This is a genomic window from Tenacibaculum jejuense (assembly GCF_900198195.1).
Taxonomy (GTDB): domain Bacteria; phylum Bacteroidota; class Bacteroidia; order Flavobacteriales; family Flavobacteriaceae; genus Polaribacter; species Polaribacter jejuensis.
Genome location: NZ_LT899436.1, coordinates 3,149,116 through 3,264,458, shown reverse-complemented (window position 1 = coordinate 3,264,458; position 115,343 = coordinate 3,149,116). Strand labels below are relative to the sequence as shown.

Below are 115,343 nucleotides of genomic sequence, written 5' to 3'. Positions count from 1 at the left end.
TCGTTTACTGGAACTACTACAAATGATTTGAATCGTTTAATTAATCAACAATCAGATGAAAATGGCTCAGGTGTAATTATTGAAATTCCAAAGTCAACATATTACTGGAATAAAGTTGTTTTAAAGTCTAACATTCATTTAGAAATTGCTGGAGGAACTAAAATTATTTTAGATGGTACAAAAGGAGGCGTATTTTCTATTGGAGGAAGTAAAAACGGAAATCGTTTAAAAAATGTAAGTATTAGTGGTAAAAATGGAGCTAAGTTTACAGTAGATATTTCTTCTCCTTCATTAACTAATCAAAATATCAATGTACTTAAAATTGGACGTGTTGATAATTTTAGATTTGCTGATATCAATATTAAAGATAGAAGAAGTTCTGTAAACTCTATTGTATTAGTTCACGTTCCAGGATCACCAGAAAGAAGACCAGGACCTGTAGATGGTGTTATTGAAAACATACACCAAACCGGTGCGCATACAGGATATGGACTTGTACAAACGTACAACGCACAACATGTTTTATTCAATAAACTTTCTTGTGATGGAGGAATTACATTACGAATGGAAACAGATGATAAAGGAATGAAAAATGAATTGAAAGATGGTGTAAAAGAAGGAGGAATTGCAGATATTTTTGCCTTTGATGTAAAAAACACCAATGGATTATGTGCGGTAATGTTTTCTCCACATTTTGTGCAGAATGGAAAAGTTACTGTACAAAAAGTAAGAGCAACAGGCTCAGCTTTTGCAGTAAGAGTAGAAAAAGGATTTTTAGAGTTATTTGATAAAGCTAAAAGATTTCCTATGAATGATAATGGAAAAGAACGATTTAGAAAATTTGTAGAAAGACAATTTAGAGGATTATCTGGATCAGCATTATCAGGAAATCCATACAAGAGAAATAATGGTACACAATGGGCTACTAGATTAACGCCAGAAGCAAGTGCAGCACCAAGAAATAGATATGTTTCAGATCAACTAGGTAGTGGACTAATAGCAGGAAGTTTTCAAAGTTCACGAATAACAGGTGTAACAGCAGTAAGTCAAAATGATGGTGGAGCTAAAATCAAGCAAGCACACTTAAAATTTATTCCATGTAACTTATGGAATAAAATTAAAAACCCTGCAAAAAGTTTAGGAATGTTTGATGGTTTTGAATATCATGGTCCATCAATATCGCTAAGTTATGACAATACAAACGGAAGTACAGTTGGTGGTCATTATAATGTAACTTTAGTTAATGAAAACTTTAGGAATTTCGCAGCAGGTTCAATTCAAAATATAAAGTACAATACCAACGCTACTTGTAACAAAAAACCAGCTACTATAACTAAATATTCAGCTAATTTTCCAAACTAAAATAGCTTAAATAATAAGTTCATACAGACTGCCTTTTATAGGCAGTCTTTTTTTAATTAAAATATGAACTTATAATTATCGTTAAACCATATAATCAATATAATCTCCTAAATAATGAAACCAAATAAATCAATAACAATCTTCATAGCAGTAATGCTTATAAGTTTTTCATCTTATCTATTAAATGGACAAATAAGAGTTGGCGATCCAGGTGTAACTTTCGACAGAAATCTAATCAATCAGAATAAAGCTCAATATCCACAAATAGAGAAATGGATTACAGCTGGAGTTCGAGGAGGAATTCCTCTGAAAGAAAATTTAATAGTTCAAAGAACAATAGAAGAAGGCGCAAGTATAGATGAAATTAATGCGGCTATTCGTGATGTTAGTAAGATGGGGAATAAAAGAAATACCATCTTAATTAAAAAAGGAACTTACATAGTAAATAAAAAAATTACAATGAAAAGTAATGTAAGTTTAATTGGAGAGAGTAGAAGTGAAACCATTTTTGAAATGCATGAAAATTTCGATAACAAAGCGTTCAATTTTGAAAGAAATACAAGGTTTTCTGGGTTGTATAATATGACGATTAGAGGAAGTCGTAAATGGGGAGATTCAAGTGGTTTTCCAAAATTTACTTGGAATACAAGTAATTCTGCTAACGACGAATTGAATGGAAGTGATAATATTCTTGTATTTTTTAAAGAAAGTTCAGATTGTTGGTTAGATGATGTAAACTTAATTAATGCAGGTCGAGATCCAATGCGATGTAATGCAAAACACAATACTTTTAGAGGATTAATTGTCGATGGCGCATTTAGCAAATCTGGTGGAGCACAAGGTTATTTTTTTATCCAAAAAGGATACAATCTAATTACAGATTGTCAAATGACTCATTTACGCCATTTTTCTTTACAAGGAGGTGGAGTAGAATATAATGTAGTTTATGATAATGAGATCAAACAAGAAATTAGTTTTCATGTTGGTGATGATGGAAACAATTTAATTGAAAAAAATAAAGTTGTTTTACCAAAAGATATGTCAGGATCAAGATCTTCAGCATCTCGAAGTCCAGATTATTTTTCAATCATGGGGCCATGGTCTATTAAGCATCAAAACTCAGCAAGAGATAACTTTCTTTTAAATAATTCAACTTTAGAATTACAGCATAACGGTGCATCTCCTTTTTCAAGAAAAAATAAAGTCTATCACGGTCCGTTAAAAGCAAAGCCAGCAGATCATTCTACAAACTTTAAAATTGACGAGTCTAAATATCCAACTCCAAAAGGTAACACATTATATCCAGTCATTGTTTCGCCTCCAGCAGTTGTAGCTACGAAAGATTTAGAACCATATTTTATGATTTTAAAAGACAATCAACAATTTAATGTTGGTGATCATATAGTGGTAACAGTTGATGCTTCTGCGAAAGTAGATGAAGTAAGTTTATTTTATGATGGAACATTAATAAGTTCCCAGAATTCAACACCATATAGTTGGAACAAGAACAGTGATTTTCTTGGTGATTTGCAAGAAGGAATTCATGAATTAAAAGCTATTATTAAAGGTTTAGATGGCGATACGAAAACAATTTCAATAAACATAAGAGTCGGATCAATCTCAACTTTGAGTACAGAAGACTTAAGCAGTTTAGAAAAAAAAACACTTACTGTTTTTCCTAATCCATTTATAGATCAGATTAATCTAAAAAATGCAGAACCAGGAGAGGAAGTAAGTATTCATTCAATGGATGGCAAACTTATTCAAAAAGAAGAAATAAATGATTCAGGAAGTTTAGAGCTAAATCATAAACTAAAGGCAGGCATATATCTTATCGTTTACAAACAAAACATATATAAACTTATCAAAAAGTAATTTTCATTAGAGAAAAACATAATCTTCTAATTATGAAAACCAAAAAATCAATCAAACATCTAATTATCTTTTTAGTTGCTATAACCAATAGTAACTTCATAAATGCACAACTAAATATTGGAGATCCAGGTGTAACTTTCGATAATTCGAAAAACGATTCTGCTTATCCATTCATGCAAGAATGGCAAAAGTCAGGAGTTGAAGGTGGAGTTCCGTTTAGTAGTTCAATACCAGTAAAACTTGAAGTAAATCCAACAGATGCTGATGGATTACAATCTGCAATTGACAACCTAAATACAAATGGGGAATTGAGTGTGATTTTACTGAAAAACGGAACATACGACATTGATAAAACCATTCAGCTAAAATCGAATATCATTTTACGAGGAGAAAGTAGAGATAATGTAAAGTTAGACGTTACCGTTCGTTATCAAAGAAGAAGATTCGAACATAAAGGAGCTTTTGTATTAGATGAAGTTGAATATGTTGGAATTGAAAATTTAACGATGGAATATATTCCTGAAAGACCAATTACAATTTACGACGATAGAAATGTAGATAGAAATAAATGGTGTGGAAATCGTTGTTTTGAAAACGATCCCGATGGATTAAAAAATATGTATGTGAGTTTCATTATGATTGAGAAGAAAAGTAAAAATTGTTGGGTAGATAGCTGTACACTTAAAAATTCAGGAAGTAATCCAATTAATGTAAACGGAAGAAATAATACATTCCGCAATAATTTTGTTGATGCAGCCTACAATAAAGGTGGCGGTGGTGCTGCTTATTATGCAATTAATGGAGATTACAATCTTATTTTTAACGAGAGAGTAAGAAGAATTCGTCATTTTTCTATTCAACTTGGAGCAAAATATAATGTGGTTTATGGTTGTGATTTCGAAGTTGATATCAACTTTCATAATGGTGATGATGGATTTAACTTAATTGAAAATAATAAAGTAAAAAGCGAACAATGGAGATCTTGGGGAGCTTTTGCAAGTGGAGGAAGTCAATATGGACACAAACCCCCAGGTGAGAACAATATTATTTTTAATAACGAAGTAAGCGGAAAAAATAATTCAGAAAGATTTAGTAGTGATACGAAGGTTTTTGTTTTCGATCAATACAGTAACCCAAGAGAATTATCATCTACACCACCAAGTGGAGGAACTTTTTATCCTGTTGTATTAAAAAATAATACATTAACGACAGAGACTTTTATTAAAAACGATATCAAAATTTTTCCAAATCCTTTTGTATCAGAATTAAATATTGAAAATGTAACACAAGATGGAAGAATAGCGTTTTTTTCTATTGAAGGACAACCTCTTTTTACTAGAAAAGTAAAAGTAGGAGAGAGGATTCAAGTCGGAAAAGAATTGCAAAGTGGATTCTATCTTTTACATTACAATAATCAAGTTTTTAAAATTATAAAAAAGTAAAATAGATGAACATATCAATTGAAATGAAAGGGTAATATTTGACTTGTTTGAGATAAATATGAACTCATAAAGAGTGGAGTGAATTATTAGTTTTGTTTACTATCACTTAACTTAATTAAATATGACAATTGAAAAAATAGAGACTTTTATACTTAAAGATAAATTGTCAAGTAGTTTTTATTTCTCACAATGGGAATATTCCGAAAGATGTATATGTGTTGTAAAAATAACAGCTTCTAATGGCCAGTATGGTTGGGGAGAAGGTTACGGACCAGCACCTATTTTAAAAGCGGGTGTAGATTTTTTAAAGAATCACATCATTGGAAAAAATCCGTTAGAAAATGAAGTGATATGGAATCACCTTTACCGTAAAACTTTAGATTATGCAAGGCGTGGAGTTTTAGTAGCTTCTATAAGTGCTATTGATATTGCGCTTTGGGATTTAAAAGGGAAAATATTGAATTTACCTGTTTCTACGTTATTAGGTGGTGCGTTTAGAGATAAGATAAAACCATACGCAACAGGTTTATATTTTATGGATCCCGATAATCCAACAAAGCATTTTAAAGAAGAAGCAGAATCTTATGTAAAACAAGGTTTTAAGGCTATTAAAATGAAAGTTGGTTTAGGTATTGAAGAGGATTATAAAAACATAAAAAAAGTAAGAGAAATTATTGGAGACGATATACAGTTAATGGTAGATTCTAACCATGCGTATAGTCTTAGAGAAGCAACAATTTTAGCAAATAAAATAGAACCTTTTAATATTGGTTGGTTTGAAGAACCAATTTCTCCTGAGTTCTACAAGCAGTATAAAGAACTTAGAGGTAAAACTTCAATACCAATTTCTGGTGGAGAATGTGAATATTTACGTTTTGGTTTTCATCAATTATTCCAAAATAATTCTGTAGACATCGTACAACCAGATATTTGTGCAGCAGGTGGGTTAACAGAGGCAAAGCGAATTGCAGCTTTGGCAAGTACATACGGTGTAGATGTTGTACCTCATACGTGGGGAACAGCTATTGGAATTCATGTTGCTTTACATTTTATTGCTAATTTAGAGCTCATTCCTGGACGTATGAAAACTCCAGATTTCTTAATTGAATACGATCAAACAGAAAACGGATTGAGAGAACGTTTAACATACCCGAAAATTGAAATGGTTGATGGTATGATTGAAGTTCCGAAAAGGCCTGGTTTAGGAATAGAAGTAGATGAAGATGTCTTAATGGAATATGCACTTTCTGATGCTGAAATAAATGTCCTTTAATATTGATAAAAATGAAGATTAAAAATTACGGATATAAAAAAATGTACATTGATGGTCAACTAGTTGATGCCATTAGTGGAGAACGAAGTAATGTTGTTTGTCCTGCTACAGGTGAAGTTATCGCAGAAATAGCAAAGGCAGGAAAAGAAGATGCAGAAAAAGTCTTATTAGCAGCAGAAAAAGGTTTCAAATATTGGTCAGCTTTGTCTTTAGGAGAAAGAACTGCCTGGATGCAAAAATTAAAAACTGCTATTCTTGAAAAACAAGAAGAATTACGCACAGCCATGGTTTACGAAATGGGTAAAACTTATGGAGGTGGAGCAGAAGATATCGACAGATTAGTTGAAGCTTTAGAATGGTATCCTGCAGCGATGCAAAACATGCGTGAAGAACAAATTCCAGATTATGAAAATACGCATACTCACAAGATGATTTCTAAACCTGCTGGAGTTGTAGTAGCGTATTTAGCGTGGAATTTCCCCATTCTAAATATTGGATATAAAATCGGACCTGTTTTAGCTTCTGGTTGTTCTTTAATTATTAAACCATCAGAAATTTCGCCTTTATCTGCATATTTGATTGGTGAAATTCTAAATGATATTAATTTCCCTCCTGGAGTTGTAAATATTATTGAAGGACCAAGTGAAATTGTTGCAAAAACAATGACTTCAAGTAAAATTCCTGCGGTAATTACAATGATAGGTTCTACAGAAACTGCGAAGAAAATTATAGCTGAGAGTACAACTTCGATTAAAAGATTCGGATTAGAATTAGGCGGTAATGCTCCGTTTATTGTTTTTGATGATGCTGACTTTGATAAAGCTTTAGATTTGGCAATTGCTTTACGTTTTGGAAATAGTGGTCAGGTTTGTGTAGCAGCAAATAGAATTTTTGTACATAAATCAATTTATGGAAAGTTCGTAAAAGCTTATGCGAAGAAAGCTTCTGAGTTAAAAGTTGGTTTAGGGACAAAAGAAAATCCTGATGTATTTATGGGACCTTTAGCAAGTCGTAAAGGTAGAGACAGAATGCTAACTTTAATTAACGATGCTGTAGATAAAGGAGCTACATTAGAATTTGGAGGAGAAATTCCAACAGATTTACCTGAAGGCGGAAATTGGTTAGAACCAACTGTTTTATCTGGAGTTTCTACAGATATGAAAGTATTTAAAGAAGAGATTTTCGGACCAGTAGCAGGAATTATGAGTTTCGAAACTGATGAAGAAGTCTTGGCTTTAGCAAATGATACTGAATATGGATTAGCATCATATATTTTTACGAATAATCATCAAAGAATTGCACGATTTACTGAAGAACTTGATTTTGGAGAAATTCAAATCAACGGAGTAAAATATGCTATTTATTTACCACATGGCGGATTTAAAGAAAGTGGAATTGGTCACGATTGCTCACATTTAGCTTTAGAAGATTATTTAGTAAAAAAACGTGTTTCTACAGCCATATTTTAAAAATATTTAAAAGACTTAATCAATTTTTTTGAATAAGTAATTTGGGAACAATAAACCCCGCTTAATTTATATTAAACGGGGTTTTATTGTTTCTAATAATATTACTTTTTTATCGTGCTACATTTCCTTTCCAACCTTTGTTAAATTGCGCTAATAATGTATTTGTCAATTCTGATTTTTTGTTAGCGATGTTTACAGTTTCATTTGGATCTGTTTTATGATCATATAACTCTATAAAAACAGGTTCAGCATTAGTATCTCTATAATCTTTCCAAACGATTAATCGATAATCTTCAGTACGCATTGCATATCCCATCAAATAATTTTCAAATAGGTTTCGATCCCACTTATCTTTTTGTTGTGTTTTAATTTTATGTTCAACCTCTTCAATTAAAGGACCAAAATATGTTTCTCGCATTCCTTTAGAAAGTGGGTTTGCAGCCCATTCTCTTAGTGCTGGTGATGGAAATTGTGAAAAAGCAGCATCTTTCCATTTTTTATTCGGATTAGCTAATAGTGGTTTAAAACTTTGTCCTTCTAAATGTTTTGGTAATGGTAAATTAGCTAAATCTGCTAGAGTAGGATACATGTCTACTAATTCTACCAAAGCTTCAGATTTTTTTCCTTTTACTTCTTGGCTCATATTTGGAGTAGCTATAATCAACGGAACTCGAGTAGAGATTTCATAATTAGTTGCTTTTCCCCAAATTCCCATTTCGCCTAAATGCCAACCGTGGTCGCTCCATAAAATAATGATTGTATTTTCTCGTAAACCCTCTTCATTAATAGCATTAATTAGTTTTCCTATTTGTGCATCGATATAACTAATAGAAGCTAAATATGCATGTTTTAATTTTTTAGCTAAATCGTCTGAAATTGGTCCTTTTTTAGGAATTCCAAAACGAGCTCTTAATTCAAATGAAGGATGTAATCCCATAGCTGCACCATCAGTAGGAGCTTTGTTTTGATTAGTTAATTTAATTTTTGAAGGATCATACATATCCCAATACTTTTTTGGAGCTAACCAATCTAAATGTGGTTTTTTCATTCCCATACCTAAAAAGAAAGGTTTATCAGGATTCTTCTCTTGTAAATCTTTTAAAGTTACAATAGCTAATTCAGCATTATAACCATCTTCATAAAATGTATCTGGTACATCTGCATTTTCATAAGCCGGACCTTTTCCTAAACCGTTACGAGGTGCATTTTTTCCATATTTAGCAATAACGTTAGCTCTATTTTTTTTGAATAAAATTTGATTTTCTAATAAGGCATAGCCGCCAGGAGTGTTTTCTTTTTTAATCGTCATTTTTTCATAGGCCGGTTTTCTGCTCCATGAAATATCTAAATCAGCGAAGGCTGGTTTATGAAATATTTTTCCTGTATGCACAGTTTCATAACCATTATTTTTAAAATGCTGAGGTAGGGTTACTATATCAGGATTGGCATCTCTGAAATACTTAAAGTTTTCAATAACATTAATACTTTCTGGTCTTGCTCCAGTCATTAAACTTGCTCGAGACGGACTACAAATTGCTTCTTGGCAATAAGCTTTGTTAAATGTTAATCCGGTTGAAGCTAATTTATCAATATTTGGAGTTATTGCGATATCAGAATCATAACATCCAAGTTCAGGGCGTAAATCATCTACAGCTATAAAAACGATATTTGGTTTTGTTTTTTTTACCTCTCTTATAACTTTTTTATCGTTTGGTTTACAGCTAAAAATGACCCCTAAAACGAGAAGCTTGAGTTTAAATAAATGAATAGTTTTTTTCATGGGATTACGAGTAAAAGTAAATTACTTAAACAAAGAATACCGAGGTTTATCTCGGTATTCTTTATTCTACAATAATAATTCAAATAATCAATCTACAAAGATTTTATGTTTTTAATAGCCATCATTCTGAATTAGAGATGAAGTTTTATTAATTTCAGACTGAGGAATTGGTAAATAATATTGTCTATCGAACCAAGGTCTTGACACGACTGTAATTTCTTCATTTGTAAAACTACCATCAGTTTCCTTATACCATTTTAATCCTTTAATATCGAAACCTAAATGATCAGTATTCATCCATCTTCTTTCATCAAAAAAGTTATGACCTTCAAAAGATAATTCGATTCTTCGTTCTCTTTTTATAGCTTCTAAAAGATCTGCACCACTAGCAGTAATTGCAGGCTGTAAAGCTCTTGTAGAAACTTTGTTTACATATTCTCTAGCAATTCCTTCTTCACCTAATTGGAAATTAGCTTCGGCATAGTTTAAGTAAATTTCAGACAAACGATATAAAATAAAAGGACGACCAGGAGAAGTTTCAGTTAAACCAACTGATTCATCTTGAAATTTTCTGATATTATATCCTGTTTTTGAAGAATGTAATACATTTCCTAAACCAAAAGGAGAATCTAATCCGTGTGGAAATATATCTGTATCTCTAGATTCAAAATACTCAACATTTCTATTTCTAAATTCAGCTCCATTAAAATTTAGATCAGCATAGTACCTCATTTCTCTGTTTTCATTTGGGTTTGCTGGATCATACAAAGAACTTGAAGTAGTAGAACCATCATTCATATTGTATAATAAAGCAAAGTTATGAGAAGGAGAACTTAATGCCCATCCACCGTAACCACTTGGAGCCTGTGTTTGATTCCATAAAGAGTTAACATCAGTTCCAAAATCAAAAAATGTAGCTCCAAATGGTCTTGCAAATATGATATCTCTGTTTGCTGATAAAAATAAATCTCTATAATCTTCAGCGTTAGTTACAGGAATTAAATCTCTAGCTCCAACTTCATCGATTACAGCTTTAGCAGCATCGGCAGCTTCTTGCCATTTGTTAGCTACGTTATAATCGTAAAATGGGCCATTTGGTAATGTAGAAGGATCATGAAGTTCACTTGCAGCATATAAAAGTGTTCGAGATTTTACAGCCAAAGCAGCCAATTTTGTTGCTCTACCAAATTCATCATCTGGACGAGTTAGTGGTAAAACATCAGCAGCTTCATCTAAAGTTTGTACAATAAACTCTACACATTCTTGATAGCTATTTCTAGGAATATTAAAATCTTCATCTAAACTTAAAGCTCTCGTAATTAAAGGAACACCTCCATAATATTTTATTAATTTGCTGTAAGTATTAGCCAATAAGAACTTCATTTCTGCTTTAAGCATGTTTACTTTTTGAGGATCAACTTGCATAGCTTCACTATTGTCAACTCGATCTAAAAAGACTAAAATATCACGAATATAACTGTAGTACTTTCTCCATTGATCTCTAAAAACACCTACATTATTAGGGTTCCAACCGGCACGTAAACGGTATTGATCTATATCTCTAAAGTTAAATTTAGCTTCAAAAGAAGCTCCCTCAATATTGAATCTTCTAGACCACCATATAAACTTGTTTAATCCCCAACTTTCGGTACTGTTATACGATGTGAATACCAAACGTTCCAATTGATCAGGATCACTATATATAAAATCTTCAGTAAATGTATTTCTTGATTCGATTTCTAGTACATCTTCACAACTATAGTTAAGAAGCAGTACCATGAAAGCGAAAACTATTTTTATATTTTTCATTTTAGTTAAAAATTAAAATTAACACCTAGAGTATAACTTTTCAAAGATGAATATGTTGATCCTCTAAAATTATTATATCCATTAGCTTCTGGATCTAAACCTAAATCAGCAATTTCTGAGAACATAGTAAATAAGTTGAATCCTCTTAAGAAAATTCTTATGTCTCCGATTTTTGTAATTTTTTTATCTAATGTATAAGCAAGTTCTACTTCTTTTAAACGTAAGAAAGAACCATCGTGTAACCATAAATCTGCACCGATGAAATTATCTGTATCATCACTTTGGTTTCCACTAAATCTATCGTTTTGAGTAAATGCTCTTGGATATCTAGCATTTCTATTATCTGGAGTCCATCTATTGTCAAAGACATGAACAGGTTTAGAACCAGCTTGATCAAAGAATACTAGTGTTTGTACATCAGCTTGACCTTGGAAAAGGAAATTGAAATCGAAATTATTGTATTTAAATCCACCATAGAAACCATATTGAATACGAGGAATACTTGAAGCATCTAAACGAATTCTATCAGCATCATCGATAACACCATCTTCATTAGTATCTAAATAAATAGGTTCACCTTCTACAGTTCCTGGTAATTTTACAGCAGTAGCATCTACTTGAGCTTGATCTTGAAAAATTCCAGCAGTTGGTTGAACAATATAAGTGTCGATTGATTTTCCTTCAGATCTTAAAGCATCTGGAATATTACTAGGCTCATCAATAAACACAACTTCATTTCTATTTGTAGAAATATTTCCACCAAAATTATAACTTACATTTCCAATTTTATCTGCCCATGATAATTCAAATTCCCAACCTGAGTTATTAACTTCACCAAAGTTTTCCGAAGGAAATTCGCTAGGTAAAACTCCTACAAAATCAGGTGTACTCGCATTTCTTGTTCTAAGAATATCTGTTCTTTTTTCAAAATAATAATTTACATCTCCAGATAATCTACTATCGAATAAAGAGAAAGTTAAACCTACATTTTGTTGTGTAGATTTTTCCCAAGTAACATTAGGGTTTGGTTCAACAGTTGAAGAAAAACCATTAACAATTTCTCCGTCAATACCAAAAACAAAGAAGTTTGGTTGAGGTGTATTTGGATCTTGACTTCCAAAGTTAAAACGTGACAAGAATTGGAATGGAGCAATACGATCGTTTCCTAATTGTGCCCACGATCCTCTAAGTTTTAATGCATTTATCCAACTTACGTCTTCTAAAAACTTTTCTTTATCTAAAGCCCAAGCTACAGCAACACCTGGAAATACTCCAAATCTTTTACCTGGACCAAAATTACTAGATCCGTCACGACGAATAGTAAAATCGACAAAGTATTTTTTCTGATAATCGTAAGATAAAGCTCCGAAAATATCAAAACGAGCACCTTCACCAGAAGAACCGTTTGTTCTTGCATTTTCTTCACTTCCAGCAAATAATTCTGGAACTTCAGAAGAAGGAAAACCGCCAACTCTTTCCCCAAAGAAATTACTAACTTCAGAATCTAGTTTTTCTGTTCCTACAATAGCATTTATAGAATGATCGTCTCCAATTTTAGTAGTGTAATTAAGAGTCCCATTTAATAAAATTTGGTTAAAAGTGTTAGATGTCTCTCTTAAAATTCTTTCTTCACCTCTTGGTGAGAAACCTGTAGATGGAATATATTCGTTTGTTCCTTCTTGGAAAGTATAATAGGTCCAAGGTGTGTACCAAGATTTAGTTCTTGTAATAATTTTTCTATACCCAAGAAAACTCTTGAATTTTAATCCTTTTACAATTTTATCTAAAGAGTAATCAAAAGAAAAACGACCTCTTAAATTTGTTGTTTTGGTATTAATAAATCCAGATTGACTACTCGACATTATGAATGGATTTTGTCCGTTTTCTCCACCACGAGCTGGTAATCCGTTTGGATAAATCCCTACTTCAGTAGGTAAGTTTGTATAGATGTGTTTGTAAATATTTCCTAAATCAACACCAGGTTGATTACGATCTCCAAATATTCCTGCGATATCAATACCAATCTTAATATCTTCATTTAACTTAATATCTAAGTTTGAGCGTACTTGATTTTGATCGAATTGTAAAGATCTAGATCTAAATAAACCTCCTTGTCTAATAGCATCTGCACTCACAAAGTATTTTACAGCTTCAGTTCCTCCAGAAATAGATAAAGAGTTTCTAGATTCAGGAGCAAAATCAGCAAATGTAACATCTACCCAATCTGTATCTGGAAAGCGTATAGGATCTGTTCCGAATTGTGAAATTTGTTCACTTGTAAAAGGATTGATAACATTAGGATCTAATAAGCGTTGTCTCTCAGCAATTTCATTCTCATAAATAGCATACTGACGCGCGTTCATTATCTGCGGTCTTTGTGTAAAAGAAGAAACAGTATAAGAACTTGATAATTTTATTGTTGGCGCTCCTAATTTTCCTCTCTTTGTCGTAATTAAAATCACACCGTTAGCAGCTCTTGAACCATAAATAGCAGCAGCACCATCTTTTAATACAGTTAATGATTCGATATCTTCTGGAGAAAGATTAGAGAAAGTAGTCGATTGAATTCCATCAATTAAAATCAAAGGCGAGTTATTATTAGAAGTAGATTTACCTCTAATTAAAATGGTTGTAGCATCATTACTTGTGTCTCCATCACCACCATTTCCAGCACCAGGAATTCCACCTCTATCTATAATGTTAAGACCAGTAACACGACCAGATAACGATTTAGCAATATCTTTACTAGAAGATCTTTGTATTACTTCATCATCTATTTTTCCAACAGCTCCCGTTAATTCTCCTTTCTTTTTTGTTGTATATCCTAGTACAACAACTTCTTCTAACTTAGCATTGTCTGCGATTAAAACGACATCAATTTTCTTTCGATTTCCTATTGTGATTTCTTGCGTTTTATAGCCTACATAAGAGAAAACTAATACTGCATTTTCTCCTGGATCAGTAATTTTATAATTTCCATCAAAGTCTGTTTCGACTCCGTTAACTGTGCCTTTTACAAAAACATTTACCCCAGGTAGTGGACCACTGCTATCGGATACATTTCCTGTGATTTGTTGTTGTACTTTTATTAAGTTATTTGAATTGTTTTTTGTAAGGTCGCTAGCAAAAATTTCATTATTACCTATAAAAATAATGACTACTACAGCACATAGTTTTTTTAATATTATACCTAAATCAAAACAATTCAACTTAATAAAGCTTCTAGGGACTTTAATTGATGTTGTTTTTTTCATAAAATGAAAATTTAATTTTTAATTATTTTCTAATTGGATGTTTTAACTAGCTTGTTTAAGGTTGCTTTTTAAGGAAATGACAATAAATCATTTTAAAATGTAAGCGTATCTTAAACAAAAAGTTAACTTAATATTAAGTGGTTTTTTATGATGTGAAAATTATATAAAATGCAGATGTTAAGAATTGTCAATATTATCTCTTACTACTCCATTTTTACCCTAGAATACACAAAACATAAAAAAGTTAGGTGAAATTTACATTTTTACTAATCTAAAAGGGCGAAATTGGAAAATGTATAAAATAAGTTAGTAGACCAGATTTTCTTAACGCTTAGATAGCTTCTCTATAACTTTTAGGAGTGCTGCCCATAATTTGTTTGAACTGCTTGTTAAAGTTTGTAATAGAATTATATCCTACTAAATAAGAAACTTCAGATACCGATAAATTATTTTGGGCTAAATAGCGAGATGCATTACGAATACGGACTTCATTTAAGAATTGTGTAAATGACTTATTCGTAACTTTTTTGAAGAATCGACAGAAAGAATTGGTAGTCATGCAAGCCACTTGAGAAATATCTTCTAGTGTGATATTTTTTGAATAATTATCAGAAATATATTTTAAGACTGTATCTATTCTATTAGAGTTTATAGAAGTATATTGTCGCATATCTGTTGAAGAAAGAACTTCTTTCGAATTGGTTAATGATAATTGATTCAGAATATTTAGTAGTTTAATGGCTTGTTCTGTGTATGACAGCTTGTTTAATCCCATTAATTCATTATGAAGTTTATGGCTGATTTGCTGTCCAAAACTAATCCCGTATTTAGATTCTTTAAGAAGTCTTTCAATTTTTAAAAATTCAGGATTTTTAAAGGTATCAGTTCCTATAAAATCGTCAGTAAATTTTACAACTATTGTATTTACTTTTTTATTTGTAGACTGATCTTTATAATCTGCAGGTTCGTTTAACCATAAATGTGGTAAATATGGTCCTACTAAAACTAAATCTCCAGGTTGAAATCTTGAAACACTATCGCCAACAAATCGGATACCATGACTTACTGAAATATAAATAAGTTCGTATTGACTATGATAATGCCACGAAGAGTCTAAACAAGGTGTAGTGTTTTTAGAAACGCTTAATTTTTTATTTGTAATCTCTTCAGGGTGCTTTAATACTAACTTCATTATGTAATTCAATAAATATTTTAAGTGTTATTTAAATATGGTATTAATAAAATAAACCATAAATAATTTAAAAAATTTCATCAAAATTAAGTATTATTAATCATTAAAACAATTTTCAGCTTTTTTTAACTTTTTTTGATGCAAAGAAAAACCTCTAGAAAAATATAAGATTGAATAGCGGAAAATCAATTTTATAATTCCTAGAGATTATCAATAAAATCAATAATTTATATTGCTAACTTGTCTAATGTGTAATAATTGTTTTTAGATTTTATAAAAAGTAAAATCGTTTTTGCTTTTGTAATTTTTGTAGAAGAAATATTCAATGAGAATGCGTGTAAAGGATCTACATCAGCAATAGAAATATCTTCGGTTTTTCCAGCGTTATTTACAATTCGTAAAATAGCTTTCCCTGCTTTAAAAACTCCATATTCACCAGTAACAGTCTTTGTTTTTTTATTTAAACTTAGTCTTTGGGTAATTATTCCTGATTGATTTACATCTAGTATTGGAGTAGATGTAACTTTCGCTGCTCCATGGATTTCTTTGTAGTTAAAACTTTCGTTTGGTTTTAAGGTATAAATAGGAGTTTTAACTTCTGTTTCTAAATATCCGTCTTCTAAACCACTATGAAATATCACACTATTAGCACCATCTTCATAAGTAAGTTTTGGGTTATATGGTTCAAACATTTTTACAAATGCTGTATTGTTGGTTTTGTTCACATAACTAAGCCAAGATTTAGAAGAAATCATTTCAATACCACCCATTAAATAGTAATCATAATGTGTTTCGTAGATTCCAGGAGAAACTTCACCTGTCCAATTTGTTCCGTGATTGAAATACTTTTTAATATGTTCAGGATTATTTTTATCTAACTTCATTCTATTTCTATTGATATACCTCCATCTTGATTCTGGAGTTACGCTAATATGAAATTGTTTTCCGTCAGGAAGTTTGAACTCTTTACTGAAGGGAATATGAGCAACAAAATTTTCTCCGTCTTCGAGTTCAGGTTTACTTCTTGAAACATGTTGACTAGAGATTTTTAATCCTCTTTGAATAGTGTTTATTCCTTTGTTTGTTAGTGTATGATCTATAAAAACTAAACTACTATTATCTTCAATATGTAAAGAACGACTGTACTGAAATTGTTCTTCAATTTTCTCTGGAATTGAAAAGCTTTTTGATTTGTAGTCAAATTTTGGAACAGGCAAATTCTGAACTCCTGAAGTCACTTTTATAGATGTAAAATCATCTTTTTTGATAATTTCAGCTTGATAAGGAGCGTCACCAATACTTACTGGTGGTGGCCATCTTTTTACTTTTTTTCCGTTTTTATTTACAGCACAATTTTTAACAGGAATAGGAACAAGTCTGTATCCACCAAAATTTCTCCAATCTGTCATTTTTACATGTTCATTATTAGAGAACGATTTTCCAAATAATTTCGGATTAATCCAGAGTGATGGAACATCACCTAAGTTATATTCTAAAACTCTTCCTGCCGCGTCAGGAACCACAGCAACACTTATAAATTTATTTTTCGCGACAAAAGTTTTGTCCCATTTCCAATTGTTATAATTTTTAATATTTCTAACTGAAGCTTTTTCAGACGAAGTCTGTCCAAATGAAAAATTAACTATGATAATTAATTGTGTAAGTAAAATGGATTTTATTTTTCTAGACATGCTTAGTTAAGTTTAAAAGTTTGATTAAAATGAGGCATCTTATTTTTCTTCCATTGTATAGCTGTTCGCTCGTTATGAAACCATAATGGTTTTTTATTTGTGGTACTCCATTCTTCAGCTTCTTTAACTAAGTCTTGTAGTATTTTAGGATGTTTACTACTCAAATCATTTTGTTCTCCAGGATCATTATTAATATCATATAAAGTCCAACTATTATTATGTGTTCTTAAAGCTTTCCATTGGTTTTTGCGAACTCCTACATCAGTATGATTTTCAAATTCAATTCGATGTCGTAATGCATAAATATTTTCATTTTCATAAGTATTTTTACCATCTAAGAAATCATTCCAAATATTTTTACCATCAAGGATTTTATGAGTTGGTAATTCTGCTTTTGCTAAGAATGTGAATGTAGGATATAAGTCAAGGGCAGAAATTGGATGTTCAAATTTTTGCCCTGAAGGAACAACATTAGGCCAGTGAAAAAACATAGGAACTCTATAACCACCTTCATTAGTACTTCCTTTACCTTCTTTTAAAGGAAAATTAGTCGCTCCTTTACTAAGTTTACCACCATTATCACTAAAGAAAACGATTAATGTATTATCTAACTGTTTGTTCTTTCTAAGTGTTTCTACAATATTGGTAACACCACGATCTACAGCGTGAACCATACCTGCATAAATTCTCCTTTTTTTGTCTTTAATATGTGAATAAAGTGCTAAATCTTCTTCCTTAGCTTCCAATGGAGTATGCGGAGCATTATAAGAAACATATAGAAAAAACGGATCTTCTTTTTTATGAGCTCTATTGATAAAATTGATAGCTTCTCTAGAAAGTGCATCAGTAATATATTCGTTTTCATCTACTTCTTTTCCATTGAATTGAAGCGGAGTAATATAATCTCTAATTTTCGTATTTCCGTTAGCTTTTTGTTTTTCGTATTCAGCTTTAAATTGCTCAGGGAAATAATTATGTCCACCACCCAAGAAACCATAAAAATCATCAAAACCTCTACTATTTGGATGATATTTTTGAACAGTTCCTAAATGCCATTTTCCAACAGCACCAGTGTAATAACCCGATTTTTGTAATGTTTTACTAATAAACTCTTCTTGTGTAGTTACACCTAAACCAGCATTTTCATGAGCTCTAGGAAGATTAAATTGTCCGCCTATTTTATGCGCATATCTTCCTGTCATAATACTAGTTCTACTCGGGCCACAAAACGGATGAGCAACATAAGCAGAAGTAAAAATTGTTCCATTGGCTGCAAGTTTATCTAAAGCAGGTGTTTTAATGTCTTTTGCTCCATTAAAACCTACATCGGCATAACCCAAATCATCACACAAAACCACTAATATATTAGGTCTGTTTTTAGTTGGTTTTTCTGAAATTGAAAGTTGTTCTGTATTTTCTTTTGCTTTCTTTTTATTCTCAGTACAACTCGCTATACATAGCAGTACGGCGATCATTGTAGTTTTTAATACTCGTATATTCATAAATGATTTTATCATCAGCATCACATTCAGTTTGTTTGACCGTCTAAATAATGAAATAATATATTCAAAGAATAAGTAGTTATTATCTTATAATTACTTTTTTTTAACCGTATTTGAATAGAATTTCACTGATCAAAGATAAATTAGAAGAAATTGACTTGTTTGTTTTGTGATACATTTGTGTTTGTAAAACGAAATATTAGGTGAAGTTAATTCAGTACATTTTTTTATGGATAGTTTGTTCTTGTATTATTCTTTCTTGTAAAGAAAAGAACGCATATAAGAGTGTTTCTTCGGTAGCAAAAGAATATCCATATGATAAACTCACAGACGATTTATTCCTTGGAGATAAAAAATGTAAAGAATGTCATCAAGAAGAATTTAAAGAATGGAAAGGTTCTCATCATGATAAAGCAATGCAAATTGCAGACAGTCTAACTGTTTTAGGAAATTTTAATGATACGACTTTTGTAAGTCAAGATGTGAAATCAAGATTTTTTAAAAAGGGAAAGGATTTTTATGTAAATACAGAAGGACCAGATGGAAATTATCATGATTATAAAATAGAATATACATTTGGCGTTTTTCCTTTACAACAGTATATCGTGAAATTTCCGAACGGACGTTTTCAATGTTTACGGACTGCTTGGGATTGTAAAGAAGAAAAATGGTTCGATTTGTATCCAGATTTTAAAGTAGTACATTCAGAATGGTTGCATTGGTCTAGAGGCGGATTAAATTGGAATATGATGTGTGCCGATTGTCATTCTACAAATGTTAGAAAAAACTATATACAAGAAACAGATAGTTACAATACACAATATTCTTTGATTAATGTGAGTTGCGAGGCTTGTCACGGACCGGGAAAACAACATGTGAATGATGTAGTTAATTTAGGTGAAAAATATAAAGCAACAGGCACTTTTTTTATGACTTCTGAAACTTCTCCGAAAGAATTAGTTGATCAATGTGCACGTTGTCATATGAGAAGAGAACAATTCTCAGAAGCTTACGATTACAAAGGAACAATGTTAGATCATTATTTTCCTCAACTAATAGAAGAAGGTCGTTATCATGCAGACGGACAAATTTTAGACGAAGTGTATGTTTATGGTTCGTTTGTTCAAAGTAAAATGTATGAGAATAACATTACGTGTACAAACTGTCATAATGCGCATTCTTTAGAATTGAAATTCGAAGGAAATAAATTATGTGCTCAGTGTCATGATTCTCAAAAATATAATACTACTGAACATCATGCGCATCCAGAAAATTCAGAAGGAGCTAAATGTGTGAATTGTCATATGCCAGGTAAATATTACATGGGTAATGATTTTAGAAGAGATCACAGTTTAAGAGTTCCAAGACCAGATTTAAGTTTAAAATATAATACACCAAATGCCTGTACTAATTGTCATAATGATAAAGACAATCAGTGGGCGTGGAGCTCATTTAAAAAGTTATATGGAGAAGTAGATTCTATCCATTTTTCTGAAAAATTGATTCCAGGGATAAAAGGAATTCTAAACGGACATACAGAGTTATTATCACTAGTAAAAGATGATAAATATCCAGAAATTGTAAGAGCTTCAGCAGCCAAGGCATTATCAAACTACAATACAACTGTTTTTGTGAAAGAATATATCGATTTATTAAACGACGATTCTCCTTTAGTAAGAGCGGTAAGTGTAGATGCGTTGAGTGAAATCAACAATCAAAATTATATTTCTTATTTCTTTCCGCTGTTAAAAGATCCAAAGAGAAGTGTTCGGATTAAAGCTTTTTACGGATTAAGTAGTTTTCCAAAAGGTCAAATTCCAGAATCATATAAAACAGATTATGACACGGTTGAAAAAGAGTTTTGGAAGCATATAAATACAAATTCCGATTTTGTAGGAGGAAGAGTTAAAAAAGCAAATTATTACCTTAAAAAAGGAGAGTTTCAAAAAGGAATTCAAGGTTATGTTGATGCGCTTAAAATTGATGAATTGAATAACAGTTTACGCTTAACTTTAGCAAACTTATATTATCAAAATAGAGCTTTTAGCAAAGCTGAAAGTTTATTTAAAAAGGTGATTGCTTTAGAACCAGATTTCGGACCAGTGTATTATTCGTTGGCGTTATTATTGGCTGAGCAAAATAGAACTGATGAAGCAATTGTAGCTTTAAAAAAATCACAAATTAAAATGCCAGAAAATACACGTGTTTACTATAATTTAAGTTTGTTATACGATAAAAAAGGAGACACAGTAAATGCTGAAAAAATACTTTATGAAGGTTTGAAAATTGATAAGAATAACGAGAGTTTATTGTATGCGTTAGCATATCAATTTTACACAAAAGAAAAGTACAAAAAGGCTAAACCTATAATTGAAAAATTGATAAAAGCACATCCTGAAAATCCACAATACATGAGATTTTTAGATGAACTTAAAACGAAACTATAAGAGCTATTTTAAAACTGAAAATTTAAAAGTAGTTTCATTCCTATAAACCTCATCAGGCTGTAATAGAGTAGAAGGGAAGTCAGGATTATTAGGAGTATCTGGATAATGTTGAGTTTCAAAACAAATTGCTGGAAAATCACTGTAAATAGCATTTTCTTTAAAAGTTAATCCGTCAAATCTTTTTGGAGTGTACACCACAATTGCAGGTTGATTGGTGAAAACGTCCATGCAAATTCCAGATGTTTCAGAACTTATTTCTACATTAAGATGATTTTTGTTCAAAATAAAAGTATCATCTAAACCTTGAAAATTAGTATTTCCAATTTTAGATTTTTCGGTAAAATCATAGCAAGTTTCTTTAACAGGATTTTTTCTTCCTGAAGGAATTAATCGATTATCTACATCTAAATAGAAATCACTGTCAATAAATAATTCGTGATCTAAAATGGATTGTTCTCCATTCAAATTAAAATAAGCGTGATTGGTAAGATTAACCTGCGTAGTTTGATCTGTAGTTGCAGCATAAATAATCTTAAGTTCATTGTTTTCTGTAAGAGTATAAGTAACTGTAACATTCAAATTACCTGGATAACCTTCTTCTAAATGTTTACTTAAATACGATAATGTTATCGAAGAGTTTTCACCATTTATAATGTTTTCTACTTTCCAAATTTTCTTATCAAAACCATTTTTTCCACCATGTAAATGCACACCATCTATAGTATGAATTGGATATTTTTTAGTTTCAAAATGAAGCTCAGATTTAGAAATACGACCAGCATATCTGCCAACAGTTGTACCTAAATAAAGATAGTTTTGTAAATAATGTTCAGCACTATAATCATCACTAGAACTAAGTCCGACTACTACATTAACAAGCTTATTGTTTTTATCTGGAACTTTTAGACTTAGAATTGTTGCGCCTAGTGTACTAATCTCCAATTCAAGATTATTTTTGTTCTTTAAAATGTAAGTATTCATAATTAGTTGGTCGATGCTCTTTTTACTAATTCTGTTTCAATAACTAAATTTTTCACTTCTAGATTTTTATTCTGAATACGTTTCATTAAAGTTTTGAAAGCTAATTTTCCCATTTCTTCGGGTTTCTGATTAATTGTAGTTAGCGAAGGCAACGTGTATTTAGGAATAGAACCATCAGTAAAACCAATAACTGAAATATCATTAGGAACATGAAGTCCTTTTTTCTGAATAATATTAATAGCACAAATAGCAGAAAGTTGATCAGCAGTAATTAAAGCATCAATTTTATGTTGTTGTAAAGCTGTTGTTAACTTACTTTCAAACTCGTTGTAATCTGTAATGTTTATCAAATTAGGAGTTGCAAAAAGTTCATCTTTTAACGCTTTACAATACCCTTGAGTTCTTAATTCTCCAACACTAGTAGTAGTAATTGTAGATAAGAAAGCGATGTGTTTTCGGTTTCTTTGAATTAAATATTTTACAGCATCGTAGGTAGTCTCAAAGTCATTAACAGTTACTTTATCACAGTTAATTTCTTTAGAAACACGATCGAACATTACCAAAGGAAAATTACGACGCGTTAAGTTTTTAAAATGTGTAAAGTTGTTTTTATTTTGAGTCTCTTCTGCAAGAGAAATAAGAATACCATCTACACTTCCATTGAGTAAAAATGAAACAGAATCAGCTTCTTTATTAAGTACATCATTCGATAAACAAATAATAAGTTTATAATTGAACCGATTAGCTTCACGTTCAATGGCGTGAATAATTTTAGCAAAAAAATCATCTAATACATTAGGAACAATTACACCAATTCTCTTCGTAACATTAGATTTTAAACTTCGAGCTACATCATTGGGAATGTAGTTTAAGTTTGAAGCTAATTCTTTTACTTTTTTTGTAGTTTCTTCACTAATCTCATAGCTGTTGTTTAAAGCTTTAGAAACTGTTGAAGTAGAAACGTTTAAAAGTTTCGCGATGTCTTTTAAAGTGACGTTACTTTTCATTACAATTTATGCAAGACTATAATGTTTAAGATCTAGTTTTTTTAAAGTATCAGCAGCTTGTTCTGCCGTAATATCTCGTTGTGCATTAGCAAACATTTCGTAACCAACCATAAATTTTTTCACTTCTGCTGATCTCAATAATGGCGGATAAAAAGACATATGAAAATGCCATTCTGGATGTTCTTTATCTGTCGGACTTTGATGTATTCCTGAAGAATAAGGAAAAGAAGTTTCAAACAGATTATCGTATTTCGTAGTTAACTGTTTTATGATTTCTGCAAAAGCTGTTTTTTCTTCTTCACTTAATTGTCCGATATGTTGATATTGTTTGATTGGAGCAATCATAACTTCATATGGCCATGTAGCCCAATATGGAACCAAAGCAACAAAATGTTCGTTTTTTAAAATAATACGTTCATCTAATGCCAGTTCTTGTTGAATATAATCTGCAAGTAAACTACTGTTATTTTCGTTCCAATATTGAAGTTGATGAAATTGCTTTTTTAATACAACTTCTGGAATAGAAAACTGAGCCCAAATTTGACCATGTGGATGAGGATTACTACATCCCATAATTGCACCTTTATTTTCAAAGATTTGAACATGATTGATATTTGGTTTTTTTCCCAATTCATCATATTCTTTTTGCCATAAAGTAATTACATCTGTAATTGCTGAAACAGACATTAATGGTAATGTTAAAGAATGATCTGGGGAAAAACAAATTACTTTACAAATTCCTTCTTCACTTTCGGCTCTTAGTAATCCATTAGTATAAGTTTCGTGCTCTTGATTTTCAACTAAAGCTGCATAATCATTTACAAAACTGTATGTGCTTTCATAATTAGGATTTACACTTCCGTTTGCTCTTGTATTTCCTGGACATAAATAACAATCAGGATCATACGAAACCTTTTCTACAACAACAGGTTTATCTTTTTTACCTTGCCATGGTCTTTTTGTTCTATGCGGAGAAACTAAAATCCATTCTCCAGTTAATATGTTATATCGTCTGTGTGACTTTGCATTAAATTTCATAATTAAATTTTTGAAACCCCGTTGCCAATAGCAACAGTAATTGGAGTAAGATTAATATTGAATTTCTCTTGGTAAGCTGGTGAAATAATATTGATGAATTCTTCACAATAATCTTTATGGATAATATTTATGGTACAACCTCCAAAGCCTCCGCCCATCATTCTAGCACCAACTACATAATCTAAGTTGTGGGTATAATCAACTAAAAAATCTAACTCCTCACAACTTACTTCAAATAAATTTGTAAGACCTCGATGTGATTTGTAAACCCATTCTCCAAAACCAATAATATCTTTATTTTTCAAACATTCAACAGCATAAAGTGTTCGTCTGTTTTCTTTAGTGATGTATAAAGCACGGTTAAAAATTTTATGAGGAAGAATATTTTCAAATTCTTGAATAATTTCCGGACTTACTTGTGCTAACAAAGTGTATTGCGGATATTTTTTATTGATAGCTTCTAAAGCCGTGCTACATTCATCACGTCGAATATTATATTCGCTTGTAGCCAAATTATGAGAAACATTTGTGTTCAGTAAGATAATTCGATAATCACCAAAATCAGCAGGAATTAATTCATGCTCAAGTGTTTCGCAGTTCAATAAAAGTAAATGATCTTCAGCTCCTTTTACTACAGCAAATTGATCCATAATTCCGCATTTAGTTCCTACGAATGTGTGTTCAGCATCTTTAGAAATATTAATGATTTCAAGATCAGTAAGTCCGATATCAAACAATTCATTTAATCCTTTAGCAACACCACATTCTAAAGCGGCAGAAGAACTTACACCAGAACCTAAAGGAAGATTGCTGTATATATTACAATCAAATCCTTTTATAGAATTTGGTTTTAGAACATTGATATGAAAAATTACACCAATAATATAATTATGCCATTCAATTTCACTTCTTTTCAAATCATTCAAATTAATTTCAAAATGATTTTTAAAATTTTCAGAATAAACCTTACAAGTTTCACTGTTATTTCTGCGGAAACGAAGTGTTATTTTCTTATCAATTGATGCAGGTAAAACATGACCTCCACTGTAATCAACATGTTCTCCAATAAGGTTGATTCTTCCTGGAGATTCTATAACAATATCATATTTTAAATTCGAATTCATATTCATTGTGTATAATCTTGAATTTCTTGTTTGATAGCTACAAAATGCTCTTTTAAAGCAGTGAAATTTTGTGTAGCTATGTATTCTTTATGAAGTAATGAACTTCCCATACCAACACCTACAGCTCCAGCGTTAAAAAATGAAGTTATATTATCTTTAGAAACTCCACCAGTAGGAAGTAGTTTTATTTCATTTAGAGGAGCTAGAACATCTTTAATATACTTCGAACCTAATTGAGTTGCTGGAAATACTTTTACAGCAGAAGCGCCTAAAGACCAAGCTTTATAAATTTCTGTTGGAGTGTAAGCTCCAGGGAAAACAGGAATATTTTCTGAAACGCAATATGTAATAACGTCTTCATCTATTATTGGAGTAACAATAAACTGTGCTCCAGCTTTAATAGCGTTTTTACAATCGTCTAAAGTGCATACAGTTCCAGCACCAATATTCAATTTAGGGAACTGTTTAGTTAATTCATTTATTAGTTCCAAAGCACCTTCTGTATTCATAGTAACTTCAAGTGTATAGAACTCTGCTTCTAAAAGAGTTTTAGCAATATTCAGAGTGATTTCTTTTGATAATCCTCTTACGATTCCAACTACGGGAGCTTCATTAAATAAATTCCAGGAGAAAGATGAATTATTTTGTATCATGTAATGTGAGTATTTTTTTCTGTCCTATTAAAAGCGCATTTTTTAATGCCAAATCATCTAAAAGCACAAGTTGATTTTTAGGCATAATAGTTTCAAGAGCAGTCCTGTACATTTCAAAAATAGGATTTGAAGCTGCTAGAAATATTTTTGTGTCAGTATGTTGTAAATAACGAAGTTCATCACCAATAAGCATTCCGCTCAAGTAGTAATAATTATCTTTTTTATTCTTGTTTTCAAGTACATCATTAACTCGAACACTAAATAAATTTGATGCCAATTCATTTTTAATTCCCACGGAAATACCATTTTTAAAAGCTTGTTTTCTTTCAGAATTCCAAGGACTTTTAATAACAGAGTTTGCTAAAATGCTGGTACTAGAAATCACTTCAAATAATTCACCAGTCATAAAGTTTTTAAGATCTGTATAAAGTTGATTTGAAAAACTAATATGTTTGCTGTGTGTACCCGGTAATAAAAGAATACCATTCTCTACGTGTACTAAATATTCTGATAATCCAATAGCCTGAATTTCTTCACCACGCATCATTCCAGAATTGTTTTTTACTCCAGAAATTAAAATGATTTTTAATCCGTTTGTAGTCTCTAGAAATTCAGCATTTAAATTGCTTCCATTACTATGAAAAGGAAAATCAGCATAAGGCAAATTTTTCATTCCAATATTAGAAGAAGCCATTCCAGCAACTACAATAATTTCATTTTGATATTTTTGTGAGAGTTTTAAAATTTCTTCTTTCAAATGCTCAGAGAAAAAATCAATCTGAGTTACCGTCGAAGAAGTTTTAAATGATTCGTATAAATCTCGAATACCGAGATTCGAAGTTCTTTCTTCGATAACAGATAAAGTTTCTGTTTCAATTACACGTAATCTGAAATTAGTAGTTCCCCAATCGCAGCTAATAAAATATTTAGATTTCATATTGTTCAACTTTATGTTTGGAGCTATAGTTTATTGTACAAGATTTAGTAATCATGTAAATAGGTTAAGAATAACCTCAACAAAACAATAAAAAATGAAGCAAGAGACAGAAGTGTATATTACCTGTTAATAACAATATTTTACCTGCTTATTAATAAAAAGTAGGTAAAAGAGGGTAAAATATAATAAGGTTGCGATAAAATTAACTAATAAATATGGTCGCTTAAATTCTAAATTTGGTGATTGTATGTTTTATAAAAATGGAATAATGAGTAAAAAACATCTACAAATACTTTTTTTGTTAATTACAGTTCAGATAACAACTGCTGTAAAAGCTCAAGATAAACCTAATATCATATTACTTTTTGCAGACGATGCAGGATATCATGATTTCGGATTTCAAGGAAGTAAAGAAATGTTGACTCCTAGTTTAGATAAGTTGGCAAAAGAAAGTATTCAGTTTAAACAAGCTTATGTTACAGACCCAACTTGTGGTCCGTCTAGAGCTGGTTTATTAACAGGAAAGTACCAACAACGTTTTGGTTACGAGGAAAACAATGTGCCAGGATATATGAGTAAAGTTTCTGCTCAAGATAATGCAGAAATGGGATTGCCTTTAGAAGAAAAAACCATGGGAGATTACATGCAGAGTTTGGGTTATGTAACAGGTTTTTATGGTAAATGGCATGTTGGAGGAGCAGATCGTTTTCATCCTACTCGAAGAGGATTCGATGAGTTTTACGGGTTTAGAGGAGGTGCAAGAGATTATTTTGCATACAAGAAATTACCAAAAGATAAATTGAATTGGTTAGAAAAAGGATTTGAAAATTATCAAGAACACAACGGTTATCTTACTGATTTTTTAGCTGATGAAACGATAAAGTTTATAGAGAAGAATAAATCGAAACCTTTTTTTGCATTTGTTTCTTTTAATGCTGTGCATACACCAATGGATGCCAAAAAAGAAGACTTAGAAAAGTTTCCCAAATTAAAAGGAAAGCGAAAAGAAGTTGCAGCAATGACTTTAGCTTTAGATAGAGCTTGTGGTCGAATTATGGACAAGTTAAAAGAGTTAGGTTTAGATGATAATACGTTAATTGTTTTTACAAACGACAATGGTGGACCTTCAGATAAAAATGCTTCAGTAAATTATCCACTTAGTGGAACAAAATCAAATCATTTAGAAGGCGGGATTCGAGTGCCTTTTCTACTAAAACTTCCGAAGAAAAATAAAGTAAATACAAGCTATAAATATCCGATTAGTACTTTCGATTTATTACCAACTTTTTATGAAGTTGGCGGGGGTGATGTATCAAAGATTAAAGATATTGACGGAGTAAGTTTACTACCTTATATCAATGGAAAGAATACGAAAAGACCCCATAAAACTTTGTTTTGGAGGAAAGATGGAAGGGGAGCAATTCGTAAAGGAGATTTTAAATTAATACGATTTCCAGATCGTCCAGCGATGTTGTTTAATATCGTAGAAGATGAAAAAGAACTATACGATGTTTCTAGTGAACATCCAGAATTGTTTCGTGAAATGTATAAAGAGTTATTCGAGTGGGAATTAACTTTAGAACGACCAAGATGGATGCTGAAAAAGAGTTATGAGAAATACGATATTGATAGAATGGATGACTATTGGAAGAAAGAAGAAAAAACTTCAGATTTCAAGAGTAAAAAATCTATTAAAAACTAAATAACTGAATCAAAGAATTAATGTTGAAGTTTTCTCTGATAAATTCAACATGTTTATAAAAATATAGCAAATAATGATAACAGAATCAACAAGTATAGAAGATCAAGTTTCATCAAATAAAGAAGCATTTGCAGTTCATACAAAGTTTAAAGGAATTAAGTTAGGAGATTGTCAATGGACCACAGGTTTTTGGGCAGATAAATTCAAGCTTTGTGAAGATATTATGGTTCCTTATATGGGAGATGTATTATGCGGAGATATAGGTCACGCTTTAAATAATTTTAAGATTGCTGCTGGAGAAAAAACAGGAGAGCATAAAGGAATGTATTGGCATGATGGCGATTTTTATAAATACATGGAAGCGCAAATTTATGTTTACGGACATAATAAAGATGAAAAGATCTTAGAAAAACTTGATGAGTATATTGGTATCATTGGAAAAGCACAAGAAGAAGACGGATATCTGCAAACTCAAATCCAACTAAGAGAAGATGCAGATCGTTACGAAAACAGAAAGTATCATGAAATGTATAATACTGGGCATTTATTGTTGAGTGCTTGTGCACATTATACAATTACGGGAAAAAGAAATTTCTTAGATATTGCTATAAAACATGCCGATTTATTACATACCATTTTTATGCCTGAAACCAAACATTATGGGCGTTTTGGTTTTAATCAAACTCAAATTATGGGTTTGGTAAAATTGTATAGAACAGTTGGAGATAAAAAGTATTTAGAACTAGCTGAACGTTTTATAAATAATAGAGGGAAATACGAAGTTGAACATCATACTACAACAGAAGGATATCCTATCGGAGATATGGTGCAAGAGCGAACTGCACTTCGTGATGCAACAGAACCTGTAGGACATGCTGTATTGGCTTTGTATTATTATGCAGGAGCTACAGATGTTTATGCCGAAACTGGTGAGCAAGCATTATTGGATGCTTTAGACAGACTTTGGGAAAGTGTAACTCAGAAGAAAATGTATGTGACAGGAGCAGTCGGACAAACACATTACGGAGCGTCAAAGAACAGAGATATGATCGAAGAAGGTTTTATCGATGATTATATGATGCCGAATATGACAGCCTACAACGAAACTTGTGCAAATCTTTGTAATGCCATGTTTAGTTATCGAATGTTAGGAGTTAAAGGAGAATCTAAATATGCAGATATTATAGAGTTAGTAATGTACAACAGCGCGCTTTCTGGAATTAGTTTATCAGGGAAAGAGTATTTCTATGCAAATCCATTACGAATGGTAAACAATACTAGAGATTACGATGCACATAAAGATGTAACAGAAACTCCAGAAAGAAAACCATACTTAGAATGTTTTTGTTGTCCACCAAACTTAGTGCGTACAATTGCTAGAGTTTCAGAATGGGCATATAATTTATCTGAAAACGGATTAGTAGTAAATCTTTTCGGAAGTAGTGTTTTAGATACAAAATTACTTGATGGTTCTACAATAAAAGTAACTCAAGAAACCAATTATCCTTGGGAAGGAAGCATCAATCTAACAATAGATGAATGTAAATCAGACGCATTTGAAATATTAGTTCGTATACCAGAATGGGTAAATAATGCTTCAATTTCTATTAATGGAGAAAAAGTTACTGCAGAAATTATTTCTGGTACTTATGCAATTTTAAACAGAGAATGGAATGCAGGAGATGTAATTACAGTAAACTTACCTTTGGAAACTCATTTTGTAGAAGGTCATCCACGTATTGAAGAGGTAAGAAATCAAGTTGCTGTAAAAAGAGGTCCGGTTGTATATTGTGTTGAATCTCCAGATTTACCAAAAGACACAAATATCTTAGATGTTTACATCAATGGAAAAGAAGCTTTAGAAGCAGAGTTTAAACCAGATTTTTTAGGTGGAGTTACTACAATTAATAGCGAATTAATGTTGCGTAGTGATAATCCAAATTCAATGTACAAAACTGTAAAAGCTCCTCAGTGGAATTCTTATAAAACGAATCTTGTTCCTTATTTCGCATGGAGTAATAGAGGACAAGCAGAAATGACAGTCTTTATGCCTGTTGTTTGGTAATAATTTTATAATCCCCATGTAAAATTAGCAGTTTTACGTATTAAATTTTATAGAAGTATTAGTAAGTTAATTTATAATGTAAGACTGCTATTGTTTTTAAGACAGCAGAAATGGTCTTAAACTAAAATTTATTTAAAATGATTTATGAAATCGTATAAAAGAAATGTGTTTATATATGCAACAATCGTTGCTTTAGGTGGCTTTGTATTCGGATTAGATGCAGCGTTAATTTCAGGAGGATTTAAATTTATTACTGCTGAATTTAATTTAAACGAATGGGAAGTTGGTGCCATAGGTTTTGGTCCAGGTTTAGGCGTTTTAATTGCATTGCCATTAGCTGCTTGGTCTAGTAACGCATACGGTAGAAAAACTACATTAAAAACAATAGCTCTATTGTATATAATTTCTGCAATAGGATCGGCTTTAGCAACATCATTCACCACATTATTTTTAGCACGTTTTTTAGGTGGATTAGCTTTTAGTTCTATTACGTTAGCTTCTATGTATGTTGGAGAAATAGCTCCACCAGAGCAAAGAGGGAAGTTAGTTTCAATGTTACAAATCAATATTGGAATTGGATTTTCAGCAGCTTACTTTATCAATTACTGGATTCTACAGCAAATGGGAACAGATGCAAGTTGGGTAACTACTATAAATCTAAATGAAACTGGTTGGCGTTGGATGTTAGGAATTGAAATTTTACCTGCTGTGTTATGGTTCTTCTTTTTATTTATAATCCCTAAAAGTCCGGCTTGGTTAATTTATAAGAATAGAGAAGAAGAAGCTAGGAATTCGTTAGCGAAAGTATATCCTGAAAATGAAATAGAAGCTCATATTCAGGAAATGAAAGAAAGTGTATCTAATGCAGATAACAATAAATCAACTACTTCACAATTAAAAGAAATTTTTAGCGGACCAATGAAAGTTGTTTGTATCGTAGCATTAACCTTAGCTATCGTTCAACAATCAACAGGAATCAATGCGATTATGACTTATGCTTCTACAATGTTTGAACAGCTTGGTTTAGGTACTGATGGAGCTTTTGCCAGTGCAATTTGGTTGGGAGTTATTGGCTTGTTAGCAACTATTTTATCGCTTTCATTAATTGATAAAATAGGAAGGAGACCACTAGTTGTTGGCGGATTAATATGGATTATCCTAAGTTTAGGAATTTGCGCATTCGGATTCAATCAGGCTACTTATAAAGTTACAAATGAAGCTATCAGTAAAATGAAAGATATTCCAGATGTCGATAAACTTTCCGTATTAGTTGGAAAAGAATATAATAGTGATACTGAGTTTAAAGAAGCCATAAAAGAAGTATTAGGAGAAACTTCTGCAAGAGATAATTCCGGAGCATTATTAAAAGAAGCTACAAATATTAATGCTTTACTTATTCTATTAGGAATACTAAGTTTTGTGGCTGCATTTAACTTCTCAATCGGACCAATAATGTGGGTATTATTATCAGAAATATTTCCTATTTCTTTAAGAGGAGTTGCAATTCCTTTATTTGCTTTAATATCAAGCACAGTAAGTGCAGTTGTACAGTTCTTTTTCCCTTGGCAATTGCAAAATATGGGAGCAAATACGATTTTTATTTTCTATGCAAGTATCGTTTTGGTCGGACTTTTAATACTTTATAAATTCTTACCAGAAACAAAGAATTTAACTATCGAAGAAATTCAAAAATTGATGAAGAAGTCTGAAAAAGCTTAGTTCAGATGATGTAAAAACAAACACAAGTTATAATGAGATTAATAAACCAAATAAAACTACTAAAGGTTTTAAGTTTAGTAGCTTTCACAATTTTATGTTTTGGTTGTAAAACAACAGCTAAAAATAAGTTAGAAAGTGAAGCTTTAGAGAAAATTAAAACATTAGAAAAACTAACTGATGATGCTAGGAAAAAATCAATAGATGTAGCTAGAGAAGAAACTGTTTTATGGTTTTCTAAAGAATTTTTAAAGTTTGCAAATTGGGATCAAGAAAATTATGATGCAGTTGAAAAACTATTCGGATACTATCAAAAATATGAGGCAGAGAAAGAAACTTTAGCGAAAGATTTACCAGACTTTGAAAGGAAAAAAGTGATTCAGATTCTTGATAAAGGAATTGAGGATTTAGAAAATATTTTAAATGGAAAGGTAACCAGAAAACCAGCACAAAAAGTCGCTTGGGATAATATTACAGTAGAAAAAAATAAATTGATAAATAATGGAAGACCTGTTTTTCTTCATGATTATTTTTCTAAAACTGTAGGAGCTCCTTTAACTGATAAAAATATTTATAACGATCATTTAGGTGCAATTTATCACACAGGAAGTCATTTATATGATGTAAATAAAGATCGTCCAAGTAATCCATACATGCTAAATGAAGACGGAACTTTTGATGAAACTTTATTGAGTTACATCACAGAAGTTCCAGATACAAACATTGGTTTTTTGTTGCTTTGGAATATGGGCGTTCCTGATTGGATGAAAAAGCAAGAACCTGAAATAGAAAAAGGAAGATCATTATTCACAGGTTTTGATGTCGACAATCCTTTGCTAAGAGAGGTTTGGAGTAAAGTAATCAAAAAAACAGGAGAAGTAACAAAAGGGAAAAAAGTTACCGATTTAGGTTATATTTTATCTAACGAACCACATTGGTTTTCTGAAAAAGGACATTGGACTCAAAAGTATTTAGAGATGAATTCAATTTCATCATATACATTAAATAAATTTAGAGTTTGGTTAGAAAAAAAATATGATGGTAATTTAAAAGAGTTCAACAAAAATTGGAATAGTAGTTTTAAAAGTTTTAATGAAATTACTATTGATATTCCTATGGATCCAGCTCAACGTGGTACGGCATTATGGTACGATTGGTGTCGTTATAACATGGATAGAGGTATTGAATGGTTTACTTTTTTACAGAATGAATTACGTAGTGTAAATCCAGATGCAGATACCCATATTAAAATTATGGCAAAAATGTTCATTGGCGATCACCGTTCCCACGGAATCGATTATGAAGCATTAACAGAATTAACTTCGATGATTGGTGATGATGCGAAAATTACAGGAGGGAGAAATTTCAGAGCCAAACAACCAGAAAAATGGGAAAAGAAGTACGCTTTTTATTGGAATGAATTAGCACATTCTTACGATTTTCAAGAATCAGTTTCACCAAATAAACTGCATATTAATTCAGAAGGACATTTCTTGTCAACTTCTGGGTTTAGAGAATTAGATACAGATATCGATTATGTTAGAAGTAGTTTTTGGTTGGCAACTTTACATGGAATGGATGCAAGTATGTCTTGGTTTTGGGCTAGAGATGCCGATGGTTCTCCAGAAGATAGACTTGAAGGTGAATTAAATTTCTTCGATCCGGCTTTAGCAGGTTCATATGCAGGTTCAGCAAATATGCAACCACATGTAGTGAACGAAGTTTCTCAAGTGATGTATGATTTAAATAGTTTTTCTGAAGAAATTTTAGCTTTAAGAGATCAAAGAAGACCATTGAGAATTTTTCATTCAGAAACCTCAGCGATTAATAAAAATCATCATATGACTGAGCAATCGAAATTATACGAATCATTGTATTTCGAAGGATTTAATATCGGTTTTGCAACAGAGAAAATTATTAATAAACAAGATCATAAAAACTGGGATGTTATTGTAGTATATAAAACGCAATATGTTACCGATAATGAATTTAAATCTTTACAAAGTTACCTTGATAATGGAGGAGTTATTTTGGTTGATTCAAAAGAAAGCTTGACTAAAAATGAATACGGACAAACACGTGCTACAAAGTTATCAGCTAGTAAAGGAAAATTGATTTATGCTGACAATACAAGCTTGAATGAGTTTAAAGATTTAGCTATTTCAGAAGTTAAAACAGATAGAAAAGTATTTGTAAAAGAAACTAACGGAACTGATTGGAAAGGTAGTGTTTGGAAAGTAGTTAAAAAAGAAAATGAAGATGGTTATGTAATAACAATAGTAAATTTAGGAAAAAATACAGCTGATTTAACAGTTAGTTTAGATGGCGAAGAAAATATTGAGGTAAAAAATATGATGAATGGATTGGAAATAGGGAGTAACTTTAAATTGAAGTCTAAAGGAGTTTTACTCTTAGAAATTTCTAAATCATCAAAATAATTTAAATGAAGAAAATTTTAATTACTGGTGGATTAGGATTCATTGGTTCACATACAGTTGTAGAGCTTCAAAATGCAGGTTTTGATGTTGTTATTATAGATGATTTATCAAATTCTAGTGTAGAAGTGTTAAACAATATTGGAAGAATAACTGGTACAACGCCAGAATATCACCAAATAGATTTACGAGTTAAAGAAGAGGTGAAAAACTTTTTTAATAAGGTAAATGTTGATGGGATTATTCATTTTGCTGCGTTTAAAGCGGTTGGAGAAAGTGTACAAAAACCTTTAGATTATTACGAAAACAATATCGGAGCCTTGGTATATCTTCTTCAAGAAATGAGAGATAGAAATATAGATCATTTTATCTTTAGTTCTTCGTGTACAGTATATGGTCAAGCAGATGAATTACCCATTACTGAAAATGCACCAATCAAACCAGCAGAATCTCCTTACGGAAATACGAAACAGATTGGTGAAGAGATTATAAGAGATACCTGTAAAGCAAATGGTTTAAATGCAATAGCTTTACGTTATTTTAATCCGATAGGTGCGCACGATAGTTTAAAAATAGGAGAATTACCATTAGGAGTTCCTCAAAACTTAGTACCTTATATTACTCAAACAGCTTTAGGAATTAGAGAACAATTATCTGTTTATGGTGACGATTATGATACACCTGACGGAACACCAATTCGAGATTATATTCATGTGGTTGATTTGGCAAAGGCTCATGTTGCTGCACTGCAAAGATTGATGGAAAAAAAGAACAAAGAAAATTTTGAGTATTTCAATATAGGTACAGGAAAAGGAAATTCTGTAATTGAAATTATCAACGCATTTGAGCAAACTAATGATTTAAAACTGAATTACAAAATCGTAGCAAGAAGAGAAGGAGATGTTACGGCTGCATTTGCAGACACAACTATAGCAAATAGAGAGTTGGGTTGGAAAACAGAAAAAACATTAAATGAAGCTTTAAAATCGGCTTATGAATGGCAGAAGAAGCAAACAGTAGATACACTAAAATAGCAAATCAAAATATTTTATTTTAAAAATAAATCATAGAAAGCCTTACTAAATCCAGTAAGGCTTTTTTCTGTTATTGCTTGTAAATTAATTATGCTAAAGAAATATAAAACTCTTATTTTTGATTCAAATAAATCTGAAAACACCATGCTTACAAATAAAATACCAGTAACTATAATAACCGGTTTTCTAGGATCGGGTAAAACAACATTAATTCATCAAATAGCAAAAAATGCGAATGGTAGACGTTTGGCTATAATCGTAAATGAATTCGGTGAATTAGGAATGGATGGAGAAATTCTAAAAGGAAACGATTGTGGATGTGAAGAAGAAAATATTTTAGAATTAAGTAATGGTTGTCTTTGTTGTACTGTACAAGAAGAATTTTTACCAACGATGCTACAATTAATGGAGCGTAAAGATCAAATTGATCATATTATCATAGAAACTTCTGGATTGGCTTTACCAAAACCATTAGTAAGAGCATTTAATTGGCCAGATTTAAAACCTCAAATTACCGTAGATGCAGTGGTAACTGTTGTAGATAGTGTTGGGCAAGCTACGGGAGAAATTTGCGATAGAGTAAAAGTTCAAGAACAACGTTTGGCAGATGATAGTTTAGATCACGAGTCTTCAATTGAAGAATTATTTGAAGATCAATTATCATGCGCAGATTTAGTAATTATGACAAAGTCAGATTTAATAGATGGAGAAAAGTTCAATGAAGTAAGAGATATTATTCAGAATAAAATCGGAAATCAAATTAAGATTATTTCTGGTGTAAAAGGAGATATTCCTGTTGATGTTTTATTAGGTTTAGATGCGAAATCTGAAGATTTCATTGAAGAAAAACATTCACATCACGAAGCGCATCACCATCATCATCACGACCATGATCATGATCACCACGGACATCACCATCACCATGACCACGATCATGACCATCACCACCATGATCACGATCATGACGATACAATTAATTCATTAGTATTATCTGTGAAAGCACCACATACTCCAAAACAATTAATAAAAGCCTTAGAAGAGCTTGTTGCAGAGTTTGAAATCTATAGAATTAAAGGATTTATAGATGTACCAAACAAACCAATGCGTATGATTGTTCAAGGTGTGGCAAGCAGGTTTGAAAACTATTTTGATAGAAAGTGGAAAGATGGAGAGACTAGAGGAACTCGTTTAGTAATTATTGGAGAACAATTAGTTGAAAGCGATTTAGAGAAAGCAATCGAAAATAAATTAACTGTAACAGCTTAATAAATGAAGATATATACTAGAAAAGGAGATGCAGGAAAAACTGGAGTTTTTGGTGGAAAACGTACGTATAAAAATTCAGCAAGAATTGAATGCATTGGAACTTTAGATGAGGTGAATTCTACTATCGGTTTATTAAGAGCAAAATTAGGTCCAGAACACGAATGGCAAACTAATTTACATCGTATTCAAAAAGACATGATGGATATGATGTCACATTTAGCCCGTCCATCAGATTCTAAAAAAGAAAATCCTAATCCAAAACCAATTGATGGTGCAGATTTCTGTGAAGAATGGTTAGATGCTTTAGAAGCAGGTATTAGTTCACCTTCAGATTATTTTATTTTACCAGGAGGAAATGAAATTTCTGCTTTATGTCATGTGTGTAGAACTCAAATCCGTAGAGGAGAACGTACTTTGGTTACTTTAATGCAAGAAGATCCAGATAGCGTAGAAGAATATATAATGGCATACGTAAATAGATTATCTGATTTATTTTTCACAATGTCTAGAGCAGAAATGGATAAAGAAGGTGTGGCTGAAGAAAAATGGCAATTATTTCTTTACAAACGAAAGAAGAAAAAATAACCTATGGTATATGGAGTGGCTTTGGGCCCAGGTGATCCTGAATTGTTAACCATAAAAGCATTACGTATTTTACAAGAAAGTGATGTTATATTTTATCCAGGTTCAACATTTAAAGGTGTACAAAAGAGTTTCGTTTATCCGTTACTAGAATATCATAACTTAAAAGATAAAGATCTTAGAGGGTTCTATTTAGAAATGTCTGATAATAGATCACAATCAAAAAGAGTTTATGAAACTACAGCTTTTGAAATTCAGAAATTAGCTGCTAAAGGAAAGAAAGTAGCTATTGTTTGTGAAGGAGATTTAAGTTTATATGCTTCTTTCACTTACATCATGGAACATTTGCAAGAGTTAAATGTGCCTATTTCGTTAATACCAGGAATTAATTCATTTAGTTTAGGAGCAGCAAAGCATCAAATACCATTAAGTCTTTTAAACGATAAAATTGCCATAGTGCCAAGAGTAAAAACTATTGAAGAAATCACAACATATTTTAATAGTGTAGACACTTTGGTATTAATGAAAGTAAAAACAAGTTGGAAACTTTTTTATGACCAATTGAAAGCACAATCATGGCAATTTTACTATTGTGAACGTTTAGGAACACCTCAAGAATATATTACTACGAACTTACAAGAAATTTCAGAGAGAGAAATACCGTATTTCTCTCTTTTAATTATAAAAAACAACAAAACAGATGATTAAAGTTGTTGGAATAGGTCCAGGACATCAACAATATATGATTCCTATGGCTGCAGAAGCAATTACAAAAGCAACAGTAATTATTGGGTATCATTACTATTTTCAATTCATTCAACATTTAATAGACCCAAATGCGGTTTGTATTGGAAAAGAGTTGAGTGAAGAAGAAAAAAGAGCAGAAATAGCAATTGAACATGCTCAGAAAGGAGAAAATGTTATCGTTATTGGTTCTGGAGATGCTAGTATTTATGCAATGGCTTCTATAGTATATCAGAAAGTTGCAGAACAACAATTAGAAATTCCAGTTGAAACTGTTCCGGGTATTTCAGCGTTTATAACGGCTGGAAGTAAACTAGGAGCAATTTTAGGTCATGATTTTTGTTGTATTTCTCTGTCTGATTTAATGACACCTTGGACAACTATTGAAAAGAGAATAAAAGCAGCAGCTCAAGGAGATTTTGTTACAGGTTTATATAACCCAAGGAGTAAGAAGAGATATTGGCAATTACAAGCTTTAAAGAATATTTATTTAGAGCATAGAGAAGCTTCAACTCCAGTTGCCATTTGTAAGCAATTAGGAAGAACTGAAGAAAACATTCAAATCACAACCTTAGGTGAATTAAACGTAGAAGACGTAGATATGTTTAGTGTTGTTTTGATAGGGAATAGTCAAACATTTAGATATAGAGATCATTTAATTACGCCAAGAGGATATTTAAATAGAAAACCTGAAACCGGACAAGAAATTCAGGATGCAAGTTTTAGAGAAATTGTAGAAAATTTACCAGAGAATAATCTAGATAAAGATCATTTATGGGCAGCAATTCGTTGTATTCATACTTCGGGAGATTTCGATTATATCAACTATATAGAAACCTCTAAAGGAGCTATTGAAAAATGGAATGATTATTTAAAGAATGGTGGAGTAATTGTAACAGATGTAACTATGGTAAAAGCAGGAATTACAAGAGCTTTTACAGGAAAATATAACAATGAAGTTGTTTGTTTATTAAACGATGAAGAAACACTAAAGTTAGCAGCAGAAGAAGGATTAACTAGATCCCAAGCTGGAATAAAACGTGCTGCGGAAAAATATCCAAATGCATTATTTGTCATAGGAAATGCACCAACAGCCTTAATTGAAATTGTAGATCAAGTACATGAAGGAATAATACAACCAATAGGAATTGTTGGAGCGCCAGTAGGATTTATAAATGTGATAGAATCTAAAGAACGTTTAAAAATGCAAAAAGAGACTTCGTTTGCGCTAATTACAGAGCGACGTGGTGGTAGCAATTTTGCAGCAGCTATTGTAAATGCAGCTTTTACTTTAGATGAAGTTTCTAAATTAGAATTATCCTAAAGATGGAAAACGAAATACAACGTTTTTTTAATGAAGAAGAGCAACAGATTCTAGAAGAAATCTTATTGCATCGTAGAGATGTAAGAGGAAATCATTTTAAGAAAGATCCTGTTGTAGAAGAGGATGTGGATAGGATATTGCAAGCAGCTTTAGCGGCACCATCAGTCGGATTTTCACAACCTTGGGAATTTGTTATTATTTATGATGAAAAAACTAAAGAAGCGATACGTGGTTCATTTCAAGAAGAAAATGAAAAAGCAATAGCTCAGTTTTCAGATGAAAAGCGACAAAAATATATTCGATTAAAGTTAGAAGGAATTACCGAGTCTCCATTGAATATTGCGGTGTTTTACAAGCCTAAAAAAGAACCTGTATTAGGACAAACAAGTATGCCTAATATGGGGAAATACAGCGTAGTTTGTGCGATCCAAAATATGTGGTTAATGGCAAGATCCCTAAACATTGGCATGGGTTGGGTAAGTATTTTAGATCCTGAAAAGGTGAAAGGTATTTTAAATGCTCCTAAAGAAAATCAATTAATTGGATATTTGTGTTTCGGTTATACAGATAAGTTCTATAATAAACCTGAATTAGAAATTAAAAAGTGGGATTATAAAAAACTTCAGCATGAAGTTGTAATTCAAGAAAAATATAAATGATATTTCATGTAATTGGCATAGGGAATTCGAAACCTGTTTTTTCTAATGAACAAAACGAGTTAATTAGAAATACGACAGTTTTTAGTGGAGGTAAACGCCATTTAGAATTGGTTAAAGATGTACTTCCCAAAGACTACCAATGGATTTACATTAAAAGTCCGATGTCAACAGTATTTCATCAGTATGAAAATGCACAAACCAATGTTGTCATTTTTGCTTCAGGAAATCCGTTATTTTATGGTTTTTCAAACACACTTCAGAATAAATATCCAAATGCTGTAATCCATACTGAGCCTTACTTTAGTTCAATTCAATTGCTAGCCAATAAAACAAATACCAACAGTAATGAGTTAATAGCAGTTAGTGTTCACGGTAGAACATGGAAAGCATTAGATGCAGCATTAATACAACAAAAAAGTTTAATTGGTGTATTAACGGATGCGGATAAAAATCCGAAAGCAATTGCGGAAAGATTACTTCAATATGGATTTACAAATTATAAAATAAGTATCGGAGAAGATTTAGAAGGTGAACATGAAAAAGTTCAAACCTTAACATTATCAGAAGCTTTAGGTTACGAATATCATAAACTCAACTGTGTTTTATTACACAGAATAGAGAAAAGAAAACAACATTTTGGAATTCAAGATGGAAATTTTAAAGGATTACCTGGTAGACCCAAAATGATTACTAAAATGCCAATTCGTTTAACTACCTTACATCTACTAGAAATATTAAATGCAAAAGTATTTTGGGATATCGGATTCTGTACGGGATCAATTGCAATTGAAGCAAAATTGAAGAATCCTAATTTAGAAGTTGTAGCTTTTGAAAAAAGAGAAGAATGCGAAGAAATACTATATCAGAATCAAAAAACATTTGGAGTTCCAGGAATTCAAGAAATTATAGGTGATTTTTTTGAAGAAGATATAGAAACATATAATCAACCAGATACAGTTTTTATAGGTGGGCATGGAGGTAGATTAGAAGAGTTACTCATGAAAGTAAATAAAGTGATAACTTCCAATGCTATTATTGTGATGAATACAGTAAAAGAAACTAGTAGACTATCATTTATAGAAAGCTGTAAAAACTTAGGTTGGAAATTAACAGAAGAGATAAATTTAACCTTAGATTTACATAATCCTATCTGCTTATTGAAAGCAGTGAAAATAGAAGGGAAATAAGAATATGGCAGAACAAGTTTTAAAAGTAGCAATAATCAGTTTTACAGATAACGGATTAGAAATTGCTAAAACATTGCAAAATGAGTTTTACAGAAGTAAAGTTTTTACAACAAGAGAAGTTGAAGAAACAAAAGATATAAAACAGATCGATTCTGTTAAAGAGTTAATGGAAGCTTCATTTCAGAAATACGATGCTTGGCTTTTTATTGGAGCTTTAGGTATTTGTGTGCGAAGTATAGCAAGTGTAATTGAAGATAAAAAAACAGATCCTGCTGTAGTGAATATTGATGACCAAGGGAAGTTTGCACAGTCTGTGTTAAGCGGACATATAGGTAAAGCGAATGAACTAACAGCGCAAATCAGTAGAATTTTACAAGCGACTTCTGTTGTTTCTACCTCTAGCGATTTACAAGATTTGTGGAGTTTGGATATGTTAGCAGAACAATACGGTTGGGCTCAGAAATGTAATACCGAACTAAATGTTATTATTTCTCTATTTGTTAATAGAAAACCGATTGCTTTAGTTTTAAAAGTAAAAGATAAAGGAACTGAATTTTTAGAAAAAACCTGTCCGGATTTTGTGACTATTTATTACAGTTTAGATGCTGTAGTTACAGAAAAACATGAAGCTTTACTATATGTTGGATATGAGTTAATTCAATTAGATTTACCAACGTTAGCTTTTCATCCTAAATGTATTGCATTAGGAAGCGGTTGTTCAAAGGATATTGAACCAGAATTATTCGAGAAAATATTATGTGAAGAGCTACAAAAACAACAAGTGGCAATTGAAAGTGTAATGGCTATTGGTTCTGCTGATATTAAAGCTGAAGAACAAGCTTATTTAGACATCGTTGCTAAATTAGACATTCCATTAATTACCTATAATGGAGATGAACTCAATAGTATCGATGTAGCAAATCCATCAGAAGTAGTAAAGAAAAAAGTAGGAGTTTATGGTGTTTCTGAAGCTTCATCAGCGTTAATCGCAAATGAAAGTGAATGGTTGGTAGAGAAAACAAAAGTAAATACTGATTCTGGTAAAAAATTCACCTATGCAATTAGTTTAGTTTCTGATTTTGCTAGAAAACCAAGTATAGCAATTGTTGGAGCTGGTTCTGGAGATCCTGATTTATTAACCTTAAAAGGTCGTGCTATTTTAGAGGTTGCAGATTGTATTTTATATGCAGGTAGTTTAGTTCCAGAAGAGTTAACTCATATGGCTAAAGAAGGAGCGTTAGTTCGTAATTCTGCTTCTATGACTTTAGAAGAGCAAATCGATATTATAGATGATTATTATGCACAAGGAAAGAAAATTGTTCGTTTACATTCAGGAGATCCTTCAATATATGGAGCGGTTCAAGAACAAATGACAATTTTTGACGCTAAAGGATACGATTATTATATCGTTCCTGGAATTTCTTCATTCCAAGCAGCAGCAGCATATTTAAAATCAGAATTTACCATTCCAGAAGTAGCGCAAACTATAATTTTAACAAGAGGCGAAGGAAATACACCAACTCCAGAGCATGAGAATATTGCTGATATGGCAAAATTACGTGCGACAATGTGTATTTTTCTAAGTGTAGGAATTGCAAAGAAAGTTCAAGGAGAATTACTAGAACATTATCCACCAGAAACTCCTTTAGCTGTTCTATATAGAGTAAGCTGGAAAGATGAGCAAGTGTGGACTGGAAAGCTTACAGAATTAACACAAATCATTAAAGAAAATAAATTAACAAGAACAGTTTTAATAGTTGTTGGAGAGGCAGTTGGTGCAAGAAAAAATCGTTCATGGTTATATGATGATAAATGGCATCATATCTTTAGAAAAAAGGAAAAATTAGTAAAGTAATTTAATATGATACTAGTTTTTGGAGGAACAACAGAAGGTAAGCAAGTAGCATCATTTTTAGATGAAACTCACATTCCGTATTACTATTCAACCAAAACTGAAGTATCATTTCAAGGTAAAGGAATTCCAATATACGGAGCATTAACAAAGCATGAATTAGAACAATTTTGTATTACAAATAAAGTCAAATGTATTGTTAATGCTTCGCATCCTTTTGCTGAAGTTTTACACCAAACTGTTGCTGCTATTGAAATAACAATTCCGATAATTCGATTTGAACGAGAATTTACAAAAAGAATCAATCATGAATTGGTAACTTATGTAAGCTCTATTGAAGAAGCAATAGCTGTTTTTCAACAGAAAAAATATGATTCTTTATTGGCACTTTCAGGAGTGCAAACTATACATAAATTAACTTCATATTGGAAATCGAATACAACTTGGTTTCGAATTTTAGACAGAGATAGTTCACGAGCTATTGCAGAACAAGCCAATTTTCCATCAGAACAGTTGTTATATGGTTATCCTCAACATGTAAAAGAAGAGATTTTGTTATACAAAGAGTTAGCTCCGAAAGCTATTTTTACTAAGGAAAGCGGAGTTAATGGAAAGCTAGATCAAAAAATTTCAGCCGCACTAGAAACTCAAATTCCAATAGTTATTTTAAAAAAGCCTTTGTTGTCAAATAGGTATCTTTGTACGAATTCTATTGAAGAATTACATCAAAAGATTATAGTATATATTGAGTGATTTACAAGAAATACCCGATAAACCTCTTCGTAAAGGATATACAACAGGAGCTTGTGCTACAGCTTGTGTAAAAGGAGCTTTATTAGGTTTAATCTCTCAAAAGAAACAGGAAAAAGTTTCAGTAATGCTTCCTGTAGGAGAAACTGCAACATTTTACTTAAAAGATGCTATCATTTCTGAAGATAAGAGCGCAATCACAACCATTAAAGATGCAGGTGACGATCCTGATGTTACACATTTAGCAGAAATTACAACTACAGTTTCATTCAATACAACAAAGGAAATTATTTTTAAAAGGGGAGAAGGTGTTGGTTTGGTAACTTTACCTGGATTAGAAATTGCTGTTGGAGAACCAGCAATTAATCCTGTTCCTAGAAAAATGATGACTACAGTTTGTCATAAAATGTTATCAGATTATAATCTTACGGATAAAGGAGTCACTATTGAAATTTCTGTAAAAGACGGAGAAAAGCTAGCGAAGAGAACTTTAAATAGCCGTTTAGGAATTTTACATGGGATTTCTATTTTAGGAACTTCTGGTATTGTAACTCCGTTTTCAGCCGCATCATATATAGCAAGTATTCAACAAGGAATAGATGTTGCCTTGGCGAATAATGAAACTCGATTACTAATTAATTCTGGAGCAAGAAGCGAAAAAGCACTTCGAAGTACTTTTCCTGATTTTCCTGAAGTAGCTTGTATTCATTATGGAAATTGGATTCAAGAAACTTTTGAGAAAATTCACAAAGAGAAAGCTATAAAAGTTGTGAACATGGGAATCATGCTAGGTAAAGCATCTAAGTTAGCTAAAGGCCATACAAACACACACAGTAACAAAACAACTTGGGATAAAAATTTTATTTACAAACTAGCATTAGATTCTGGTTATAATGAAGAAATTTCAAGTAAGGTTTTAGCATTAAATATGGCAGGTAGGTTACAAGAAATCTTTACTTTTGATGCAGAAGAACCTTTTTATCAAATGTTACTTCAAAAATGTTACGAGCATTGTTATAAAATAGCACCAAATGTGATATTGAATTTATATTTAATAAACAACAACAACCAAATTATATCCTATAAAAAAGTATGAGTTTTTTAAACTTTACACGACCATTAATTGCAGGAGTTTTACATTCTTTTGAACCCGATCATGTTTCTGCAGTTTCAGTATTAGCAGCGGAAAACGCAATCAATAAGAAAAAAGTAACTTTTAAAACTGTTTTTACAGCTTCACAATGGGCTTTTGGGCATTCTGTTACTTTATTGCTTTTCGGAGGAATAGCATTGTTATTCAGATCGGTATTATTATCGTTTATCGAAGACATCTCATATTTTGCTGAAATAGCAGTTGGACCAATTATGATTTGGTTAGGAATTACAGCAATTAGAAGAAATCATAAATTAAAAGATATGATGTCGGATCATAAAAAGATTGAAGAACACGAACATGATCCGAATAATATGATTCACTTGCATGGGAAATCAGGAGAGGAAATAGCAATGAATCCAATAAATAGATCCTTTTGGATTGGTATGTTACATGGTTTAGCAGGAACAGGTGGAGCACTAACATCTGCTTTGGTAATTAGTGCAAGCACAATAACAGAAGCTATTTGGATTTTAGTTATAGAATCTTTGGGAGTTATTTTTGCTATGGCTGCTTATAGTTATGTACTTATTTTTACAATGAGTAGATTTATAGAGCGTAACATGTCAATTTTCAAATGGTTAAATGCATCAATAGGAATTATATCAATAATAATTGGAGGTATTTGGATGTATAAAACTTTATTAGGTTAGTATGCAAAACAAAATTAATTTTCCATTTACTGCTATTGTCGGTCAAGATGATTTTAAATTATGCTTGCTGCTGAATCTAATAGATCCAACTATTGGAGGAGTTTTAGCTACTGGAGATAAAGGAACTGGAAAAACAACTACAGTTAGAGCATTAAGTCAATTAATGGGGGAAGATTTTCCGTTTGTAAACTTACCTATTGGCGCAACTGAAGACCGTGTATTAGGAAGTGTAAATTTAGAAGCACTTATTAATCAGAAAAAAACTATTGTAGATAAAGGTTTATTAGCAAAATCACATCAAGGATTTTTATATATAGATGAAATCAACTTGTTGAATGACTATTTAATGGATGTGTTATTAGATGCTGCTGCATCTGGAGGATATCATTTAGAAAGAGAAGGAATTTCTGAATGGTTAGACAGCAGATTTTGTTTAGTTGGTACTATGAATCCTGAAGAAGGAGAACTACGTCCACAACTAAAAGATAGATTCGGATTAAGTGTTGCTATTTCAACACCAAAAGATATTACGCTTCGAAAAAAAATAGCATTACAACGTTTAAATTTTGATACGAATACTACTGAGTTTTATAAAAGACTAAAAGAAGAAGAATCAGCATTAAAAGCAGAAGTTCTTTCAGCAAAAAATAAATTAGTAGATGTAGTATTATCAGAAAAAGTACAAAATGAAGCTGCTAAATTAACTGTTGAAGCCAATGTAGAAGGATTAAGAGCAGATATACTTTTGTTAAAAACTACTAGAGCTTATGCCGCTTTATTAGGAGAAAGCGAAACTACAGAAGCAATGTTATATAAAATAGCACCTTTTGTTTTAGCACATAGGAGTAGTGATTTTACTCCGCCAAAGGAAAAAGAGAATTCAACTGAGCAAAATTCAAAAGAAGAAGAGAAGAAAGAAAATACAGAACCTCAACAAGGATCAAATTCGTTTCAACTTCCAGAACAGATTAAAAACGGATTGCAATTTTCTATTCCTCAAGCCTCAAAAAAAAAAGTAGTAGCACTACCAACAAATAATGAACTCATAAAGAGTCCATATATAGCTAAAGAAGCAGATCGTATAGCTTTAGTAAAAACAATTAAAAATTATATTGTAACACAGAAGTTTACTAAGATATATCAACAAATTACTGAAAAAGCATCAGCTAAAATTGTTTTTTTATTAGACACCAGTGCTTCTATGGCAGTTGATAAGCAATTAGGGTATATTAAAGGAATTGTTCAAAAAACAATAGTTTCTTATCCAGCAAAAAAGATAGAATATGCTATTGTAGTTTTAGAAAATTCATCAGCAAAAATTTTACAATATTTTACTACAGATAGTAAGCGAATACATGAAGTCAGTTATCAATTAAGAGCAGGAGGGAAAACAAACTTAGGAAGTGCTTTTTCAAAAGTATTTGAGTTGTTGAAATCAATAAATATTAAAACCGTACAACTATTTGTGTTAACAGATGGAAAGATTAATGCAGGACACGAAAATCCATTTGATTTTGCGGTGAAAAATTACAAAATGTATTTGTCTAAATTATCAAATACCACCATCGTAGATACAGAAAATGGTTTTGTGAAATTAGGTAGAGCAAAACGTTTGGCAGAAGTTTTAAATTTACGATACATACCTTTTTCATCATTATAATTATGGCAAAGGCATTTTTAATAGCAGCTCCTTGGAGCAATTCTGGAAAAACAACGATAACACTTGGTTTAGCTCGTTACTTTAGTAATAAGAACTATAAAGTACAAACTTTTAAATGCGGACCAGATTATATAGATACAATTCATCATTCCAGAGCAGCTAAAAGACCAAGTATCAACTTAGATAGTGTATTGATGTCAGATACACACATTCAAGAAGTATTCACTAAATATACTAATGAAGCTGATATTTCTATTGTAGAAGGTGTAATGGGATTATTTGATGGAGCAGTTAAAGATCAAGGAAGTTCAGCTGAATTGGCAAAGAAACTTAATATTCCAGTTGTTTTAGTAGTGAATGCTAAAGCAATGGCATATACCATTGCTCCTATTTTATATGGATTAAAAACGTTTGATCCTGAAGTTAAAATAGCAGGAGTTTTGTTCAATTTTGTGAAAACAGAATCACATTATGCGTTTTTAAAAGAAGCTTGCGAAACCGTCGGAATACCTTCTTTAGGATATATTCCTCCAAACGACGATATTAAAATTCCTTCGAGACATTTAGGTTTACATATTGAAGATAAATTCGAAGAGTTAATAGAAAACGCAGCAAGTCATATTGGTACACATGCTAATATAAAAGAACTTTTAAATGTTGCAACTTCGATTAAAAACACAGAAATAGATGATGTTACCAAGGAGATTCATCTCCTTGCAAAAAAAGAAACAGCTATTACCAGTGTGATTAATCCCATTGGCTTTCACAAGAAAATAAAAACTAAATTAAAAATAGCTGTAGCTAAAGATGAAGCCTTCACGTTTACTTATGTTGAAAACTTAGCCTACTTAAAGCAGTTAGGCGATGTAACGTTTTTTAGTCCAATCCACGATACAAAGTTACCTGATGCTGATATTATTTATTTAGCAGGAGGGTATCCAGAATTATATTTAGAACAGTTAAGTTCGAATGCTGAAATGAAAACAGCTATTAAAAACGCAGCTGAAGATGGAATTAAGATTCTAGCAGAATGTGGAGGAATGATGTACTTAGGAAATCAAATTATTAATGCTGATGGAATTGCTTTTAACATGGCGGGAGTTTTTAATTTTAGTACAACGATGGAGCAAAAGAAATTACATTTAGGATATAGAAAAGTTGTTTTCGAAGACGAAACGATTTGGGGACATGAATTTCATTATTCCTCGATGATTCATGATCAATACGATTCTATAGCAAAAGTTTATACAGCAAGAGAAAAAGAAATAGCAACTAAAGTATTTTCATACAAAAATGTAATGGCAAGTTACATCCATTTGTACTGGGGAGCAGGAAACTTTAATTGGTTGACTAGACTCAATGGGATTAATCCCATTGGAAAACCCCTTGATAAAGAATATTACTTTGTAACCTTTGCGACAGCAAAATCTCGAATTTCAGATAGAATGGTAAAATATAATACCTCTAGTTTTATAAGAAATTTAGATGCTTTAATTTTTGAAGAAGATGATTTAGAAAAAATGATGAGTTTATTCAAAAAAGCGTTTAAAAGATATGATATAGATGTAGTTTGTTTTAATGTTTTACCTGACCATATTCATATTTTACTGAAGGTAGAAAACAAAGAAGAGTTGACAACTCAGATAAAAAATATAAAAGGATATACTTCGTATAAATTCCAGCGATTTAAAGAATGGGAAAAAGGAAAACAGAAAGTTTGGGTACAGAAATTTCATAGAAAGAAAATATCTGCAACGGATGGTTCAATAGAAAGAGTCACGAATTATATCAAAAATAATCATTACAAACACGAAGCGCGTTGGGGTAAGGAAATGAGAGAATTCATTGAGTCACTTCACACTCAAGGTAACCAAGGGGATTAATCCCCTTGGGAAAATAAGAAAGAAAATTTTACCCTATTAAGTAATCAAATTAGAAAATTATGCATTTAATAGCAACAATACCTGGAGGTTGGAATCCAGATGATGATGGAGTTTTTTATATTGAACAAAAACCAGGTGATATTGTTTTTTTAAGTGCAGGCGATACCGAAATACACACGGTAAATGAATCTTATAGAACACTTTATACTCAAGAAAGTGATACACTGCCAAGTTTACGCATGACCAATTTGGTATATCTAAAACAAGAATTGACGATAGATAATTATGTAGAAGATGTTTTAGAAAAAGCAAAAGTTATTGTTTGTAGTCTTTTAGGCGGAATAAGCTATTATAAATATTTAGTTGAATCGTTAGTTGAATTGCAAGAAGAAACCAATTGTGTGTTGCTTTTTATTCCCGCTCATGAACCCGATTACGAATTGATGAAGTTGTCTTCTGTGCCATTACAAACGGTTCATCATTGCAGACAATATTTGCAACAAGGAGGAAAAGCAAATGCGATTAACTTTTTGAATTATATCCGTAAGAATTTTTTCAATCAAACTGTTGAGGTAGTTTCAGCAGAACAAATAGATGATTTGTTTCTATATACATTTGAAAACGGAATTGTTACACAAGAAGAATTAGATTCAAGTTTAGATCATAATCAATCAACAACAATTTTATTAGCATATAGAACGCATTTCTTAGCAAATAACTTAGAACCTTTAGAAGTTTTAAGTCGATCTTTATTAGATCAAGGCATACAGCCTGTTGTAGCTTTTGCAAATAATTTGAGAGATCCTGATACGTTGGTGAATCTTGAAAAACTAATGACAAATTCAGGCACTAGAAAAATAGCAGCCATAATTAATACAACAGGATTTACAATTAAATCTTCTGATACTACAGATTTTATTTTTGATAGATTAGGAATTCCTGTTTTACAAGCTATTTTTTCAACAACAAATAAAACAGTTTGGGAAGAAGGTATGTTTGGTCTTCCGCCTACAGATATTGCTATGAATGTAGCTTTACCAGAAATTGATGGAAGAATTATAGGTAGAGCAGTATCTTTTAAAAAAGAAGTTCAAAAAGACGAACTTACCGATAGTACAATTGTAAAATATGAAGCTCACGAACCAGCTTGTGAATTCATGGCAAGATTGGCAAAAAACTGGATTAGATTACAGGAAAAGAAAAATGAAGAAAAACGCGTAGCTGTTATTTTACCTAACTATCCCAATAAAGATAGTCGACTGGCTAATGGAGTAGGATTAGATACGCCAGCAAGTTGTACCGTTTTATTAAACGCATTACAAGAAGCAAATTATAATTTAGGAGAACAATTACCGCAATCTGGAACAGAATTAATGCATTGGATTACACAAGTTACAACCAATGATATTAGTACAACGCAAACTCGTCCTCATGCGATATTATATAGTTTATATGATTTTAAAAAACGATTTGATACTATTTCAAAAACGTTACAAGAAAAGATAATTGAACAATGGGGAACTCCAGATAATGATCCTTATTTCACAGAAGAAGGTTTTATCGTTTCTGGATTTTTATTAGGAAATGTTTTTGTGAGTATTCAACCTTCCAGAGGTTATAATCAAGATCCACAAGCAATTTATCACTCTCCAGATTTAGCGCCAACATATCAATATTTGGCCTATTATTTCTGGTTACAAGATACATATCAAGCAGATGCTGTAATTCATTTAGGAAAACACGGAAACTTAGAATGGTTACCAGGAAAAAGTGTGTCTTTAGATCCAGAAACTTGTTTTCCCGCGATGTTGTTCGATGCGTTACCACATTTTTATCCGTTTATCATCAACGATCCAGGAGAAGGAACACAAGCAAAACGAAGAAATCAAGCGGTAATTATAGATCATTTAATTCCACCGATGACTCGAGCGGAGAGTTATGGAAGTTTAATGAAACTAGAGCATTTAGTTGATGAATATTATGAAGCTTCAAATTTAGATCCGAAACGATCAAAAGCTTTAGAGTGTGAAATTGCCAATTTGGTTAAAGAAACAAAACTGAACGTTGATTTAGGAATTATTTCGGATGATGTAGATGAACTTTTGGTAAAATTAGATGGATATCTATGTGAACTTAAAGAAGCACAAATTCGAGATGGCTTGCATATTTTCGGAAAAGCTCCTGTAGATGAACAATTAATCGATTTATTAATTGCTTTACACAGAATGCCAACTTATGAGCAAAAAGGAATTACACAAGTTTTAGCCGAAGATCTTGGAATTGAACAAAATATTTTAGCATTAGATTATGCTGAAAAGTTAGAAATAAAGATTGGAGAAAAAGATTGTAAAACTGTAGGTCAAGTTGTTGAGCAATTAGAATCTATAGCAAAACAACAATTGATACAATTTTTAGATGAAAACTTTTTATCTGAAGCTTATCCAAAACTAAATGAAGTTTTAGCACTGATAAAACATAAAACCTTAGTTGCTGTACACAACACAACTGAAGAAATTACAAATTTATTAGAAGGATTGAACGGAGCATACGTTCCTTCTGGTCCGTCTGGAGCTCCAACAAGAGGACGTGTAGATTTATTACCAACAGGTCGTAATTTTTATTCAGTTGATGTTCGAACAATTCCTACCGAAACTGCTTTTCGTTTAGGAGAAAAGAGTGCAAAACTAATTATAGATCGTTACATCCAAGAACATGGAGATTATCCAGAAACTATTGGGATTTCTGTTTGGGGAACCTCAACAATGCGAACAGGAGGGGATGATATTGCTCAAGCATTTGCCTTAATGGGAGTAAAACCAATTTGGAAAAATGCCAATAGAAGAGTAAGCGATTTTGAAGTAATTCCATTACTGAAATTACAACGACCAAGAGTAGATGTTACGTTACGTATTTCTGGTTTTTTTAGAGATGCTTTTCCAGATGTAATTAATTTATTCAATACTGCTATAGCTAGAGTTGCTGGGTTAGATGAATCTTTAGGGGAAAATCCGATTCGTAAACGATTTTTAGAAGAAACAAAAGATTGGAAAGCTAAAGGTTTACCTCAAGAAGAAGCTAAACAACGTGCTTTATACAGAGTTTTCGGATCTAAACCAGGTGCGTATGGCGCAGGTTTACAAGCTGTAATTGATGAGAAAAATTGGGAAACACAAGAAGATTTAGCCAAAGTATATATCAATTGGAGTGGTTATGCTTATGGAAGTTCTAAAAAAGGTGTTTCTGCACACGAATCATTTACAAACAGATTGCAAGCGATGCAAATTGTAATGCATAATCAGGATAATAGAGAACACGATATTTTAGATAGTGATGATTATTATCAATTCCAAGGTGGATTAGCAAATGCTGTTGCTTCTGTAAAAGGAAGTGAAGCTGAAGTATATTTTGGAGATCATTCTCGACCAGAAACCCCAAAAGTAAAAACCTTAAAAGAAGAGTTGTTAAAAGTATATCGATCAAGAGTGATAAATCCAAAATGGATTGCAGGTGTACAGCGTCATGGATATAAAGGAGCTTTTGAAATGGCGGCAACATTAGATTATTTATTTGCTTACGATGCTACTACAAACTTGATTGATGATTTTATGTATGAAGGTATCACAGAAAGTTATTTATTAGACGAGAAAAATAAAGCTTTCATAAAAGACAACAATCCGTGGGCTTTAAAAGACATGAGTGAACGTTTATTAGAAGCAATTCAGCGTGGTATGTGGCAAGAACCTTCAGATGAAATTAAACAACAATTAGAAGATTTATATCTCGAAGGAGAAGGGATTGTGGAGTAGATTTTTATAGTTTCTATTAGTTTTTTTCTACTTAAAAAGTATATATTAGAGTAAAAATTGTTTTGAATGAAAAAAGTACTATTACTGTTATGTTACTTGCCTTTTATTGTATTTTCTCAATTAGATAAACAGAGTCAAGAACTTAATGAAAAATTAGATAACCTTTTAAAATTAGTTGAAGAAGGGGATATAAAAGCAATATCTGATGTATCTAATTTTTTAGACAATAAACGGTCATTTACAAGAAAAAGAGGACAAAATACAAATACTACTAATCTTAGAGAAGTAGCGCTATCAATTTTATATTATTATACAGATTTTAAAGGTTTATCTGTAAATGATTCTTTAACTTCCACAAAATTCAAAAAATTTCTTTACAAGAATAATTCTAAAATTAAATATTCAGGTTTCTTAAGTAAGTTTACTAATGTACCAATTAGTGAAAGAAATGTAGAATATCGCTTGAGAAGTTTTGATGAAGAAAAAGATGAGTTACCTTCTTTAAAGACTATTAAGTCAGATATACTTAAACTTGTTGACCAAGGAAGATATTATTCTATAATTGAGAAAATAGAAGAAGCTGCAAAATTAAGAACTAATGAAGCTTTTGAATTTTTAAAAGAATGTGCGGCAGGTAGATATTGGGGGAAAGGAAAAAATGATAGAGAAACACAAATATATTCAGGAATTTGTTATTCTTTAAGACACTTTGAAACTATCGAATCAGCCAAGCTCATTGTAGAAATATTGGGAGACCATAATGTATACAGTATTGATGAGTGTATTATTGCACTTTCTAAGATAACAAATATTGATTTAGTTATAAAAAATCAGAGCTATGAAAATATAGCTAAAGAGTATAAGCAATTATTGGCAAGTTATGCGACTTTAGAAGAACTTATTAAATTTGGATATGAATCAGTTTTTAATGATGAAGATTTTGAATCAGATAATATAGCAGAATTTTATGGAGCAGTTTTATTGAATTCGTCTGATTACTGGTGGATTAATTACCATGCGCTAAGAGATATATTTAATTCAAATGATTCTTTAGCTTTAAGATATGTTGGATCACAATTACACCAAAAAGTTCATATTTATAATGATCATTATGGTCGGTCTGAATTCAATATTAAGAAAATAATGGAGAATAAAACTGGCTTAAAGTTAGAAGTTAAAGATGAAAAAGGAAATTGGACAAGTACATATAATGATCCTACAGCTAAAGTAAATTATCTTGTCTATTGGTACAATAACTACAAAGATTATAAGTGGAATCCAATAAAAGGACAATTTGAAAATATCAAAGATAAAATATTAGAACCAGATCAACTTACTCGTCTATTTAAAAAGTTATATAGTAAAAATGATTCGATAGCTCTACATGCATACAAGCAATTAACAGTACATAATGCGGAAGAAGTTAAAAATAAAATTAATCAATATAATCTTTCAATCTTTAGTGGAATAAATAGAAAATTACCAAGTTTTGCTAAGAAATTTATGTTACAATTAGTAGAGCTAACTGATTATTGTAAAAAAAATAAAATAGTTTTCGAACCTTCTGAAAAGTTAGTTAAAAAAATAAATCAACTAGACCAAACAAAATCATTTAAAGAAAAATATCAATTAGAAAATAAATTAGTTGAATCATTAAAAAATCAAGATATTACTGCTCTTGAATATTATACTTTAATTTATGATAAAGCTAATTCATCTGTTTCTAGAATATTGGATAAATGGTATTCTATAAACTGGAATCAAATAGTAGATAATAAAAAAGAATTAAGGTTTTATCTTAAAAAAGCAGCTTTATTTGATAAGTTAGGAATTATTGGAAATGTTAATAAATATGTTTTTAAATTTATTGATTCAAAACCTTCAACGATTCAAAAAATAAAGGATCTTATTGAGATTGAAGAAGATGAAGATATAAGAGAAAATGCTCTTAAAGCGTTAAATCATCGTACTAATATTTCAGTTAACGAAACAGAAAGTAAAACAATGATTTTATTGTCTGATTTTTTAAATGATATTAGTGAAAAAAGTATTGAATCTGCTCTTTTAGTTAAGCTCTATTCAGAAGAAGATTATAAAAAAATATTTGATGTTTTAGTTAATGCTAATAAAGAAGAAGCAAATAAACTGATCACAATTATTACTCGAAATATTAATGTAAACATGACGCCATACCTTATACAATCGTTAGGTGTTAATACTTTGATAGATAGTGGTGTTATAAGTAGGCATGATATAAATATGAATTACCATAGTATATCTTACCAAGTTTTAGTTTCAGATAAAATGGTAGCTTGTTTAGAGCATATACATGATCATACTTTTCCTGTACCAAAAGATCCAAAACTTGAAGTGGATTTTGTCTCATCCTCTAGATCATCTAGTAGTTATTTTAGAAATAAACATAAAACAGCTGATAAATGGATTGAATTTTATGAGAATAGCACTACAAATTATCAAAATTGGGGTAGAACTTTTTATTTAAATAAAATTAATAATTTAAAAAGTAAAGATTCAATAAGCATAGAAGATATAAATAAAATACTTGAGTCAGATTACTTTGATAAAAAAGATAAGAATAATATTTTTTCGTCATTTTCTAAGATAAAACCTCAAAATGAAATTTCTTATTTGAAATTAAAAGATGATTCTTTAGGGATTAAAGATCTAGAATACTTTAAAAATATTACTTTCAATCCTAAAGATATAGAGCGTATTGTGTCCATGTTTGATGGAATTCCACCAAAACAAATTATAAATTTTATTAAAAATTCATCTGAAAGTTTTACCCTTATTGAAAAAGGAAAAATGTATTCTGGTTTAATGTGGAATACTAAATTTAAAGATTGGATTAAAACAAAAAAAATTAATGATGAGTATAAAAATGAAATAATTAAAGCTCTTAAAGCTTATCAAAACATATTGAAAAAAGATAGTTTTAATTATCCTTATGTGAATAAATTTATAGGAATACTTGAATCAAAGGATAAATCGGTTGAAGAGATTTTAAAACAGATAGTTTTATTAAAGTCAGAAGGAGAAGAATTAACTAAAACAATACTTAAAGATGCTAATTATAAGGATCTAGGAGTTATATTAAAATTCTACGAGAAATTACCCATTACAGATGATGAAAAGATCGAGTACTTATCTCGGGACTTTGGTTTTTGTCTATTAGGTGATTATGATATTAAAATTATTAATGATTTCAAGAGTAACTATGAAACTATGAGTGAACTTCAACTTTATGAATTTTATCTTGATGAAATTGAGATTCCTTACAAGAAAAATGGAAAGTTGAATTTTAAAAATATATACGATATTCTAAATTTTGATATTGTAGATGGTTTTACAGGAGGAAAAGATTATAAGCGACAAATACATGTTTATTCTATTATAAAGCTATTGGAACTACATTTTAATACCCATTTTGGTGAGGAGAAGAAGTTTAATGATAGTCTACATAATTTTATTTATGGCGTGTCTAATAAAGCTAATTCATGGATGGAGTTTTTAAGAGATAAAGGATATGTTAATATTCCTAAATATAACGTACCATCTATTTCAACTATGGATAGATAAAAGTATAAAAGATTTAATTTGCACATATGACCATAGAAGAATTAAAAAAAGTTTTAAGAGAGGGATCAGATAAAGATAAACATAAAGTAATTTCTAACGTTAAAAAAGAGTTACTGAATCAAGAAATTTTTAATGTTCTAATTGAACTTTTGGAAGATAGTAAATATCTTAATCGCTTTTTTGCTATTTATCATTTGATAGATAAATTTTCAGACTTTCTTAAAAATTCCAATGAATCCATTGTTAATAATGTTTTTAATTTACTATTTGATGATTTTTATCCAGTAGTTGATAGGGCAAATTGGGCTCTGAGTATTATTGGAGATAAAGCGTTAGATAAATTAACAAAGGAATATTATATAGCAACAGATGAAAATAAAACTCGAATTATAATTGCAGTTGGTAGAGGAAATTTTAGCCATCGTTCCAAAGATAGATTACATATTTTATTGGATGGAATTAAATCTGAAAATAAACAATTAAGATTTAATTCAATGAGAGAAATTATTGCTAATACTCAACAAAAATCAATAAATGAATGGGATTCAATTAGCGATACATCTATTGATTTAGATGAAATTCATATGAAAATTTTACTAATAGCCAAGGAATTTACAAATTCAGAAGATGACTATGTTAAGAATTTCTCTAGCGAATATTTGAGTAGAGTAGGAAATTAAATAGGGAATTCATATTAATTTTCTATTTATTAAATTCCCAAAATCTTTTTAATTGTATTTCCAAAACCACCTTTCTTTTCTCCAGGTTTTTCATCTTCTTCAAATAAAATACCTTTAACATTTAAATGATGTCCCATTTGTTCCTGACCTAAATATTCTTCAAAACCAACAACTTGTTTTCGGTATTTACACATCTGGCAATTCATATTAGCAATACCATTTTTAGCTTCATTTAAACGTTCATCAAAAGCTTTTAGAATTAATTCATCAGTCCCAAAAGGATCTGTGTATATGTATTCATGTTCAGATTTTTCATCCATAGCAGAAACTGCTCCATAAATACGTTCTAATAATACACCAGTAAAGAAGAAAAACGGAATTACGATTGTACGTTTAAATCCTAATTTATTTACTAATTCTAAACTCTCTTTTATATTTGGATAAGCAGTTCCACTGTAACCAACAGTAGCAAAACCAAAACCAAAACCTTCCCAAAGCATATTCATTAATTTGGCAACATCACTATTTGCATCAGGATCTGTTGTACCTCTACCGACCACAATTAAACAAGTATCTTTTCTGTCTACAGGAGAAAGTTTTGCTTCAGTTTCTTTGATACGTTTTACTGATAAATCCAATAAAAAAGAACTCACACCAATGTGTTTAGCCATAGAAATGGTTAAGTCATCATGGTAAGTTTGTAACGTATTTAATTCAAAAGGGATATCATTTTTAGCATGTGATCCCGCGAATAAAATTACAGGTAAAGCATATATTTTACGAACTCCGTTTAAATACATACGCTCTACAGCAGCTTCATAAGTCGGATGGTTAAATTCTAAAAAACCATAATCAACTTCATATTTATCTTCGTAACGTTCCCTTAAAACGGTAACTAATCTTTTAAACGATGTAACGGCAGCCGCTCGTCTAGAACCATGTCCGCATAATAAAATTCCTTCTTTCATTGGTCTTGTTTTAATAGATTGGAGTAGCTCCAATAATAAAAACTACAGGCATAGGAATAGAACTTTCGGCTATCTTAGTTTCTATATTACCTAAAGTACCTGTAATAATTTGTTGATTTTCTCTTGATACGTTTGAAATAGCGTTTACAGGGATCGTTTCATCTTTACAAACTTCTAAAAGTTTAGGAATGATTCGATGTAAACTTTTTAATCCCATGTAAATAGAAATCGTATTTCCTGCTTTAAGCATATGCGCAATTCCATTGAGTTGTTCAAAAGAATAATCGGCAGTATGAGCAGTACAAATAAGCATTGCATTTGAATGATTTCGTTCTGTAATAGGAATATTTAATCTATTCGCAGCTGCAATTGAAGCAGTAATTCCAGGAACTACTTCAAAAGGTAATTCATGTTGTACTAAATACCGAGCTTCTTCAGCAGCTCTACCATAAATATAAGGGTCGCCAGATTTTAAACGTACTACTTTTTTACCTTCTAAATAATGTTCGTGTAATAATTGATTAATACGATCTTGTCTACTAATTTGATCTGATTTATCTCCAAATTTTCGACCTACATATATTTTTTCAGCAGCAGTATTTAAAGCTAAAATTTCTGTAGAAACTAAGTTGTCGTGTAAAATAACATCAGCATCTGTAATTAGTTTATGAGCTTTAACAGTAAGTAATTCTGGATCTCCTGGACCGGCACCTATAATATTAATCTTCTGCATTTATGAAACAAGAATTAAAGGGTCTGGATATTTATAGTTATACTTTAGTAATGTTTTACTTTTTGTGTTTGATATTTTTTTAAATTCAATACTATCAGATGCTTTAAATTCAGGAGGAATTAATCCTTCTTTTTCAGCAGCCAAAGTATAAAAAGTTTCTCGTAACGGATGTTCATCAGCACAACCATTAATTACAGTTCCCCAAGCATTTTCAGAAATAATAGCATAAATTAATCCGATACAATCGTCTTGATGAATTACATTAATTGGAGCTTTACCATTTGAAACTTCTTTTTTCTTTGCTAAAAAACGTCCTGGAACTCTATCATAACCAATGAGTCCAGCTAAACGAAGAATAGTAAGATTATTTTTTAGATGCGCTTGTAAAAGTTGTTCAACAGCTAAAACGGCTTTTCCTGATTCTTTTTCAGGTTTGTTTTCTATGGTTTCTATAACCCAATCGTTTGTATTTTGATATACAGAAGTAGAACTAACAAAAATTACTTTTTGCTCTGGTTTTATATATGGTAATACTTCTTTGATTTGTTCTTGATATACATTGAAAATATTAGGAATACGCTTAGGAGGAAAATTGATGATAATTACTTCACTGTCTGAAAAGAAATCATTCATCAAAGTTTTATCATACGATTCACCTAATTTAAACACGAAAGGAATAATATTACGCTCTTTAAGTGTTTTTTCCTTTGTTTGCGATGTTGTAGAACCTTTTACGGTATAACCTTTATCGATTAAAAATTCTGCTAGAGGCAAACCAAGCCATCCACATCCTAATATGCTAATTTGTTTATTGTTCAACAGGTAAAACTATTTTAGGGTTTTTACTATCCATACTTAGGTAAATACTAAGAATATATTCCCAAAGTGTACTATTATTTTTTGGAATGTCCAATGATACTAAAAATTTTCCTTTCCTATTCTTTAAACGAATATGAGCTATGTGATTAGTATCTTCTTGCTTCCAAATAACTTCTGCAACACCAACTTTTCTATCTTTAATTTCTTGAGCAACATCATTTTCCATGGCTTTAGTAATCGGACCAATAGCTAATTTTAAATTCGTTTCTGGTCCTTCTACAATAATATCAAAATCATCAGTATAAGTAACTTGATGCGATTGTGTAATTACTTGCTGATTTCCATTCGGAAAATTTACTTGTACGTTAGATGAGGTTTCAAAAAGTTTTTTGAACAAAGGATATAGAAATTGATCTGATGCAGGAGAACGAGCAACTAATGCATTTCCGTAATCTTTATCTTCTTTCTCATTAAAAACAATTGGTTTTACAGTTCTTTCATTGTCTGAATTCATTGCTTCATCTCCATCCTTATACAAAAGATAAGAATCAATAGGTTGATCTTCATTGATATGCGTATCGATAATTTCAACAGCTTTTTCTGGAGTTACGTTTTTATACCAGTAATTTCCAGGTTGAACAATCCAAGTAGGAGCATCTTCACAACGACCATTACAACGCGTTCTTATGGAATGTGTAGAGTCCCAAAGTCCTTCATTTCTTAAATGTGCTCTTGCTTCTCGAACAGCCATTTCGCTTTTTGCTTTTTTACACGAACCACCGTCACAGAATAAGAAAGTAGTTGTAGCTTTTGATACATCTTTTCCCATACCTTATTCAATTTTTTGATTTTGATAATATGAGAATGTTTTATGTTTAGTGTAATTATCAATCATTAGATTTTTAGATGACAAAAACACGCTGCGCAATACTAATCTTTTCATTATTTAAAAAAGAGTTTTAGGCAGGTAATTTGTAGAAAATGCTACTTAAAATGTAGTTGTTAATTTTCCAACTCTTTACCCGAGAGTTATTAATTATTTAATGAATTTTGGCAGGTCTCCTGACTTAGTTCTAAAAATATCGCCTTCCCACTTAATCGTTAAGCAGTGGCACATTGATGTTTTTTAAAACGAACTTTACAGTTGCGGGAACAGTTTTGGATTTACACCAAATTCCCTTTTAATTTTTATTCACATAAAAAACCAAAATGCATTGTAAAAATAGGGCTTTTTATTTTAGTGAAGTGTTAATGAAATGTAAGCGTTCACTAACAGTTGTTTTTGGAATTTCAAGAATGGTAAAACCTAAATCATTATATGTGTTTAATAATAAGTTTTGTAGCTGTTTAGCTTCTTCAAAAGACTGTAATCGTTGTTCGTCTTGCGTGTAGATTTCTTTCCAAAGTGGACAAAAAAAGACGGTTTTATGATAAAATTTTTGATAATCGAAATCTAAAAATTCATCAGAAACAGGTTGTTTTTTTAATTGTAAATACGCAATATTATCTGCCAAGCCTCTATCTACAAAAGCATGTTGATGAATAGGTGTATGTAATTCTTTAATAGTTTGCTGGTGAACAAGTTTTGTGAAACCAGAAACATCTTCCCAAGGTGTTTTATTACTGTTTTTTTGTTGTTCAGAAATTATAATTCTTCGAGATACTTCTTCAAAAACTGTATGTCCGTTTTCTTGTAATGAATTAATAAGTGTAGTTTTCCCAGTACTTGGAGCTCCTGTTATAATGTATCTTTTCATATATCAACAACAAAAGTAGTAAAGCAATCCACATACTACAATAAAGAAAAATGTAGTAGCATGATTTATTCTTGCTACTGTTGAAAATTCATGATCTTCAATTTTACGATCATGTATTCCTATAAATGGTTTGTCTATAAGTTTACCGTGATAATAATTCGGACCTCCAAATCTACATTTTATGATATACGCTAAAGCAGCTTCTGGATATCCTGCATTTGGACTCGTATGTTTTTTTCCTTCTTTAAAAACATTGAAAAGATGTTTTATTTTTCCTGAAATAAGTAGCATAATCACAGCCGTTATTCTTGAAGGAATATAATTAAAGACATCATCTAGTTTCGCAGCAAATTTTCCAAAATAAAAATAACGTTCGTTTTTGTAGCCAATCATAGAATCTAACGTGTTTACCATTTTATATAACATAGCACCAGGAACTCCTAGTATTGCATAAAAAAATAATGGAGCAATTACACCATCACTTAAATTTTCTGATAAAGTTTCAAAAACAGCTGTTTTAATTTGTTGTTCATTCAGTTGAGAAGTATCTCTACCTACAATCCACGATAATCTTTTTCTTCCTTGTATAATTCCTTTAGTTAATTCATCAAATACAGCTTTACCTTCTTCAATCAAACTTTTATTGGCAATGGCATAGAATAAAAATATACTTTGAACTATTACATATACAATGGGATACGGTTTTAATAGAAATTGTATGAGGTAGAATGAAAGAAATGTACCAGAAGTAAGTATTAAAGTCAACAACATACCTTTTGAAAATCGAGACTTACCTTGATTCAATTTTCGTTCTCCTAATGCAATTAAATTTCCAAATAAACGGATGGGATGTGGTAACCATCTAGGATCACCTAAAATTAAATCTAATATATAAGCAATACCTAAAGGAAGTAAAAATATTAATTGTTCCATGAGCGTAAAGCTTTAATTAATAAGGCGTTTTTTTCTGGAGTTTGACTAGCAATTCTGATATAATGTTCGTCTAAAGTTCTGAAATTTGAAGCATTTCGTATTAATAGTTGGTGAGAATTGACTAGGTATGATTTTAATTCTGAGGCTTTTGGTTGTGATAAGCGAACTAAAAAATAACTTGTATTTGTAGGAATTACTTCAAAGCCATCTAATTTATTTATCTCATTTTGTAAAGCTATTGCATCAGAAAAATAAGATTCAAAATCAGGTAGAATTTTGTTATAATTTTTAAAAATGAATTCACCAGCTTGTAAAGCAAGACTATTTACATTCCAAGGCATTTTATGTTGTAAAAGTTTGTTAATAATAGGAGAGGAGCTAAGTATATAACCTAAACGTAAACCTGGAACACAAAATAGCTTTGTTAACGATTTTACGAGAATAATATTTGGGTGTTTTGATAACAAGTCAATACAAGAAATAGAACTGCTTGTAAATTCTGTATAGGCTTCGTCGATAATAAAATAGGTGTCAGGATATGATTTTGCTACAGTAGCAATTTCTTCACTAGTATTTTCAAAACCATCAGGATTATTAGGGTTACAAATAAAAGCCAGTTTAGTTGTGAATTTATGTTGAAGCACAGATTTACGATCAATAAATTCTAACTGTAAACTATTGGCTTTTCCAGCTTGTTCGTATTCAGAAAAAGAAGGTGTGCAAATAGTAGCGCTACTTCCGTAAAAAGTATTCGTGATTAAATAAAAAGCTTCAGTTGCTCCATTAGTTACTAAGCAATTTTGATTCGAAATATAATGATGTTTACTAAGTAATTGGATGAAATTTTCACTGCTTGGAGCAGGATAGCTTTCTATTAGGTCTAGTTGTTTTTTTAAATATTCTTTAAGCTCGGCATGGGCTCCTAAATTATATACATTAGAACTAAAATTTGCTTTAAAATCAATTCCGTTGAACTTATGTGTATCGTCTCCGTGTCCGTATTCTATCATATCTTAAAAGTTACGAATGCATTTGACGAATGATGTAATCCATGTCTAAATTCGATTCTAAATGAATAGCAAGTTTATCGTAGTTTTCTTCCTTATATTTTTTATAGTCGAAAATTGTTGTGTTTTGCTCAATGGTAAAATCACTTAAAAGATCATCAATTACTACACTATTATCAAAGATTCCATGAATGTAAGTTCCCCAACAATTTTCATCATAATATCCTTCTGAATTACCATTAACAGTATTTAGTTTTTGTTGATGTTCAAAAGAGGTAATTCCCATATGAATTTCGTAACCAGTACAAGTATCAGAATATTCTTTAAACTTAAAATTACATTGTAGTGTTGTTTTTTCTGAAGCCATTATCGTATCAGCAGGAATAATTCCCAAACCAGGTATAGTTTGGATTTCATTTTCAACATGATGTGGATCAGAAATAGAACGACCTAACATTTGAAATCCACCACAGATACCTACAATTTTTTTCTTTTGTTCATATGCATTCAAGATCTCTTGAGCAAGTTCAGCATTTCGTAAAAATTGCATATCAGCAATTGTGTTTTTACTTCCCGGAATAATAATAATATCTGCTTTTTTAAGATCTTCTCGTGTGCGAGTATAAAATAAATGTACTCGTTCATCTTTTTCTAATCTATTAAAATCAGTAAAATTAGAAATAAACGGTAATAGCAGTACAGCAATATTAATTTTTCCAGAAGTGAAAGCTTTATTTTTAGTATCTAAAGCTAGAGAATCTTCTTCTTCGATGTATATATCTTTAGCAAAAGGAATAACACCTAATACAGGAACATTAGTGAGTTCTTCAATCATTTTCTTTCCTTCTTCAAATAAAGAAATATCACCTCTAAATTTATTAATAATGATTCCTTTAATCAGTTTCCTTTCATCATCGTCAAGTAATACAATACTACCATAAACACTAGCAAAAACACCTCCACGATCAATGTCGGCAACTAAATATACATCAGCATTCGCATGTTTAGCCATGCGCATATTTACAATATCTCTGTGTTTTAAATTCAATTCGCTAATACTACCAGCACCTTCTAAAACTATAGGATTAAATTGTTCTTGAAGAGTATTAAAAGCATTTTTAACTTCTTTAAAAAGCTCTTGTTTGTTATTTCCTAAAAAGTAGGAACGAGCAGTTTGATCTCCAATTGGTTTTCCGTGTAAAATGACTTGAGATTTATTTGCTCCAGAAGGTTTTAGTAAAACCGGATTCATTTCTGTAGTACATGAAATTCCCGCAGCTTCCGCTTGAACTGCTTGTGCTCTTCCAATTTCTAATCCGTCTTTAGTCACAAAACTATTTAAAGACATGTTTTGGGCTTTAAATGGGGCAGGAGTAAACCCTTTTTGTTTTAAAATACGACAAATACCAGTTACTAACATGCTTTTACCAACATCTGAACCGGTTCCAACTAGCATTATTGGACGTAATTTTTGAGTCATCTTCATTTGGAATTGAATTGCTAAAATAACAAAGATTATTCATGATATTCTTTTGTTTAGGTTGAGAGTTTAATTCATTATATTTTGCAATCATTGAAGAAAAATTTTCAATTATTGAAATTGAGTTTTCTACGGTTAATTTTTACAACTATTTTTGTAGGGTTTTAAATTGTAGCATTATTTATTGCTATTCATTTTACTCAAAATTTGCATGTGGTTTAATGAAAAAATAAAAAAAGTCTCTCTAAGATTTACGAGAGACTTTCTGATCTTTGTCTAAAGATCCGGGGGAAAGAAAGTTATTCAAATATATACTTTATTTGAGATAAAACTAAAGAGGAAAACACTGTTTTATTCTTTATAAAAAATAGAAAAATCAAAAAAATAAATTAATATGAAGCGTCAAGAGATAGTAGAACAGCCACTATTCTCAAAGAAGTGTGGTCATGCATGCTTAAGTATGATAACGGGAGAAGATATTATAGTTATTGCAAGAAAATTACAGAATTATAATGAACTAAGTTTAGAGAAAGAAATAATGTGGTATCTTAAGGATAAAGGATATAATGTGAAAATGGTAACAAAATTCGAAATGAGTTCAGATGAAATACCTAATAACTCTATAGTTAGGATTGAAGATATCAATGAAAATGGACATTTTGTATTAAAGCAAAATGATGTTTTTAAAGATCCTAATATTGGAATAGTAAAGAGTTATATTTCAAGAAAAAGATTTACCCATTATTTAGAATTAGAACTTTAAAAATAAAAACCACTTGTTAACAAACAAGTGATTTTTTAAATTATGTTGTATTGAAATTACACTATGAGTTTATCTTACTGCGATAGGATAATTTTCACCTCTATTACGAACAGAACCAGAAGTTCTTGGAGCACCACCTCTTGCATGCATAATACCAGCAACATGAGGAGCAGCCATAGAAGTACCACTTAATGTAGCATATCTTCCACCTGGCCAAGTAGATAATACATCTGTACCAGTAGCAATTACATCAATAGGATTCATGTTGTAATTAGAAGTAGCAGCAAATCTTTCATCACAAGACATATTAGCAACAGTATAAATTCTACTACCATTAATACAAGCAGGATCGTAGTTAGCAGCATTAGCTCCACTGTTTCCAGCAGCTATTGCAACATAAGAACCTCCATTTGATAAAGCTAATACAGCACTTCTGTAAGAAGTTCTTGAAGCACAGTTAGAACCAAAGAAACCACCTAAACTTAAGTTTACAATATCACCAGCTAAATCATATCTACCAACATGATTAATTCCAGCTAAAATTGTAGAAGTAGCACTTGATGGTCCACAACCGAAAACTCTTACAGGAACTACAGAAGCTCCAGCAGATACACCAACAACACCAATGTTGTTATTAATTGCAGCAGCTGTTCCAGCTACGTGAGTACCGTGACCATTACAATCGTCTGGAGAACCACCTACAAATGATCTAGCGTAAGTAGAGTTTGTAACTACATTTAAATCTGGGTGATCTAAATCGATACCACTATCTACTACCCAAATCCAAGCATCTTTACCAGCACCGTTTACAAAACCACCAGCTTTAGAGATACCACATGGAGTTTGTTGAGCCATTCTTTGAGATAAATCGTTGTTCTGCACACTCTCGATCTTAAAATCTTGAAGTTCAACAACTCTATCATGCTCAATAAAATCAACATTTGGATCTTTAGCTAATTGTCCATACTCTTGCTGATTTAACTTTACAGACATTGCAGAAATTTTTGTAGTGTAAAAATCTAATACATTAGATTGACTTAAACCATTTTCAGATAAAATAGTTTTCATCTTAGCAATAGATTTTTCAGAGATGTCATCAACAGCTTTACTTTTTAATCCTCTGTCTGTAAATTTAGTTTTAGATAAAAGTTTTGAAGTTGGGGTTACTGAAGTTTCTTTGAAAACAACAATGTACTGACCAGGAATAATGTTTCCTTCGCTAGCGTTAGCTTCAATGTTAGCGTCTATATCGCTATCAGCTGTTGTGTTTTCATTTTGACATGAGGTCATTAATAGTGATGATACTAATAATGCACCTAGGGAAAATTTACTAAAATTTTTCATTTCTAAAAGGTTATTTGAAGGGTTAATTAAATTTTTTTGACAGTTCAAATTTGAGAAATTAGAAGTGAAAAAAAAAAGGTGATCTAGCACAATATGTGGTATTTAAAAGCGAAATGAAAAAAAAGCATCAAAAAATAAAAAAACTTATAGCGACAATGTTGCAGCAAAGAAATCAAATACTTTGATTAAAAAGAATGAATCAAAAGATTAACTTTTTGGAAATTTAACATCAATTTTTATTTTTCTTTTTTTAACTTAATTTAACATGATTTAACTTTTATTTAACTATTTTTCATGTGTTTTCGCAGGTTAACATATGTTAATAAAATTGGTTTTTAAGTGTTTTTTTGTTAAAAAAATAGGTTTTATTCTTTGTTTTATTGTGTTTATCTTAAAAAAAATCGTTTTTTAAATGAATCAATGTCTTTTTTTAAGTGTTAAAACATTGGTACTAATTCTTTCATTTTAGTTATAAATAATAACACTGTACATGATAAATAGCTTTATGTAGTTTATGATACTTAATACAAGTTTAAAGTATTGTAAAGGTAAACTGAGAAGAAATAAATAATTAAAAGTTGTAGCTTGTCTTTAAATCAAGGGAGACTTTGTATAATAAAAAAACCACTTACACATTTGTGTAAGTGGTTGATATGTTATAATAAGAATTAAGTATTAGCTTATCTAACAGCAATAGGATAGTTTTCACCTCTATTACTAACAGAACCAGAAGTCCTTGGAGCACCACCTCTAGCATGCATAATTCCAGCTACGTGAGGAGCCGCCATAGAAGTTCCGCTTAAAGTAGCATAACCACCATTTAAGTATGTACTTCTTACGCTACTACCAGTTGCAATAACATCAACAGGATTCATGTTGTAGTTTGAGAAAGAAGAAAAACCACGGTTACAAGTCATAGAAGCTACTGTAAAAATGTTTGTACCATTAATACAAGCAGGGTCATAATTTGCAGCGTTAGCAGAACTGTTTCCAGCAGCTATAGATACAAATGTACCAGCGTTTCCTAAACCTCTAATAGCACTTACATATGAAGAATTACTTCCACATCCAGAACCAAAGAATCCACCTAAACTTAAGTTAGCAACATCACCAGCGATATCGTATCTACCTACGTGATTGATACCAGCTAAAATAGTTGAAGTAGCACTAGATCCACCACAACCAAATACTCTTACAGGTACAACTCTTGCTCCAGCAGATACACCAACTACACCAATATTATTATTAATTGCAGCCGCTGTTCCAGCTACGTGTGTACCATGACCGTTACAATCGTTAGCAGAACCACCAACAAAAGATCTTGCATATGTAGTGTTAGTAACTACATTTAAATCTGGATGATCTAAATCGATACCACTATCAATAATCCAAATCCACTCATCTTTTGCAGCACCGTTAGCAAAACCACCAGCTCTTGAAATTCCACATGGTGTTTGTTGTGCCATTCTTTGAGAAATTCCTCTAGATTGAACATCTTCTACTTTAAAATCTGGAAGCTCAACAACTCTATCGTGTTCGATAGCAGCTACATTAGGATCTTGAGATAATTTTTGTAACTCAACATCGCTTAATTTAACAGCTAAACCAGAAATTTTAGTAGTGTAATAATCTAAAACGTTAGTTTGATCTAATCCGTTTTCAGATAAAATAGTTTTCATTTTAGCAATAGATTTGTCAGAAATATCATCTACTGCTTTTGCTTTTAAATTTCTGTCTGTAAATCTAGTTTTTGATAATAATCTAGATGTTGGAGTAACAGAAGTTTCCTTGAAAACAACAATGTATTGTCCTGGAATTACATTTCCTTCACTAGCGTTAGCTTCAACGTTAGTGTCTAGACCATTGTCTCCTGTGTTTTCGTTTTGACATGATGTGATTAGTAAAGTAGAAACTACTAATGCACCCAAAGAAAATTTACTAAAATTTTTCATGATTTTGAAGGGTTAATTAAATTTAATTGATTGCCCAAATTTAGAAATAAAGAGAAAAAAAAAAACGGTGATAGATGAGTTTAGCTTTTGATTCACAGAATAAAACGTGTCGAATATGTAAGAATAGAATAATTTATAACATCTGTGTTGCAATAGTAAAATCAATACTTTTTCTACATAAACAGAAAAAAAATAAAGTAGTTTTTTTGAATTTTGTAAATGTTAAATGCCTTACTTTTTTTAACTAAAATTAACATAAATTAACTTTATTTTAACTTTTTAAAAAGGATTGATGATTCTTTTTTGTGTTAAAAAAATAGTTATTTTCCTTTTTTTTGTTAAAAAAATAACATTTATATATATCGAAAACCTTTTTTGTTGAATAAAGTTTAAATATTTAACGTTAGTAGCTTTTGAGGCTTTAATGTTAATTTTTTATAGTGTTTATTTTAGAGAAAGAAGTAAATCTTGTTTGTGTCCGTTTTGTACAGTCACAATATATAAGTTACCATAGATGCTTTCATTTATTTCTTTATATTTTTTCTTTCCTATAAATCTATTTACTATGAAAGGTATTGTATTACTATGTCCAACAATAACTATATTTTCACCTTTTGATCTTTTAATTAATTCTTTGGAGTTAATTTTTTTGGTATCGTAAATTTGTATTTTTAAGCCATACATTTTTGCAATAGGTTGTGCAGTTTGAATAGTTCTTTTATAATTTGTAGAAAAGACTTTACTGATTTTATAATGTTTAAACATATTAGCCCATTCTTTAGCTCTTGCAACTCCTTTATTTGTTAAATCTGGATCTTTTTGAGTTAGTTTTTTTTCAGCATGACGAATAAAAAAGAATCTAGTAATATTCGATTCATTTTGAGAAATTAGGTATAGTGGTAATAAAATTGATAAGAGTAGTATTATTTTTTTCATATAATGAAAGTACGAGTTTTTCTTTAAAGTATATAAAAAAAGAAAGCCTCTAGATAGAGGCTTGTAATGCGTTTAGATTTGAAGGGAACGCGGGGGAATAATGAGTTACTAAATTAGTGTTTTTATGAAGTTTACAAATAAGGAAAAACACTGTAAATTAACTTCAAAGAAAAAAACCGCTTAAAAAGCGGTTTGATGAGGTTATTTATTTTACGAAATAGGATCTAAACCTACGTATTTAATGAGAGCAATAACTTTATATTTTGGTCTATTATCGAATGCCTGTCCGCTTCCTGTTTTTTGTGTTTTAAAAGTATGACTATGATTTCCAGTAACATTTGTAGTAATACTATGAGTATGATTTCCAGCAGGGTTTACAGAAATACTATGTGAATGTGTTCCTGCATAATTAGAAGTAAAACTATGATTATGACTACCAGCTCCTAAAGTGTTAACATATTGATCAATACCACCAGTGTGTCCTCCCCATTCTCGAACACTAGTATCTGGTCTATTAGGTGTTAGGTTATAATCATTAGGAATTCCGTGTGTGTGATGCCCATTAGTTGAAGTAGAACCAGTATGTCTATGATTTCCAGCAGATGAAGTTCCACCTGAATGCGTATGATTTCCAGCAGTTGAAGTTCCTCCAGTGTGTCCGTGGTTTCCATTTGTTGAAGTAGAACCAGTGTGATCATGAGGAGGTATTTGTGCCTGAGTTAAAGTTCTAGTATTGTCTCCACCTGTTTTTCCAATTACATTATAATCTGAATTGCTAGGATCGTAAATCACAGGGAAATGTCCAGATAAAATTTCACATAATTCCCATCCTTCAGGAATGTCTTCAATAGCTCCCACATAAGGTAACCTTACATCTTTAAAAAATGTAGTGAACATTTGGTTAACAACACCTTGTATGAATGGTTTTAATTCAGAAAAATTAAATGTTTCTACTCCAGAAGTTCCAAATTCAGCTCTTCTTCTCACATAAGCCGATTTTTCGTCTCCTAAACCATCGCCATCTTGATCTGTTTGATAAGTAACCTGTTCTTTATCTTCTATAATAGTTACATTAGATTGAATAGGACCTCCTGTAAAAGGTAAAATCTCTCCTTTATAAACAATCATTCCATTAGTAACATTACTCCCTTGGGTGGTCACCCCAGATAAAATATAAGTGTCACTTCCGCCCAAAGCAGTTAAAGTAGCAGCCATTTGACTTTGACCTTGTAAGAAATCTAAAGTTTCAGTAGCTAACGGAAAACCTCCGTCAAATAAATCTAATCTATTCATTTTGTGTAGTTATTTTATATGTTTTACTAGCTAGTTTATAATAATTTATTAAAGATCTCATTCGAATATCCTCTTCATCGGATACAGAAATATCTGAAGGAAGTACAACAACAAAATCAACATCTTTAAATTCTAATTCAGTTTGATTGAAAATGTATTGTGTATTTAAATAAATATCTTTTTGATCTTCATGTGGATAAACATAAGTTGGGTTGTTGAACAATCCGTCTGAGATAAATATTCTTCGTTGTGTTTTATCAAACCTATCATTTAATACCTTTTGAAGGTATACAACCTGGCCATTATGGTTTATTTTATATAATGTTTCTGTTCTATATCGTTTAAAAACTTGATACAGTTCAGTCAAGGGTTTTATCAGAGATTTTAGAAAATTTATAATCTTTGATTTTCGTTTGAATGTTGGAAGCAATAAACTAATCTGTTTATAAAAATCCGTATCATATATTTTATAACGTGACATCTCTAGGTATCCAATTAATGGTTAAGTTTTCTTCTTTGATTTTCATATGCCCTGCATCAGATTGATATGTTTCATTAATTGGCGTCCAATCTTCTTGATTTCCAAATTTGTAGAAAGCTTCTTTTATAACGGGCATTTCAATTCCTTGTACTTGTTGTAATTGATCTGTAAGTTTTGTTAAAACAAGTTCACCATTAAATTCAAATTCTTTTAAGTACTGTCTTAATTTGTTTTGTAGAGGTTCATTATCAGAACCATCTAAACGAGCACCACTAGCATCAATTTCTAAAGGATTATAATAAGCGTCTATTTCAAGTTGTAAAAGATCTGCATCTCTATTAATAACAACTACTTTTACACCAGCATCTCTAATCAATTTAATATATTGTGTAAGTGCTGCTTCCTGAGTATCTGTAAGTTTTGTTCTAACTGTATTGTTCTCTCCTGCAACTTTTACATATAAAATTGAGTTAATTTCTACTACAGCTGCGTATTTTACAACTTTTGCATCTTCAATTTGTTTTACAGTTAACCCATCATTGTCATAAACATCTTTTTCATTAAGTTCATGACCAAACTGAAAATCAAGTACTTTTTTTCTGTACCAGCTAGGTTTATGGGGTTTTAATAAGTATAATAACTCTTCTATTTCTAGCTTTAATGTGTCGAAAAGCTTTTCTATTGTCCAAAAGCTTACTGAAATAATAAATACAAATAATCGCCAAATAGAGACTTTAGAGTTGCTTGTTAAACTATCTTTTTCATTATTTGTTAATACTTCTAGTGCATTTAATTCAGTATCGGAATTAATACCCTCAAGAATACTTTCTTGTATTTCATTAATACTTCTTGCCATGATGCTTAATTATTTAATAGATGTTAATTTGTTTTCTATTTTGTATACTCGGAGACAACTACCAGTGTAGCTGTCTTTTTCCAATGATACTTAGCTCATTACGAGAGCTATTTCGTGGGGCATCTCATTTAAGAGTTACCTTTTGGAGTAGCTCATTTAAGAGCGACTTTGTTTGTAAATGATTTTGTTTTCTATTTTGTATCCTCGGAGACAACTACCAATGTAGCTGTCTTTTTCCAAGGATACTTAGCTCATTACGAGAGCTATTTTGTGGGGCATCTCATTTAAGAGTTGCCTTTTGTAGTAGCTCATTTAAGAGCGATTTTGTTATGAATGATTTCGTTTTCTGTTTTGTATCCTTGGAGACAGCTACCATTGTAGCTGTCTTTTACCAAGGATACTTAGCTCATTACGAGAGCTATTTTGTGGGGCATCTCATTTAAGAGTTGCCTTTTGGAGTAGCTCATTTAAGAGCGACTTTGTTATGAATGATTTCGTTTTCTATTTTGTATCCTTGGAGACAACTACTAGTGTAGCTGTCTTTTTCCAAGAATACTTAGCTCATTACGAGAGCTATTTTGTGGGGCATCTCATTTAAGAGTTACCTTTTGGAGTAGCTCATTTAAGAGCGACTTTGTTATGAATATTAGGTTCTTTCAAAACTAATTTTATACTCTTCATTTTGATCTATAAAAACTCTCAGAGTTTCAGAAAAAGGAGATAAAATTGTTTTTTCTTTATTTGTTAATTGTAATCTTAATTTGATATAAAAATGTGCTTGTGAACGGCCTTTTTTTCTATAAAGTGTACTCTCATTTGAATTTTTCATTCCTTGAGCAAATAGAACATTTGAAGGAGGAAGTTCCTTTTTGAAAAAATGCTCTAAACCAAAATCTAATACAACCTTACGACTAGAAATAGGTATTACGGTGTTTCTTTTACCTTGATCTTCATAATGATAAAATCTTGCTTTTTTAGTAAAAAGAAAAGGTTTATTAGTTACTTTATCGTAATAAGTAATTTTCTTTTTTGATTTATATCGGTACAGTAATATTTTAGGATCATACTTTAAAATATCATCTGAACCATTGATCAATTCACATTCTAAAAGATTAACATTACCTGAATAAGAGCTTTTAGGATCGTTACTATAATTTTTAACATAATCTCTAGATTTACTTCCCCAAGAAAAATTGAATTCTGGAAAAATGTTCTGATTATTAGTTGAATCAATAGTTATAGTATTATTAACAGGGTTTACAGTTGCACCGTTAAAAATAATCTGATCATTTGGTTTAGTAACATTGATTGTACGAATACCATCTGAAATTCTACTAAAATTATTTAAACTAAGATTGGCTAATTTTGTTTTGTCTTTATCTGTAAAATCATTACTAGATAGTTGTTTATCACTTTCTTTATCTACTTTATCGTCTAAATTATTTTCAATTTCATTGATTTTATCGCGAGTAGGTGTGAACTCACTCACGTCTAGTTTATCGTCTAGATTACTTTCAATTTCATTGATTTTATCGCGAGTAGGTGTGAACTCACTCACATTTAGTTTGTCGTCTAAGTTATTTTCAATTTCATTGATTTTATCACGGGTAGGAGTGAACTCACTCACATCTAATTTATCATCTAGATTACTTTCAATTTCATTGATTTTATCGCGAGTAGGAGTAAACTCACTCACATCTAATTTATTGTCTAAATTATTTTCAATTTCATTGATTTTATCACGGGTAGGTGTGAACTCACTCACATCTAGTTTATCGTCTAAATTATTTTCAATTTCATTGATTTTATCACGGGTAGGAGTGAACTCACTCACATCTAATTTATCGTCTAGATTGCTTTCAATTTCATTGATTTTGTCACGAGTAGGTGTGAATTCACTCACATCTAGTTTATCGTCTAAGTTACCTTCAATTTCATTGATTTTATCCTCAATTATAGAGAAATCACTACGTTCTACTTTCTCTTCTAGATTACCTTCAATTTCTTGAACTGTATTTGATAAATCTTCATAATCAACTTTGTTGTTAATTTCTTCATTTACCTGGTCTAATTCATTTCGAAGTTCACTAGAGTCGATTTTTTCGCTAAGTGATGTGTTTAAATCATCTAATTCTTCTTGTAAATTTTCAATACTACTTATCGGTAATGAAGTAGGGATTTCTGGTTGATTAATTGTAATGATTTTTTCATCTACATTTATCGTAACTCCTTCAAAAGTAAGTTTATCTGCTTGTCCATTTGCAGTAATTATATTTTCCCCGTCAGAGATAGATGAAAATGTATTACTATTGAAATTAGCTAACTTTTCTTTTTCTTCAGTTGAAAAATTTTCATCAGAAAGTTGTTTGCCATCTACAGCATTAACTTTGTCCTCTAAATCTTGATTAATTTTAGTTAATGTTTCTTCAAGTTCTTCAATATAACTTATTGGTTTTGTTTCTGGAGCTATATAATTACTTAAACTGGCTAACTTTTCTTTTTCTTCGCTTGAAAAATTTTCATCAGATAATTGCTTTCCTTCAACATAATCAACTTTGCTTTCTATGGCTTCTTGTAAACCATTAATATCAGTGATTTCGTGAAATTCAGGGTGTATATAATTTTCTAATTCAGTTAGTTTCTGCTTTAGAACTGTTGTGAAATTTTCGTCCGATAATTGTTTTCCTGCTTCGTTGTTTACCTTTGAATTTAAAACTTCTACTAAACCATCAATAAAATTTTGAGGCATAGTATTAGGAAGTACAAATTTTTGTATTTCTGCAGTTTTACCATCAGAAAAAGTAAAAGATACATTTCCATTATCAAAAATCGTATAGTCGGCGATAATATTTCCATCATCTTTATGATGAAAACTATCTAAAAGATTTGCAAATTGATTTTCAGTAGGTTTGTCTCCAGTTTGGAACCAACTCTTTAATATGTCTAAACTTGTTTTCATTTAATTTTTATAAGGGTTAACGTTAAATAATTACCGAAACCGGTCCCGTATCAATAGATTCTTCTCTAACTTTTAAAGTGAAATATTCCATTCTAATCTTTAGTTTACCTTTTAGCGTATCTATTATTTTGTTTGGTTCACCAATGAGTTTTATTCCTTGTTGAAAATTGCGTGTATATGCTTTTAAATCTTCATGCCTAATAAATAAAGGTGTGTTATTAATAGATGGATTTTCAGCTGAATAATTACTAAGATTAGCTAATAAAAATGTATGAAATGTTCTTTCATATGGTGATTCTTTAGTTAAATCTGCAAAGGCTAAGGATAAAACATATCCATATTCTGTAAAAGGTTCTGTGTACCCAACTATAGTGACGTTTTTAGGTATAATAACACTATTTTTTTCAGGGTTTTTTAAGAGTGTTATTGTTTTTATTTCTTTATCATCTTTGGTGTTAAAATATTCTAGATCGATATCAATTTCAATAATCGAACTATTATTTTCTACAACAATTATGTTATTATCAGTATCGATTTTAGCTCCTTTAAAAACTAGCTGATCTGCTTGCCCGTTTGCCTCAATACTATTTTCACCATCAGTAACACTAGAAAAAGTATTGATATTAAAATTGGCTAGTTTTTCTTTTTCTTCAGTAGTAAAGTTCTCGTCTGAGAGTTGTTTACCGTCGATATTGTCTACTTTACCATCTAAATCCTGATTTATTTTAGTTAAAGAATCTTCAAGCTCTTCGATATAACTTATGGGTTTTGAATCTGGAGCAACATAATTCTCTAAGCTAGCAAGTTTGGCTTTTTCTTCAGTAGTGAAATTTTCGTCTGAAAGTTGTTTACCGTCTGTAATATCTACTTTGTTTTCAATGATTTCTTGAAGTCCTTCTATTTCTGTAATTTGATGAAATTCAGGATGAATATAATTATTCAGATCTTCTAACTTCTGTTTTAATTCTGAGGTAAAGTTCTCTTCAGATAGTTGCTTACCTGTTTCAGTGTTAACTTTAGAATTTAACGTATTTACAAGACCATCAATAAAGTTAACAGGCATTGTGTTTGGTAAAATGAACTTTTCAAAAGAAGCGTTATTACCATCAGAGAACGTAAATGAAATATTTCCATTATCATATATTTTATAGGATGTAATAATATTTCCATCATCTTTATGATAAAAACTATCAATAAGATTTTCGAACTGATTTTCTGTTGGTTTATCACCAGTTTGAAACCAGGTTTTAAGAATATCGATACTTGTTTTCATTTGTTGAGTTTAAAAAAGTTTAATACACCATAACTGCTGAAGCCTGTGCCCATATTCTAAATGGAGAGCTTGTAAAGTTTAGTAGTAATTTATTTTTATCAGTTTTATTAGGAGTTTCAGATAATGGATAATCGAAATAATCTCTTGGATACGTTTCTGTTTTTGAATATGATGTTTGTATTGGCTTAGAACAATCTATTTCAATATTTTGAGTGATGAATTTTACACCATTCGCATTATGTGTAACCAAATCTGTTATTAAAGTGATATCGTTTATGTAACTAAGCTTTGTTTGATCAAAGTTTATAACTGATACATTAAATAATGGATAAGCAAAATTTAAATTTCTAATTAAGCCAAGTTCTACAGAAAAATTAAACTTATCCTGTGTAACCTGAACGTTATTAGGGATGTAACATCGAATAGAACAGTTAATTTTTATTGTGTTAAAACCTCTAAGTAACTCATATGCAATAAAAGATTGATCTAATAAATCTATTTTTCCAGCTTTTAAGTCTTCAGGATCATGGAACACAGATTTTGAATCTTTATATATTTTTAAGCTTTGGTTTCCTAAATCAGCAAGTTTTTGTTTTTCGGCTGTTGTAAAATCATTTGTAGATAATTGTTTTCCTGGAACTTTATCGACCTTATTATCTAATTCAGATTTCACATCAGCGATTTTATCGTCAACTTGACTTTCATCTAATTTATTATCTATATCTAACTTAATTTGGTCTAACTCATCATGAAATTCAATACCGCTAATTTTGTCATTAATTTGCTCTTCTAAATTTTGAATGTATGGCTCTAAGGCAGCTTCATCAATTTTATTATTTAAGTCTTCGTTTATAGAATCCAATTCAGATTTCACATCAGCGATTTTGTCATCAACTTGACTTTCATCTAATTTATTATCTATATCAGATTTAATTTGATCTAGTTCATCATAAAATTCAGTACTATCAACTTTATCATTAATTTGCTCTTCTAAATTTTGAATATAAGGCTCTAAACCTCCTTCATCAATTTTGTTATTTAGATCTTCGTTTATAGCGTTTAATTCTATTTGTATATCTTCTTGACTCGCTTTTTCATCAATAGACATATAAATACTCTCAATTTCTTGTTGAAGATCTTCAATCTTACTCATGGGAATATTTTCTGGAAGAGTACCGCCTTCTACTTTTATAACTTTTAGATCAGGATCTATCGTTACTCCATCAAAAACAATTTGATCAGCCTGTCCATTAGCTTCTATAGTGTTTGTTCCATCAGAAATGGAAGCGAAAGTATTGATGTTGAAACTTGCTAGTTTTTCTTTCTCTACTATTGTAAAGTTTTCATCAGAAAGTTGTTTTCCTTCTACGATTTCGACTTTAGTTTCAAGGTCTTGGTTGATTTTTGCTAAAGTATCTTCAAGCTCTTCAATATAACTTATTGGTTTTGAGTCTGGAGCTGTGTAATTTTCTAATCCTGCTAATTTTTCTTTTTCTTCAGTACTAAAGTTTTCGTCAGATAATTGCTTACCAGCAACTATATCTACTTTACTTTCAATAGCTTCTTGTAATCCTTTTATCTCTGTTATTTGATGAAACTCTGGATGCACATAATTTTTTAACTCTAAAAGTTTTTGTTGTAGTGCAGTAGTAAAATTTTCATCAGATAATTGTTTGCCAGTTTCAAAGTTTACCTTACTATTTAATGTTTCTACTAAGCCTTGAATAAAATTTTGAGGCATGGTGTTAGGAAGAACAAACTTTTCAATTTTGGCTGTATTTCCATCGGAAAAAGTGAATGAAACATTTCCATTATCAAATATTTCATAGTCTTTTATTAGGTTACCATCATCTTTGTGATGAAAGCTGTCTATTAAATTTTCGAATTGAGTTTCTGTAGGTTTGTCACCAGTCTGAAACCAGGTTTTTAAAATGTCTATACTAGTTTTCATTTTTCTTTTTTGATGGGTTTTTTAACTATTTTTTAATAAAAAGGATTTGTCTGATACAATAATGTCTACATCATCTAGAACTATGTTACTTTGACCTTCAACTTTAAAACTTGATCCAATAGTCCAATATCCAATCCCTTGAAGTCCTTGAGTTATATCTTCTTCGTTTTTTGTTAATCCAGATGCAGGTAATAAACTCTGACGATCGTAATAATTTTTGATAGTAGGATCTGTTGTTGCTTCATCTGGAATGATCAGTGAAGTGCCAACTACCAACTTATCTGTTGGAGATAAGTTATTTGCTTGCGCGATTAATATAGCGTTTGAAGCAATTCCTGTGGTTTGTATAGCGATATCGAAAAACGACTGATTGTTTCTAACTGTTACTTGATTTTTCATAAGTAAAAAACATATTTGATTTAACTAAGGTTTAATAAATTGAATAGGAAGCATTGTGATGTAAGGAGGAAGGTTGTTGTGTGGTTGGTCTTCTCCAGTAATACCAGTTCCCAGAGTATCAATTAGATTGGAGTTGTCACTAGCTTCATGGTCGTGACCAGAAAGTCTATTATCACCTTCGTCCCACCAATTAAGGCTTGTACCTCCAATAGTAAGTCTGTGACCGTGACGAGGTAACTGAGGCACTGTTAAAACAACTTCTTTCTCACCACCTGTTTTTCCTATAGTATCAAATTCTATTTCGCTACTATTATATCCTACAATCATTTTACCTAGAATATTATCAGTTCCATTTTGTCCATTAGCAATAAACCAGTTATTAGGTAAATCTCTATTAGTAACATTTCTACCTACCCATTTAACTTCTTTGTGTATCGTTTGAACTTCTAATTGTTGAATTTTAGTGTTTGTGTTATTTAATTGATTTTGAAGGTTCTGTATATTCGTTTCAAGTGTGTTTATTTCACTTTGAAATTGATTTTCAAGAGTATTGAAATTGGTTTGAGTATTATTTTCTAACGTATCAACATTGTTGTTAGTAACATTAATGCGATTATTTAAAGTATTGATGTTATTCTTAGTCACTTGAAGGTTATCAATTCTTTTTAATTCGCTCCAAGCTATACTATCTATACCAGATCCAAATTTTGCATACCTTTTAAAATATGTATCTCTACTTTGTCCGTCTTCAAATTCAACTTGAGTAATTTCCTCTACAATAATTATTGTTGATTGCTTTAAGCCACCTTTAAATTCTAATAATTCTCCATTTATGTATACTATACCATCACTTATATCTTGACCAGTTTCAATACATCCTTTTATAATAGATTTATTTCCTGTAATTTCACCTAATTCATTAAAGATGGAATATGTATTTTGCATTTCATGAAGCGTATTAGTTTCTAATGGAAAACCAATGCTTTGTTGAAAGTTTATTCTATTCATTTGTTACTAGTTTATATCGTTTGGTTGCTGCATTAAATCGGTTTATTAATGCATTTATTTCGTTTTCTTGATTTGATAAATTATTAGGAATTCCTACAATGTAATCTACACCAGTATCTGAATAATCGTCTCTTGAGTTTAATGTGAGTTTCGTTAAAAACAGTGGTGTTTCTTCTGCTCTTGTGTAAATGTAAATTCTTTCGAATCTATTACCGTCAGAGAGTGTAATTTCGCGATTTACAGGATCAAACTGATCGTTTAGAGCCTTTCTTAAATAACATACTTGAGCGTTATGTTTTAAGTAGAAAAAGTCATCTTGTTGATCGATTATAAATTTATCGTAAAGACTACTCAAAGGAGTAATTAATACTTTTAAAAAAGCTATAATTTTAGGCTTTCTTAAATGTGTAGGTAATAATAGAGTAGTCCATTTAAAAATGTCTATTCTATACCACATATTTAATATCATTAAAATTTACGATTTCAAAATATCCACTTTCTGGAATACGTTTGGTGTCTATCTCATTGGGTACACCATATTCTCCCAGCACAGGATTAATCCAGCTACTCATAGCTCTTTGAATTTCAGCTATTTTTATACCATCGATTTTTCGTAATCTGATTTCTAAATCTTGAAGAACTAATTCACCATTAAAAGGAAGTTCTTTTAAAAATTGAATAATAGTTTCTTCTACCGGATTATTACCATCTCGTTTGTGTAAACCATTGGAGTTTAAGACTAAAGGATCTATCTGAATTTCCATATTCAAAAACAATTTATCTGGGAATGAATTGGTGACAGATATTCGAGTTCCTGCAATTTTAATTTCTTCAAAGTAAGCTTGTACAGCTTTTTCTACTTCATTAGTAATAGGTTTAAGTTTGCTATTTTCTTCTGTAGCTATTTTTATAACAACTGTTCCTAAATTATCACCTTCAGTAACTGCAGCATATTTGATAATCTTTGAATCCTCAATTTCTTCTTCAGTAGCATCGGTATTATCGAAAAGATCACTATCTGTGATTAAATCAAATCCGTTTTGAAAATCTAAAGCTTTCTTTCTATACCATGCTAAAGTTCCGTATTTTTCATTTTTCAATGCAGTGTCTACATTTTTTCTATGCGCATCAAAATAAGTTTTGATGTCTTGAAAACTTACTGCTACTATGTAAAGTATTAAATTCCATATAGAGGTTTTACTTTTGCTATTTAGTTCAGCTAAATCAATTTCATTGTCTTTAGCTAAAATCATTTTATTTTTAATTTCTTGTACAGTAGCCATGGTTATCTTGTTTTTATATAGCTATTTATTGAAAGGTGTTTGTAATAAAGATTCTCTAAAAAATGTAAAATTTTTAGTCTAGGTATTAATCCTATTTTCCACTTGTAATATTCTGTATTAGAGAAGACAAAAGCTTCGTAAATGCTTCCGAAATATTCTATTTCACTAATTTTTTCTGTCCATAGTCTTTTGTGAATTAATTTGGAAATCACTCTCCTTCGTGATAAAGGAGAGTTTAATTTCCAGGGATTAGCTTTACTAAATAATCGGGTGGTGTATCCTTTCGGAATTAGTAATAATCTGCCATCAGATAGTCTAACTTCAATAGATTCTGTCATCATAAAATGATTTTTTTCAGAAGAATAGATTAAAGGGATTTTCTTAGGGCACTCTAAGTAGTTAATTTTCATTTTCATTTTTATTTGGTTTAACGAGTAAGCTATATTAAGATTTGTAAGCTGTTTTGGTATTATAATTAGCTTATTTTTAACTTTTTCGTTGGTTTGTTTTAACTACTTTTCTCAGTTTTATACTTCACTAGTGAGATCATCACTTTTATATTTTTCAAACTCGTCTTTTAAATCGAGATACTTGCCTTTCCATAAATCTAAATTGGTTCTCAATTGTTTTATTTCACATTCCAATTCACTAAATTTTTCATCATATCTCTTTTTCAAATCGTCTAAGGCTTCTTGATATAAATCCACTACTTGTTGTTGGTTTTGAGTTTCTCCTTTTACAAGCTCTTGTCTTCTTTTTTTTCTTTCTGTTAAGGCTGTTATGATTCCTCCAGCTCCAAATAGATATCCAATGATAATATCTATGTGATTTTCTAAGAACTCTCTCATACTATGTAACAGTTAGGCTTAATGGAGCACCTTGATTTCCAAGTCCAATTATTGTCATTGTTTTTACGTAAGTGTCTATAGCGCTTGCTAATTGAGAAGCAACTTGTTCGTAGTTGTTTTCTGTGTTATTAGAAGGAGCCAAAATACTTTTGATTTGAGCTTCTAAAGCAACTTTATTTAATGGCATAGCTAAGGTTTTAAAATTTTATCTATTTCAGTATTCAAGGTATCGGTAACAGCAGTTTTAATCTGTGTTATCGCAGCTACATTTGGAGTAACTCCAATGGAAACAACAATTTTATTTACTTCGTCACATAGACTTCCAATCTGATTTTGAATTTCATTAATGATATCTTTTAAACGCACATTGCCTTTTTTAATAAGATATCCGTCATCAGAAATATTTAAAAGAACATCATCTTCTCCTTTTTCAATTGTGTAACCATCTTTATCGATGAGAAAATGAGTTTCTTCAATTGTACCTTCTATACTTTCTACTTCACTCATAGCACTTACAAATAAGGTGTTTTCATCACCGCCTATTCTAGTTACTAGAACAGAAGTTTCTTCTTTTGGGTACTGAACCACTTTGTTGGTGTCATCTATTACACTAGTTAATCGAACTTCATCAAAATCGAAACCATCAGTGTCAACTATTTCAATGGTCTTGGTTTCTTTATCTACTTTAGTGACAGTAGCAATAAATGTTTCTGGGTCTCGTGCAACTAAATGTTTAAATGCGTCTTGTAAATCTTTATCTCTTCCCATATTATCCAATTTTATCTTTAGGAAGAATAATTGCTCCTAGTTCAACTTTTCTTCTAGCGCCATTTTGACCGAACGTTGTTGTAACTTTTGGAACAAAATATTCTACAGGTTTATTTTTAGATGATGTAGCATTTGAAGTTTCACTACTTTGCTGTCCGTTTCTTGAAGGATATCTATTATCAGTTATAGAAACCCCCATTCCACGTGTGGTATATGGAATTAAAAAACTTGTTAAATCTCCACGGTATCCGGTATATTTTAACTTGTCTAATTCAGCTTCTCCACGTTTTTTTAATTCTTTTTCAGACTTTAAATTATAGAAATGGAGTGTTCGTTGTTCGCCTGTTTGTTCTCCAACAACAGTTTCAATTTTTGTGTTATCTTTTTGGACTCCAATTACTTTAACATAAAGCTCTACATCTTCTTTTTTAACGTATTTTAAATCGTGGCTAACTACATTTTTTTGCACATGATAACTAGAAGATTTCCCTAGATTAATATCCATTCTTAATCCTGCATGAAGTTTTCCTTCATCATCTAAGAAAATAGATAAACCATACTCGTCTTTGATTTTCTTTAACGCTTGTGCGCCATTTTTACTTTTTATGGCAAATTTTTCAAAGTTTACATCTGGAATATTTCCGCCTAATTCAATATTAGCATCTTCTTGATTATTGTTGGTTTCATCAAGAATATGAGCAAGAACCTCTTTTAGTGTTGTTTTTTTAAAATTTTTATTGATTCTTGTTTTTCTGATATGATAAACAGCGTCTTCACATTCTATATGTACAATATGATTTTTAGGTCTTACGTGTCTTACAAATCCAGTAAATTCTTCTTCTTCAAATACATTTTTATAAGATAAAGTAATGCTTACTGGCATTCCCACTTTAATTTCATTTTCCAACTGTTTGCGCTCTTTGGTTTTATTACCAGAGTCAAAAAACGCGCTGGCAGGCATTTTAATCACAGCAGTATCAGATAGTAAATCAACAGATTTGACTATTTGTACATCGTGCACACGTTTAAAGGTGTAGTCGCCTATTTTAATGTTACAATCTAATACAAACATAGCTTAACTTAATACGTTTTGTTTCTCTCTATTGTTTAATTCTGCATAGAAATCATCATCACTTATAGCGTCAATAGAATATCGCTGTGAATAAGGTTGACCTTGCATCTTATCTATATTATACCCAGTAATTACGATTTTTTTAATTCCTAGTAATTCTCCTAGTTCATTATTAAATTCTAAAGCTTCTTGTTTTTGACATAAAGCAATAATTTGGTTTACTTGATTTACTGGATATTCTCGTTTTCCTGGTTCTATACAAACTCCTTCAATTTTAATTTTGAAGTCATTAGCACTAATCAGTTCTTTAACAGTTCCTCTGTTTTGACTACCAACAACTACAGTTTGTATGATTCTTTTTTGAGTACTAAAGGTTAAAAGAGGTTCATTAGGTAGTCGCGTTTTATCAATTTCAACATCCATAAAAAATGGAGTTCCTAAATGAGTTCTTCCAATTTTAGCAGTTCCGATACTGTTTTTATTGGTAATACTTTGTTTTAATAAAGATTTATCAAACTCTTTTCCAGACTTGTTATGAGCTTTTTCAACAAACTCTCTAATTTTAAAAATATTTATCATGCTATATCATTTGTTTGCATATGGTTTATTGAATTTAATACTCTTAATAATGAAACTGTTACAGCATCTTCCATTTCATTTGTGCCTTCTTCCAAGTTTTGAGATTGAATCACCATATTTTCTATTAAACGATCGAAATGAACATTGATGTGGGTTTGTTTTTTACCACCATCAGTAATGTTATTTATACCTTGAGTTGTAGTGTTGTTTGTTGTTGAACTATTAGGTGCTTTATCAGGGAATTTGAACCCTTTTTGCATTTTTTTGAGATCAGATTTTAAACCTTTAGAATCAAAAGAAAGACTTCCCATCTTTTTAACTCCATTAAGTACTTGTAAAGCATTTGATGCAGTTTTTTGTTTAAAATCATTTACTCTTTGCTGTCTTTCTTCCTCAATTTTCTTGAGTTTTACTTCAGCTTCGGTTGTTATTTTTTCATTCAGCTTAGCACGTGCTCCAGAAAAATCTCCATCCCATGCAAGTTTTATAGCTGCGCCAACATTTTTTACATATTGAATAGCTCTTTGTCCAAAATCAACAACGTTATACCAAGCTTTTTGAAAACCGTACACAATAGAATCTATAAAGAAGCTAAAGTTCTCTTTTAACTGACTCCAAACGGCACTAAGTATATCTTTAAATCCTTGCCATGCTGTCGCCCATCCTTTGGTGTATTTAATAACAACAGCTATTACTGCAATTAGAGCTACAATTCCAAGAACAATCCATGTGATTGGACTTAAGCCCATAATTATATTCCAAATTAACCAAGCGCCAGCGACAGCTCCAATAATTGGTGCGGCAGGTTTTAAAACTTCGAATAAAGTATTTAAACCTAAAGCGATGTATGAAATCGGAGTTACTAAGAAGTCTAATACTTTTTTGAAAATACTTATTGCTCCGGCAGCAGCAGAAGTTCCTTCTTTAAGTCCGAACATTGCTCTTAAGAAGCCTCCAATAGTTCCAGCAAGATTAACAATCATACTAATAATTGGCTCGGCGGCTTTAGATATTGTTTTGAAACCTTTTACAAATTCGGTAGCAAAATCAATAAGTTTATTCGCGACTGGTTTAAATACACTAGTAATTCTGCTAAATTCTTTTTTGTAGAGCTTATTCAGATTATCCAGTTTCTTTTTATCTCCAAATTTTTTCACAAACTTACTTACACTGTCATAAGCTGACTTTAGCTTTCCTTTTACACCTTTGAAATTTAAAGAAGGGACTGCATACTTCTTTTGAAATGCTTCATATTTCTCTTTAAACTTTCCGTACTTTTCAACAACAGTTTTAATCAGTTTAAAAGGTGATTGAAGTACTTTTTTTACAGCTGATGCTGCTTTTTTTGCAGCTCCTAAAGCTTTGTTAGCCAACGATACTAATCGTCCTCCTACTGTTTTTAAAGCATTGCCTAAAAGTTGTAATTTTTTTGATGTTTTTTCACTAAGTATAACAAGGTTTATGGCAGCTGTTTTTAGTAAGTTAGATACTGAGTTGAGCCTTGATTTAGCGGCATTTCCTAAATCACCTAATCCCTTTTTAATAATATTAACAGATGAATTGGCAATCTTTTTTATACCAGAACCAAAAGTTTCTACGATATCTTGTATTTGACTTTTACTAGGTAAAAATTTAGTAAAGCTGTTTATTCTTTTTTGAACCTTAGTTAACGTCTCTACGTATTTTTTGTTTACTTTACTTGCAAAATCGATAATAGTCTTACTAGCAAGATTATATTTCTTTTTTGCAGTATCAGCTATTGTATTTAATCCATTTTTAATTTTATCTATGTGAGGTTTAAGTTTATTAGATAGAATCGAAAATTTTTCTTGAATATATTTTGAAACTTTTTGTGTTCTAAAATCTATAATTGTGTAAGCTTTTCTAAAGCTTGATTTAATTTTATTACCTAAATTTTCAACAGATTTAGCTACTACATTAAAGTTTTTGTTAGCGACACGTGCAAAAGTGATTAAGTTTTCCTTAAAATCATCAATATAGGGTTTCGTAATTTTAGATAAGTCAGAAAACCTATTTTGTATTTTGCTAAAGATTACCTGTGTTCTAGAGTTGATGCTTTTTAGTACTTTTTCATACTTTTCATTAACTCTTGAAGAGAAATCAGTAATTCTTTTTGTAGCTTCCTCATATCGTTTATTTGCAGATTCTGCTAGTTTTCCAAAAGAATCTTTAGCCTTTTTTACGTGTGGCTCTATGGTTTTGCTAATAGCTTCTCCAAGAGGTTTAAAAGCATCAGAGGTTTTCTCAACTGCTTTTTGAATATCATCAAATCCACTCTTTAAATCATCTAAATGTTCTTGATATGTAACAGTGTTTTTAGAAGCATTGTTAATGCCCTTATCTAAATCTCCAATTGTAGAAGTAAGATTTTTAAATACTTTTATTAATTCTTCCATGGTTATGATATAGTTTAACTCGCGGCTTTAGCTTCTTTTTGTCTAATATCTTCAAGTTGTTTGAACTTCTCTGCCCACTGTTTATCAGTTAGGGCAGAGGGTTCAATATTCAAGTGATACTGCATAAGTGTATCTACATAAGTAATCCAGTTATGTTTCGGGTCCCCTTTGGCACCCTCTAGCACTTTTTTAGCTCAGCCTCTTTTATTTCGATTAGTTTATCAATTTGACCTGCTGCTGCGAAGAATAAACTATCATTAGTTTTAATGTCTTCATCTCCACCTAACCAACAGTTTTCTAGAACTACTTCAGCAAAACCTAATGGGTTTGTTTGCGCATTTGTCATTGCATATGAAAGTGTTTTACGGTCTGGTTTTTTTAAGTAACCCTTTTTTCCGTCTACGGCTACTTCGAATACTTCTCCGTGTTGTTGCTTCCAGCTGTTGATTTGTTCTTTATTGATTTTCATAATTGTAAATGTTTATAGTTTTAAAGTATTTGTGTTTTGAATCTAATTCATTGGTAAAAAGATGTTTGTTGAAGAAAGGAGCAAGGCTTTCTAATAAAGAGCTTATTATTAGCCCTGCTCCTGAAGAATGAAACAAATACACTAGCTAAAAAACTAATCTTTTGTTCACAAACACTAATTACCGAGTGTTGGTGTTTATGCAGCTAATCTGCGTAAGTACATGATTGGTAAAGTGATTTCCATGAATTTATCACCTTGTTTTAATTCTCTGTTATCTTCAGTGAATTCTACTCCTTTCAACATGTATGTTGCAATTTTATCTGGTGCAGAATTTCTTACAAAAGAAACAGTAATATCGAATGGAGGTAAATCTGTTAAATCTTCTTCCGGAGATAATAATAATTGTAAAGCTTCTACTTCGCTTTGTAATAATGTTAATTCTCCTTCTGGAGTTTTATTACCGTATTGAATCGCATGAGGATCTTCTCCTCTTGCCATTAAGTATTCTTTTTCTCTTTTTACGGAAAACTTTACTCCACGAACACGAGTAAGAATTCTACCTAACATTACAATTTGTACGTCTGCCCAACGATACTCAGGGCTTTTACTATCAAAAGTCATTTTTTAAATTATTAATAAGTTAATACGTTATTTTTTGTTGCTTACGATAAGCTAGTTGTAAAGCCTAATTCAACAGTGATATACTTCGCATATCCTACAGGTAAAATATCTAATGATACTTTTACTTCGTTGGTTGCTAATACGTCTTGAGCTGGATCAATAGAAGTTCTAACAGCAGAGATTTCACCATTTTGAGTCATAGTTAAATTGATTGCATTATCAACTAAACCTTCCCAACTCTTAATTAAAGCTGGAGCAATTTTTCCGTTAGCCTCTAAAGGGATTTCATCTAAGATTTCGTTTACGAATACATCATAAGCTACACGTCTGGCTTTGTAGATTGTACGAACTCTTGTGATGTTGTTTAAATCATCATTTCCGTTAGTACAAGTTGGAGCATCGTTGAAGAAATATCCAGAACGACCTACAAAAGATCTTAAGAAGATGTAACCTTTGTCATGAATGTTATCCCATGCGTTTTCTAACTCTTCAATAGCTTGTTCGTTAGTGAAATAACCCTTAGTTGCAGGTAGCGATCCTGATTTAACTCGCCCAGGATTTCTCATAACAGGATCTTTAGCTAATCGACCTAATAACAACCCTACAGCAGCGTTTTTGCCTCCGTCAGTATTTGCTAATAAAATTGAAACAAACTCTTTATCAGATTCGGTATAATCTTTTAAGTCACCTACGGTTCCATTAAAATCTTTTCCGTCAATAATAACTGAAGCTTCTTTGTATTTACTAGCGTAACCTTTAATAAGAGTTTGTGCCTTTGTAACTGCGTTATCTACGTCTTCATCAACACCATTTGCAAGTGTTACAGTTCCTGAAGATTCTCTAGATACAGCGATTAATCTTACAGCTCCTTTGGCATCATCTAATAATTTCTTAGCGAAATCTTGGTCAGCAGATACCATATCTTCCATAGATACAGTGTCAGCTACTAACATTAACCAAAGTTGAGTACCATTACCAGCTTCTTCGTAGAATTGTTTTACGTGTTTATAAGCATAAGGATTGTCATCTGCTGTGATACCAGCAGCTTCAGCTTCATCTAAGCTAAATACTTGGAAAGATTTTCCAATTTGAGCGCCATCTACAACAGAAACTCCTGTTAAAATCATAGCAGATACGCCATCTTCGGTTTGAGCAACTTGCCCTAAACCATCATTGTTTACATTAATTTTTACTTTAGGTAATCCATTCATTTTTTTATAGGATTTTTGGTTTAACAAATTTCATAATCGTTCCTCCTAGGAAAAGCAGTAGCACAATACCGCCAATCCAAATCAGAGGCTTCAACAGTTCAGGAATGTATTTTTCGGGTATAATTATAGTTTCCTGATGATGTTGGTTAATCTCTTTATAGTGTCTTATAATTTCTTTTTGTAGTGCTAAAAGTTCTTTTAGTTCATCTGCTATACATTCGGCTTCAATAGTATTTCCTACTCTTTTAATGCTTAATTGTGTGTGTTTAGAGCGTTTTACAATAGCTTCTTTAGTAAGTTTATTGATAGTCTCTTTAAGTTTTACAGTATCAGCTTTTCTCGCAATCACAATGGTGTCTATTGTGTGAGATTCTCTGTGGATAGAATCTTTAATCTTAATAGTCTTTTGTGTTGCAGGTAGCTTTTTAAAACTTTTACAAGAATTGCTTAAAAGAGAGAGAAATATGAAATAGCTTAAAAGCTTAATTTTTCTCTTCATATATTTTTATAGATCGCAATACTCTTTTTGAGCATCAAAACAAGGGCAAGCTTTTATAAATTCAAAAGGTTCTATAATGCCATTTTTATTAATGTCTCTCGAAAAATCTCTATGTCCAAGAATCTCTGCTTGTGGATATTTTTCTTTTAAGTTTAATAGCAAACTCTTTAAAGCTCTTTTTTGTTTTCTGTTTCTTGTGTCTTTTGGAGATAGTCTTTTATTTAATCCGCCAACATATACAATGCCAATTGAGTTTCTGTTGTGTCCTTTAACATGAGCTCCAATTTTGTATTCAGGTCGTCCTTGTTCTATAGTTCCGTCTAGCTTAATAACATAATGGTATCCTATTCCTTTCCAACCTCTTTTTTTATGCCACAAATCAATATCTTTTGTTGAAAATTCTCTTCCTGATACAGTGGCAGTACAATGAATAACAATGTGTGTAATTTTTCTCATTCTTTTTCTTTTTGATTTCCCCGAAGGGTTTGCAGCTTCCTCATTCATAAGAGGAGGAAAACTGCCTTTTTGTTGACTCTTAAATAGTATAGTTTTTATACTTCGTTTGAGTTGTTTGACGATGCAAAGATGGGACAGAATTAAGGTTCTGACAACTTGATTATCAGTGCTTGCGTTTTGATTTGCAATGGTTGTATTTTGATTTACAATGGTTGATTTTACGTTTTAAAAATCCATGTAGTTAAAGCAACTTTGTATCAGAATTTAAACTAAAAAAATATGAACGATTTTAAATTAGATGAAACAGGTGATCTATTAATAGTAAATGGAGATTTTGTAATCACAGACGCTACTTTACAGCATCAAGAACACATTATTTTGGCACAGAAAGGAGAGTATAAAGAGTATCCAGAAATAGGAGTAGGAATTTCTAATATGCTTAATGATGAAAATCCAAGAGATATTATTACTCAGATTAGAAGAAATTTTGAATATGATGGTATGGAAGTAAAACAATTAGATTTTAATCCAGAAGGAGATATTATTATTGATGCTCCGTATGGTGATTTATAATTTTTAAAAAAAATAAAAATATGAGTGTAAGAAAAGAAATTTACGAGTTAGTATCTACAAAGTTAGCTGCATTGGGAACATTTAATGAAATAGATCTATATAAAGGTCAGTTCGATGAAGAAAGCAGTGATGATTTAAGTAGTTTTCCAGCAGCCTATATTTCTATTGGAAGTATAAGTTACGAAGATATGGTGCTTAATGTACTAGAGGGAAGTTTACTTTTAGATGTATATGTTTTTTTTGAACAAAATACAGATACAAAAGTAGGAGCTAGTAACCAGGAGTTATCTCTTGCTATTTTGTCTACCATAGATAATGTGGTCGAGTCTATACAGAGTACATCTGGTAATTTCTTCACAGATTTAACACAAACTGCTGAAGAAGATTTAACCCCTACTTATAAAAGGCCAGTTTATAAAATAACGTTTTCTACAAATATTTATAAAAAAGTAGATGCTGTTAATTATATTTTAAACTAGTTTAAAAAGGCGCTTTTATAAGCGCCTTCATTATTTAATATTGCAGAAATAGTTCGTTTACTGATAAAAAATTCAAGAGATAAAGTTTCTAAAACTGCATCGTATTTCCATTTTGGATATTTTGTTGAAATTTGACTGAAGCGTTGTTTTACTTTTTGGTTTCTTAATGCAATCAAATTGTTATTTCTTGCCATAGATCTTTATTTTTTGGAGGTTTTGAGTATGAATGAATCATACAATTTTGTTTTTATTTATAGATTTTTCTTACTGTTTTTCTCTTCTAAGAGGAAATGTATCACGATAGCACAAATCATAACCATCGCTGTATTTGCTTGTATTTTTAGTAACATACTTACATCTATTGAGGTTAACTGTATTAAGATTACTGTAATTAATAATGCAATGCATGATATTCCAATGATAATGAGTCTAAAATTTTCCATATTTACAAGCTAGAGAATTGAATATTAATATCTTTCCATTTATTGTTTTCATCCCTAGTCTTTACTCTACAGTATTTAGATGAGCCTGAAACACGCTGACAATCACTTAGTTTTTCAAATTCTTCGATTAGTTTTTCGTCTCCCATGTCTTTTACTTGTTTACGGGCTTTAGCAAGTAGTTTCGGGTCATACTCACCTTTATTTCCTTTGATCAATAAACCATCTAGAATATTGTATAAACCTTTATTTCGATTGGCAAACTTGTTTCTGAAGATTTCTTTGATAGCATTAATATGAACGTTTGCCTCTTCAGTAAATTCAATTCTTTCTTGATAATCGACTGTTATCATGATGTTTCCTTCTTTGTTTTTCCTTGAAAATGATTTTACATCTTTAGGTTTTTTTCCATTTAAATTATACATTTCTCTGTATAATCTATTAGCTTCTTTAATGGTTTCTTCTTTAAGTAATTTTAATTGAGATGAAAGATTAGAAAATTTCTCTGCTGTTTTATTACAAAACTTTTCATTTTCTTTTTCTAATTGAGCTCTTTTGTTTTGATAAACTAATTTTCTTTCTTGTTGTTTTTTAGCTAAAGCAATAGCTAATTGATGTTCGGTTAATGTGTCGAGGTTAATTAAGGTATTCATAAGCTTATTTTTTTAGTTGTATTAAATTATTTCAGGTTTTACCCAGTTTTCTTCAATGATACAGTCGTTTATATCCAGTACTTTGTCATTAACAATTTCGCTAATGGTGTATCTAGGCTGTGAACTCTGACCATCAAGTACTCTAAACCATGAAGCTATTTCAAGATTACAGCAAATACCTTCACCGATAGTCATAATTTTTTGCTCATTTCTACTGTAAGCAATAGCGTTTCTTAACTCTTTAATTCTAGTTTCTATTTCTCTTAATCTCATTTTGTTGGTTTTTTTTAAGTTCTAATTCAATTTCATTTTTGTCTTTTAATAATGCAGCATAAATTTCATCGTCAAAATTTTGGGAAAGCATTAAATCATATTCTTCTATTCGTTTTCTTAGTTTTTTTTGTGTTTTCATAATTTTTAATTTTTAAGGAGTTGTTAATTTTTAATTGATTCTTCATAGTTTTTTAATTTGTTGAAAATTATCTTTTTTTATTAATAATAAATCTATTTTATACATTCGTTAATTGGATAGTTTTTAATGAATTTATTGCCTTAATTAATGAGTTTTTATAAATCATTAAGATTTAAGCATAGTTGTTGTGTTTATAGATAATTTTCAATTTTTAGGGTGTAAATATTTTTTTAAGAGTTATATTTACATATATTTGTCTTCGGAATTATTTACACGACAAATATAGTAGATAATTTTCAACAAAAAAAGAAATTAGAAGAAAATTATTTCTTTTTTTGGTTCAATTTTTAGTTTGCTAGTGTTTCCCCCGTAAATTCTTCAAAAGATTAAAAAGTAAGTTTAGTTTAGGTAGGTTTAAAAACTTTTTTGTTTTAAAAGTTCCTTTCGTTACATTATATATAGAATAATAGTTGAATATGGAAATAAAAGTAAGTTTGTTATGAGTACAATAGATAGGATAAAAATTTTAGCTGATCATGAGGATATTAAAATTACAGCATTAGAAAAGCAGATAGGGGCAAGTAAAGGAGTTTTAAGTAGGGCTTTTAATAATAAAACAGATATCCAAAGTAAATGGTTAACTAAAATAATTGAAAATTATCCCCATTTTGATTCGTTGTGGTTGTTGACTGGAAAAGGGAGTATGTTGGTTAGAGAAAATCTGTCAATGAATACGGATGAGGTTGTAGTTGCAAATAATGTTTTTAAATTAAAGACAGATCATTCTATTAGAAAGCAATCAGTTCCTTTGTATAATGTTGAAGCTGCTGCAGGTTTGGTGGAGTTGTTTCAGTCTCATGGAGATACGCAGCCAGTTGGTACATTAAATATTCCTAATCTTCCGAAATGTGATGGAGCTGTTTTTGTTACGGGAGATAGTATGTATCCTTTGTTGAAAAGTGGAGATATTGTTGCTTATAAGCAGATTTATGATTTTTACTCTGAGATTTTCTGGGGGGAAATGTATTTGATTTCGGTTGAAGTGGCAGAAGAGGAGTTTATAAGCGTTAAATATATTCAGAAATCAGAAAGAGGAGAGGGTTATATTAAGTTAGTTTCTCAAAATAAGCACCATCAGCCTAAAGATATTAAAATGTCTAAAATAAGAGCTATGGCTTTGGTAAAAGCTTCAGTAAGGATGAACTCTATGGGTTGATTTTTAAAATAAAACCCACTCATAAAAGTATGAGTGGGAAAATTGCTATGAAAAAGAAAAGTACAGAACGTCTTCCGTACTGTACTTTTTATATAGCATAAACTATGCCAAACAAATTAATTTAAATTTTCTTATTTAGTTAGTTCAAACTCTTGTTTTAGTTTTGTAACTGAACTACCACCTACAAATACTTCGAATTTCCCTGGTTCTACGATGAACTTACCATCATTGTTGTAAAATCCAAGTTCTTTCTTTGAAAGGTTGAATTCTATGGTTTTAGTTTCATCTTTCTTTAGATTCACAAGTTCAAAGCCTTTAAGTTCTCTAACAGGTCTTGTTATGCTTCCTACTAAATCTCTAATGTATAGCTGAACAACTTCTTTTCCATCAAATTCTCCAGTATTTTTTAGGTCTACTGTAATTTTTATAAAGTCATTTATGTTAAAACTGCTACCATGAACTTTAAAGTTACTGTACTCAAAAGTACTGTAGCTTAAACCATGACCAAACGGGTACAAAGGAGTGTTTTTTGAGTCTATGTAGTGCGACCAAAAAACGTTAGGTTCTTCTTTTGGTCTACCTGTGTTTTTATAGTTGTAATAAATTGGTACTTGTCCTACATTTCTAGGGAAAGTCATTGGTAGTTTTCCACTTGGATTATAATCTCCGTAAAGAACACTTGCAATAGCGTTTCCTGATTGGCTTCCTAGTTGCCATGCTTCAACAATTGTTGGGATGTTTTTGTCTGCCCACTCTATAGTTAAAGGCCTACCGTTAGTCAGTACTAAAACAATATTTTTATTTGCTTTGTATACTTCTTCAAGTAATTCTTGTTGTAATCCAGGTAAATTTAATTCAGTTCTACTTCTTCCTTCTCCGCTTTGAAATCCGTGTTCTCCAAGAACCATAATTACTACATCAACATTTTTAGCTGTGTTTACCGCTTTTTTAATTTCTGATCTATTTGTTGTGTTGATGTTCACATGTTGAGTGAAAGATGCTTCACCTTCTATTAAATCTAAACCTTTTTCAAATAAAAGGGTGTTTCCTTTGTATTGTTGCATTCCTTCAAGAACTGAAATAGCTGTATTATCGTCAGATCCGAGTCTCCAGCTTCCTAAAGGACTGTTTTTTTCATTTGCTAATGGACCAATAAGGGCAATCTTTTGACCATTCTTTTTAAGTGGAAGTAGGTTGTTTTCGTTTTTAAGTAAAACAATAGATTTTTTAGCAACATCTAAAACTGCATCATGATGTTCTTTGTTTCCTATATTTTGTTTTTCGTTCTCAGGATCACAATATTTGTATGGATCATCAAATAAACCTAATTCAAACTTTACAGTTAAAATACGTCTAGTAGCGTCATCTATGATTTCTTCCTTAACAATACCATCTTTTACTAATTGTGCTAATTCACGAACATAAACGTATCCTTCCATATCCATGTCAGATCCTGCTGTTGATGCTAATTTAGCAGCTTGCCTTTTATTCTCAGCATGTCCCCAAATAATGATTTCATTTATTGAAGCCCAGTCAGAAACTACAAACCCATTGAAACCCCATTTGTCTTTTAGTATATCTCTCTGTAGGAACTTACTAGCGGTAACAGGAACACCGTTTAATTCGTTAAAAGAATTCATTAGTGTTTTTACGCCTGCGTCTACAGCGGATTTAAATGGTGGTAATACAGAATTGTATAGTGTTGATGTTCCGATATCGACAGTGTTGTAGTCACGGCCAGCTTCAGAAAACCCATAAGCTGCAAAGTGTTTAGCACAAGCGGCAATAGTATTGTTTTTAGATAAGTCGTCACCTTGGAATCCTTGAACTCTGGCTTTTGCTATTTTAGCTCCTAAAAACGGATCTTCACCTGCGCCTTCCATAACTCTTCCCCATCTTGGATCTCTTGATATGTCTACCATAGGTGCGAAAGTCCAATTTATTCCTGAAGCTGATGCTTCTATAGCAGCTATTCTAGCAGATTTTTCTATTGCTTGTAAATCCCAGCTGGCTGCTTCTGCTAAAGGAATTGGGCTTAATGTTTTGTAGCCATGTATAACATCAAATCCAATGATTAAAGGTATTCCTAATCTAGTTTCTTCAACGGCGATTCTTTGAACTTCTTTTACGTTTTCTGTTCCTCTAACATTTAACATTGATCCAACCCATCCTTTTTTAAGATGTTCGAATTTGATTTTAGCAGTTCCTCCTTCTGGAACAGGTCCGGTAACATCCCAAAAACCATTGTATTGATTCATTTGTCCTACCTTTTCTTCTAAAGTCATTTTAGATAGTAAAGAATCTACTTTTTCCTTAATGGTTTCTTTTTTAGTATCAATCATTGAGTTGTTGTTTTTTTTATTGGAACATCCGAAAAGAAATAATGCAGATATACAATATATTGTTGATTTTCTTAGGTGATGTTTCATGTGTAATCTATAGTTTTAGAAAAGTGATGTAAAATTATAATAGAAAACCTTTGATTTGTTTACTCAAATGATCAAAGTTTGGTATTTTTTTTAATTAATTAACTTTTTTGTGTTATTAAAATGATAAAAAAGTATTACAATACTTTTTGAATCCCGTTAAATTCTGATCTAAATTCACTAGGTGTATTATTTTTTATTTTTTTAAACATTCTATTAAAGTTAGCAAGGTTGTTAAATCCGCATTTGTAAGCAATCTCACCGACACTTAAATCAGTTTCTAGCAATAGTCTGCTAGCGTAACTTACTCTAGTGTTATTGATGTAAGATACAAAGGTTTTTCCGGTTCGTTTTTTAATAAATCGGTTAAAAGAAACAGGTGTCATATTTACAAGTTCAGAAATTTCATCTAGTGATATTTTTCTGTTAAAATTATTTTGAATGTATTCGTATACTTTTTTAATTTTTTCACTATTTTCAAAGTCGTTATAGTTAGAGAAAGAAGTGGATAGTAATTTTTGGTTTCTAGATATCGATAAGTCATGTAGTATAGAAATAAATTCCAAAAAGTAATCTATTCCAGATATTTTCGGGAGTTCTAGTAGTCTAGGCATAATTTCTTTTATGGTTTTTTCTGAGAAAGAAATTCCATGAATAGATCTATTTAACATGTCTCTAACAGATTTAAAAACTCTTCGAGATAATAGTTTTTCGTCTAGTAAATCATTATGTATATGTATAGTGATTTCATGAATTTCTTTCTCTTTACAATTATGCAATTCCCAGCAATGTGGTAGGTTGGGGCCTACCAATACAAGTTCATAATCATTTATTTCACCAATATGGTCGCCAATGACACGTCTAACACCAGATCCTTTGTGAATAAAGTTTAATTCATACTCAGGATGAAAGTGAATAGGGAAATCAAAATCGTCTTTTATTCTATAGTAAACAAGAAAGCTGTCTGAAGGAGATAATTGAGTGATCTCTCTGTGTATATTTTTATTCATTTTGTAAAAATTTGTATGTGTTTTTGCGTTGTTTGTAATTTTTAATAGTCAATAATATTAAAAAATTATTAATGAATGACAAAATTATATTAACGTTTAGTTAATATTGAATATACTTTTGTCTTAAACAATAATTTTTGCAGTTAAAAGTGTATCAAAACAAATTGATATTATGATAATTAATATGTTTTGAAATTGCTTTTTGATCAAAAAATGACCAAATTACTTATTAATATGAAAAAAAATATCTTTTCGTTTTTCTTGCTAACATTTATGCTGATATCAACATTTGGCTTAAATGCACAAAATGTAAATGGAGTTGTATCCGACAACTCCGGCCCACTCCCTGGGGTTAATGTTATAGTCAAAGGTACTACTCGAGGGGCTGAGACAGATTTTAATGGAAAATATACCATAAATGATATTAAATCAAATGATGTTTTAATTTTCAGTTATGTAGGTTATAAAACGATTGAAATCGCAGTAAATGGTAGAAATACTATCAATGTAAGTCTGGAAGAAGATTCGAGTACATTAGAAGAGGTGGTGGTAGTAGGTTATGGTACTAAAAAGAAAAGCTTAGTTACCGGTGCTATTTCTAGTATAGATAGTAAAGAGATACAAAGTGTTTCGAATCAACGTGTAGATCAGGTTTTACAAGGACGTGCTTCTGGTGTAACAGTTTCTGCATCTTCTGGATCTCCTGGTGCACAAACTAAGATTCGAATTAGAGGTACGGGTTCAAGTGGTAATTCTAGTCCTTTATTTATTGTAGATGGAATGAAGGTAACTACAATTGATAATATAGCACCTTCAGATATTGCAAATATTGAAGTTTTAAAAGATGGTGCATCTGCAGCGATTTATGGTACAGAAGGAGCAAATGGAGTTGTGATTGTAACTACTAAAAAAGGACGTGTAGGTGGTCCTCAGTTTTCTTTTAGTTCACAGTTAGGTATGCAGTATTATTTTAACAAAATGGAGTTAATGAATGCTGAACAATTTGTGACATATTTAAATGAAGGAGGAAATGCTACAGTGGTAGACAACGGTATAAACACAGACTGGATCGAAGAAACTTTTGATTCAGCTTTTATGCAACGTTACGATTTTAGTATGTCTGGAGCAACTGAAAGTACGTCTTACTATTTTTCTGTTGGACACACAGATCAAGATGGTATCGTGGGAGGTGATAATTCAAACTTCCAAAGAAATTCGATGCGATTAAATATTAAATCAGATATAACAGAATGGTTAGAAGCAGGAGCGAATGCGAATGCAGCATTCATCAAAAGAAGAGGAATTCCAGAAAATAGTGATACAAGAGGTGTTATTCAGAACATGTTAATAATTGATCCTTTAACTCCAGTGACATATGAACCAGGTAATGTTCCAGCTAGTGTAACTCAAAGATCTGCAGATAATGGAGTACCAGTTTTAAGAGATAGTAACGGTAATGTTTACGGGTATCCTACATATTCAACTGGAGAGGTTTTAAATCCAGTAGCATTTGCCAATGATATCCAACAAAATATTAGTAGTACTAGTCAGTTTTTGTCAACATTATATTTAAAGGCAAAAATAATCGAAGGATTAAATTTTACAACAAGATATGGTGTAGAACAAAATTTATTCTTAAATAAAACTACGACCAATGCATATTACGTGACTTCAGAAGCGTCAAATACACAATACAATTTAAGTGAACAAAAGGTTCGTTTTAGTAGATGGTTATGGGAAAATTTCGCATCTTACGAAAAATCTTTTGAAAATCATAATTTTAAATTATTAGCAGGTTTTTCAGCAGAACAAAGTAGAAGACCAACTTTTACGACAAGACGTTTTTCTGCACCAGTAGATCAATTTAGAGGATTCAATTCTAACTCATCTGCTTTTACTTTTGATCCAGCATCACCAATAAATAGAGCTTTTAGAGATAATTTAGTCTCTATGTATGGACGTTTATCTTATGATTACGATGAAAAATATTTATTTGAAGCTACAGTAAGAAGCGATAAATCAGATAAATTTACTGATAATAACAAGTCAGCTGTTTTTCCTTCGTTTTCAGCAGGATGGGTAGTTTCTAAAGAAGATTTTTGGGCAGATGATTTCTTAGTTAACACTCTTAAAGTTAGAGCAAGTTGGGGGCAAAACGGTAATAAAAACGGATTGCCAGTCGGTACTGGAATTACAGCGATAACTACAGAAGATAATGGTGCTACATTAAGTTATTTAGGTAATATTGGAGCTCAAATCACAACTTTTGGAAATCCAGATTTAGTTTGGGAAACTTCAGAACAACTAGGGTTTGGTGTTGATGCAAGTGCATTTGAAAATAGATTAAATGTATCTGCTGATTACTATCAAAAAACAACAAGAGATCTTATTGTAGGTGACGGAAGTTTAATAACTCCAGGTTCAGCAGGATTTCCTTTTGCACCGTTTAATGCAGGAACAGTTGTAAATAAAGGTTTTGAAATAGAGATAGGATATTCTGATACTACTTCGGGTGATTTTAGTTATCAAATAAATGCTAACTTATCTACCTTAGATAATGAAGTTACAGAAATTAAATTTTTACCACAGGGAGCTGGTTTGATAGGAGCGGGAGCTCCACAGAATGATGATGGTGTTACTAGATTCTCTGAAGGATTTCCAGCATGGTATTTTTATGGATTTAAAACTGATGGTATAGATCCAGCAACCGGTCAAGTGATTAAGGTAGATACTAATGAAGATGGTATTATCAATAATGCAGATAAAACTTTTATTGGTTCACCTCACCCAGATATTTTATTTGGAGGTAATATCAAATTAGGTTACAAGTCATTTGATTTCAATATACAATTTCAAGGTACTATCGGAAATGAAATTTTTGCAACATATCACCAGCCTTCAAGACAGATTACCAATAAACCAATTCAATTTTTTGAAGGAAGATGGACTGGTCCAGGTGATACTGATGCTAGATTTCCAGCTCCAGGAACGCCTGTCTTAGATTCATATGATACAGATTTAGTTGTAGAAGATGGTTCTTTTATGAGAATTAAACAAATTCAATTAGGTTACACATTACCAGAAAGTTTTACAAACAAATTACGTATGAATAGAGTAAGATTATACGTATCTTTAGATGACTTTTTCACTTTTACTGGATATAACGGTTTAGATCCAGAGGTAGGTAACTTCAGTTTTAACGATACAGGTGTAGATAGAGGTTTTTATCCAACTGCCGCAAGAGCGCTTTTTGGATTTTCGGTTAACTTTTAATCATTTTTAACAAACAAATTAATTAAATGAAAAAAATAATTTTTGGATTAGCATTTATTTGCTTAGGAATTATTGCATGTAGCGAGGATTTTACGACTAATCCTCCAGAAAATGTTCAGGATCTTGATACCTTCTTTTTAGAAGAAGGTAATGTTGAGCAAGCTGTTATTGGAATTTATGATTTAATGCAGTTTAATTATGCTAGAGATTGGCATAGTGCATTTTTGGTGAAGTTATTACCAGGAGATGATGCAAATGCTGCTGGAGGAAACTCAAGTGATCAACAGCAATTACAAGATATCGATGATTATGCAAATGTATCTACATCAAATTCTTCAATACAGAGTATTTGGGATTTATATTATAGAACTATTGCCTTATCTAATTTAGTAATTGAAAGCTTGGAAGGTACTACTGTAAGTAATAAAGATAGAGCAGCAGCTGAAGCTAAGTTCTTTAGAGCTTGGTGTTATTTTGAGCTAACTACTATGTTTGGAGATATTCCATTACGTTTAAAGTTACCAACAAGTGCTTCTGATTTTGCAATAGGAAAGTCAACTCAAGCAGAAATCTATACTCAGATCAAAGCTGATTTAAATGATGCTATTGATTTCTTACCATCAAAATCTGGTATTTCAGATGCATTTAGAGTTTCAAAAGGAGCTGCTCAGGCGTTAATGGGTAAAGTTTTAGTGTTCGAAGGAAATTACAATCAAGCTATTCCATTTTTTGAATCAGTAATTAATGATCCAGCGCACGATTTAGAAGCTACTCCAGCTGACGTTTGGTCTGTTGATAATGAATTTGGAAAAGAATCATTGTTAGAGTTAGGATATATTTCAACTACAGGGAGAGACTGGGGAAATATTGCTTGGGGAGGTAGAAACGAAAGTAATCTACACATCCAGTTAATGGGACCTAGAGGAGATGGGATTTTTAATGTTAATTCTATCGGATTATTAAACGGTTGGGGATTCAATTTACCAACAAATAAATTAGCTATGGCATTTGATGCTAGTGGTGATGTTGTTAGGAAAAGAGCAACTTTAATGACTGAAGCGGAACTTGCTGCTGCTGGAGGTGGAGTGAACGCTGCCGTTGCACCAGGAGGGACAATTTGGGATTATGAAGGAGCTATTCGTTTAAAATATGCAACTAGATCTGAAGATACAAGTGATGGTGGAGTTCGTGAATTAAATTACACAACTAATTTCCGTTTATTCCGTTATGCAGAGGTTTTATTATTAGCTGCAGAAGCTTATAATCAAGCAGGAAATGACCCAGCAGCTAGAGCTGAGTTAAACAAAGTTAGACAAAGAGCTGGATTGGCAGATATAGACCCTGCAACAGCTGGAAGCAATTTATTTGATGCTATTGTGAATGAAAAATTCTTAGAATTAGCTCACGAAGGCCAACGTTTTTGGGACTTAGTAAGATGGGGTAGAGCAGCTACTGAATTAGCTGGTACTGGATACACATCTAAAAACAATTTGTTCCCGATTCCACAAACTGAAATTGATAAGAATACTGAGCTTACTGATGCAGATCAAAATCCAGGATATTAATCCTGATAAAATATCATAGCTGTAGATTGTATTTGAATTAATAATCTAAATTTAGTAAAGCAGTGTGTTTTTCATGCTGCTTTATTAATTATTTATTTGTCATTTATTTATGAGAAGTCTTCTGAGTTTTTTTCTTGTTATCCTATTAGTAGGATGTAAAAATCAAACTGAAAAAAAGAAAAATTTTAAAATGTTTTCTAAGATAGCGTCTAAGAATACAAATATTAATTTTAGTAATGATTTAAAGGAAACAGAAAAATTAAATTATTTCACTTATACCTCTATTTATATGGGAGGGGGAATTTCTATTGGGGATATTAATAATGATGGGTTGTTAGATGTTTTTTTTACAGGAAATCAAGTTTCTAATAAATTATACTTAAATAAAGGTGATTTAAAATTCGAAGATATTACAGATACTTCAGGAATTTCTGGAGATAATAGATGGTATACAGGAACTACAATGATCGATATCAATAACGATGGTTATATGGATATTTATTGTTCCGTTTCAGGTATCGATGGTGATACAAAAAATCAATTATTTGTCAATAATAAAGACAATACATTCACAGAAAAAGCTGAAGAATATGGTTTAGCTGATGCAGGGAATTCTGTACAAGCTACTTTTTTCGATTATGATAATGATGGAGATTTAGATGCGTACATAGCTAACTATCCAAGAGCACATCCTTCAACTTCAAATATGGTGTACAAACATCGTATGGAAAATATTAAACCTGAAGAATCAGATAGGTTGTATAGAAATGATGATGGAAAATTCACTGATATTTCTAAAGAAAGCGGAGTTCAGAACTATAGTTTTTCATTAGGAATTACAGCTTCAGATATCAATAATGATGGATGGACAGATTTATATGTTTCTAATGATTATAGTGTGCCAGATTTCTTATACATCAACAATCAAGATGGAACTTTTAAAGAAGTGATCAAAGAAGCTACTTCACAAACAGCTTTTTATGGTATGGGAATCGATATTGCAGATATCAATAACGATGGTTTTATGGATGTTTTTCAGGCAGATATGGATTCTGATGATAATCGTCGTCAAAAAGCCAACATGTCTAGTATGAATCCAAGGTTATTTTATGAAACAGTTTTATACGGTTTTCATTATCAGTATATGCACAATTGCTTACAGTTAAATTCTGGATATATTGAAAATGGAATCCCAAAATTTTCTAATGTTTCGCGTTTAACCGGAACTTCTTCTACAGACTGGAGTTGGGCTCCATTATTTGCTGATTTTGATAACGATGGTTATAAAGATTTATATATCACAAATGGAACAAGAAGAGAAGTAAATAATAAAGATTTCTTTAATAGTATTGGAGATGAAAAATACGATAATCTTACCTTATTAGATAAAACAAAAAAAATACCAAGTGAGAAGATTGATAATTTTATGTTTCAAAATCATAACGGATTAGAATTTTCAAAAGTCAATCAAGAATGGGGAATTGAACATAAAGGTTTTTCAAATGGTGTAGCTTATGGAGATTTAGATAATGATGGAGATTTAGATTTAGTTGTGAATAATATCGATGAGGTTGCCACGATTTTTAAGAATAATGCTTCTGAAAAAAATAACTTCTTAAAAGTGAAACTTAAAGGAGGTCATCAAAATCCTTTCGGAATAAATGCGAGAGTCCACGTTTTTACTAAAAATCAAAAACAAGTTCAAGAGTTAACATTAACTAGAGGTTTTCAATCTTCAGTTGCTCCAGAATTATTATTCGGGTTAGGAAATATTTCAAAAATAGATAGTGCAAAAGTTATTTGGGACACAAAAAATATTGAGGTTGTAAAAAATATAAAATCCAACCAAACATTATTTTTTAGTAAAGAAAAAGCAGTAGTAAAAGTTAAATCAAGTAAAGAAAATACAGATTTATCATTTACTACCAATCAAAAATTATCTAAAGAAATCAAACATTTTGAGAACGAACACGACGATTTTCAAACTCAAGTTTTGTTACCGCATAAAATGTCGACTTTAGGCCCAGCTGTTGGGGTTGCAGATGTAAATAACGATGGTTTAGAAGATATTTACATTGGAGGTTCTTACGGAAAATCAGCAAAATTATTTATTCAAAATAAAGATGGTTTTCAAGAAGATAAAACCACAATTTTCAAAAAAGATGAATTATCAGAAGACACAGGAACTTTATTCTTTGATGCTGATAATGATGGAGATCAAGATTTATATGTAGTTAGTGGAGGTTACGAATTTTCTTCAGATTCTAAGAGGTTTATAGATAGGTTATATATAAATGATGGAAATGGAAAATTCTCGAAATCGAAATCAATTCCAGAATTAAAAATTAGTGGTTCTAAAGCGTATAAAATTGATTTTAATAAAGATGGAAAACAAGATGTTTTAGTTTTAGGAAGACAATTAGCAGGGAAATATCCAATGCCAACATCTTCTTTTATTCTCGAGAATACATCTACAAATACTTCAGTTCAATTTAATAATGTTACAGAGAATATCGCAGCTAGTTTTCAAGATTTAGGAATGGCAACTAGTGCTTTAGTTGTAGATTTTGATAATGATAGTTGGGACGATATTATCATTGTTGGCGAATGGATGCCAATAAAAGTGTTTAAAAATAATAAAGGAAAGTTTACAGATGTTTCCGAAAAATTAGGTTTATCAAAAGATACTACAGGTTGGTGGTGGAGTATTGCTTCTGGTGATTTCGATAATGATGGAGATTTAGATTTTGTATTAGGAAACAACGGATTAAACTATAAATATAAAGCTACTGAAGATGAAACTTTTGATATCTACATGAAAGATTTTGATAAAAATAGAAAGTCAGATATCGTATTAAGTTATTACAATAAAGGAAAGCAATATCCTGTAAGAGGAAGACAATGTTCTTCTGAACAAGTTCCTGGGATAAAAAAGAAATTTAAAAATTATGATGAGTTTTCTAGAGCAACTTTAATTGATGTTTATGGGAAAAAGAATTTAGAAAACTCGTTGCATTACCAAGTAAAATCATTTGCCAGTATTTATTTAGAAAATAAGAATGGAAAATTCGAGATAAAAAAACTTCCTGTAGAAGCACAGTTGTCGAGTATTAATCAAATTCTTGTAGATGATTATAATGATGATGGTAATAAAGACATTTTAATCGCAGGGAATTTACATAATTCAGAAGTAGAAACACCTAGAAACGATGCAGGTTACGGATTACTATTGCATGGTGATGGGAAAGGTGATTTTAATCCTGTTCCAGTTACAGAAAGTGGTTTCTTTACAAATGGTGATGTGAAAGATTTACAGCGAATTAAAATAGCAAGTAAAAAATATATAATGTCTATAAAAAATAACGATTACGTACAGTTTATAGAGCAAAGAAAATAAATGATGAGAAATATTATAATTGGACTTTTAGCTTTTTGTGTGGTAGCTTGTAAACAAGAAGATAAAAAAACTGCCGAGGTTGCAGTTTTAGAATATCAAATTAATGCAGATTTAGGAGAAGGAGCAATATGGAATCATGTTTCTAAGGAATTATATTGGATAGATATTGAGGGAAAAAAACTTCATGTATATCATCCAGGAACGAAGAAGAATAAAACAATAACATTGCCTTGTAGAATTGGTACTGTTGTGCCTAGTGAAGAAGAAAATAAAGCCATAGTAGCTTTAGAAGATGGTGTTTATATAGTTGATACATTAACAGAAGAATTAATGTTATTGTCTGATGTTGAATCAGATATTACAGAGAATCGTTTTAACGATGGAAAATGTGATCCGAATGGAAATCTTTGGGTAGGTTCAATGCATTTAGCACAAAATAAACCAAATGCGAACTTGTATAAAATTAATGAAAAAGGAGAGAGTGATAAAATGCTAGATGGAATTACAATTTCTAATGGAATTGTTTGGTCAAAAGATAAATCTACTATGTACTACATCGACACACCTAAAGGAACAATTCGTGCTTTCGATTATGATAAAAAAACAAGTGAAATTTCTAATGAAAGAGTTGTGGTAACTGTCGATCCAAAAGATGGTTTTCCTGATGGGATGGCTATCGACGATCAAGATATGTTATGGGTTGGTATGTGGAATGGAAATGCTGTGGCAAAATACAATCCAAAAACAGGAAATTTAGAGAAGAAAATTCAAGTACCAGCACACAATGTAACATCATGTGCTTTTGGTGGTGATAATTTTGACGAATTATACATAACTACAGCTTCTGTAGATATGACAGATGAAGAGAAAAAACAATTTCCTTTAGCAGGTTCGGTATTCAAAATTAAACTAAAAGAAAAAGGAGTTAAAAGCAACTTTTTTAAGAAACCAAGTATTCAAATTGCTGAATTAAAATAAACAACTACTTAAATGAAAATAACCAAATTAATCATATTTACACTTGCATTAGTGTTGGTTTCATGTAAAAATGAAGAAACAAAAAATACAAGTAATAATCCTGTTGAAGAGAAAGTTCAAGCTTTATTGGCTAAAATGACCATTGAAGAAAAAATAGGACAATTAAATTTAAGAGGAACATCAAGTAGGGTAAAAGGTTCATTACCAGAAGAATTAAAACAAGCAGTGAGAGATGGTAAAGTAGGAGCTTTTTTAAATGTAATGAATACAGATTATGTAGATGAATTACAAAAAATTGCAACAGAGGAAAGTCCGAATAAAATTCCATTAATTTTTGCTAGAGATGTCATTCATGGTTTTAAAACAATTTTTCCAATTCCTTTAGGATTGGCAGCGTCTTGGAATCCAGAAACTGTAGAAGCTTCTTCAAGAGTAGCTGCAGTAGAAGCTTCATCTTCAGGTATTCGATGGACATTCGCTCCAATGTTAGATATTGCTAGAGATAGTCGTTGGGGAAGAATTGCAGAATCGCCTGGTGAAGATCCGTTTTTAGCATCAAAATTATCAACTGCATATATAAAAGGTTTTCAAGGAGAAGATTTAAAAAGTTCTACAAGCATGATTACTTGTGCAAAGCATTTTATTGGTTACGGAGCAGCTATTGGTGGTCGAGATTACAACACAGCAATCATTAATAAAGAGTTAATGCAAAATGTGTATTTACCTCCTTTTAAAGCAGCTTTTGAAGCAGGAAGTCAAACGGTAATGACTTCGTTTAATGAAACTAACGGAATTCCAGCTTCTGGTGATAAAAAGTTATTGCAAGATATTTTAAGAAAGCAATTGAAGTTTGACGGTTTTGTAGTAAGTGATTGGAATTCCGTAACTGAAATGATTCCTCATGGATTTGCCAAAAATGAAAAACATGCTGCTGAAATAGGAATCACTGCTGGATTAAATATGGAAATGACCAGTAAATCGTATGAAAATCATGTAAAAGATTTATTAAAAGAAGGAAAACTAAATGAAACTCAAATCAACAGTTTAGTAGCTGAGATTTTACGAGTAAAATTTAGAATGGGATTATTTGACAATCCGAATAGAGATAAAAATCATACTGGAAATTTATATGCTGAATCACATTTAGAATTGGCAAAAAAATCAGCAATTGAAAGTTCTGTTTTATTAAAGAATGAAGGAAATATTTTGCCTTTCAGTAAAGAAACCAAAATTGCCGTAATCGGACCATTAGCTGATAAACCGAGAGAACAGTTAGGAACTTGGACTTTCGATGGAGATAAAACACATACGATAACTCCAGTCGCAAGTTTTAAAAAAGCAAATGTAAATCACAACTTCGTAGAAGGATTATCGTACAGTAGAGATCTGTCTGAAAAAGATTTTCAAAAGGCAATCGCCGCAGGAAAAAAATCAGATGTTATCGTTTTTATTGGTGGAGAAGAAGCAATCCTTTCTGGTGAAGCGCATAGTAGAGCGAATATAGATTTACCGGGAGCGCAAGAAAAATTAATTAAAGAATTAGCAAAAACAGGAAAACCAATTGTGTTGGTTATCATGGCAGGTAGACCAATTACATTAACAAATATAATTAACAATGTCGATGCTGTTTTAATGGCTTGGCATCCAGGAACTATGGGAGGACCTGCTATTCACGACATGCTGTTTGGTGTAAAAGAGCCACAAGGGCGTTTACCAGTTACATGGCCAAAGGTAGCAGGTCAATTGCCATTGTATTATAATCATAAAAACACAGGAAGACCAGCAATTCCTGAAGAGTTTGTGCAAATGAACGATATTCCTGTAGGAGCTTGGCAAAGTTCATTAGGTAATACTTCTCATTATTTAGATGCGGGTTACACGCCTCATTTTCCTTTTGGTTATGGTTTAAGTTACACTTCTTTTGAGTACAGTAATTTAAAATTATCAACGAATAAATTAACTGATGCAAATGAAATAACTGTTGAGGTTACTGTGAAGAATATTGGTAAAAGAGATGGGGAAGAATTAGTACAGTTTTATGTGCAAGATGTTGTTGGAAGCATTACAAGACCTGTGAAAGAATTAAAAGGATTTAAGAGGGTAAGTTTAAAGCAAGGAGAAGAACAAAAAGTAAGTTTTTCAATTGGTGTGAAAGATTTAAAATATTACAACAGCGAACTTATTTACGGAGTAGAAAAGGGAAATTTTAATGTTTGGATCGGAAAAAACGCTGCAGAAGGATTAAAAGGTAGTTTTGTTTATGAGTAGTAAAATTATCATCTTAATGGGAGTAAGTGGTAGCGGAAAATCTACTATTGGAAAATTGCTTTCTGAAGAAATCGCTATTCCTTTTATAGATGCAGATGATTTTCATCCGAAGTCAAATGTTGAAAAAATGAGCAATGGAATTCCTTTAAATGATGAGGATAGGAAACCATGGCTCGAAATTTTAAATCAAGAATTAATAAAAGCTGAAGGAAATCAAGGGATAATTTTAGGTTGTTCTGCATTAAAAGAATCGTATCGACAAATTCTTGCTAAAAATATAGCCAATATTCATTGGTGTATTTTAAACGGAACATATGAATTGATAAAGAATAGAATGGAGGAAAGATCTGGGCATTTTATGGGTTCAGCAATGCTAAAATCTCAATTTGACTGTTTGGAAGTTCCTTCTTACGGAACTCATATCGATATAGATAAAGATCCTTCAGAAATTATAAAAACAATAACAAAGGTTATGGATAAATCATCTTTTGGTGTACTAGGTTTAGGTGTAATGGGGAAAAGCCTAGCAAAAAATATCTTAAATAATGGTTTTTCATTATCAGTATATAATAGAGAAACTCAAGGAGAAGAAGGAATAGTTGAAGCTTTTGTAGATGCCAACTCTTATGATAAAGTTTTAGGATTTACAGTGTTAAAAGATTTTGTGGATTCTATAGAAAGGCCTCGTAAGATTTTAATGATGATTAAAGCTGGAAAAGTTACAGATGCTGTTATTGATAGTATTGTGCCTTTTTTAGATGAAGGTGATATTTTAATTGATGGTGGAAATTCTCATTATGAAAATACAAAAAAGAGAAGTGATAATCTTCAGAAAAAAAATATAGAATTTATAGGTTTAGGTGTTTCTGGAGGAGAAGAAGGAGCTTTAAAAGGTCCGTCTTTAATGCCTGGAGGAAATAAATCGAGTTACGATAAAGTTACTAAATTTTTAGAAGCAATAGCTGCTAAAGATGAAAACGGACAAGCGTGTTGCAATTATATTGGTCCAGACGGAGCGGGTCATTTTGTGAAAATGGTTCACAATGGAATAGAGTATGGAGACATGCAACTTTTGGCTGAGGTGTATGCGATTTTGTCTAAAACTATGAGTTATGAAGAGATTGCTTCACTTTTAAAACAATGGAATTCAGGCAAACATTCGAGTTACTTATTGGAAATCACAACAAAAATTCTAGAAGAACAAGAGAATGAAACCTATGTTTTAGACACCATTTTAGATAGAGCAGGAAACAAAGGAACAGGGTCATGGTCTAGCATTGCATCATTACAATTAGGAATTCCAACAACAGTAAAAACAGCAGCAGTCCATGCGCGTTATACGTCTTCTTTTAAAGGTGAGCGTAAACGATTATCAGCTTATAAACAAGATCTAACTCCAAAAGAACCAGTGGGTCTGAAACAATTAGAAGAAGCATATGATTTTGCAAGAACTATAAATTTACATCAAGGTTTTCAGTTATTACAAGAAGCTTCTAAAGAACACAATTGGAATTTAGACTTAGCTGAAATCTGTAGAGTTTGGTCTAGTGGATGTATCATTAAATCCGAAAAAATAAAAGAATACAGTAAGATTTTAAAAGAAGTAACTACACTTTTCGATGATGAAAAAACAATCTTAGAATTGTTCAAAAACGAATCGAGTATTGCTTCTGTTTTAAATTATACGTTATTAAATAGAATTCATGTTCCTTGTTTATACGAGTCGTATAATTTTTGGGTAGCTATGACAACAGAAAAATCTTCTGCAAATGTCATTCAAGCACAACGAGATTTCTTTGGAGCGCATAGATATCAAAGAATCGATGTTGAAGGAGAAGAAACGTTTCATCATAATTGGAGCTAGATATGTTAGATTTTAATTTAGTTCTTGCAGTTTTAGGTGGAGTAGCCATTTTACTGATTTTAATTTTACGTTTTAAAATTCAGGCATTTATATCGTTACTTATAGCCAGTGTTTTCGTTGGAGTTTTTTCAGGAATGCCTCCAAAAGAAATTATTACAACCATGCAACAAGGTATGGGAGGAACATTAGGTTTTGTAGCTTTAGTTGTTGGATTGGGAGCAATTTTTGGTTCTATTTTAGAACAATCTGGTGGAGCAGAAGCCTTAGCGAATTATTTGTTATCCAAATTTGGAGATAAAAGAGCATCTTGGGCATTAATGTTAACTGGATTCTTAGTTGCTATACCAGTATTTTTTGATGTAGCGTTTATCATTTTAATTCCATTGGTATATTCATTACAGAGAAGAACAAAAAAGTCATTGTTGTTGTATGCAATTCCGTTATTAGCTGGTTTAGCAATTACACATTCATTTATTCCACCAACACCAGGTCCAGTTGCAGTTTCTGATATTTTAAAAGCTGATTTAGGTTGGGTAATTCTCTTCGGTTTTATTGTTGGAGTTCCAACAGCTGTGGTATGCGGACCAATATTTGCAAATTATATTGCGAATAAAATTCATATTGAAGCACCAAAATTATCTTCCGATACAACTGAAATTCAAAATTATCCAGCGGTACGATTAATTATTATGATTATTGGAATTCCAATAGTTTTAATCGTAGCAAATACATTACTAAATAGTCCGTTAATAGGTGAAGATTTGGTTTCTCAAAATGTGAAAGATTGGATCGGAATGATTGGTAATCCGTTTATCGCATTAATCATAGCGAATTTAATCGCTTGGTATGTATTGGGAATTAAAAGAGGATTGTCAAAAGATGAATTACTGAAAATTGCAACGAACTCAATGGCTCCGGCCGGATTAATTATTTTATTAACAGGAGCTGGTGGTGTTTTTAAGCAAATGTTAGTGAATACAGGAACAGGAGAAATGTTAGCAAATTATTTCTCAACCATCGGAATCGGAGTTTTATTCTTCGGATTTTTTATCGCAGTTTTAGTTCGTATTCTTCAAGGTTCAGCAACTGTTGCAATGATTACAGCAGCAGGAGTTACCGCTCCTTTGTTAATTCGAGCAGATTTAAGTGAACCTAGTAAAGCATTATTAGTAATTGCAGTAGCTTCTGGAGCATCAATAATGTCTCATGTTAACGATAGCGGATTTTGGCTCGTTGGAAAATATTTAGGTTTAACAGAAAAACAAACGTTTAAAAGTTGGACGGTAATGACAACTATATTAGCTTTAACAAGTTTTACTATAATAACCATTTTATCATTACTCGTTTAAGCCATGATTACACTAAAAGATTTAGCCAAAGAATTAAATGTATCGATATCTACTGTTTCTAAAGCATTAAACAATAGTTACGAAATAAGTGAAGATACTATTGCTAAAGTTAAAGAATTAGCAAAAAAGTATAATTACAAGCCAAATAAGGCTGCGCTAAGTCTAAAGAAAAGTAAAACAAGAACGATTGGTGTTGTTTTACCAAATATTTTAAATCCATTTTTTGCAAGATCACTGCATAGTATAGAGCAAGAAGCTTCGAAGCACGATTACAGTATTATTACCTGTATTTCAAATGAATCTATTGATAAAGAGAAAAAGAGTATCGAGCTTTTAACTGATGGAAGTGTAGATGGATTTTTAATTTCTGTGGCAGAAGAAACGCAAACTTCAGGTGAAGTAGAACATTTAGAAGAACTAATGTTATACAATCGATTACCTGTGGTAATGTTCGATCGTTTTATAAAATCTATCGATTGTGATAAAGTGATTATAGACGATTTAAAAGCTGTTTATGAAGCAACTAATTATTTAATTTCTGAAGGAAGAAAAAAGATTATACTCTTAGATTCTTTAACAGGATTAAATGTTGGAAAGTTAAGAGTAGACGGTTATAAAAAAGCAATTGAAGAATCTAATTCATATAAAAACTCACCAATAATTTTTGAAGTTACCAACGATGCTAATGTCGATGATAGCATTGAAAAAATTATGTCAACACATAAAGATATTGATGCGATTATAGCAATCGATAATGTGTTAGGTGTGGTTGCGTTAAACATTGCTAGGAAATTCAACATTTCAATGCCTTCGAAACTTTCTATCATAGGTTTTTCAGGAAAGAATGTAGTGGTTTTTACCAATCCAAAATTAACCACAATAAGCCAGCATACCGAGGAAATAGGAAAAAGAGCCTTACAATTATTAATAGACAGAATAGAAAAAAAAGACGTATCAGAAAACAAAACTTTAGTTATTGATACCAGTTTAATACATAGAGAAACAACCAAATACAAATAAAGTATATGTCAGAATTAAGTAAACTATCATTAAAAGAAAAAATAGGCTATGCCTTAGGAGATACAGCAGCTAATATTGCGTGGAGGACAATGGGACCTTTTTTACCAATTTTTTATACCGATGTTTTCGGATTAGGAACGGCAGCTGTAGCAACATTATTATTGGTAGTTCGCTTAGGAGACGGAGCAACAGATTTAATCATGGGAAATATTGCTGATAGAACCCGAACAAAATGGGGGAAATTTAGGCCATGGTTACTTTGGACAGCTTTACCGTTAGGTGTAGCTTTAGTATTACGTTTTACAACTCCCGATTTAAGTTTGGGAGGGAAAATTTTCTGGGCGTATGCAACTTCTATATTTTATATTCTCGCATATACGGCGAATAATGTTCCATATTCTGCTTTGATGGGAGTAATGACGACTAGCCAGAAAGAAAGAACAGTATTGTCTTCTTTTCGCTTCTTTGGAGCCTATTTAGGAGGTGTAATTGCTACTATCGGTGTAATTACTTTAGTTGACTTTTTAGGAAATGGAGATAAAAATGCTGGTTACCAATACACTATGTATGTGTTGGCATTTGTTTTAGTTTCTTTTTCTTTTATCACTTTTTATACCACAAGAGAGCGTGTAAAATCTGTTGAAACGGGTGATTTATCAAAAGATTATAAAGATTTAGCAAGTAACAAACCGTGGTTAATTTTATTATTTATTGGTTTTGTATTTGTTACATATAACATTATTAAGCAAAGTTCAATAATGTTCTATTTTACACATTATGTGAATGATGAAAATAATTTCTTCGGAAGTTTAACGAGTTGGGGTGGTAAAAACGGATTAGCAGGTTTGTATTTATTATCATTGTTAGTTATTTCTATGATTTCTACATTTTTTGCTCCAGCTTTAACTAAGTTTTTTGGAAAAGTAAAATTATTCATTTATAGTATTTTATTTTCAGCAGCTTCTGTCGCTGCAATGTATTGGTTAGAAGCAAATCAAATTGGTTCCATTTTTACTTTAGGAATTATCTCAGAATTCGGAGCAGGTTTAATGCCTATTTTATTCTTTGCAATGCTAGGTGACGCAGCTGATTATTCTGAATTAAAAAACGGAAGAAGAGCCACGGGATTAATTTTTTCAGCAGGAACTTTTGCAATGAAATTCGGTGGAGGTGTAGCAGGAGCTATCACTTTAGCAGTTCTGAATTTATACAATTACGACGGACAAGCAACTGTTAAAACAGTAGAAATGTTACAGGGAATTAAACTGAACATGAGTATTGTTCCGGCTGTATTTGTGTTGTTAGGTGTTGTGGCATTATTAGCTTATCCGTTAACTCAAAAAAGAATGAAAGAAATCGAAGAAGAGTTAAAAATTCAAAGAGCAGAAGCTAACGAATAATTTTACATAAATAATGGATTCTTTAAAAGAAGAAATGATTGCTGTGCTTTCAGAAGTCATGAATTTTTGGTCTGAAAAAACTGCTGATTTTAATCATGGAGGTTTTTATGGAGAACTTGATTTTTATGGAAATCCTGTAGCTAATAGTAATAAAGGAATCATTTTAAATGCTCGTTTATTGTGGTCTTTTGCAAAAGTTGCAAATCATACAAAAAGTAATGATTTTTCAGATGTTTTACAAAGAAGTTATGCATATGTAGAACAGCATTTTTTTGATGAAAAATATAATGGAGTTTTT

The 115,343-nt window shown here is 31.1% G+C and carries 91 protein-coding genes and 1 riboswitch (2 of these 92 only partly in view); of the genes, 40 read left to right on the top strand and 51 right to left on the bottom strand.

Annotation, left to right across the window (positions count from 1 at the left end):
• The 5 genes from AQ1685_RS14325 to AQ1685_RS14305 form a co-directional block, all read left to right on the top strand.
• Nucleotides 1–1,362, top strand: partial view of a hypothetical protein gene (locus AQ1685_RS14325; RefSeq protein ID WP_095073261.1) — the 3' portion only. Its footprint begins 192 nt before the window's first position; the window shows 1,362 of its 1,554 coding nt (coding positions 193–1,554); its start codon lies off the left edge, out of view; it ends in the stop codon at nt 1,360–1,362.
• Between the two features lie 114 nt (nt 1,363–1,476).
• Nucleotides 1,477–3,237 carry a T9SS type A sorting domain-containing protein gene (locus AQ1685_RS14320; RefSeq protein WP_095073260.1) on the top strand — a complete coding sequence of 587 codons (1,761 nt, stop codon included), beginning with the start codon at nt 1,477–1,479 and terminating at the stop codon, nt 3,235–3,237.
• A 32-nt stretch (nt 3,238–3,269) separates the two neighbouring features.
• Complete coding sequence (locus tag AQ1685_RS14315) at nt 3,270–4,679, top strand: glycosyl hydrolase family 28-related protein (protein WP_095073258.1); 1,410 nt, start codon at nt 3,270–3,272, stop codon at nt 4,677–4,679.
• Nucleotides 4,680–4,800: 121 nt separating this feature from the next.
• Nucleotides 4,801–5,952, top strand: coding sequence for a mandelate racemase/muconate lactonizing enzyme family protein (locus AQ1685_RS14310; RefSeq protein ID WP_095073257.1), 1,152 nt, complete (start codon nt 4,801–4,803; stop codon nt 5,950–5,952).
• A gap of 11 nt (nt 5,953–5,963) precedes the next feature.
• Nucleotides 5,964–7,421, top strand: coding sequence for an NAD-dependent succinate-semialdehyde dehydrogenase (locus AQ1685_RS14305; RefSeq protein ID WP_095073255.1), 1,458 nt, complete (start codon nt 5,964–5,966; stop codon nt 7,419–7,421).
• Between the two features lie 109 nt (nt 7,422–7,530).
• On the opposite strand, the gene AQ1685_RS14300 is transcribed toward AQ1685_RS14305, so the two are convergent.
• The 6 genes from AQ1685_RS14300 to AQ1685_RS14275 form a co-directional block, all read right to left on the bottom strand.
• Nucleotides 7,531–9,201, bottom strand: coding sequence for a sulfatase (locus AQ1685_RS14300; RefSeq protein ID WP_095073254.1), 1,671 nt, complete (start codon nt 9,199–9,201; stop codon nt 7,531–7,533).
• 111 nt (nt 9,202–9,312) lie between these two features.
• Entirely contained in the window at nt 9,313–11,010 is a 1,698-nt protein-coding gene (locus AQ1685_RS14295; protein WP_095073252.1) for a RagB/SusD family nutrient uptake outer membrane protein, read from the bottom strand.
• Between the two features lie 5 nt (nt 11,011–11,015).
• On the bottom strand, nt 11,016–14,264 hold the full coding sequence (locus AQ1685_RS14290) for a SusC/RagA family TonB-linked outer membrane protein (protein WP_095073251.1): 3,249 nt from the start codon (nt 14,262–14,264) through the stop codon (nt 11,016–11,018).
• Nucleotides 14,265–14,595: 331 nt separating this feature from the next.
• Nucleotides 14,596–15,456, bottom strand: coding sequence for an AraC family transcriptional regulator (locus AQ1685_RS14285; protein ID WP_095073250.1), 861 nt, complete (start codon nt 15,454–15,456; stop codon nt 14,596–14,598).
• 227 nt (nt 15,457–15,683) lie between these two features.
• Complete coding sequence (locus AQ1685_RS14280; protein WP_095073248.1) at nt 15,684–17,147, bottom strand: hypothetical protein; 1,464 nt, start codon at nt 17,145–17,147, stop codon at nt 15,684–15,686.
• A gap of 2 nt (nt 17,148–17,149) precedes the next feature.
• Nucleotides 17,150–18,664 (bottom strand): sulfatase family protein, encoded by a 1,515-nt coding sequence (locus AQ1685_RS14275; protein WP_231970200.1) that lies wholly within the window; start codon nt 18,662–18,664, stop codon nt 17,150–17,152.
• Nucleotides 18,665–18,852: 188 nt separating this feature from the next.
• Here AQ1685_RS14275 and AQ1685_RS14270 point away from each other — a divergent pair, with 188 nt between their 5' ends.
• Nucleotides 18,853–21,096, top strand: a complete 2,244-nt coding sequence (locus AQ1685_RS14270) for a tetratricopeptide repeat protein (RefSeq protein ID WP_231970199.1) — start codon at nt 18,853–18,855, stop codon at nt 21,094–21,096.
• Nucleotides 21,097–21,099: 3 nt separating this feature from the next.
• On the opposite strand, the gene AQ1685_RS14265 is transcribed toward AQ1685_RS14270, so the two are convergent.
• The 6 genes from AQ1685_RS14265 to AQ1685_RS14240 are packed head-to-tail and all read right to left on the bottom strand — an operon-like array spanning nt 21,100 to nt 26,836.
• Entirely contained in the window at nt 21,100–22,077 is a 978-nt protein-coding gene (locus AQ1685_RS14265) for an aldose epimerase family protein (protein ID WP_095073245.1), read from the bottom strand.
• 2 nt (nt 22,078–22,079) lie between these two features.
• Complete coding sequence (locus tag AQ1685_RS14260) at nt 22,080–23,084, bottom strand: LacI family DNA-binding transcriptional regulator (protein ID WP_095073243.1); 1,005 nt, start codon at nt 23,082–23,084, stop codon at nt 22,080–22,082.
• A gap of 6 nt (nt 23,085–23,090) precedes the next feature.
• Nucleotides 23,091–24,122 (bottom strand): UDP-glucose--hexose-1-phosphate uridylyltransferase, encoded by a 1,032-nt coding sequence (locus tag AQ1685_RS14255; RefSeq protein ID WP_095073242.1) that lies wholly within the window; start codon nt 24,120–24,122, stop codon nt 23,091–23,093.
• Nucleotides 24,123–24,124: 2 nt separating this feature from the next.
• Nucleotides 24,125–25,246 carry a galactokinase gene (gene galK / locus AQ1685_RS14250; protein WP_231970198.1) on the bottom strand — a complete coding sequence of 374 codons (1,122 nt, stop codon included), beginning with the start codon at nt 25,244–25,246 and terminating at the stop codon, nt 24,125–24,127.
• 2 nt (nt 25,247–25,248) lie between these two features.
• A complete protein-coding gene (locus AQ1685_RS14245; protein WP_095073240.1) occupies nt 25,249–25,899 on the bottom strand; it encodes a bifunctional 4-hydroxy-2-oxoglutarate aldolase/2-dehydro-3-deoxy-phosphogluconate aldolase in 651 nt (216 codons plus the stop codon).
• Nucleotides 25,886–26,836, bottom strand: a complete 951-nt coding sequence (locus tag AQ1685_RS14240; RefSeq protein WP_095073238.1) for a 2-dehydro-3-deoxygalactonokinase — start codon at nt 26,834–26,836, stop codon at nt 25,886–25,888. Before AQ1685_RS14240 ends, AQ1685_RS14245 begins: the two co-directional genes overlap by 14 nt.
• Before the next feature lie 268 nt (nt 26,837–27,104).
• Here AQ1685_RS14240 and AQ1685_RS14235 point away from each other — a divergent pair, with 268 nt between their 5' ends.
• The 20 genes from AQ1685_RS14235 to AQ1685_RS14140 all read left to right on the top strand — a co-directional run bounded on the left by AQ1685_RS14235 (nt 27,105) and on the right by AQ1685_RS14140 (nt 57,587).
• Complete coding sequence (locus AQ1685_RS14235) at nt 27,105–28,538, top strand: sulfatase-like hydrolase/transferase (protein ID WP_095075084.1); 1,434 nt, start codon at nt 27,105–27,107, stop codon at nt 28,536–28,538.
• A gap of 73 nt (nt 28,539–28,611) precedes the next feature.
• A complete protein-coding gene (locus AQ1685_RS14230; protein ID WP_095073237.1) occupies nt 28,612–30,603 on the top strand; it encodes a glycoside hydrolase family 127 protein in 1,992 nt (663 codons plus the stop codon).
• Nucleotides 30,604–30,747: 144 nt separating this feature from the next.
• On the top strand, nt 30,748–32,322 hold the full coding sequence (locus AQ1685_RS14225) for an MFS transporter (RefSeq protein ID WP_095073236.1): 1,575 nt from the start codon (nt 30,748–30,750) through the stop codon (nt 32,320–32,322).
• 32 nt (nt 32,323–32,354) lie between these two features.
• Entirely contained in the window at nt 32,355–34,757 is a 2,403-nt protein-coding gene (locus tag AQ1685_RS14220; RefSeq protein ID WP_095073234.1) for an alpha-amylase family protein, read from the top strand.
• A gap of 5 nt (nt 34,758–34,762) precedes the next feature.
• Complete coding sequence (galE, locus tag AQ1685_RS14215) at nt 34,763–35,788, top strand: UDP-glucose 4-epimerase GalE (protein WP_095073232.1); 1,026 nt, start codon at nt 34,763–34,765, stop codon at nt 35,786–35,788.
• A gap of 90 nt (nt 35,789–35,878) precedes the next feature.
• On the top strand, nt 35,879–37,054 hold the full coding sequence (gene cobW, locus AQ1685_RS14210; protein WP_231970197.1) for a cobalamin biosynthesis protein CobW: 1,176 nt from the start codon (nt 35,879–35,881) through the stop codon (nt 37,052–37,054).
• A gap of 3 nt (nt 37,055–37,057) precedes the next feature.
• A complete protein-coding gene (locus tag AQ1685_RS14205) occupies nt 37,058–37,639 on the top strand; it encodes a cob(I)yrinic acid a,c-diamide adenosyltransferase (RefSeq protein WP_095073230.1) in 582 nt (193 codons plus the stop codon).
• Nucleotides 37,640–37,642: 3 nt separating this feature from the next.
• Entirely contained in the window at nt 37,643–38,344 is a 702-nt protein-coding gene (gene cobI, locus AQ1685_RS14200; protein ID WP_095073228.1) for a precorrin-2 C(20)-methyltransferase, read from the top strand.
• Nucleotides 38,337–39,704 (top strand): precorrin-3B C(17)-methyltransferase, encoded by a 1,368-nt coding sequence (cobJ, locus tag AQ1685_RS14195; protein ID WP_095073227.1) that lies wholly within the window; start codon nt 38,337–38,339, stop codon nt 39,702–39,704. Before cobI ends, cobJ begins: the two co-directional genes overlap by 8 nt.
• Nucleotides 39,705–39,706: 2 nt before the next feature.
• Nucleotides 39,707–40,363 carry a 5,6-dimethylbenzimidazole synthase gene (gene bluB / locus AQ1685_RS14190; RefSeq protein WP_095073225.1) on the top strand — a complete coding sequence of 219 codons (657 nt, stop codon included), beginning with the start codon at nt 39,707–39,709 and terminating at the stop codon, nt 40,361–40,363.
• On the top strand, nt 40,360–41,550 hold the full coding sequence (gene cbiE, locus AQ1685_RS14185; protein WP_095073224.1) for a precorrin-6y C5,15-methyltransferase (decarboxylating) subunit CbiE: 1,191 nt from the start codon (nt 40,360–40,362) through the stop codon (nt 41,548–41,550). Before bluB ends, cbiE begins: the two co-directional genes overlap by 4 nt.
• A gap of 4 nt (nt 41,551–41,554) precedes the next feature.
• Nucleotides 41,555–43,405 carry a precorrin-4 C(11)-methyltransferase gene (cobM, locus tag AQ1685_RS14180; RefSeq protein WP_095073223.1) on the top strand — a complete coding sequence of 617 codons (1,851 nt, stop codon included), beginning with the start codon at nt 41,555–41,557 and terminating at the stop codon, nt 43,403–43,405.
• A 6-nt stretch (nt 43,406–43,411) separates the two neighbouring features.
• A complete protein-coding gene (locus AQ1685_RS14175) occupies nt 43,412–44,155 on the top strand; it encodes a precorrin-6A/cobalt-precorrin-6A reductase (protein ID WP_095073221.1) in 744 nt (247 codons plus the stop codon).
• On the top strand, nt 44,148–45,248 hold the full coding sequence (locus tag AQ1685_RS14170) for a cobalt-precorrin-5B (C(1))-methyltransferase (RefSeq protein WP_095073219.1): 1,101 nt from the start codon (nt 44,148–44,150) through the stop codon (nt 45,246–45,248). The genes AQ1685_RS14175 and AQ1685_RS14170 overlap by 8 nt, the downstream gene beginning before the upstream one ends.
• Nucleotides 45,245–45,958 (top strand): sulfite exporter TauE/SafE family protein, encoded by a 714-nt coding sequence (locus tag AQ1685_RS14165; protein ID WP_095073217.1) that lies wholly within the window; start codon nt 45,245–45,247, stop codon nt 45,956–45,958. The genes AQ1685_RS14170 and AQ1685_RS14165 overlap by 4 nt, the downstream gene beginning before the upstream one ends.
• A 1-nt stretch (nt 45,959) precedes the next feature.
• Entirely contained in the window at nt 45,960–47,618 is a 1,659-nt protein-coding gene (locus AQ1685_RS14160; RefSeq protein WP_095073216.1) for an AAA family ATPase, read from the top strand.
• Nucleotides 47,619–47,620: 2 nt separating this feature from the next.
• Nucleotides 47,621–49,501 (top strand): cobyrinate a,c-diamide synthase, encoded by a 1,881-nt coding sequence (locus AQ1685_RS14155; RefSeq protein ID WP_095073214.1) that lies wholly within the window; start codon nt 47,621–47,623, stop codon nt 49,499–49,501.
• A gap of 59 nt (nt 49,502–49,560) precedes the next feature.
• Entirely contained in the window at nt 49,561–53,307 is a 3,747-nt protein-coding gene (gene cobN, locus AQ1685_RS14150) for a cobaltochelatase subunit CobN (protein ID WP_095073212.1), read from the top strand.
• Nucleotides 53,308–53,373: 66 nt separating this feature from the next.
• Entirely contained in the window at nt 53,374–56,907 is a 3,534-nt protein-coding gene (locus AQ1685_RS14145) for a hypothetical protein (RefSeq protein ID WP_157730236.1), read from the top strand.
• Nucleotides 56,908–56,933: 26 nt separating this feature from the next.
• Nucleotides 56,934–57,587, top strand: a complete 654-nt coding sequence (locus AQ1685_RS14140; RefSeq protein ID WP_095073208.1) for a hypothetical protein — start codon at nt 56,934–56,936, stop codon at nt 57,585–57,587.
• A gap of 29 nt (nt 57,588–57,616) precedes the next feature.
• Here AQ1685_RS14140 and AQ1685_RS14135 read toward each other — a convergent pair whose 3' ends face one another.
• From AQ1685_RS14135 to AQ1685_RS14100, 8 genes are all read right to left on the bottom strand, one after another.
• Nucleotides 57,617–58,555 (bottom strand): sirohydrochlorin chelatase, encoded by a 939-nt coding sequence (locus tag AQ1685_RS14135; RefSeq protein WP_095073206.1) that lies wholly within the window; start codon nt 58,553–58,555, stop codon nt 57,617–57,619.
• 10 nt (nt 58,556–58,565) lie between these two features.
• Entirely contained in the window at nt 58,566–59,288 is a 723-nt protein-coding gene (gene cobA, locus AQ1685_RS14130; RefSeq protein WP_095073205.1) for a uroporphyrinogen-III C-methyltransferase, read from the bottom strand.
• Nucleotides 59,289–60,107, bottom strand: a complete 819-nt coding sequence (locus AQ1685_RS14125; RefSeq protein ID WP_095073203.1) for an SDR family oxidoreductase — start codon at nt 60,105–60,107, stop codon at nt 59,289–59,291.
• Nucleotides 60,097–60,936 (bottom strand): (2Fe-2S) ferredoxin domain-containing protein, encoded by an 840-nt coding sequence (locus AQ1685_RS14120; RefSeq protein WP_095073201.1) that lies wholly within the window; start codon nt 60,934–60,936, stop codon nt 60,097–60,099. The genes AQ1685_RS14125 and AQ1685_RS14120 overlap by 11 nt, the downstream gene beginning before the upstream one ends.
• Before the next feature lie 206 nt (nt 60,937–61,142).
• A riboswitch (cobalamin riboswitch) is annotated at nt 61,143–61,331 on the bottom strand.
• An 8-nt stretch (nt 61,332–61,339) separates the two neighbouring features.
• Nucleotides 61,340–61,864, bottom strand: coding sequence for an AAA family ATPase (locus tag AQ1685_RS14115; RefSeq protein ID WP_095073199.1), 525 nt, complete (start codon nt 61,862–61,864; stop codon nt 61,340–61,342).
• A gap of 3 nt (nt 61,865–61,867) precedes the next feature.
• Entirely contained in the window at nt 61,868–62,797 is a 930-nt protein-coding gene (cbiB, locus tag AQ1685_RS14110) for an adenosylcobinamide-phosphate synthase CbiB (RefSeq protein ID WP_095073198.1), read from the bottom strand.
• Nucleotides 62,785–63,807, bottom strand: coding sequence for a pyridoxal phosphate-dependent aminotransferase (locus AQ1685_RS14105; RefSeq protein WP_095073196.1), 1,023 nt, complete (start codon nt 63,805–63,807; stop codon nt 62,785–62,787). The genes cbiB and AQ1685_RS14105 overlap by 13 nt, the downstream gene beginning before the upstream one ends.
• A gap of 10 nt (nt 63,808–63,817) precedes the next feature.
• Nucleotides 63,818–65,290 carry a cobyric acid synthase gene (locus AQ1685_RS14100; protein WP_231970196.1) on the bottom strand — a complete coding sequence of 491 codons (1,473 nt, stop codon included), beginning with the start codon at nt 65,288–65,290 and terminating at the stop codon, nt 63,818–63,820.
• Nucleotides 65,291–65,678: 388 nt separating this feature from the next.
• Between AQ1685_RS14100 and AQ1685_RS14095 the strand changes: the two genes are divergently transcribed.
• Entirely contained in the window at nt 65,679–66,047 is a 369-nt protein-coding gene (locus tag AQ1685_RS14095; RefSeq protein WP_095073193.1) for a hypothetical protein, read from the top strand.
• Between the two features lie 69 nt (nt 66,048–66,116).
• Here AQ1685_RS14095 and AQ1685_RS14090 read toward each other — a convergent pair whose 3' ends face one another.
• The 25 genes from AQ1685_RS14090 to AQ1685_RS13970 all read right to left on the bottom strand — a co-directional run bounded on the left by AQ1685_RS14090 (nt 66,117) and on the right by AQ1685_RS13970 (nt 90,722).
• Complete coding sequence (locus AQ1685_RS14090; RefSeq protein ID WP_157730235.1) at nt 66,117–67,391, bottom strand: S8 family serine peptidase; 1,275 nt, start codon at nt 67,389–67,391, stop codon at nt 66,117–66,119.
• A 680-nt stretch (nt 67,392–68,071) separates the two neighbouring features.
• Entirely contained in the window at nt 68,072–69,343 is a 1,272-nt protein-coding gene (locus tag AQ1685_RS14085) for a S8 family serine peptidase (RefSeq protein ID WP_095073189.1), read from the bottom strand.
• Nucleotides 69,344–69,787: 444 nt separating this feature from the next.
• On the bottom strand, nt 69,788–70,279 hold the full coding sequence (locus tag AQ1685_RS14080; RefSeq protein WP_095073187.1) for a phosphoglycerate mutase family protein: 492 nt from the start codon (nt 70,277–70,279) through the stop codon (nt 69,788–69,790).
• 210 nt (nt 70,280–70,489) lie between these two features.
• Nucleotides 70,490–71,572 carry a hypothetical protein gene (locus tag AQ1685_RS14075; protein WP_095073185.1) on the bottom strand — a complete coding sequence of 361 codons (1,083 nt, stop codon included), beginning with the start codon at nt 71,570–71,572 and terminating at the stop codon, nt 70,490–70,492.
• Nucleotides 71,565–71,939 carry a hypothetical protein gene (locus tag AQ1685_RS14070; protein ID WP_157730234.1) on the bottom strand — a complete coding sequence of 125 codons (375 nt, stop codon included), beginning with the start codon at nt 71,937–71,939 and terminating at the stop codon, nt 71,565–71,567. The genes AQ1685_RS14075 and AQ1685_RS14070 overlap by 8 nt, the downstream gene beginning before the upstream one ends.
• 100 nt (nt 71,940–72,039) lie before the next feature.
• Entirely contained in the window at nt 72,040–72,909 is an 870-nt protein-coding gene (locus AQ1685_RS14065) for a nucleotidyltransferase (RefSeq protein ID WP_095073180.1), read from the bottom strand.
• A gap of 646 nt (nt 72,910–73,555) precedes the next feature.
• Complete coding sequence (locus AQ1685_RS14060; protein WP_095073178.1) at nt 73,556–75,868, bottom strand: hypothetical protein; 2,313 nt, start codon at nt 75,866–75,868, stop codon at nt 73,556–73,558.
• A 22-nt stretch (nt 75,869–75,890) separates the two neighbouring features.
• A complete protein-coding gene (locus AQ1685_RS14055; protein ID WP_095073176.1) occupies nt 75,891–77,141 on the bottom strand; it encodes a hypothetical protein in 1,251 nt (416 codons plus the stop codon).
• 19 nt (nt 77,142–77,160) lie between these two features.
• Nucleotides 77,161–79,092: a hypothetical protein gene (locus tag AQ1685_RS14050; RefSeq protein ID WP_095073174.1), complete on the bottom strand. Its 1,932-nt coding sequence runs from the start codon at nt 79,090–79,092 to the stop codon at nt 77,161–77,163.
• Between the two features lie 21 nt (nt 79,093–79,113).
• Nucleotides 79,114–79,491, bottom strand: a complete 378-nt coding sequence (locus AQ1685_RS14045) for a LysM peptidoglycan-binding domain-containing protein (protein WP_095073171.1) — start codon at nt 79,489–79,491, stop codon at nt 79,114–79,116.
• Nucleotides 79,492–79,515: 24 nt separating this feature from the next.
• Nucleotides 79,516–80,499 (bottom strand): phage baseplate protein, encoded by a 984-nt coding sequence (locus AQ1685_RS14040; RefSeq protein ID WP_095073169.1) that lies wholly within the window; start codon nt 80,497–80,499, stop codon nt 79,516–79,518.
• Entirely contained in the window at nt 80,492–80,956 is a 465-nt protein-coding gene (locus AQ1685_RS14035) for a hypothetical protein (protein ID WP_157730233.1), read from the bottom strand. The genes AQ1685_RS14040 and AQ1685_RS14035 overlap by 8 nt, the downstream gene beginning before the upstream one ends.
• The gene (locus AQ1685_RS14030; protein ID WP_095073165.1) at nt 80,946–81,782 is read right to left on the bottom strand and encodes a nucleotidyltransferase; all 837 of its coding nucleotides are present in this window, start codon (nt 81,780–81,782) and stop codon (nt 80,946–80,948) included. Before AQ1685_RS14030 ends, AQ1685_RS14035 begins: the two co-directional genes overlap by 11 nt.
• A gap of 2 nt (nt 81,783–81,784) precedes the next feature.
• Entirely contained in the window at nt 81,785–82,198 is a 414-nt protein-coding gene (locus AQ1685_RS14025) for a hypothetical protein (protein WP_095073163.1), read from the bottom strand.
• Between the two features lie 111 nt (nt 82,199–82,309).
• Nucleotides 82,310–82,630 (bottom strand): hypothetical protein, encoded by a 321-nt coding sequence (locus AQ1685_RS14020; RefSeq protein ID WP_095073161.1) that lies wholly within the window; start codon nt 82,628–82,630, stop codon nt 82,310–82,312.
• 1 nt (nt 82,631) lies between these two features.
• On the bottom strand, nt 82,632–82,817 hold the full coding sequence (locus AQ1685_RS14015; RefSeq protein WP_095073159.1) for a hypothetical protein: 186 nt from the start codon (nt 82,815–82,817) through the stop codon (nt 82,632–82,634).
• Nucleotides 82,818–82,819: 2 nt separating this feature from the next.
• Entirely contained in the window at nt 82,820–83,398 is a 579-nt protein-coding gene (locus AQ1685_RS14010) for a hypothetical protein (RefSeq protein ID WP_095073157.1), read from the bottom strand.
• A 1-nt stretch (nt 83,399) separates the two neighbouring features.
• Complete coding sequence (locus AQ1685_RS14005) at nt 83,400–84,470, bottom strand: late control protein (RefSeq protein WP_095073155.1); 1,071 nt, start codon at nt 84,468–84,470, stop codon at nt 83,400–83,402.
• 3 nt (nt 84,471–84,473) lie between these two features.
• The gene (locus AQ1685_RS14000) at nt 84,474–85,049 is read right to left on the bottom strand and encodes a DUF6046 domain-containing protein (RefSeq protein WP_095073153.1); all 576 of its coding nucleotides are present in this window, start codon (nt 85,047–85,049) and stop codon (nt 84,474–84,476) included.
• Nucleotides 85,046–87,466 carry a hypothetical protein gene (locus AQ1685_RS13995; protein WP_095073151.1) on the bottom strand — a complete coding sequence of 807 codons (2,421 nt, stop codon included), beginning with the start codon at nt 87,464–87,466 and terminating at the stop codon, nt 85,046–85,048. The genes AQ1685_RS14000 and AQ1685_RS13995 overlap by 4 nt, the downstream gene beginning before the upstream one ends.
• 178 nt (nt 87,467–87,644) lie before the next feature.
• A complete protein-coding gene (locus tag AQ1685_RS13990) occupies nt 87,645–87,935 on the bottom strand; it encodes a hypothetical protein (RefSeq protein ID WP_095073149.1) in 291 nt (96 codons plus the stop codon).
• Between the two features lie 195 nt (nt 87,936–88,130).
• Nucleotides 88,131–88,556 carry a hypothetical protein gene (locus AQ1685_RS13985; protein ID WP_095073147.1) on the bottom strand — a complete coding sequence of 142 codons (426 nt, stop codon included), beginning with the start codon at nt 88,554–88,556 and terminating at the stop codon, nt 88,131–88,133.
• Nucleotides 88,557–88,597: 41 nt separating this feature from the next.
• The gene (locus AQ1685_RS13980) at nt 88,598–89,767 is read right to left on the bottom strand and encodes a DUF2586 family protein (protein ID WP_095073145.1); all 1,170 of its coding nucleotides are present in this window, start codon (nt 89,765–89,767) and stop codon (nt 88,598–88,600) included.
• A 4-nt stretch (nt 89,768–89,771) separates the two neighbouring features.
• Nucleotides 89,772–90,266, bottom strand: coding sequence for a hypothetical protein (locus AQ1685_RS13975; protein ID WP_095073143.1), 495 nt, complete (start codon nt 90,264–90,266; stop codon nt 89,772–89,774).
• Nucleotides 90,267–90,272: 6 nt separating this feature from the next.
• Nucleotides 90,273–90,722, bottom strand: coding sequence for an N-acetylmuramoyl-L-alanine amidase (locus tag AQ1685_RS13970; protein WP_095075083.1), 450 nt, complete (start codon nt 90,720–90,722; stop codon nt 90,273–90,275).
• A 279-nt stretch (nt 90,723–91,001) separates the two neighbouring features.
• Between AQ1685_RS13970 and AQ1685_RS13965 the strand changes: the two genes are divergently transcribed.
• Both AQ1685_RS13965 and AQ1685_RS13960 read left to right on the top strand, forming a co-directional pair.
• Nucleotides 91,002–91,295 carry an oxidase gene (locus tag AQ1685_RS13965; protein WP_095073141.1) on the top strand — a complete coding sequence of 98 codons (294 nt, stop codon included), beginning with the start codon at nt 91,002–91,004 and terminating at the stop codon, nt 91,293–91,295.
• Nucleotides 91,296–91,315: 20 nt separating this feature from the next.
• The gene (locus AQ1685_RS13960; protein WP_095073139.1) at nt 91,316–91,774 is read left to right on the top strand and encodes a hypothetical protein; all 459 of its coding nucleotides are present in this window, start codon (nt 91,316–91,318) and stop codon (nt 91,772–91,774) included.
• Here the strand turns inward: AQ1685_RS13960 and AQ1685_RS13955 are convergent.
• From AQ1685_RS13955 to AQ1685_RS13940, 4 genes are all read right to left on the bottom strand, one after another.
• Nucleotides 91,771–91,968, bottom strand: a complete 198-nt coding sequence (locus AQ1685_RS13955) for a hypothetical protein (RefSeq protein ID WP_095073137.1) — start codon at nt 91,966–91,968, stop codon at nt 91,771–91,773. The two genes, AQ1685_RS13960 and AQ1685_RS13955, sit on opposite strands and share 4 nt — an antisense overlap.
• Nucleotides 91,969–92,219: 251 nt before the next feature.
• Entirely contained in the window at nt 92,220–92,867 is a 648-nt protein-coding gene (locus tag AQ1685_RS13950; RefSeq protein WP_095073135.1) for a DUF3164 family protein, read from the bottom strand.
• A 21-nt stretch (nt 92,868–92,888) separates the two neighbouring features.
• Nucleotides 92,889–93,140, bottom strand: coding sequence for a hypothetical protein (locus AQ1685_RS13945; protein WP_095073133.1), 252 nt, complete (start codon nt 93,138–93,140; stop codon nt 92,889–92,891).
• The gene (locus AQ1685_RS13940; RefSeq protein ID WP_157730232.1) at nt 93,115–93,279 is read right to left on the bottom strand and encodes a hypothetical protein; all 165 of its coding nucleotides are present in this window, start codon (nt 93,277–93,279) and stop codon (nt 93,115–93,117) included. The genes AQ1685_RS13945 and AQ1685_RS13940 overlap by 26 nt, the downstream gene beginning before the upstream one ends.
• Before the next feature lie 499 nt (nt 93,280–93,778).
• Here AQ1685_RS13940 and AQ1685_RS13935 point away from each other — a divergent pair, with 499 nt between their 5' ends.
• Nucleotides 93,779–94,495 (top strand): S24 family peptidase, encoded by a 717-nt coding sequence (locus AQ1685_RS13935; protein ID WP_095073131.1) that lies wholly within the window; start codon nt 93,779–93,781, stop codon nt 94,493–94,495.
• Between the two features lie 131 nt (nt 94,496–94,626).
• Here AQ1685_RS13935 and bglX read toward each other — a convergent pair whose 3' ends face one another.
• Both bglX and AQ1685_RS13925 read right to left on the bottom strand, forming a co-directional pair.
• Nucleotides 94,627–96,924 (bottom strand): beta-glucosidase BglX, encoded by a 2,298-nt coding sequence (gene bglX / locus AQ1685_RS13930; RefSeq protein WP_095073129.1) that lies wholly within the window; start codon nt 96,922–96,924, stop codon nt 94,627–94,629.
• Between the two features lie 134 nt (nt 96,925–97,058).
• Nucleotides 97,059–97,931 carry a helix-turn-helix domain-containing protein gene (locus AQ1685_RS13925; protein WP_095073127.1) on the bottom strand — a complete coding sequence of 291 codons (873 nt, stop codon included), beginning with the start codon at nt 97,929–97,931 and terminating at the stop codon, nt 97,059–97,061.
• A 234-nt stretch (nt 97,932–98,165) separates the two neighbouring features.
• Here AQ1685_RS13925 and AQ1685_RS13920 point away from each other — a divergent pair, with 234 nt between their 5' ends.
• From AQ1685_RS13920 to AQ1685_RS13875, 10 genes are all read left to right on the top strand, one after another.
• Entirely contained in the window at nt 98,166–101,204 is a 3,039-nt protein-coding gene (locus tag AQ1685_RS13920; protein WP_095075082.1) for a SusC/RagA family TonB-linked outer membrane protein, read from the top strand.
• A 26-nt stretch (nt 101,205–101,230) separates the two neighbouring features.
• Nucleotides 101,231–102,769: a RagB/SusD family nutrient uptake outer membrane protein gene (locus AQ1685_RS13915; protein WP_095073125.1), complete on the top strand. Its 1,539-nt coding sequence runs from the start codon at nt 101,231–101,233 to the stop codon at nt 102,767–102,769.
• A 190-nt stretch (nt 102,770–102,959) separates the two neighbouring features.
• A complete protein-coding gene (locus AQ1685_RS13910) occupies nt 102,960–106,166 on the top strand; it encodes a VCBS repeat-containing protein (RefSeq protein WP_231970194.1) in 3,207 nt (1,068 codons plus the stop codon).
• A 3-nt stretch (nt 106,167–106,169) separates the two neighbouring features.
• Entirely contained in the window at nt 106,170–107,144 is a 975-nt protein-coding gene (locus tag AQ1685_RS13905) for an SMP-30/gluconolactonase/LRE family protein (protein ID WP_157730231.1), read from the top strand.
• Nucleotides 107,145–107,156: 12 nt separating this feature from the next.
• Entirely contained in the window at nt 107,157–109,412 is a 2,256-nt protein-coding gene (locus tag AQ1685_RS13900) for a glycoside hydrolase family 3 N-terminal domain-containing protein (RefSeq protein WP_095073119.1), read from the top strand.
• Nucleotides 109,405–111,276 carry an NADP-dependent phosphogluconate dehydrogenase gene (gndA, locus tag AQ1685_RS13895; protein ID WP_095073117.1) on the top strand — a complete coding sequence of 624 codons (1,872 nt, stop codon included), beginning with the start codon at nt 109,405–109,407 and terminating at the stop codon, nt 111,274–111,276. The genes AQ1685_RS13900 and gndA overlap by 8 nt, the downstream gene beginning before the upstream one ends.
• 2 nt (nt 111,277–111,278) lie before the next feature.
• Complete coding sequence (locus tag AQ1685_RS13890) at nt 111,279–112,625, top strand: GntP family permease (protein ID WP_095073115.1); 1,347 nt, start codon at nt 111,279–111,281, stop codon at nt 112,623–112,625.
• Nucleotides 112,626–112,628: 3 nt separating this feature from the next.
• Entirely contained in the window at nt 112,629–113,645 is a 1,017-nt protein-coding gene (locus AQ1685_RS13885; RefSeq protein WP_095073113.1) for a LacI family DNA-binding transcriptional regulator, read from the top strand.
• 5 nt (nt 113,646–113,650) lie between these two features.
• Nucleotides 113,651–115,045: an MFS transporter gene (locus AQ1685_RS13880; RefSeq protein ID WP_095073111.1), complete on the top strand. Its 1,395-nt coding sequence runs from the start codon at nt 113,651–113,653 to the stop codon at nt 115,043–115,045.
• Nucleotides 115,046–115,058: 13 nt separating this feature from the next.
• Nucleotides 115,059–115,343, top strand: partial view of an AGE family epimerase/isomerase gene (locus AQ1685_RS13875; protein ID WP_095073109.1) — the start only. It continues 852 nt past the right edge of the window; 285 of the gene's 1,137 nt are visible here — the first part of the coding sequence; it begins with the start codon at nt 115,059–115,061; its stop codon lies beyond the right edge, outside the window.

What these genes read in the sequence shown, in the direction of transcription:
- AQ1685_RS14320 (WP_095073260.1), top strand. Translation starts at nt 1,477, where the DNA reads ATGAAACCAAATAAATCAATAACAATCTTCATAGCAGTAATGCTTATA.
- AQ1685_RS14315 (WP_095073258.1), top strand. Translation starts at nt 3,270, where the DNA reads ATGAAAACCAAAAAATCAATCAAACATCTAATTATCTTTTTAGTTGCT.
- AQ1685_RS14310 (WP_095073257.1), top strand. Translation starts at nt 4,801, where the DNA reads ATGACAATTGAAAAAATAGAGACTTTTATACTTAAAGATAAATTGTCA.
- AQ1685_RS14305 (WP_095073255.1), top strand. Translation starts at nt 5,964, where the DNA reads ATGAAGATTAAAAATTACGGATATAAAAAAATGTACATTGATGGTCAA.
- AQ1685_RS14300 (WP_095073254.1), bottom strand. Translation starts at nt 9,201, where the DNA reads ATGAAAAAAACTATTCATTTATTTAAACTCAAGCTTCTCGTTTTAGGG.
- AQ1685_RS14295 (WP_095073252.1), bottom strand. Translation starts at nt 11,010, where the DNA reads ATGAAAAATATAAAAATAGTTTTCGCTTTCATGGTACTGCTTCTTAAC.
- AQ1685_RS14290 (WP_095073251.1), bottom strand. Translation starts at nt 14,264, where the DNA reads ATGAAAAAAACAACATCAATTAAAGTCCCTAGAAGCTTTATTAAGTTG.
- AQ1685_RS14285 (WP_095073250.1), bottom strand. Translation starts at nt 15,456, where the DNA reads ATGAAGTTAGTATTAAAGCACCCTGAAGAGATTACAAATAAAAAATTA.
- AQ1685_RS14280 (WP_095073248.1), bottom strand. Translation starts at nt 17,147, where the DNA reads ATGTCTAGAAAAATAAAATCCATTTTACTTACACAATTAATTATCATA.
- AQ1685_RS14275 (WP_231970200.1), bottom strand. Translation starts at nt 18,664, where the DNA reads ATGATAAAATCATTTATGAATATACGAGTATTAAAAACTACAATGATC.
- AQ1685_RS14265 (WP_095073245.1), bottom strand. Translation starts at nt 22,077, where the DNA reads ATGAATACTTACATTTTAAAGAACAAAAATAATCTTGAATTGGAGATT.
- AQ1685_RS14260 (WP_095073243.1), bottom strand. Translation starts at nt 23,084, where the DNA reads ATGAAAAGTAACGTCACTTTAAAAGACATCGCGAAACTTTTAAACGTT.
- AQ1685_RS14255 (WP_095073242.1), bottom strand. Translation starts at nt 24,122, where the DNA reads ATGAAATTTAATGCAAAGTCACACAGACGATATAACATATTAACTGGA.
- galK (WP_231970198.1), bottom strand. Translation starts at nt 25,246, where the DNA reads ATGAATTCGAATTTAAAATATGATATTGTTATAGAATCTCCAGGAAGA.
- AQ1685_RS14245 (WP_095073240.1), bottom strand. Translation starts at nt 25,899, where the DNA reads ATGATACAAAATAATTCATCTTTCTCCTGGAATTTATTTAATGAAGCT.
- AQ1685_RS14240 (WP_095073238.1), bottom strand. Translation starts at nt 26,836, where the DNA reads ATGAAATCTAAATATTTTATTAGCTGCGATTGGGGAACTACTAATTTC.
- AQ1685_RS14235 (WP_095075084.1), top strand. Translation starts at nt 27,105, where the DNA reads ATGAGTAAAAAACATCTACAAATACTTTTTTTGTTAATTACAGTTCAG.
- AQ1685_RS14230 (WP_095073237.1), top strand. Translation starts at nt 28,612, where the DNA reads ATGATAACAGAATCAACAAGTATAGAAGATCAAGTTTCATCAAATAAA.
- AQ1685_RS14225 (WP_095073236.1), top strand. Translation starts at nt 30,748, where the DNA reads ATGAAATCGTATAAAAGAAATGTGTTTATATATGCAACAATCGTTGCT.
- AQ1685_RS14220 (WP_095073234.1), top strand. Translation starts at nt 32,355, where the DNA reads ATGAGATTAATAAACCAAATAAAACTACTAAAGGTTTTAAGTTTAGTA.
- galE (WP_095073232.1), top strand. Translation starts at nt 34,763, where the DNA reads ATGAAGAAAATTTTAATTACTGGTGGATTAGGATTCATTGGTTCACAT.
- cobW (WP_231970197.1), top strand. Translation starts at nt 35,879, where the DNA reads ATGCTAAAGAAATATAAAACTCTTATTTTTGATTCAAATAAATCTGAA.
- AQ1685_RS14205 (WP_095073230.1), top strand. Translation starts at nt 37,058, where the DNA reads ATGAAGATATATACTAGAAAAGGAGATGCAGGAAAAACTGGAGTTTTT.
- cobI (WP_095073228.1), top strand. Translation starts at nt 37,643, where the DNA reads ATGGTATATGGAGTGGCTTTGGGCCCAGGTGATCCTGAATTGTTAACC.
- cobJ (WP_095073227.1), top strand. Translation starts at nt 38,337, where the DNA reads ATGATTAAAGTTGTTGGAATAGGTCCAGGACATCAACAATATATGATT.
- bluB (WP_095073225.1), top strand. Translation starts at nt 39,707, where the DNA reads ATGGAAAACGAAATACAACGTTTTTTTAATGAAGAAGAGCAACAGATT.
- cbiE (WP_095073224.1), top strand. Translation starts at nt 40,360, where the DNA reads ATGATATTTCATGTAATTGGCATAGGGAATTCGAAACCTGTTTTTTCT.
- cobM (WP_095073223.1), top strand. Translation starts at nt 41,555, where the DNA reads ATGGCAGAACAAGTTTTAAAAGTAGCAATAATCAGTTTTACAGATAAC.
- AQ1685_RS14175 (WP_095073221.1), top strand. Translation starts at nt 43,412, where the DNA reads ATGATACTAGTTTTTGGAGGAACAACAGAAGGTAAGCAAGTAGCATCA.
- AQ1685_RS14165 (WP_095073217.1), top strand. Translation starts at nt 45,245, where the DNA reads ATGAGTTTTTTAAACTTTACACGACCATTAATTGCAGGAGTTTTACAT.
- AQ1685_RS14160 (WP_095073216.1), top strand. Translation starts at nt 45,960, where the DNA reads ATGCAAAACAAAATTAATTTTCCATTTACTGCTATTGTCGGTCAAGAT.
- AQ1685_RS14155 (WP_095073214.1), top strand. Translation starts at nt 47,621, where the DNA reads ATGGCAAAGGCATTTTTAATAGCAGCTCCTTGGAGCAATTCTGGAAAA.
- cobN (WP_095073212.1), top strand. Translation starts at nt 49,561, where the DNA reads ATGCATTTAATAGCAACAATACCTGGAGGTTGGAATCCAGATGATGAT.
- AQ1685_RS14145 (WP_157730236.1), top strand. Translation starts at nt 53,374, where the DNA reads ATGAAAAAAGTACTATTACTGTTATGTTACTTGCCTTTTATTGTATTT.
- AQ1685_RS14140 (WP_095073208.1), top strand. Translation starts at nt 56,934, where the DNA reads ATGACCATAGAAGAATTAAAAAAAGTTTTAAGAGAGGGATCAGATAAA.
- AQ1685_RS14135 (WP_095073206.1), bottom strand. Translation starts at nt 58,555, where the DNA reads ATGAAAGAAGGAATTTTATTATGCGGACATGGTTCTAGACGAGCGGCT.
- cobA (WP_095073205.1), bottom strand. Translation starts at nt 59,288, where the DNA reads ATGCAGAAGATTAATATTATAGGTGCCGGTCCAGGAGATCCAGAATTA.
- AQ1685_RS14120 (WP_095073201.1), bottom strand. Translation starts at nt 60,936, where the DNA reads ATGGGAAAAGATGTATCAAAAGCTACAACTACTTTCTTATTCTGTGAC.
- AQ1685_RS14115 (WP_095073199.1), bottom strand. Translation starts at nt 61,864, where the DNA reads ATGAAAAGATACATTATAACAGGAGCTCCAAGTACTGGGAAAACTACA.
- cbiB (WP_095073198.1), bottom strand. Translation starts at nt 62,797, where the DNA reads ATGGAACAATTAATATTTTTACTTCCTTTAGGTATTGCTTATATATTA.
- AQ1685_RS14105 (WP_095073196.1), bottom strand. Translation starts at nt 63,807, where the DNA reads ATGATAGAATACGGACACGGAGACGATACACATAAGTTCAACGGAATT.
- AQ1685_RS14100 (WP_231970196.1), bottom strand. Translation starts at nt 65,290, where the DNA reads ATGAAGATGACTCAAAAATTACGTCCAATAATGCTAGTTGGAACCGGT.
- AQ1685_RS14095 (WP_095073193.1), top strand. Translation starts at nt 65,679, where the DNA reads ATGAAGCGTCAAGAGATAGTAGAACAGCCACTATTCTCAAAGAAGTGT.
- AQ1685_RS14090 (WP_157730235.1), bottom strand. Translation starts at nt 67,391, where the DNA reads ATGAAAAATTTTAGTAAATTTTCCCTAGGTGCATTATTAGTATCATCA.
- AQ1685_RS14085 (WP_095073189.1), bottom strand. Translation starts at nt 69,343, where the DNA reads ATGAAAAATTTTAGTAAATTTTCTTTGGGTGCATTAGTAGTTTCTACT.
- AQ1685_RS14080 (WP_095073187.1), bottom strand. Translation starts at nt 70,279, where the DNA reads ATGAAAAAAATAATACTACTCTTATCAATTTTATTACCACTATACCTA.
- AQ1685_RS14075 (WP_095073185.1), bottom strand. Translation starts at nt 71,572, where the DNA reads ATGAATAGATTAGATTTATTTGACGGAGGTTTTCCGTTAGCTACTGAA.
- AQ1685_RS14065 (WP_095073180.1), bottom strand. Translation starts at nt 72,909, where the DNA reads ATGGCAAGAAGTATTAATGAAATACAAGAAAGTATTCTTGAGGGTATT.
- AQ1685_RS14060 (WP_095073178.1), bottom strand. Translation starts at nt 75,868, where the DNA reads ATGAAAACAAGTTTAGACATATTAAAGAGTTGGTTCCAAACTGGAGAC.
- AQ1685_RS14055 (WP_095073176.1), bottom strand. Translation starts at nt 77,141, where the DNA reads ATGAAAACAAGTATCGATATTCTTAAAACCTGGTTTCAAACTGGTGAT.
- AQ1685_RS14050 (WP_095073174.1), bottom strand. Translation starts at nt 79,092, where the DNA reads ATGAAAACTAGTATAGACATTTTAAAAACCTGGTTTCAGACTGGTGAC.
- AQ1685_RS14045 (WP_095073171.1), bottom strand. Translation starts at nt 79,491, where the DNA reads ATGAAAAATCAAGTAACAGTTAGAAACAATCAGTCGTTTTTCGATATC.
- AQ1685_RS14040 (WP_095073169.1), bottom strand. Translation starts at nt 80,499, where the DNA reads ATGAATAGAATAAACTTTCAACAAAGCATTGGTTTTCCATTAGAAACT.
- AQ1685_RS14035 (WP_157730233.1), bottom strand. Translation starts at nt 80,956, where the DNA reads ATGTGGTATAGAATAGACATTTTTAAATGGACTACTCTATTATTACCT.
- AQ1685_RS14030 (WP_095073165.1), bottom strand. Translation starts at nt 81,782, where the DNA reads ATGGCTACTGTACAAGAAATTAAAAATAAAATGATTTTAGCTAAAGAC.
- AQ1685_RS14025 (WP_095073163.1), bottom strand. Translation starts at nt 82,198, where the DNA reads ATGAAAATGAAAATTAACTACTTAGAGTGCCCTAAGAAAATCCCTTTA.
- AQ1685_RS14020 (WP_095073161.1), bottom strand. Translation starts at nt 82,630, where the DNA reads ATGAGAGAGTTCTTAGAAAATCACATAGATATTATCATTGGATATCTA.
- AQ1685_RS14015 (WP_095073159.1), bottom strand. Translation starts at nt 82,817, where the DNA reads ATGCCATTAAATAAAGTTGCTTTAGAAGCTCAAATCAAAAGTATTTTG.
- AQ1685_RS14010 (WP_095073157.1), bottom strand. Translation starts at nt 83,398, where the DNA reads ATGGGAAGAGATAAAGATTTACAAGACGCATTTAAACATTTAGTTGCA.
- AQ1685_RS14005 (WP_095073155.1), bottom strand. Translation starts at nt 84,470, where the DNA reads ATGTTTGTATTAGATTGTAACATTAAAATAGGCGACTACACCTTTAAA.
- AQ1685_RS14000 (WP_095073153.1), bottom strand. Translation starts at nt 85,049, where the DNA reads ATGATAAATATTTTTAAAATTAGAGAGTTTGTTGAAAAAGCTCATAAC.
- AQ1685_RS13995 (WP_095073151.1), bottom strand. Translation starts at nt 87,466, where the DNA reads ATGGAAGAATTAATAAAAGTATTTAAAAATCTTACTTCTACAATTGGA.
- AQ1685_RS13990 (WP_095073149.1), bottom strand. Translation starts at nt 87,935, where the DNA reads ATGAAAATCAATAAAGAACAAATCAACAGCTGGAAGCAACAACACGGA.
- AQ1685_RS13985 (WP_095073147.1), bottom strand. Translation starts at nt 88,556, where the DNA reads ATGACTTTTGATAGTAAAAGCCCTGAGTATCGTTGGGCAGACGTACAA.
- AQ1685_RS13980 (WP_095073145.1), bottom strand. Translation starts at nt 89,767, where the DNA reads ATGAATGGATTACCTAAAGTAAAAATTAATGTAAACAATGATGGTTTA.
- AQ1685_RS13975 (WP_095073143.1), bottom strand. Translation starts at nt 90,266, where the DNA reads ATGAAGAGAAAAATTAAGCTTTTAAGCTATTTCATATTTCTCTCTCTT.
- AQ1685_RS13970 (WP_095075083.1), bottom strand. Translation starts at nt 90,722, where the DNA reads ATGAGAAAAATTACACACATTGTTATTCATTGTACTGCCACTGTATCA.
- AQ1685_RS13965 (WP_095073141.1), top strand. Translation starts at nt 91,002, where the DNA reads ATGAACGATTTTAAATTAGATGAAACAGGTGATCTATTAATAGTAAAT.
- AQ1685_RS13960 (WP_095073139.1), top strand. Translation starts at nt 91,316, where the DNA reads ATGAGTGTAAGAAAAGAAATTTACGAGTTAGTATCTACAAAGTTAGCT.
- AQ1685_RS13955 (WP_095073137.1), bottom strand. Translation starts at nt 91,968, where the DNA reads ATGGCAAGAAATAACAATTTGATTGCATTAAGAAACCAAAAAGTAAAA.
- AQ1685_RS13950 (WP_095073135.1), bottom strand. Translation starts at nt 92,867, where the DNA reads ATGAATACCTTAATTAACCTCGACACATTAACCGAACATCAATTAGCT.
- AQ1685_RS13945 (WP_095073133.1), bottom strand. Translation starts at nt 93,140, where the DNA reads ATGAGATTAAGAGAAATAGAAACTAGAATTAAAGAGTTAAGAAACGCT.
- AQ1685_RS13940 (WP_157730232.1), bottom strand. Translation starts at nt 93,279, where the DNA reads ATGAAAACACAAAAAAAACTAAGAAAACGAATAGAAGAATATGATTTA.
- AQ1685_RS13935 (WP_095073131.1), top strand. Translation starts at nt 93,779, where the DNA reads ATGAGTACAATAGATAGGATAAAAATTTTAGCTGATCATGAGGATATT.
- bglX (WP_095073129.1), bottom strand. Translation starts at nt 96,924, where the DNA reads ATGAAACATCACCTAAGAAAATCAACAATATATTGTATATCTGCATTA.
- AQ1685_RS13925 (WP_095073127.1), bottom strand. Translation starts at nt 97,931, where the DNA reads ATGAATAAAAATATACACAGAGAGATCACTCAATTATCTCCTTCAGAC.
- AQ1685_RS13920 (WP_095075082.1), top strand. Translation starts at nt 98,166, where the DNA reads ATGAAAAAAAATATCTTTTCGTTTTTCTTGCTAACATTTATGCTGATA.
- AQ1685_RS13915 (WP_095073125.1), top strand. Translation starts at nt 101,231, where the DNA reads ATGAAAAAAATAATTTTTGGATTAGCATTTATTTGCTTAGGAATTATT.
- AQ1685_RS13910 (WP_231970194.1), top strand. Translation starts at nt 102,960, where the DNA reads ATGTTTTCTAAGATAGCGTCTAAGAATACAAATATTAATTTTAGTAAT.
- AQ1685_RS13905 (WP_157730231.1), top strand. Translation starts at nt 106,170, where the DNA reads ATGAGAAATATTATAATTGGACTTTTAGCTTTTTGTGTGGTAGCTTGT.
- AQ1685_RS13900 (WP_095073119.1), top strand. Translation starts at nt 107,157, where the DNA reads ATGAAAATAACCAAATTAATCATATTTACACTTGCATTAGTGTTGGTT.
- gndA (WP_095073117.1), top strand. Translation starts at nt 109,405, where the DNA reads ATGAGTAGTAAAATTATCATCTTAATGGGAGTAAGTGGTAGCGGAAAA.
- AQ1685_RS13890 (WP_095073115.1), top strand. Translation starts at nt 111,279, where the DNA reads ATGTTAGATTTTAATTTAGTTCTTGCAGTTTTAGGTGGAGTAGCCATT.
- AQ1685_RS13885 (WP_095073113.1), top strand. Translation starts at nt 112,629, where the DNA reads ATGATTACACTAAAAGATTTAGCCAAAGAATTAAATGTATCGATATCT.
- AQ1685_RS13880 (WP_095073111.1), top strand. Translation starts at nt 113,651, where the DNA reads ATGTCAGAATTAAGTAAACTATCATTAAAAGAAAAAATAGGCTATGCC.